We start from the raw sequence: 115343 nt of genomic DNA on the forward strand, positions 1-115343 counted from the left end.
GTGGACATAGAAAAAATCACGCGATTCGCCGATCATTTAGCGGCGGCGAGTCGTGAATGCGTGGGAGTCGCGCCACTCACTTTACTGGATCCGACAATCACCGAAATAGAGGCATATCACGTTCAATTGAAGACGATTGAGCGAAAAGTGAAAGAAGGCGCGAGGATTACAGGGAAGAAAGTCGGCCTGACCTCTCGTGCCATGCAGACATTGCTTGGCGTGGAACAGCCAGACTATGGACATCTATTGGACGACATGGTCGTGGAAAACAACGGTGAACTGCCTTTCGAGCATGTCCTTTCTCCGAAGGTAGAAGCAGAAATCGCCTTCCTGCTGAAGCGCGATCTGGAAGGACCACATGTAACCATCTATGACGTCTTGATGGCAACAGAATATGTAGTCCCCGCCTTGGAAATCGTGGACAGCCGTATAGCCAACTGGCAAATCAAACTCGAAGACACCATTGCAGACAATGCATCCTCGGGCTTCTACGTGCTGGGCGGACATCCCGTGAAACCGCAAGATCTGGATCTTCCTCTAGTAGGAATGGCGTTTTATAAAAATCAGGAGCTAGTCAATACCGGGGTGGGGGCCGCCGCATTGGGCAATCCCGCATCCTGCGTGGCGTGGTTAGCGAACAAGCTGCACGAATTAGGGATAACACTTAAAGCAGGAGAAATCATTTTGTCCGGTGCGTTATCGGCAGCGGTTGCAGCTAAGCCTGGCGATGTATTTCATACACGGATTGCTGGACTTGGTTCCGTAGGAGTCAGGTTTGGCAAGTAAAAAATAGGAAAGGAGTGCTTGTATGAAGAAAGTAAAAGTAGCCATACTGGGGTCGGGTAACATCGGGACAGACCTGATGATCAAGCTGGGAAGGTCGCCACTTCTTGAACTGACGTCGATGATTGGAATCGATCCTGATTCGGATGGTCTGCGTAGAGCGAAGGCAGCTGGATACTACGTATTCGACGGCGGATTACAACCGTTTATAGAAAGCGGTGCGGATCTTGCAGATATCGTCTTTGACGCTACGTCAGCCAAAGAACATATTCGGCATGCCAAGGCGCTCCGGGAGGCAGGGAAGTTCGCCATCGATCTGACGCCTGCTGCTGTGGGGCCCTACGTAGTACCATCTGTGAATCTCGGTGCGCATTTGAATGAAACGAACATCAATCTGATCACATGCGGCGGCCAGGCTACGATTCCGATCGTTCATGCGATAGGGAGTGTGAGTCCAGTCAGTTACGCAGAGATCGTGGCCACTATTTCCAGTAAAAGCGCGGGTCCTGGCACACGTTCCAATATCGATGAATTTACGGAGACGACCGCTCAAGGTATCGAAGCGATCGGCGGAGCGAAGAAAGGCAAGGCGATCATCATCCTGAATCCGGTGGAACCGCCGATCCTGATGAGGGATACGGTCTATGCCATAGTGGATGAAGGTGCGGACCGACAGGCGATCGTAAAGGCTATCCACCAGACCGTTGCCTATATTCAATCATACGTTCCTGGTTACCGCCTGCGCTCAGAACCGATCTTTGATGAAAACAAAATCACTGTTTTTTTGGAAGTGGAAGGCGCGGGTGACTACCTCCCTACTTATTCAGGCAATCTGGATATCATGACGGCGACAGCGGTGAAGGTAGCAGAGGAGTATGCCAAGCATGTTGTCGGCATCGGCACGAGTATGTAGCTATAGCCATGAATGAAAGGAGGGACCGCAAATGACTCGTGATATTGTGATCACTGAGGTAGCGCTTCGAGATGGAAGCCACGCGATCAATCACCAGTTTACCGTGGAGCAAGTAGTCGAGGTGGCGCGCGCATTAGATGATGCGAACGTGCCGTATATTGAAGTCTCCCATGGTGATGGATTGGCGGGATCGTCCCTGCAGTATGGGCTATCCAGGACTCCTGAACTGGAGCTGATCGAGGCTGCCGTTTCCGTTTGTGAACAAGCGAAAGTGGGCGTGCTCCTGCTGCCGGGAATCGGCACGATCAAAGATTTGAAGACGGCTGCAGCGCTGGGGGTAGGCATGGCTAGAATCGCAACACATGCCACCGAAGCAGACGTCTCCGCTCAGCATATTTATCAGGCGAAAGAGCTTGGATTGACGACAGCTGGCTTTTTGATGATGGCGCATATGGCTGCTCCGGAAAAACTGGCAGAGCAAGCTGGACTCATGCAAAGTTATGGGGCCGATGTCGTGTACATTGTCGATTCAGCTGGCGCTCTGCTACCTGATCAAGCAGGGGAACGAGTCCGGGCATTGAAGCAATGTCTGCATATTCCTGTTGGCTTCCACGCACACAACAATTTGTCTTTAGCCATGGCCAATACACTCGTTGCCATTCAAGAGGGTGCCACCTGGATTGACGGCAGTGTTCGATGTTTGGGTGCAGGTGCGGGCAATACACAAACCGAGGTTCTTCTTGCTGTATTGGATCGTATGGGCATTCAAACAGGAGTCGATCTGTACAAAATGATGGACCTGGCAGAGGATATCGTGTCGCCGATTCTTCAAGTACCACAGGAAATTACCAGAGACGCCTTGGTTCTCGGATACGCAGGTGTCTATTCCAGCTTCCGGCTTCATGCCGAGCGTGCAGCTAGGAAATTCGGCATCGACTCCCGAGATATTTTGATCGAGCTGGGACGACGAAAGGTCGTGGGCGGACAAGAAGACATGATCGTGGATGTCGCAGCGGAAATCGCCCAACTGTACAGCTCTACCAAATTCAGATAGGGGGTGATCAGTGTGCAATCGGAACTACTATACAAAAGGTTGGCTCAGAAGCTGGTGGATGCGGAGTTGAATAGGGAGGTGGTCGTGAAACTGACCGCTGAATATCCCGAGCTGACCGTGGAAGATGGATATCGTATTCAAAATGAACTGGTCTCCCTCAAGCTTGAGCAGGGACATCGAATCTTTGCCTCTAAAATGGGTTTGACCAGTCAGGCAAAAATGAAGCAGATGAATGTGCACGAACCGATTCGGGGCTACATTTTTGACTATATGAATATCGAGGACGGCATTCTGCCAATCAATGAATTGATTCATCCCAAGGTGGAAGCGGAAATCGCCTTCGTTTTACGTGAGGATTTGGAAGGACCAGGCATCACGGAGGGTCATGTCCTGGCAGCCACTGATTATGTGGTTCCCGCACTAGAGATTATCGACAGCAGGTATGCGCAGTTCCAGTTTTCCTTGCCGGATGTCATTGCCGACAATACTTCATCTTCACGTGTGTTTATCGGATCGACCTGGAGAAAGCCTGATGCACTTGAACTCGATTTGGTTGGCGTAACTCTTTTGATCAATGGCGAGCTCAGAGACTTGGGGGCTGGTGCGGCGGTTCTCGGTCATCCAGCCCACGCGGTCGCGATGCTGGCGAACATGCTTGCTCGCGAAGGACGCAAGCTGCACAAGGGAGATTTGATATTGTCCGGGGGCATTACCGGTTCCCACCAGCTACGGGAAGGGGACGTGGTAGTCGCAAAATGGGGTGGCCTCGGAAGCATTGAGTTTGTGGTGAAAACGAGATAGGCAACAAGGCGAGGAGCCGAGAAGAATGCACGGGGTTATCCCGTATTCTCTCGGCTCCTTTTTATGTTGGGAAGCGAATCCCTGATGAATCATCTTGACAGTCAGCGAAAGTAGGCGCTATTATCTAACTAACGATAGGTAGAAAATGGTGAAAAAATGAATAAAAGCGAAGCAACACGACAAAAAATTCTTGAAACGACTACATGGTTGATCGGGCAGTATGGAATTGAAAAAGCTTCCCTTTCCATGATTGCTCAGTCTGTAGGCATACAGAAGCCATCCATCTATTATTATTACGCTTCGAAAGAGGAACTAATAGACGCTGTATTCGCATGGATTTTAGATGGATATAGTTTTGAACAATACTTTCAGATTCATGAGTATACGAAAAAGAATTTTGTAGAGAAGATGGTTCGTGATGGCTTGCAATTGTTAGGTGAAGAGCCTACAGATGCACAAATGCTTGTTGTACAGGTATTAAATGAATTTCTTTTATATGGAAACCGAGAATCTTCCCATAATAAAGAGTACCGATTAAAAATGAAGGCCATTCAGGAAGGCTTTATTGACGGTTTTTTTCGATTACTACAAAAAGGTGAAGAATTTGGTCACACTGATTCAAAAGGATTACGTGAAAAAGCATGTGTATTGGCGTTAACACTCGATAACTTATCAAACTATCCGCTGATCGGCATTCAACTAGATGTATCAGCTGTATGGAGAGAAACCGTTACAAGTGTATTATCTAAAAAAGGAGACTGCAAATGAGCAAGAATCATACAATATTACATTTTTCGAAAACGGATAAAGTTATCTTATGGCTTGGTTTCCCGCTTATCGGTTTAGTGTTCGGCTGGTTTCTTCCGAGTATTGCTAAATGGGGCAGCTCTTTGCCATGGATACCCTTCCAGGGACCCTTACAACTAATTGCAGCCTATAATGGAGCATGGGTAGGTATTGTTACGATGATCCTTGGTCTGATTGCGGGTATTGCCTTGACTCTACTCTCTTTCCATGAAAGCTTAGAAACGTCTGTATATGATGATAAGGTTACCTGTAAACTTCGAGATGATGAAATTCTTTTTAAAAAGAAGGATATCTCCCTGGTATTTATGGATAAAAAGCAATTGGTGTTTTTAGGTCATGATGAGAAGGAACTATTTCGTTCTAAGCAAGAGCTTACGAAAAACACAGTAGGTGCGGCATTTAGAAAGCATGATTATGCTTGGAGCGATACGGATCCATTTCAACATGATTTTAAAATATGGGTTGTGGATTCTCCTGACCTATCTCCTGCTACGAATGCTCTATTAAAAGCAAGGGAAATAGCCATTGAAAAAGGAAATGATAAAGAAGCTTTTCAATTGGCTCAAGAGCTTTGGAAACTAAGAGTATCCGTAAAAGAAAAGGACAAAAGGCAATATTATCGATAAAAACTAGCAGGTATTTCAATATTCTCGTTTTATGAGGCTGAGCAGCTTGAACTGCTTAGCCTCAAGTTCATTTAACATAACGCTAGCTTCAACAATCGTCGGAACTGAATCCGATATTTAAGTTTGCTGCTAAGCGATTTGGAACAGGTGATTTTAGAGAATTGGTGTATCGGTTGGTAATTAACTAAAACAGAAGGGATACCGTATTTCTCTGGAATTCATCGGAGAAAATTTGGATACAACAAAACTGATAAACAGTTTCGTAACACCATCCTCTTTATTAAAATTCCACCGACTGTTCAGTTTACATAAAGTATTAGACTAAGAACCCCTAATGGTACAAGGAGTTCTGGTCTTCTATATCACTAGATATTTAAAAATTAGTTTTAGACTCAACGTAAAAATGAAGCAATGCATGGCTAATCTTTCCTCACTGACTAACAAACACTTGTGTCTTTCTTCCAATTTCTATTCGCTCAGTAAATTTACCTCCAGTGTATTCCTCAATTGTTTTTTTCCAAAAATGTCGTGCGGGCTCGTTACTATCTATTTGGTACACTTCCCATGGTCCCTTATGCATATTAAATATATCTTTAGCGACTTGTTTACCTAACCCTGTTCTCCGAAATCTTTTCATAATAAAAAACTCAACAATCGAAAAGTATGAGTTATTTTCATCTCTATCAATCAATTTGACCAAGACGAAACCAGCAATTTTCTCGTGTAACGATATTAAATAGGGAAACCTAGAGCAATCTGTCCAGTATTCGTTTAACGGATATTCACCAAATTTCCCGTTATCTTCAATCTGTAGATCCATAAACTCAGAGAAATCGTAAATATAGAATTGCAAAAGGTTGCTGAGTGTTTCCTTATCTTCCAAGGTTGCTCTCTTAATTTCATAGTTCTTCAATAAAATACCCCTTTTAAGTAGATTACCCCCAAATGTTCAATATTCGGTAAAATATTCAATTCCCCTTTTTGGGTTTATTGTTCTGAACTGCCCGTTTGCGTAATGACTCAAGTTAGTCTAAAGCATTATTTTCTAGTCTACATAGTTTCCCAACAATCACAAAATACCTTATTCCAATTGCCAGATGGATTATATCGGGAAAAATGCCCAATCAAATCCAAATTATTCCCAAACCGTCTTATCAGGAATTGTTACTCGTGGTAGAATGCTGTCAGACAGCGCCTTGTGAACGAAACAGGCGCAGAGGGGAGAATGATTAAGTGAAACCTTGTCCTTCTTGTGGAGCACAAATCGAGGCAAACGAAGGATATCCTTTTTGGTGTGAACATTGTGACTGGAATTTAGCCATCCCATTGAAAGAGCGCCAAGGTAACGCTTGGGAGCGCCTTGAGAGAAAAATGCGTGATACATACGGCCAAGCCTTGTTCAAAGAGCTACAGGGTGGCACCGAGCTCGTAACCAAACAGGGTGTGAGCGAGAGAGTGGCATCTTATTTGAAATCGTAGCGCAAAAGATGGGGGTCAGAAAAGGAATACAGTTCGCGCTCTCTCCTTACTATGAGGTGTACACCACTGAATATGGATGGCGCAGAGCGAGGGTAGTTGTCATCGGTTATCCACTATTGTTTGCGTGCACATCGGGAGAGTTGACCGCACTGCTTGCCCATGAGTTGGCTCATTGCCGAAACAGTGACATTAGGCGGAGCGCTCTGGTATCGCATGCAACGCGTATTCTCCTCAATTGGTGTGATTTGCTTGACCCAATCAAAGACGACGATGATGAATACCATTTTTCATTCATCGCCACGCTCAGTAGAGGGATCATGCGGCTTCTACTTTGGATTCCCTATCATTTGCTGGCTGTTCTCATTCATCTTTATTGGAATCAGAGTCAACGTGCTGAATATGAGGCGGATTGTATGGCGGCTCAGCTTGCAGGCAGTCAGCATCTTATTTCCCTGTTGCAGATCATCCACATGAACGATGTGGTGGAGCCACTGATCGCGAGACATTCCTTGCAGAAGCAAAGTATGACACTTGGTCAGCACTTGCATGAGGCTTTTTCAAAGCTGCCTGGAAAGGAAAAAATGCGCATAGTTCGCATCCTGGAAAGAAGTCAACAAAGCATGGACACGACACACCCTGCGACTCATATGCGGATCGCCATGCTACTTCATAAAGATGCTCCTCCTGCTTTTCAGATATCGGATTGGGAATACAACTAGATATGCCAGGAAATGACCGACCAGCTACAGGAAAAAATGGAGCATCGAATCATAGATGACTATCGCGCCAAGCTCGCTTAATTATATTTCTTTACTCGTGCATACAGCCTTTTCATGCTAATTTGTCGGACGTAAGGCTTCTCTATTATTACTGTCCTAATTGATTCTCCTTATGGTTGTAATGTGATTATTGGTTGTTCGGGTGCACAACGCTGAACGGACAAAAAGGCCTTGCCTGGGAGCTCTTCTCTCTCAAGTGGGGCCTTTTCTCATAATGGTTATGGTATAATCTACCTGCTACATTATCGGGAGGTCAGAAAGCATGTCAATTAAATTGAAACGAAGCTTGCTTTTAGGATTAGTTGTAGTAATTTGCTTATCCATTTGGGTGATTGTTTTACAGAGCATGACTGGGAGTAAGTCGTTATCATCAAATTCAAATTCGAACGCTCAGGACCAAAAAACCGCAGCGGATAAAGCACCTAATCTGAAAAAGGAAAGCCATCCAAACCTTGACGTTCGAAATCAAGACGGAACGCCAAGCTTAAGTAAAGCTAAAGATGAAGTATCTAATCAAGTGGCAAAGTCCGGAAAAGATAAATCTAATCAACCTGAAGTATCGATGAATCTCGATTATGATCAAGTAATTAGACTTACAAAGGGAGATAAGATAGTTGCCATTGCAGATGATCAACTGGTTTCAGAAGAAGCAAGGAAGGCAAGACAAGAAATAGCCGATTCTAGGAAGCAATTTAACGCCTTAATTTTTAATGATCTAGCATTGGAAAATAAAATAGACATGGTGAAGTTATATTTGAAAGCTGGAATGGACCCAAATGCATACATAGAAGTGAAGGTAGGAAACAAGAGTCGTCCCATTCATGCCGCAGCTATGAGAGGCCATTTGGAAATGGCTAAACTCCTCCTTGAACATGGAGCAAATCCTAATCTCCTGGATGGAAATTACTCAGCAATCACCTGGGCAATTGAGAATTATAATATGATTGCCGAGTTACTAAAGTATGGAGCTGAGCCTGATTTAAATTATCAGAACTATCGATCACCACTAATGCGAGTAGTACAGGATGATAGAGTAGACATCGCGAAGTTGTTATTGGATCATGGAGCAAATCCCAATCTTTCGACTCCTTACCACCCAGATTATCCAAACACTTTTATGACTCCGCTGGAGGAAGCAAGGAGAAGGGCAGATCCAGAAATGATTGCCTTGCTTGAGGCATATGTCCGCAACTAGAACTTGCGTTAATTTTAAAGCCGAATTACTCCACGGTAATTCGGCTTTAGTGCTTATTGCAACTTAGAGTTAGAAATTGAATTTCTCCTAGGATACCCCTCTTAGTTAGGTTTACGTCTGTCTTTCCACTCGTCAACTTCTCTTGGATTCGTTATTCGCATAAACGTGAGACAACTAACATACGGGAATTCTCGGAGTATCTACAAAAACGCCTGGTAACACGGGCGTTTTTGTTTGTGCGAGCGGGAAGTGTTGTGTGATAACATGGAAAATATTACTGTACTATTCTGTAGAGAGAAAATGACATCGGCGTATATGGAAAGGGGAGAAGGAAATGTCCACGATTGAACAGATTACCGAGCATATCTTGATTATGCATGCAAGTCATGACACGGATCGCCCCATCCTAGCAGCCATTACGGGGGCGAGAAAAACCCTCTTGATTGATGCTGGAAATTCACCGGCGCATGCCGCGTTATTTCGTCAGGAGTTGCAAAGGCTAGGCGTTCGTCTTCCAGATCTGCTCATACTGACTCATTGGCACTGGGATCATACATTCGGAATGTCAGAATGGGATTTACCTACCATCGCGCAGGCAAAAACCGCACATTCATTGAGCAAGCTGATGGGGCTGAATTGGTCGGATGAAGTCATGGAACAGCTCTGTACGGAGAAGATCATCAATGCCAGCACGATGGCTCACATCAAAAAAGAGTACGGAATGAACCGGCACTTGATCCGAATCGTCGAGCCGGATATCCTATTCGATGAATCGATCACGATCGACCTTGGTGGCGTGACATGTCAAGTGAACCGTGTGGGAGGAGATCATTCGGAAGATTCGTGCTATGTATACGTAAAAGAGGATCAAACACTGTTCCTAGGAGATGCCTTAGGTCCCTCTGTTTATGGCGGACCGCGCAGTTATACAGCCTCCCGTTTTCTGCGTGTGTTGAAGCAAGCGTACCAGTCTGAAGCAATCCTTTTCGTGGAATCGCACGGCCGGCCATTGGATCGAGCTGCCTTTCAAAAGGAGCTCAGTGATTGGGAGCAGCTAGCTCTGCTCATAGAGCAATACGGACAAAACAGAGAACAGATCGTAAGGGAGATGTGTACCTTCCTCCAGGTGTCAGAGCTTCCTCATGAATTTTCAGAAGCTCTCGAATGGTTCATGGTAGGGGCTGCCTGCCAATCATCCGATTCATCGGGTTCGTACATTTGATTTTGTGAGAGCTACACCGGTTCCACCCGCTACCGGAAGGAGATGTCGGCAGCGACAAATAGGGTGGCTTCGGAAGCATTGAGCTTGTGGTGAAAACGGGATAGTACGTAAAGCGAAAAGCCGAGAAGAATGCACGGGCTTATCCCGTATTCTCTCGACTTCTTTTTTCATTGGAGCCTATCAGGCGCTCAATAATCACGTTGCCAGCGCTTTATAATTAGATTGGGAGTGGAGCGTTTTGTGCCACCAGTTTCTGTTCACTCATTTCCTGCCAGAATGCTACAGGAATCACTTCGTTCATCGCAGCTACGTCCTCCGTGATTCGATCCGGGCGACTTGCACCAGGGATGACGGCAGCAACTGCTGGATTCGCAAGCACAAATTGCAACGCAGCAGCCTTGACGCTAATCTTGTGACGATTGGCAATCGCTTTGATACGATCGACTTTTGCCATGATTTCAGGCGATGCTTTCTGATACTCGAAGTGGGTACCTCCAGCCAAAACACCTGAGCTATACGGTCCTCCCACAATAATGTTGGCATTCATTTTTTCAGCATAGGGCATCACGCGTTGCAAGGCTCGGTCATGATCCAGTAGGGAGTAGCGACCAGCCAGCAAGAAGGCATCCGGCTGTAATTCATCCAATGCCATCGCGATCTCGATTGGCTCTACACGGTTTACGCCGAGTCCCCATGACGTAATGACACCCTCCTCACGCAAACGAGTCAAAGCACGAAAGGCACCTTTTCGCGCACTTTCAAAGTGTGAGAGCCATTCGTCGCCATAGAAGTCCTGTGCGATATCATGAACGTAAACAATATCTAGGCGATCGGTCTGCAACCGTTTCAGGCTGTCCTCAATCGAACGAAGCGTACCGTCTTCACTGTAATCCACGTGGAGCTTATTTTTGCGACCGTTTTCGAACAGTCCTACCTTTTCACCCAAGTCACGTAAGGCTGGATCTTCCAGTTCGTCCAAGATGATACGCCCAACTTTTGTGCTCAACACATACTCGTCACGCGGACGTTTGGCGAGGGCTTCACCCAATCGAAGCTCAGCCAAGCCAGCACCATAGGATGGGGCGGTGTCAAAGTACCGGATGCCATTCTCCCAAGCAGCATCGATAGTAGCTAGCGCTTCTTCATCCGTGATGTTGCGGTACATATTGCCAAGTGGGGCCGTACCAAAACCAAGTTGCTTTCTTTGCAAAATGTTCTTCATATATAAATTCCCCCTGAGAAGTGTGCATATTTGATGGGATTTACTGCTTTTGTATCGACGACATTTCTTGAAAGATATCATTGTCTTCTACAAAGACGCTGATTTTCTTTTGACTCATTATGGGGTATACTCTCACATAAAAAAAGAACGCACTTTTTAGTTTGATAGGAACCTGAAAGTAACTATAATCGGTCTTCTAATTTTCTAACTATGCATCACATACATTTCCCAGCGAAAAAGTGACAGCGAGTGAAAAGAAATCTAATTTCTGCTAGCGCTTTTTTTATAGTAGAGGTGACAACATGTTAAAACGTTTATTTGTTTCAGGATACAAGGCTCACGAGCTTGGAATATTTAATGAAAAAAATCCGGGATTAGCAATTATAAAGAAAGCACTGAAGCGGGAGCTCGTAAGATTTCTTGAGGAGGAGTTGGAATGGGTCATCATATCTGGCCAACTCGGGGTAGAAATGTGGGCAGCCGAAACTGTTCTGGAATTAAAGAAGGAGTATCCACATCTAAAACTGGCGGTAATTACTCCATTTTTGAATCAAGAGGAAAAGTGGAAAGAAGAGACACAGGATTACTACCGAAATATTGTGACGCAAGCAGATTATATCAATAGTGTCTATCAAACACCTTACCAAGGAGTATGGCAGCTTGGAGAGAAAGACAAATTTTTGCTATCGAATTCAGATGGTATCTTGTTAGTTTACGATGAAGAAAACGAAGGCTCCCCGAAATTTTTAAGTAAGCTTGCCGCAAAAAAAGCGGATAGTAGCGATTATCAGTTGTTTCGCATCAACGCATATGACTTACAGACCATAGCAGAGGAACAGCAGCAGGAATTATTCAATGACTCCTTCTAATCAAACAGCGACAAACCTAGATTATTTAGTCCCAAACTTCCCGGACAGGATCGCGCCGTTAACTGTTGAAATAAGTCATCGCCGTTTTTGTGAGAATAAGCTTGTCTAACTGGCTTATACTACAAGCAGGAAAAAAGAATACGATACTGCAGTAAGCCAAACGATGGTAAAACACAAAATTCTTGAAAATCCGGCCACTATCGCTAACCTGCGCATGGATCATTCTTATCTGCATATACGCTATTGCTAACGGTATCGAAGGGGAGAAGTATAATGGGAAGTAAATGGATGTCTTTTGACATCGGATCATTTACGGGTACAATGACAGCCATTCTATTTTCAGGAATTCTAGCGCTTATTTTTTCCAGGTCGTTGCTGCAATGGATCATTGGCCGGTTCACTAAGCGGCTGATGAATGAACGGTATCCCGAAAACATTTGGGAAATGGTAACGGCTTTGACTCGCCTGCCACCAAGAATTTTGATTGAAAATAGCTTGCGAGCTTCAGAAGGGGCGGTCATTGAAAGACCGTTTGGGAGTCCGCGTAAATTTCTTACTTACGATGGACTTATCTTTTCTCCGGCACAACTGGCCACGTTAGTCACCCCTGAAGATGTAGATATAGATATGCGGATTACCATCGGACCTCAGGCAAAAAAACCTTTGTCGCTGGAAATACCCATTATGGCTGGAGGAATGGGATATGGGATTGGTGTGTCAGAGAAAACAAAGATAGCGATTGCAAAAGGAACCGCTGCAGTCGGCACATTAACAAATACGGGTGAAGGGGGGTTTTTACCCGAAGAGAGACAAAACGCCAAACATCTAATTATTCAATACCACAGCGGTAAGTGGTCAAAAGAGCCAGAAATTCTCAAACAAGCCGATGCAATCGAAATCCATATTGGGCAAGGAGCTATTGCTGGTGCGGGGAGTTTTATCCCTTCGGAGTACGTTCAGGGACGAGCCAGAAAAATCATGAAAGTGGAGAATGATGATTATGTCGTGATTCCTTCCAGGCATAAGGATATCAATAAACCGCAAGATCTTCGCAAAGTAGTTGATCATCTCCGCGCCCTTACTGGTGGAATCCCCATTGGAGTTAAAATATGTGCAAGCGCAAAGATTGAAGCCGATTTAGAAGTCGCCATTTTTGCAGGAGTTGATTTTATAAGCATCGATGGCGGACAGGCGGGATCTAAGGGCGGACCTCCCATCTTGGAGGACGATTTTGGAATTCCCACCATTTATGCTGTTTCACGTGCCGTACATTACTTACAAAAACGCGGGGTGAAGGAAAAAATCACCTTGTTAAGCGGAGGAGGATACTTCACGCCATCTGATTGCTTGAAAGCATTTGCGTTGGGCGTTGATGGTGTCTATATGGGGACGGCACTCCTTTGGGCGATGACGCATGATCAGGTAACAAAAGCAATTCCTTGGGAACCTCCTACTCAACTTGTTTTTTATCCGGGAAGTTTAACTGCTCAATTTGATGAGCAGGAAGCAGCAAAGTATTTAGAGAACTTTCTTACGTCTTTTGTGGAAGAAATGAAAGTCGCGATTCTTGCATTGGGAAAAACATCTGTTCATCAAGTTGGTGTTGATGATCTTGCAGCCCTTGATGAATTGACGAGCAAGGTAACAAAAGTTCCTCTTGCCTATGAACCGTATATTCTTTCCAAAGAGTTTATGGACTCGCTATTGGTTCCGAGCGAGGGTGACACTGATCAATTTGAAAACTACGCAGACCAGATTGGATTAACGTAGTTGGGAGGATTCATTCCATGCTGTGAGTGCGAATGCATTCACAGCTTTTTTAGTGTAGAAGTTACTGTATCCCCTGCCGTATGCGCTTATCATCGCGTCATAAAAAGATGACTACCAGTTAATCTTGTAACACAAGCTCGTTCTGTTCGTCACTTCCATTTTCTTGTAAATATTTTGCAAGTGCCTTTTGACCGTATTCAGACTGATGTGTAATTTGCCCGAAATCTGTTTGTTTGTAGATCCTTGCTGCACAAGCTCGTAAACTTCCCACTCTTTCGGGGTCAGGAGGGCAAGCTTGTTACTGTCATGCGATGCAATTCGGCTGGCTATTTTGCTTTTTGGGACAAGGTATATAACATATTGAAGCTTTCTTTGATAGGAAGATTGAGTCTGAAACGAGTGCTGGACATGTATCGTTACTTCCTGCAGTGTAGGTGAATGGACTGTCGTGACAAAAGCAGGGAGCCTGTTGGTAGAATGGTCTGCCAAAAGCTGCCCAATAAAGGCTTTGATCGGATTCGTCCATGTATTCCCACGGTTCAATTCGATGCAAATGTCCCGGGCCGCCGGATTCACATAGCGGATAAAGGCTGGGGGCTCGACGATAATCATGCCGATGGAGGACATATTGGAATGGGTCTCAAACAGTATTTTTTCATTCTCCATCTCTTCCACACGTGTATGCATGGCCCAAGTATTGGCAATATGCTTGGCAAGGATCCCCAATACTTGGGCATCATCAGCGGTAAACCCTTTTTCCTGTTTGGAGCGTGCCAATCCAATACCGCCCACCAATTTGTTTTCCTTTTCCAGATAAACACTAATCATATCGTAGTTTCCGTATACTTGCATAAATTGTTTATAGTAAACAGATTGTTCATATTCCTCATAGGACATGATGTCATTGATCCGCAAAGCCTTACTGGTAGCAATCCGGTGAAGAATCTTTTGGGGATGCAGCAAATCGAATTGAAAATAATAGGAAACATATTCTTGGATCAGTCGGTCCTCTACGTTGTAGGTGAGCGGATCGCATAAATTGCCTTGTCTGTCAGCTGTCCAAAAGATAGATCTGTTAAAACCAAATAGTTGTGCCAGCGAAAGCAATACCTGCTTGCGAAAACTCTCTGCGGGAACCAGAATGGAGTCGATAAATTGTAGAACTTTCAAATAATCTGTTTTCGATGCGCCCTTATCCAGCAAATTGTTTTCCCCCTTATGGTACCAGGTTTCCACAATCATAATACATACGCCCATTGGCAGCAACATGGCCTGACGGGGTGCGGAGACGAGCGCAAAAATCACCCTTTTGGGTAATAGGCAGCGTTTTCAGCTTTTGTCATAATAAAGCTCAAGCAAGCACCCGTATGGATAGGGAAGGAGGGCGGCTAGCTATCTGATTGTCTGCGATTCTACTTTCTTGCGAAGGGGTTGTTCATTTGGTGGCACCGGATACGGTTTATTTGAATGGACAGATTTATTGTGTAGTTCCGCGCTATCGCTACGTTGAGGCAGTAGCGGTGAAAGAGGGAAAGTTCGTTGCAGTGGGGAGTAACGACGAAATTAAGTCGCTGATCTCTCAAACAACCGAAGTAGTTGATTTGAAAGGAAAGACGGTCTTACCTGGCTTGCATGATATGCACATACATGCGTACTTGGGGTCTTATTCCATGTTAAATGAATGCCACCTTCCTCGCGAATCTCATAAGTCAGTAACAGACACCTTGGAGTGCGTCCGAGAGTATGCCAAAAATAATCCAAGCAAGCCATGGATTGTAGGGGTGGACTGGCAGCCCGAGATTATGCCGTACATAAACAAAAGCCAGTTAGACGCTATTGATTCTTCACGTCCTATCATTTTATACGACTTCTCCCATCATAATGCTTGGGTGAATAGCAAGGCATTAGAGATTGCAGGAATCGACGCCCATACCTTTGACCCAGAGGGCGGTCACATCCATCGCGATGAGAGTGGAGAGCCAACAGGAGTCTTGATCGAGCTGCCTGCGATACAGCTTGTCGCCAAACATATTCCCAAAGGCGGTGAGCAAGAACATTTTGAAGCAGTGAAGTGGGTCGTGAACCAGCTCAATTCCTATGGGATTACGGGCATAAAAGAACCGATGACGGATCGGGAAATCTTAAAGACCTATAAGCAGTTGGATGATGAAAACGGACTTCATTTGCGGGTAGTTACCAACCTTATGTACAAGGTGCGATTAGAGATCAGCATGGAAGAGCAGTATGCGTTGATCGAAGACCGCAAGAAGTACGCTTCTTCCCATATTTTCACGAATTTTGCGAAAATGTTTATAGATGGAGTCCCTGCATTCAAGACTGCAGCTTTTATGCAGCCGTATCTCGGAGACAAAGATGCCAGCGACAACATTTTGGTTGATGCCGAACAGCTTAAAAAGGATCTCGCTTATTTAGACAGCAAGGGTATCACAGTCAAAATGCACGCCGTCGGAGACGCAGCGATCCGGGTCGGACTGAATGCCATTGAGGCTGCTCGAGCGGCAAACGGGTTCTCTGGATTGAAGCATGAGATTGCCCATACCGCCTTTATTCATCCCGAAGATATTCATCGTTTCAGCGCACTAGATGCCGTGGCAGAATTTTCACCGATGATGTGGTTCCCTTCCGATTTTCATACCCAGGATAAAGTGGTGATTGGGCCCGAGCGCGCAGATGGCAAGTATTCGATTCGAAGTGTGGTAGATACTGGCGCTTTGGCTGTCTATGGAACGGACTGGCCTGTCGTGCCGTCGTTTAATCCGTGGCCGAGCCTCGAAGCGATGGTTACCCGTCAAAACCCGTATATCGATTATCCAGGGACAGTGAATGCCAGCGAGGCCCTCGACGTCGTTCAAGCTATCGAACTGTTTACGATCAATGGCGCACGGTCGATGTATCTGGATAACATAACCGGATCAATCCAGGTAGGGAAATCAGCCGACATGATTGTTCTTGACCGCAACCCGTTATCGATACCGCCAACCGACATTCGAAACACAAAAGTCCTGTGTACGATTTTGGAGGGTAAAACCGTTTATGAGATTGCAACTAATTTACCTACAACTTAGAACCAGAACGAAAGGAGAATGACACTATGGAAGTCGCTATTTTGTTGTATAACGGTGTGACAGCATTAGATGCAATTGGTCCTTATGAAGCATTCGCTGGAAGTATGAAATGCAAAATCAAATTTGTCGCGAAAGAAAAAGGATTGATTCAACTCGATTCAAAAATGGGTTACCTGCATGCAGAATACTGTTATGCGGAAGTCCCTTCTACGGATGTTTTAATCGTTCCTGGCGGTATAGGTTGTAAGGAGCTAATGAATGACGAAGAGACGCTGAACTGGATTCGCCAGTTACATAAGACGTCGAAATGGACGACTTCGGTTTGTTCAGGCTCAATGGTTCTCGGTGCTGCAGGTCTACTGGAAGGAGTACCGGCAACGAGCCACTGGTTTGTTTGCGAATCTCTTCGCGCTCTCGGTGCGATTCCGCAGGAGGAGCGGGTGGTGCACCATGGGAAGATTGTCACTGCAGCGGGCGTGTCTTCCGGCATTGACATGGCGCTCCAGGTTGTAGCTTGGGAGTTTGGAGTAGAAATAGCACAGGCAACGCAGTTGACGCTTGAGTACGATCCGAAGCCCCCTTTTGATGCGGGATCGGTTAAGACGGCACCGCCAGCGATTGTACAACACACGAAAAAAGTTTACACGGAACTAATGGGCAGTGAAAACTTCTTTGTAGAATAATGTTCAGTGAAAAAGCTTCATCAGGTGTCGGAGAGCTCCTTGAAGCGGGAATACATCTTCGAGCGATTCGTAGAATATTCGCTTAACACTGCTTACCTGACTGCGTCATCTCCCGGGGAGCGATAGGTCGCCAAGGAAACAAAAGAGGAAACCAAGGAAAGATCACTTGGTTTCCTCTTTTGTTATTTATTGTAGAAGTGAGGTTTGCTGATTGGCTGGTGCAGAAAGTTGATTTGGATCTGCCATACCGAGTTTTACTCTCATGTCTGCATTGAGCTTATCCATCTCTTGGATGAAGTTTTTGCTAGAATCGATAATTCTCCGATTTGAATCTTCGGTAATTTGGATTGCACTATACACATCATTAAATGCCTGCTGCAGTTTATTGATTGCGATACTTGGTTGCTCCAGCATCGAAGTGATTTCTTGTGTATTCTGTTTTAAGCTTTGAGCATTGGCTACCAGCATATCCTCAATGGCCTGGTTGGTATTTTGTACAGCTTCGATGACCTTCTTCTGATTATTCAAGGCCAACTGAATGGCAGCGGACACTGTGACAACGTTTTGCGTCATCGTAATCGCGTTAAAGACAGCTTCATCCAACTTTTCATTATTGTCCGCAATAACATCAACAGAAGCGATAGATTGTTGTAAAATGTTGATCATTTGACTCATATTTTTTACTCTTGTTACGACTTTGACCATTGCTTTTTCAAATTCGGGTTTGCGAAGTTGATTTTCAGGCTTATTGCTTTCAACTTCAAGCATCTCAAGCAACTTGTTCCCGAAGTAAATCCGCTTCTCTAATTCATAAATATTTTCACCGGATTTTTTCTTAATGTATTTCAAGTTAATGACATCTTCTTTTAACTTGTCACTGCCATTAAGCAAGGAGGCAATGATGTTATCAATTTGTGTACGAACGGATTCATATTTTCGAATGTATTGGGAAATAGGGTTTTTCCCTAAGATTCTGTTGAAGAGATTGCTGATCCCACCGCTTTGAAAGATTTTATTCGGATTCAATTCTTCTGTGCAAGAACGAAGCTTTAAGAGTGTATTGGGAATATCATTGTTTTTCCCTTCCATCAGATCTTTCACAGGTCGTTTTAGAATTTCGAGAGATTCAGCAGCATTTCGTTGGGTGCTTTCGCCCAAATTCCCCAGTTGCTCCAAAATGGAATCCATCTGGCTTTGATTATCCGTTTGCAGCTGGCGCACCACATTTTCTGCTTCCGATTGGATCTTAATGATGTCTTCTTGTTTAACTAATTGGATAGCCTGTGTCGTCATAGCTCTAACACGCTCCTTAAAAGTGATTAGTAAATTTCTTTGGCATTATATTTTTCGGTGATAAGAGTAAGCTTTCTCTCCAACTCATAGATGTCGTGTTGTTCAATAGATGTAGAGATCACTTTCAGCTTTAGGTTGATGTCACGGAGACCATCTAATAATTTTCGTCTATTCTTCAGCTTGTTTTCAACACTCAGCCTCAAGAAGGGGTTGATGACACTATTCAAGTCTTTCATGACGAGCATTTTAATATCATGCTTCGTTTGTGCACTACCGAGCGTTTCTATGTAGGGGAGGAGAGTATCGATCTTAGAACAAAGGTTTATTGTCTTTTCGGATATTTCATCATCGAGGTTGTGCTTTTCATTTTCGTTAATCACAATTTCCTTAATAACTTGTAGATACTCTCGTATTTCTGATGAATAGGTAGATTCCAGTTCCTTTTTCGTTTGTTCACTCCCCGTTTCAGTAGAAGGAATTCTCTGGTCCGGTTCTGGTACCGTAATTCCACTGAATCGCTGTTCTTTCTTTTCACCTAAGACAAACCCTATGGCTGCTGCTAGCAACGGTATGGCTAACATGATAAAAGTCGGAAGTATTGTGGATGCAAGTAAAGCTAAAAAGTATCCCGTTATAGCACCAAAGAATGCATATCTTTTTCTGTATCTAGCTCTTATTTTCATCATTTATCCTCTCTTTCTTACTTATTTATTGGAAAGCTTGTACCCCATATATAACATGACAAAAAAATATGTAAAGATGTCTATTTCGATTTTCGACAAAATTCTCAAACAAGAGAGCCATCAATAGGGGGAACGATGGGTTAGGTTCCCTATATATACTTGATTTTAGCATTTTATGGTACAATTTGTTTAATAGATTCTACATATTTCTATTGATCAACCAAAAGTGTTTACATAATGAAAGGAAGTGATCTTCGTGTCTATTGATTTGAAAAAGAAAGCAGAAGAAAACTTTATTAGTCTGAAGAAAAAAGCTAATGAAGCCATCTCTAAAGTCGGTTTGAATGGTCAAACAGCTCGGGTCGCAGTAGCTATTGATATTTCTGGTTCGATGCATACGCTATACAAAAATGGAGTAGTCCAACGAGCTGTTGAGCGTTTGCTTGCGCTTGGTGTGAAGTTTGATGATAATCGCTCGATTGACATCTTTCTGTTTGGCAAAAATGATTACGAAGTAGGAGAACTGTCTGAAAGGGATTTCTTCAACTACGTAAATGATCACATTGTCAAGAAATATCAACTTGAGGGTTATACAAATTACGCGGGGGTAATGAAACGCATCACGAAAAAGTATTACCCACAAGCTTTTGAGGGTTCCTCTACCGGTGGAGGGTTCTTCGGAAAGCTATTTGGTGGGCAAAAGTTTTCAATTGACCAGAATGCGTATCAAGCGCATTACCAGAATAGTGAACCAGTATACGTTTACTTTCTAACAGATGGGGATAATGGCGATAAGGATGAGACGGAATCAGTAATTCGGGAAGCATCCAAATTGGGTATCTTTTGGCAATTCGTTGGGATTGGAAATGAAAAATTCCAATTCTTGAGTAAGCTCGATAACCTTCAGGGACGTTATATCGATAACGCAAACTTCTTTACTTGCACTGATCTTGATCGGATCTCAGACGAAGAGTTGTTCAAACGTTCTCTTGCAGAGTTCCCGTCGTACCTCACGAAAGCTCGTTCTAAAGGCTTAATTAAATAAGAACAAATCGAAACCAGCTCAAATTTAAATTTGGCTGGTTTTTTGTTCATCCCCGCCCCGTTACTGAGAGTTATATCCTCCTGGAATCGAACAACAAAACTTCACATAATAGCCACATCAATAGCTCTTGTGAGTCATTCTACCTTCCTTGGCCGCTCTATATAATTTGGGCATAGAAAATGGTTCCTTACTTGCATTTGCAGATGATGGTTTGGCGCAAATCCATGCTAAAACACGAATGATGACAGGAGGAGTATTTATGCAACCTTGGAAGATCGGTATCTTGTTGTTTGACGACGTTGAAGTGCTTGACTTTGCAGGTCCGTTTGAAGTGTTTTCCGTGACGGCGCTGAATCGCGGTCAAGCGGATGAATGTAAGCCTTTCCAAGTAACCACGATTTCGGAATCAGGTCATTTCATCACAGCGAGAAACGGCTTAAAGGTAATTCCCGACTATAGCATACATACCGCTCCTGCGTATGATTTGCTAGTTATTCCGGGAGGGGCAGGAACCAGGCGTGAGATCCACAACCCAGTATTGCTCGATTGGATCCGTAAGCACTCTGAAGAGGTTCAATGGATGACATCCGTTTGTACAGGTGCTTTGCTACTGGCCGAGGCCGGATTGCTCGATGGTAAACGTGCGACAACGCATTGGGCAAGTCTGGATAGTATGAGAAGCGAATACCCCAAAGTAACTGTCGTCGAAGGTGTCAAATTTGTCGATGAGGATCGGATCGTCACTTCCGGAGGCATTTCTTCGGGCATCCATATGGCCTTTCATATGGTAAGTCGATTGCTCGGAACGAAAGTAGCAGCAGATACGGCAAAATTAATGGAATACGATATTCGCTTTGATGAGGATGGAGCTAGTCCTTCCATCCAAAAAGCTGAATGAAGGTAGGAATGCAAATGAAAACCAAGATTACGTTTGCACTGATGAGTCTTCTATCATTGCTTACTGTAATCGGTTGTAGTTCCTATTCGACTTCCACTGTCATGCCGAATCCAGGCAGTACTAAAACGTCGTCTTCCAACCCGCAGCCTTTTTTAACCTTTACTGACGATACAGGACAAGAGGTTGTTTTAGTGAAAAAACCAGAACGCGTGGTCATTCTGAATACAGAGGTGCTTGGTCTCTTCTACCAGCAAGGGGGTGTAGCGATCGCACGAGCCAACGCATCGGGAACTCCCGTACCAGATGCGGCCAAAGCGGCCGAAGATATCGGGGAAATTAACCAGGTTAGCTTGGAAAAAGTCACAAGCTTGCAGCCAGATCTTGTAATCGGGCATCCTCGTTTTCATGCCAATTTGAAAGATGCTCTCTTTACCAGTCAAATACCGCTCGCTTTAGTGAATATCAATAGCTATGACGATATTCAAAGAACCGGAAAGCTGTTCGGACAAATCATCGGAAAAGAAGCAGAGTCGGAAAAGGCATGGAAAGAAACGGAAAAACATATCCAGACGATTATTTCCAAAGTGCCTAATAGATCGGTAAAATTTACTTTCATTACAATCGCATCTAATGGGATATCCATTCAAAAAAATGGCAACCTTGCACTCGATATAGCGAATAAATTGAACTTGAAAAATGTGGCTGAAGGTATGCAGTCTAGTCAAATGCCAAGTTCCGTGCCCTACAGCATCGAGAAATTAATTGAGGCTGATCCGGATTACCTTTTCATGGTTGTATATGGAACGGAGGAATACGGCCGCCAAAAGCTCAAAGATGAATTGGAAAGCAACCCTGCATGGGCATCGCTTCGGGCTGTGAAAGAGAAGAGAATGGTATTTTTACCATCCGATTTTGTAAATTCGCCAGGTTTGAAAATCGATCAGACATTTGAATATCTCGCCAAGCTGGTATATCCCGATGCCTATGAAAGATAAATCGACATCAGGGTTTCGGAAAACCACCTCATGGCGAATTGGCGTCCTCTTGATTTTAATCCTATTGGCTGTGGCGGGTGTAATTTTCAGCCTTGTCTGTGGAGCAGTCAAAGTAAGCTTCATGGAAATTATTCATGTATTTACAGGAAGCGAGCAAGGCTCGATACGGGAGATCATCTGGAACGTCCGATTACCAAGAACCCTGCTTGCTGGTCTGATTGGGATCAATCTCTCACTCGCGGGTGCTTTGCTGCAAGGAGTCATGCGGAATTCGATGGCGGACCCGCACATTATTGGTGTATCATCGGGAGCAGGATTTTTCGGCATCGCCATGCTTGTCATGTTTCCGGCTTATGCATACCTGATGACGCCTGCCGCTTTCCTGGGAGCGCTTGGGGCGGCACTGTTCATTTATACACTTGCCTGGAAAAACGGGGCGAGTCCCGGGCGGATTATATTGGCAGGGGTGGCTGTTTCTGCTTTTTTTAGCTCGGGTACTTCAGGTCTGCTTGTATTCTATAGTGAGCAGGTGAATGGAGCATTGCTATTTCTTGTGGGCGGGCTTTCGGCGAAAAGCTGGCCTCATTTACAGATCCTGCTTCCTTATTCCATAATCGGTACCCTTTTCGCACTAATGACCACTCAGAGAATGAATATCTTAATGCTTGGAGATTCGGATGCGAAAGGGCTGGGTCTGCATGTCGAGCGTATGAGACTACTCGTTACAGCCATCGCGGCGCTCCTGGCTGCCAGCGCAGTCAGCGTTGTTGGTTTGCTTGCTTTCGTTGGTATGATTGTTCCTCATACTGCAAGGCTGCTGATCGGAAACGACTATCGAATCTTGCTTCCTGTCACTGCATTGCTTGGTATAGCTGTACTTACCATATTCGACACGCTCGCTCGCGTTATTTTTGCTTCCGTTGAACTGCCTGTAGGGATTATGATGGGTGCTGTCGGCGCTCCCTTTTTTCTGTATTTGCTTAGAAAGAGGGGGGTGCAAGAATGATTCGTGGAGAGCATCTGGTTGTCAAATATCGCGGAAATATGGTCATGGACCATGTAAATATTCGATTTGAATCAGGACTCATTCACAGTATCTTGGGTCCGAACGGATGTGGGAAAAGCACGTTATTGAAAGTGCTCTCCCGCCAGCTGCAGGAAGAAAGCGGCGTGGTCTATGTTGATGGAAAAGAGGCAAAGGAGTGGGGGATGAAGCCGTTCGCTCGTCATCTGGCCATGCTTGCACAATCGCAGGATCGATTGTCGGATATCAGCGTGTATGACCTGGTCTCGTACGGACGTTTTCCGCATAAAGGGTTTATGCAGCGACTTGACGACGATGACAGGGCGATCGTGGATTGCGCGCTCAAGCTAACAGGCATGGAAGCATTCGCAAAAAGAAGCGTACTCGAACTGTCGGGCGGGGAACGGCAACGAGCTCGAATCGCAATGGCAGTAGCCCAGCAGCCAAAAGTATTGATGCTAGATGAACCAACAACTTATCTGGACATCTGTCATCAACTGGAGATCATGGAACTTGTCTTGCATTTGAACCGCGTTCAAAACATGACAGTTATTATGGTACTTCACGATTTGAATCATGCCGCAGCATACTCCGATCGCATTACTGTCATGAAACAAGGCACCGTTTATGCTCACGGAAAGCCAAGTGAAGTAATCTGCGCTGAGATGCTGAGGGATGTATTTGAGGTAGAAGCATGCGTAGAGATGGAAGAAGGGAGCGGTCATCCGATTATCAAATCGATGCGGCTTTTGCCGGTAAAGCGCTGAATAAAGGAGGAAAGAAAATGATCCATGACGCCTCATTCTTTCTTCGATAAGCACGCAAACAGACCCGTTACGATTTTTTCAATGTGCCGGGTCTTTTGTTATTTCTCTAAGGACACGTCATTTCTGCGAGGGGATTTTTTGGTTGACTTATAAACAAATGAAATGGTTGATTTTGACGATTCCTACATTAACGATTGGCACATGGGAGTATGTAAGACATGAGTTTCTGCTTCCCTATATTTCCATGGAGCTGGGAAATTGGCTTGCTCCTGTCATTGTGTTAGTGGTAAGCCTGTTGTTTTTGACACAATTGTTCGCGATGATTGAGCATAATCATGAGGAATTAAATCGTTCAAAGGCTGTACAGGCGATTCTGGAGGAACGCGAGCAAATCGCTCGGGAGTTGCATGATGGGATCGCCCAATCATTATTCTTCTTAAATGCCCAGGTATCACGGATTGAGCGCATGAAGCAGGTAGACGAATTGCTTATAGACAAATTCAAAGAGAGCGTTCATCACACGAACGATTACGTAAGGCAAGCCATCGCAAATCTACGGTATGCGCCAGATGTGAACAGAATACCGTGGCTGCAAGGAGTGGAGAGCTTGATTGACGAGCTGCGCCGTGAAACCAATTTACAATTTAAAACAGAATGGGAAATTCCAGAATCTCTGCTCTCAACTAAAGATAAAGTGGAGTTATTGGCGATTGTTCGAGAGGCATTACTCAATATTCATAAGCATGCGAATGCTACCTGTGTACGTGTACATGCGTGCGCAAACAAAAATGGATGGATTTGTAAGATCATAGATGATGGAAAAGGATTTGATCTGGAGAAGGAGATTAGAGGAAGCAGCTATGGACTTAAGATGATGCGGGATCGCGCTAACAATATGTCCTGGAACCTAAACTACGAACGAATAGATGGAGAAACGAGGGTCACGATTTTAAAGGAGGCAAAATAAATAAATGTCAACATTTCGAGTAATGATCATAGATGACAATGAAATGGCCAGAGAAGGAATACGTATGATTCTGGAAAGCGACCCGATCTTTGAAGTGGTAGCGGAGGGGAGCAGCGGCGAAGAGGCGATCATTCTTAGCGAATGGTGGATGCCTGATTTGATTCTAATGGATATTCAAATGCCAGGAATGGGCGGTTTGGCGGCTACTAAATGCCTGAAGGAAAAACTTCCTAATGTCAAAGTGGTCATGGTAACCGTCTCGGACGATATTGTGCACCTGTTCGATGCACTTAAAAAGGGTGCCCAAGGCTATTTATTAAAAAATATGAAACCGGAAGCATGGCACGAATATTTGAGAGCGATCGCTGTCGATGAGACACCCATGACGCGGGAGCTCGCTTTTCGTATCTTGAAAGAGTTCGCGCCAATAGGCTCCGATGTAGCGCAGCCCAGCAAATTAACCGGCAGGGAACGTGAAATATTAGGTCTGGTCGCCAAGGGCCTGAGTAATAAAGATATTTCAAGCAAGCTGGACATTTCTGAGCATACCGTAAAAAACCATTTGAAAAATATTCTCCAAAAGCTAGATTTGGAAAATAGAGTTCAACTTGCACGTTATGCCTTTGAGCAAAGCTGGATGAGTAGGTAGTAGAACTGAGCACTTCTTCTATCTTTACTGAAAAGCCGATCATCATTTATTCTCTTCATAAGTTGACTTAGTCTCTTGAGTTCATCTTGTTTACCTTGGATCTCCTTGAGGTTATTCTCAAATTCTAATGCCTGAATTTTTTTAAGATATTCTTTTTTATTCTGGTATAAGATTACCATTTCGGATTGTAATTGTTCATCGGCTATAATCTGTTTTGTTTCTCCATTGGTAAAAATAATGGATGGTAGGAAAAGGGGGTTCGGAATCAAATAGCTATCATAGGTATGAACATATTTAGAACCATACTCTAACGTTGAGTTGGTCTTTTTAGTTACATAGACAAGCTGACTCTAAAGATTTTTGTTCGGAATTTTACTGGTGCCGTTAAACTAACGGGCAGGATAACGAAAAACCTCCCAAAATCGGTAGCATGAACCAAACTTTTTAAATAACTAAACATAATCATTTACAAAGTTTAAAAATGTTATTAAAATAATGGAAAAAAACCGCATGGGAGGAAAATATGAAAAACTTTATTGTCTTCGGAGCGAGTAAAGGATTAGGTGAGGCATTCGTCAAAGAATTGCCTGATACGGGTGATAACGTATGGATAGTTTCCAGAAGTCGTCCAGAGAGTTTGAAGCTTAACGATGGTGTCCATAGATACTGGATAGAAGCTGACCTATCGTTATCCGATGTAAGCAATAAGATTACGAAGACAATAAATGGCGTTACTATAGACGTATTCATATATAATGTTGGGATCTGGGAAAACAAAGGATTTAGGGATGGATATGATTTTGAGAAAGATGATCCGGACGAAATTGCAAAAATTATTCATGTAAATATAACGTCCGCAATTACTTGCATCCAAAAGCTGTTACCGAATCTAAAAAAATCAGATAACGCAAAAATCCTCTTAATCGGATCTACGGCAGGTCTTGAAAATAATGAGTTTACACAAGTTTCATTTGTCGCTTCAAAATTCGGGTTGCGTGGTATTTGCAATTCTTTACGGGAACATGTAAAGAAGTATGGAATAGGTGTAACATGTATAAATCCAGGTGAAATTGCTACCCAAATTCCTTATGAAGACGGAATAGAGAAAGTATTATCGGCTTATAATGGCACACAGATTCCTCTTCAAGATATCGTTTCGTTGGTTAAATGCGTCATGAACCTTTCCAAGGCGTCTTGTGTGAAAGAAATAAATATACCAGCGATGCTTGATACAAATGCATGATTGTGCTAAAACCAGCTAATATCTTTTCAATAATTATCTCTAATTTCCTTAAAACTCGATGATATACTAAAGATGCGCATGCCAAATATCCTTCCAGAAACTTAGTGGAAGGCTTTTCTTTTATCGATAGTTTTTGAGATTTAAGTTAAATCAAGGAAAGATTGTTTACTTCTTAAAACAGCATAGATCCAGTGAAGAAGCTTGTTTACACACGCTATAGAAAGCAATGATCTTGAACAGTACCTGTCGTCCAGACCTGTGTTGCTTGCAATTGTAACGGTACGGTGTAAATGGAGACTGATAAGGAGAGGACGAGCGGAACATGAATGTGGAAGTGTATACGTTAAATGCGTTTGCGAAAGGGGAGCGTGGCGGTAATCCAGCAGGCGTTGTCTTGGAGGGTGGCCTTTCGCTGTATGCTGCCGAAATGCAGCTTATAGCGAAGGAATTGGGCTTTTCGGAGACGGCCTTTATGGAAAAATCCCTGCTTGCGGATTACAAACTTCGCTATTTCACCCCCGTCAGCGAAGTTGATCTGTGCGGACATGCCACGATTGCTGCATTTGGACTAATGCATTCGCTGGGTTTGGCAAAGGAAGGGACCTCCTATAAGATAGAAACAAAGGCAGGGATTTTGGATGTCGATATTAGCTCTGAGGGTCTTGTTTATTTGTCACAAGCCTTACCACAATTTCTTGAAAGGATAGCCTGTGAGGAAATCGCCCCATCTTTGGGGATGGATGCCGAGGATCTGGAAACCGGGTTGCCCATCCAGATTGTTTCGACGGGGCTGCGGGACATTTTGATCCCGATCCGCAGCAGGAAGCTCTTGAATGAAGTTCAGCCAAATTTTGACGCCATAACCGCCATCAGCGAAAAATATGATGTGGTTGGATATCATCTGTTCACGATGGATACTCCAGACGATGCTGCTGCGGAATGTCGGAATTTTGCGCCGCTGTACGATATTCCCGAGGAGAGCGCGACAGGAACATCCAACGGTGCCCTGCTCAGCTATTTGTACCAACATGGCCAACTATCTTTGCGAGAAGTGGAGCACGTCATGTTTAGACAAGGGTATTCAATGGATTGTCCTTCTGAAATTAAGGTAGGATTGCGCCTGAGCGAGAGCGGTGAAATCAACCAGGTTCGGGTTGGCGGTGCAGTGGTTGGCATTGAACGAAGACATATCACGATATAAGTGAAATCAAACAGGCTGTTTGCAGCTACTGTACCTTACGGGGCAACGGGCTTATTCTGCTACTGGCGGGGCTAGGCTGCTTGCGTTGAACTAACGGATACGATAGTTCAATGAGTCAAATATTGAGCCTAAAACTAATTTTCAAATACCTCGTGATTTTGAAGACAGGGACTCCTTGTACTATAAGGGCTTCTGGTCTAAAACTATATGATCACTGAACAAAAGAGGAACCCTTGGAAAAATGGGTTCTTTTTTCATTTCAGTTCATAAAAATGCTATTTCATGAACTGAAATGAAAATAAACACATGCTAACAATCCAATTGTAATAGTGTCGCTCGATTACATAGTTATACTCAAGTATGATTTTATCATAATTAATGTCTATATTCCTAAGCTCACGCCGTAAACATTAAAAACTGTGACACAAACATGTTTACCTATGAACTTATTTTAGTGTACTTGTTTGTGTCACTTTGGTATGCATGTTTGTACCACTCGTTAGGAATGGAGCAATGTTCATGTCAATTATGGAGTAATGTTTACGTCAACAGACAATCGCTAATGTCTCACTTGCTTTTGCACTTTTTATCAGTTTACATAATATATATTATCGGACTCAAAATGAAATGCGTAATTTCTTGAGAGGGGTACTCACCTGTTTATCAGTTTGGCGTCACAAACTCGTTCGTACACGGATCTAATGAAAAGATGGTGTAAATACATGCATGCACCGAAACTTGTTCATTTAAAAATCTAATTAGCGATTAGAAACTCTACCAGTATGTTTATCAGTTTCACCATAAGATAGTAACAAGCAGTAACAAAATCTATCATCTAATAAGATCAAACAGGCATTTATCAACTATCTACATAGACCGCTTAAATTTCACCAAAATAAAAAAGTTCATTTTAAATAAAAAATACCATTTACATTTATTGTAAATTCATTTATATTATAATTAAGATCACTATAACTAAAAACGCCCGGAGGTCCCCAAATGACCAAAGTAATCCCAAAATCTAAAACGATCGCCCCTACACCGAAAAACAGATCGTACGAAAATACGTTGAATAACCTGGCGCAATACCTCGAACGAAATAAGAAAAAATAACCAATAAAAAGAGTGCCACTGGAGGCACTCTACTTTGGCGTCTATAAGCTTTTCTTTTCTCTTCCTTCCCCGTTTACCCCGACTTCTATTCTTCAGCGGTTCTCATCCAATCCAACAAGTAAAAATCTGTTACCAAACGTGCGATCTGTCCTTCGGTATCATAACCGATATAGCTCGCGTAGCTGCCGTCTCCCCAACCTGTTGAAAACATAGCAACATTAGAGCCTTCCGCCAAATCTATTAGCCCCCAACTCCGCGTGTGTTTATACGTTTGATCCATTTTCTTTGTCAATGTCTCATAAAACATCTCGTCCTTCTCCATTTCTCGTTCCAAAAGCGCGCAAGCATCTGTATCCATGAACGAGCCTGTCCCCGCATCTACACCGTAGCCAAAAAATTCACCTTCGCCAAGCTGTGACACATCTGACTCCGGCCAAACAGCCATTTTCCAAGACACGACAGGTTTATCTGAGAAGACAATCCGTGCCAATGCTACCCGTTCATCTGGCTCCAGAGCGTCATCCGTTTGCTCATCCTTTGACAGGGATTGAACTTGCGCAATAGCAAGCTGTACGGAAAAGCTCCCTTTTGGGAAATCCTCCTGAAACGGTTCAGTCTCAAACATGACAAACGGATCGTTCGCTACGATTTTTCCGGTTTTTATTTGAAGCTTGCCCATATCTTCACGGAACAACCTGTATAAATAGCCATCCTGCTCTTGCGTATACCCTTCGTCAAATGCCGTTTCAAAAAAGGCAGGGCAGTTATGTTTCATGATTCCATCCCCTTTTTCCATTATCTACATAAAATCCCACTGACGATGGTTTGCCAGTGGGATGTCGTCTGCATGCTAATTTACTTGATCAGAGCTGCGTCCAACGCCACTTCAATCATTTCGTTGAAAGTCGATTGGCGTTCGTCAGCGGAAGTTTCTTCACCGGTAAGAATGTGATCACTCACGGTAAGGATAGACAATGCGTTGCGTTTGTATTTTGCAGCCAATGTGTACAGCGCGGAAGATTCCATTTCAATAGCAAGCACTTGGTAGGATGCCAATTTTTTGTACAAATCCAAGCTCTCGCGATAGAAGCTGTCGCTCGTAAAGATATTCCCTACTTTGACAGGCAGATTGCGCTCAGTCGCTACTTGATATGCTTTGTGCAACAATTCAAAGTTAGCAGTAGGAGCAAAATCAATCTGGTCGAACAAGAGACGATTTGTTTGGGATTCGGAAGATGCGCTCATGGCGATAATCACGTCACGAACTTTGATGTCTTCCTGGATCGCGCCGCATGTGCCTACGCGAATCAGGTTTTGAACACCATACGATTGCATGAGCTCATTGACGTAGATCGAGATAGAAGGAACTCCCATGCCCGTTCCTTGTACAGAAACGCGCTTACCTTTGTATGTACCTGTGAAGCCGAGCATGCCACGCACGTTGTTGTAGCACTCTGCTCCTTCGAGGAAAGTTTCAGCAATGTATTTGGCCCGTAGCGGATCTCCCGGCAGCAGGATGGTTTCAGCAATTTGACCTTGCTGTGCTCCAATATGGATACTCATAATCTGTTTGCTCCTTTATCAAGAAAAAATGACCTACTTGCCTATCGTACTACAAAAACCGAACAATGCAAAGTCAAGAGATCAAATGATTCCAGCGGCTTATGATGGCGTGTTTGCGCGTAACTTTTGAAAATAACGAATAAGCGATACCCACAGTTGGCATCGCCTCGACAACGGTATCATTCATTTGAGGGGTATTACGTAATCCATTGCTTCTAGATGATCTCCCAAGATCGTCTGGTTAACGCTCGATTTATTCTTTCTTGGTGTCGTTCTTTTTCTCGTAAGCTGTGCTGATGCACTGTAAGGAGATGGAACGACACGCAATTGATTGTGTAATGCAATGGCGTGCGCAACGGCAGGTACGGCCAAATGTTGAACGCCGATGATAGCGGCAGCTTGTCGAGTCATAGCAAAAGGTAAATCGTACATCGAGGACGTTCTTAGTTCATGACGTGAAGCCAAGGAATTGAGAAACGTCTTCGCCAGCAAAATGGTATCCGCTTCCATAAATGATTGTCGAAGGGGTGTCATGCACCTTCTCAACGCGATATCTGCTCCTCGGTAACATGTTCTGACAAAGGACTGCATATCATTTGCAGCTACAACTTGATCTGCATCGAGAAACAACCACACATCTCCTGTGGCCTCCCTGGCACCAATGGCTCTCCATACATCATCCCCCAAAGAAAACGGGTACACAAGCGCTGTGAGTGGACAGGAGGAATAAGCAAGCTTTTCCACCGATTGATCCGGGCAACCATCCACAACGAGTACGATTTCCATGGGCCGGAGCTTCTCAATTTGTCTGAGTACTTTTTGGATTGTCCTCTCGTGGTGAACAGAGAGGATGACACTTAAACGATGTACATTCTGGCCTTTTTCTTTGCCATTAATGTGCTCTTCTCTGCGTTTTTTTGTGGGATCGCGCATATTTTGCTTTGTGTTTGCCACCCCGTCCACCGCCCTCCTTAACGCGCGATTCTAGATGAATGACCGAGCGCAGATGCAAAACGTCCGAGGCATGCACCAAGTCACGGTGTCGTTGACCATCATGCTCTGCGCGGCGCTGCTTCGTTCCACCCGTTAGTAGCTGGATTGCCTTCGCATGCTCCCGATAAATCGTACGAATGTCTTTTTGCACGATATCATGAGTACCAATTGATTGTTTTTTCGCAACAAACGGGGCGATTGTCGTCATTTTGAGACCCAAGACAGACGCTTGAACCATAGCAACCGCTGGATTGCATAAAGTCTTTGAACCAATGGCCTCCAGAGCATTTCTGCTCAAGGCAAAGGGAATATTTTCAAAGGAAGCGGAACCCATGCTTTCTTGACCAAGAAGATGATTCAACAGACAATAGGCACTGTGTGCTGAACGTTCTCCTCTTTTGGATCCCCAGTGGTCGGAGCATGTCGTGATAATGACATCCCATCCCTTTTTGACTAACGTGACATATTTCTTCAAGTATAAGAGAGGCATGGCGAGTCGCCCGTCGATAAAGAGGACAACGTCTCCCCTCGCGTGAGCAGTGCCGATCGCTCTTGCCTCATGACTGTCAACTTCCAAACCGGTTGAAAGGACTAGTACTCCCCATTCATTGGATAGATCAGCTTCTTGGGAACTCACTCCGTTGTATACGACGATTACTTCCGTGTGTGGATCTATTCTTTTGACAACAGAGAGTAGTTTCTTCATATTCCTGGCGTTGTCACTCATTGGGATGATGACGGACACGGCAGGGCGATCATAGATTCGGTTGTCCATCTCACTCCCCCTCACCAGAGATAAGTTCTTCCTCTAATGTACGCTCATTTCCCACGATTGGACACGGCATCTATCCCTCACAGATGACCTAACTAAAAAACAGGACGCGCCTAGGGCTACGTCCTGTTTGGATTCTCATTTTTGTATTAGTAGAAGCGCCGCTGAAGACTGCGCTCGCGAATTCGTTTATTCCTCTGAGCACGGGAAAACGTATACACGATTAAGAAAAAGTTCATTCCTAACCAAACGATTAATACGCTATAGCGCGCCAGTGGATGTGGGTTGCCACTTTCTGAGTCCCCAAACACAGTAGCAGAAGCCGGAGCAGGCGGATCATGGCGAAGCAACGGATAAGAGATAGCTAGCTTGCCAGCTTGGACAGACAGGCTCCCATCTGCTTTTAGCCCAACTAAAGGCTCCACCCCTTTGGGAACCGTCGCATACAAATCTTCCTTGGCTGTAAAAGTCACAACCGAGGTATTCCCAGGAACAGCTACTTCTGAAAAAGAATCTCCTTTTTTGGCAATGGATTTGGTCTCAAATCCTTGAAAGCCAAAGTCCAGTAGCTTTTTTATATCTTTGTATGCATTTGCACTAGTAGAGGCCTTCATTGTGACGGCGATGAGCTCTGTCTCTCCACGCTTGGCAGAGCCTACCAGCGTATGCATCGCCTGATCTGTGAAGCCGTTTTTGATGCCAGTCGCCCCTTCGTATTCGCGCAGGAGCTTGTTATGATTCACTAGCACTGTTTCCCACGTTTGTCCATGCCAAGGCAGCCGCTTGGTACCGACAATTTCCCTGAAAACGGGGTTTTTCATCGCGTACCGCGATATTTTGGCCATGTCAGCGACAGTCGTGTAATGATTCGGGTCATGTAGTCCGTGTGGATTGGCAAAATTCGTTTCGGTGACCCCTACTTTTTCTTTCAAATAGGCGTTCAAATCCACGGCAAAACGTTCTGTAGTCTGGCTCATATGCTCCGCAATCGCTGTACCAGCGTCGTTGCCCGAATTCATGAGCAGTCCGTACAACAAATTGCGTAAGGAAATCTTTTCTCCCTCTTCCAAATAAACACGTGTTCCTTCTTCACGGCGTGCTTTTTTTGAGACGGTGACAGTGTCATCCAGATTCCCTTTTTCTATTGCGTAAATACCTGTTGCGATTTTTGTAATACTAGCAGGGTACAACTTCTCATGAGGGTTCTTTTCAAACAAGACTTGTCCCGTTGTAGCATCAATCAGAATGGCTGATTGTCCAGTGAGAGTGTTAGGCTCCAGGCTTGATGACTCCTCGGCAAAAGCGGAAGGCATGCCTAGGTTGAACAAAACCATCACCACAACGAGTAGGTTCGTTAGTAAAAAGCGCATGTTAGTCTATATCCTTTCCTACTTTGTCGCGTTTTTTCAGGTTACATTTGGTCTGTAGACAACTAGAGACGTTATTTCAACCGTATTCCCAACAAATCGTGAATCATTTTAAACTTAGGATTGTCCGCAAAAGCCTCTTCGAAACCACTGACATGCTCCCTGTACAAGGCTGCAGCGGAATCCAAATCCTGCTTGACGTACAAAGAAAATATTTCTTCCAATTTTTCTTCTAGTGTCGTATCAACTTCTGCCGGTGTGAGAATTTCTTGGCGCAAATTGTTCATCAACACGTCGAGCTGGTGTGTGATTACAGACGCTTCATGAAGCTGCTGCAACACGTCTGCCGGAATGTTGCCCGCATATTTGTAGCGCAGTTCATGTTCATTTGTCGCCCAAAAGTTCATTCCCAATGTACGGATTTGGATCTCACAAAAAAGTGTTCTCTTTTCGCTGCCGTGGTAGACCGTATACGAAACGATCATGTGAATACTTCTGTAGCCGGATTCCTTCGGAGCTGCTATATAGTCTTTGACATCGTGAATGACAATATCCTCCCGCTCCTGCAACAACTGCTGCACCTCACGCACGTCGTCTACATAGCGGCATACGACTCGAAGACCCGCGATATCCTGGACTTCCCTGGCGACGTCACTTTGCCAATGCTCTCCCAAAAAGTCGATTCCTTTTTCATTCGCCTTCTTTACTAAACTGTCGACTTTTTTCACTCGTCCGACAACGAATTCAATAGGAGAATAACGGCCGCTTTTTTGGAAGCCGTATTTAATTCCTTTTAGTTTTAACTTTAGCTCTTCAACTGCCTGTTCATACGGCGCCAAGAAATGAACCATGTTGTTGAGTACTTTGCTTGGCACATTTGTGACTCTCATGAAGACACCTCCAAATTACTTCCAGAGGAAAGGTGATGCATCAAAAAACGGCTGCGGATTTACATACGTATTACCTACTAACATGCCGTAATGAAGGTGAGGACCTGTAGAAAAACCGGTGCTACCCATTTGTCCAATCACCTGTCCCTGTTTCACTTCTTGTCCTGTCTTTACATCTAGCTTGGACAAGTGAGCATAGATGGAAAAAATATTTAACCCGTGATCGATGATGATGGTATTTCCTGTTAAGTATAATGAGTCGGCCAGAACCACTTTCCCGTGGTTACTCGCCCCAATTGGCGTGCCTGTCTTGTTCGCGATGTCAATCGCCGCGTGTCTGTTGGCCGGTACACCATTTACTACGCGCTGGTAGCCAAATGGAGTCGTTAATTTTCCGATTGCTGGCTGCTGAAACGGCTCCGAGAAATATGGAATCGCTCGCGAGTTTGATCTAGCTGCATTGATCTTTTTTTGATCTGCATTGATTCGTTTTGTATCCTGTCGCATGTTGTTGAGCTGTTTACTTACCGTAAGCTTGTCTACTTCAAATTTTTTCGGTGCGACTGTCACCGTTACGGAAAGCTTTTTGTCTGCAGATGTAACTTTATAGGTCCCTGCTTTCGTGTTAAAAGGAATCGGGATAAACCGGGCATACTCATCCTGTGTCTTTTGCAATTGATAGTTCTGAGAGAATACCGTTACGGTTTGTGGCTCTTTACTGCGTACAAAAATAACGTCCCCAGGATATGTTTTGGCTGGCGTTACGCTAATCGCTGGTTGTTGTTTCGTCGTTTGGGCGTAAACTCCTTCTACTGTCTGGCTGAATATGCTTGTCCCAGGGACGAGCGTCAATGCTGTTGCCAACATGAGACTAACCATTGATTTGAACATAGACATGCTCCCTCCCATTTTCTAGTATAACAAAACACACCCTGAAAGGAAAAAGAAAAAGAAGGCTAATGAGCTAGCCTTCTCCAATCATTCCAAATGTAATTTTACTGTTTCTTCGAATAATCCGACATCATTTCCATGATGGATTGCACGCCTGTCAGCATTTCGCTTGCCCGTTTGGTTTTTTGTGAGATGCCTTCAAAATCAAGTAACCCTTTTTTGCGTTCGTTCCATCTTTTAAACAATTCTTCCGCCATACCGGGGTTGCTTTTAACCGCTCTAATCCGCATGGAATCTTCGAGGACCCATGCTTCAAATTCGGGATGCTTTTTTAAAAGCTGCTTGACTTCTTTTTTCTTCATAGCCGGACGTCGCTCCTTTCCACTGGACAAACGAGGATAGTTAACTGTTCGTTACACCATATGACTAGTCCGCGATTGTGCTTGTGTGTTTGCACCACACAGGAAAGAAAAGGGCTATTCATGGCAAACATAGAAAGGCCCCTAAAAAGGGACCTCTCTTCATCCAGCTATTTACTTGTCTGAACGTTAGACTTGACGACCTGCCAATTGTTGCTCTGCGAAGCTCACCAGACGCTTCGTAATTTCTCCACCAACAGAACCGTTTTGGCGAGAAGTAGTGTCTGGTCCGAGATTTACACCGAATTCAGATGCAATCTCATACTTCAGTTGATCCAAAGCTTGGTTCGCTTGAGGAACTACCAGGTTGTTGCTGCCAGAGTTGTTGTTAGCCATGATTGATTCCTCCCGACGCGGTTTTTTCTCCCGGGACGGATTTGAACCGTCAGCTTCTTGCTTCTCGCCTTGAGACCGGAAGTTGATTTTCAAGAGGTGGTTGTTGACCTCTTGTGGTACTATCATCCCACCGCAAGAAAAGTACATACACGTTTTCTTCCGATATTTCTGTTGTAAAATCTGACAAGGTTGTCCCGCTCCTTTATGCTATAATGGTGCGTATAGTTTGGTAGTGAGAGGGGCAAGGTTTTGTGAGTGATTCTGGAAAAGTACTGCTCATCGATGGTATGAGCTTTTTATTTCGCGCCTTTTATGGTTCTGCTTGGGGTGGAGCCTATCGCCAGACTTCAACAGGTGTGTACACAAATGCGGTTTATGGATTTACAAAAATGATGCTCGATTACGCAGAACTGACACGTCCTTCTCATCTCGTAGTGGGCTGGGATGTCGCTTCGCGCGAGTCTTTGGTGCGCAGTCAATGGTATGACGGCTATAAATCAAATCGCCAAGCGGCACCGGATGAGCTCATTCCACAATTCGATTTGGTAAAAGAAGTAACGGATGCGTTCTCGGTTCCGAACTTGGGTTGCCCTGGCTATGAAGGCGATGATGTATTGGGTACGCTCTCCACACGTCTTTCCGAAGAAGGGCACGAGGTCATCATTGCGACAGGTGATTACGATAGCTTGCAGCTCATATCTGAGCGAGTGAGTGTAAAAATCCTGAAAAATGGCGGTAAACACGAGCATTATAATCCTGCGAGTCTCTTGGCATTGCGTGGAATTACACCTGAACAGGTCGTGGATGTCAAAGCTTTAATGGGAGATGCCTCTGACTGTATTCCAGGTTGCCCAGGAATTGGTGAGAAAACAGCGACAAAATTGATTACCGAGCATGGTGATCTGGACAACCTATATGTAAATCTGGCAAGCTGTACGCCTAAAACGCGCAGCAAGCTGGAAGAAAATCGCGATCAGGTATACTTGAGCAGAAAGCTGGCTACGATTATTCGGGATGTTCCGGTGGAGTATGCGCTGGAGGATGCCCTATGGGAATACGATCGTCAAGTCGTTCAGAACAAATTCGATGAGCTTGAATTCGGACGTACGATGTCCGCGAGAGTTGGCTAATAAGATCATGGCATCGGCTGAGAAGAAGCGGATTACCCCTTTTTTTCAGCCGATTTCTTTATGCACTGCATAATCGCTCCGTCAGTGAAACCCACACAATCCGGCGATCCATTTGGTCTCGGTACCTACGTACCAAATTTTCCTCCTCCAGCCTACTAATTAAATCTGAAGTTGTACTGTTTGACAAATCAACAGCTTTACTTAGGTCCCCCATTGTTCTTGGCCCGTTTTCAAGAATTTCGAGAATCAATACTTGTTGCCAATTGATTTCATTTGTTTTTAGCTCTTTTCGTGCAATATTTGAAAATAATACATTGGCTCCCCGTATAAGCTTGGCCAGCTTAATCAGTTTCTCCATAGTGTCCTCCTTCTGCCATTTTATTGGCTACACTCAGCATAGGAGAAACAATTAAAGAAAAAAGTGGGTAAGAGTTAAAATTTTTCTTAAGCGAAATGAAAAAATCCCGTCCCACGAGTGAGACGAGATTTGGAAGTACATCGAACTACTTATTTGGCTGTTTGAAAAACATCTAGGAGCAGCCCTGTATTCTCCTCCCCATCCGCTTCCCAGCTCGTCGCAAATTTGACCCGGTGAGAAACGCCCAGCAAATCATACGCTTGTACGAGATGCTGCCTCGCAGAACCCACAATCAAGCTGTGCAGGCGAATTTGTTTATGCTGGCCCAGAGAGAAGAGTTTTTCTTGGACATAAGGAGAAATTCCTCCAATTCCATCCGTTACCATGACAAAATCTGCTCCGCGCCAAACCTGTTCCTTTTCAACCAGCTCGATGGCTCGCTTCATCGGAGCGTCAAAGTGAGTCCCACCGCCAAACGCCATTTGCGCGAGACCGTAAAAGGCAGGCCAATCTGGCTTCTTGTGATAGAGCGGTTGCTCCTTAATCTCTCCTTTTGCCCCGAACAAGAGGAGGATAAAATCGCGCTTTTCCAGCATCGAGAGGGCTGCAAACGTCATGATGAAAATTTGCGCAAGCCGCAGCTTACTTCCACGCATCGAATGGGAAGTGTCCAGCATGCAGATCACCGGACCCTTTGGCGGCTCTTCTACCCATCCCGAGGTATCGTAGGTCATGAGCTTTTGCTCCAGCCATTTGAGGATGAAGTAATTCTCGAAGTCCGGATCAGCGAGAAGCACAGCTTCACCAGGCAGCATGCGTGCAATATCGCCCGATTGTCGCAAATCATAGTATTCCTCTGGAAAATGTCTGGAACGAATTTCTTTGCGCTTTACACGAAAGCGATGGACTTGTCTGCCTACCTCGTTCAGAAAAGCGACCAGATCCGGATGGCGCTTCAATTTCTCAATCCATTTCAAATACTGCTCAAAGCTTTGCCTACGCAGCTTTCCTAACTCATGCCCCCAGCTTCGGTTGGCAAAACGCTGACTGGCCGTAAATACCTCTTCGACAAAAAGCGTATCGAGTTCCTCATTGGATAGCGTCGCCTTTAACGATTGCTCTAGCCATTGTCCCAGCTCTTTTTCAAAAGCTGCGATCGCTTCCTTCTCTTGCTTTTGCAATCGATCTAGCTGCTTTTCGCGTTGGACCAGCTCCCCTTCCAATTTTTTCACCTTTTGCAGAAGCTTGGTCCGTTTCGTGAACTGTACTTTCATTTCTTCTTGCAGCTCGGTAATGCGATTTTGCAAGGACAGTACCTCTGCCCGCACCAATGGCTTGGTGTCCATGGCCTCCTGCTTATCCTCCACGACGCGCTTCCCCTGTTGAAGAGTATAGCCGACCAACTCGAGCTTGGCCTTTTGTTTTTCTGTCAGTAGCTCGGAAAGCTGTGCTTGTTGACTTCCCTCCTGACCTTGCTGGTCTTTCAAGCCAGTTAAGAGCGGAGAGGGCCGTTGATCCTTCTCCCGCTGCTTCACTTCCTCAGAAAACGTCTCTGTCAGCCATAGCAAGGCCTTGATTGCGGTTTTGAACGACGCACTTTCCTGCCCGACTGTACGTGGATGAATCATGCGTGTAAAATACTGCTTCATGAGCGTACGAATCATCCAATGATGAAAAGGAGTGGATTCTTGCGTCAGATCGATCTCCGGCTTTTCCAAATAAAAGACAAGGAAAAAGTCGGCCAAGAGATCCAAATCAAACCATGCTGCTCGTGCCTGCGCTTCATGAACCCATTCCTGAGCCGTGCGCGAAGAGGCGAGGTATGTTTCAAATACATAACGATCAACACCACTAGCGCGAATGATCATACGAGCTACCCCCTACAACGTAAAATCATAATCCGCCCCGGGGATTTCCTTGTCAAAAATCGTCCGATACGTGCGCTGGAGTTGTTGTAAAATCCGTTCGCCTTCAATTCGCAGATACGAATATTTGACTGCGTATTTTTCTACATGGGGAATCAAGCGGTTTTTTTCCAGAACATAGGCATGCAAATCGTGCTCCCGCTTCTCCCACTGAATAAGACGATTACGCAAGTCTCGTGCCGTCTCTTCTACCTCTTCGCGACTCTCCTCGAACAACCGGACATTGCGCTCCATCGCTTCCTTGCCCAGCTTTGCCCCCACTTCTTTTTTAAACTGGAAAGCATGCAACTCTGATTCTTTTTCCTTCCATTTATCTGCCGTTTGTCCGAAGCGTTGGAGTGGTAATTCATTCTCCATATCATTCTTCAGCATTTCCGTGAATTGTTGTTCAAACGCTTCCTGCATAACAGGTAAATCCTCAGGGACATTCCACAGCATATGCGGAGTGAAAACCGTGTCCCAGATCGTCACTTGCTCACGTCCATGCAAGGCAGCAGAAGTACGCCATACATTTGCGATTTTGCTCCAACGACGGTCGGAGAGCACATACTCTTTTGCTTCCAAGTCTTGTTTGAGGCGGTACAGAAAATAAATGATGGTTTCTGGAATGACCACTTGCTTCGCTGCTACTTGAATATCCTTCACATCATACAGAGAGAACAAAACGGGAAGAGGCGTCGTTGGCAAAGAAAACATGCGCTCATAGCTGGACGCCTGCTTCAAATAGTGAACCTCATAACGGAACAGGAAACGGTCATAAAGAGCAGTCAATTGATCATCGTCATCTGGAAGCTCATTCGATGCAGCGATTAAAAACTGCAACGGAACCTCCTCTTTTTCTCTGCCATTAAAATAAACTCGTTCGTTCAATATAGAAAGCAGCGCATTCAGAATCGCGCTGTTCGCTTTGAAAATTTCGTCTAAAAACGCAAACTGAGCGTTGGGTAAATAGCCTGCTGTTTTGCGTACATATTGATCCAGTTTCAATTGCTGAAGGGAGACTGGACCGAATATCTCATCAGGAGTCGTAAAACGGGTAAGCAAATACTCGAACCAATGTTCCGATCCAAAAAGCTGAGAGACTGATCGTGCCAACTGAGACTTCGCTGTTCCCGGCGGACCGATTAACAAAGCATTTTCCCCGCTCATGATGCCCAGCATTAAAAGGCGAATCAGTTCACTTCTTTCCAGGAAACGGCGCTCCAAAAGCTCAATTGCCTGGTCCATTTTACGTTGGATGGGTGTAGTCGAATTCATCGTAGTTGGCTGCACGACGGACTGATTACGAACGTCGATGTGCCGTTCCCCCTCTCTTGCTTGGAACCCAAAAGTACGTCATTCATTAATAGTGGCATATCGTGGACAAAAATGCCAGTTTCCAGTTGGTTCACTCGTCTGCTCTGTGATGTGCGTTCACCCATGGCCTATTTTTCGCATATGTTGTGACAACAAGGTACTTCCATCGGAGTAACGAAGAAGGAGGGTGCGACATGGGAATCGAGCTTTTGTGGATACATGGTGTGTATGTCTTGTTCGTGATCGGCATTATTCTCGTAATGGTTTTGCGAAAAGATACGAGTCTGATTAGTATCGTAGGCATAGCGATTATCGGCTTCGTCGCGACTGGCTCTGTGACAACAGCCGTCGGTGGAATATTCGGCAGCTTCATCTATGCGATTACCGAGCTATTACCGACGATTTTAGTCATCTGCATCATCGTTGCGATGAGTCACGTTTTGACTGATACTGGCGTAAATGAAACGATGATTCGGCCGATGACCCATTTGGTTCGGAATCCAACATTGGCTTATTGGGTCATCGGGATCGTCATGATGGTCATTTCCTGGTTTTTTTGGCCTTCTCCAGCTGTCGCACTGATCGGTGCTGTCATGTTGCCCGTCGCATTGCGCGCTGGTCTGCCGGCGATGGGTGTCGCCGTTTCGATGAACTTGTTTGGACATGGGATTGCACTGTCCGGTGATTATATTATTCAAGGCGCCCCCACTTTAACCGCCAAAGCCGCAGGAATTCCTGTCACGGACGTGATTTCGGCCAGTGTCCCTCTCGTGATTATTATGGGCGTCGTGACAACTGCAATCGCATTCTGGTATTTGAAAAAAGACATGAAGCTCGGCGTGCTTGCGTCTCCCAAAGAGACTGTCGTGCCCGATGCAGTTTTTACTTCCGCACGAGTCCCTTTGTCAGATGGCGTGCGGCGTACGTTGGCTGGACTCATACCGTTATTATTTGTCCTCGATGTCGTGGCCATGTTTGCTTTTGATTTACACGGTGGTGATGCAACGGCGCTTGTGGGCGGAACTGCCTTGCTCATTCTCGTCATCGCAACGATGCTCGCGCACAAGAAAAGTGGTCTCGAGCAGGTAACCACCCATCTCATTCAAGGCTTTCAGTTCGGTTTTAAAGTATTTGGTCCGGTCATCCCGATTGCTGCTTTCTTTTATATGGGCGACAGTGGGTTTATCAAGGTGTTTGGGGAGGTCCTGCCACAGGGTTCACACGGAATCGTGAATGACCTCGGCGTGGCGCTTGCACAGACGATTCCCATTAGCAAGGAAGTAGCTGCTCTCACTGTATCCGCAGTAGGTGTCATTACAGGGCTGGATGGCTCAGGCTTCTCCGGGATTACACTGGCTGGCTCTTTGGCTCAACTATTCGCAACTGCTCTCGGTGCCGGGGCCGCAATGTTAACTGCACTCGGTCAAATTGCCGCTATCTGGGTCGGTGGTGGAACGATCATTCCCTGGGCATTGATTCCCGCTGCGGCGATTTGCGGAGTAGACCCTTTTGAGCTGGCGAGACGAAATTTGTATCCCGTGGCGATTGGGCTTTTGGTCACGACAATCGCAGCAATGTTTCTTTTGTAACATGTCGGTATCTATACGAAAAAGCGAATGGTCACGAGCCATTCGCTTTTTTCATGGGGTAGTTGATCAGATTGACGCGTTTTCTCATTCTGTTTTTCTCCGAGACTCATACACTTGTACTAGCCTCTATTTGGATGAGAAAGGAAAAAACCAGTATGAAGTTGTGGGGAAAAAGTATCCAAGTCGCAGCAACGTACATTGGAACCGTCGTAGGTGCCGGGTTTGCGAGCGGTCAAGAAATCCTCGCGTTTTTCACCGCTTACGGCCATGCCGGAACAATCGGCATCCTGCTCGCCACCTCTCTTTTTGTTTGGCTGGGCTACAAGATGATGCTAATCGCTCATCATTTGCGCACACCCTCCTATGAATCCTTTAACCAAAAACTGTTTGGACCGATGATCGGTCGTACGATGAATATTTTGGTCTTTCTCACCCTTTTTGGCGTCACGACTGTCATGTTGGCAGGAGCGGGCTCGGTCTTGGAGGAGCAGTTCGACATTCCGTATTTGGTCGGGACCATCGCCACCGTTCTGTTCGCCCTGTTACTTCTGCGAAAAGGGTTGGAGCAGTTACTTGTCGTGAATGCGATCGTCGTTCCGTCCATGGTATTGTTCGCTTTACTCATTTTACTGGATGGCACCGCAGAATCTCCCATGCCGCTCTCGACCCCAACTGATTACTCCTTCTTATGGAAAACTGTCTTATACGTATCCTTTAATTTAGCCATGGCCCAATCCGTTCTCATCCCGATTGGCTATGCAATCCGCGACAAAGTTGTTTTGTTACGGGCAGCCGTCATTGGGGGAGTCGTGCTTGGATTCATGCTCCTCGTCGTCCATACGGCCATGTTGGCCAACTGGGACGATGTCCGTCTCATGAATATCCCGATTCTTTTTGTAACGGACCAATGGAACGAGTGGCTCCAGCTGTTCTTTGTTTTCGTGCTCTACTCCGAAATTTTTACCACGCTGATTTCTAATGTGTTTGGAATTGGTCAGCAGCTGCGTGAATTATTGGACGTTCCGGAAACGCGGCTTTACTTGTATTTGTTTTCTACTGCTTTCGTATTGTGCCTGATTGGGTATAGTCAGTTGCTCATGTTTTTGTATCCGTTGTTTGGGTATTTGGGGTTGTCTACGCTCTGTCGGATTTCGCTTCCTGGGAATGTAATCAGAAAGCGGTTTTGATTGGACGACCATTAAAATGTTCCACTCCTCATCCATGGCAAGAATGTTCGGATTTAAGGTGATCGAATGGTCCACCCAAAAGTTTTACCCCCGTAATTTTTTTAACAACGAGCAAGATACCCCCTTAAAAACCGAACAATAATTCTTTATATTGATACAAAGTACGGAATTCGCTATCTCAAACATTTTTCTTTCGTAATACTTCTGCATACTTTTCTATAGATTCCAGTTCCATGAGCCGAATCAAATTCATCGCCTTGCTTTCCCATTTCTCGATTTGATCCTCTTCATATAGCATTTCTATGAATGGTTCGTACAAACACGGGCTTTTGGTTGCGACAGGATGTTTTCGGTCCACTAAATGCGCCCACTCTAGATATCGCTGGCATATCGAGTAAGCGATGCTGCCGTCATCAGTCTGTAACAGCGGGTAATCATAGCATAGCTTTGACAGGACTTGATCTGTATGAACAGAAGCGAAAGGCGATTCAGAAAGAGCATTCCCTAGACGTCTTTCTAAACGTGTAAACGCTGCTTTCAACGCTTCGTCATTTCTCTTTGATTTACCAAAGTCCCGCTCCACCGTATTCCCGATTTTCTTACCCCATTTCACGCGTTTGATTTGATCAATGGCAAACTCTACATTCCGATTTCTCCAGGCTTCAGCTGTTCTTTGAAACACATCGAATGGTTCTTTACCAGCCCTCGCCTGCCAACTTGAGGGATAAAAGGCGTTACCACCAACCTCAATAAGCCCATGATCTACACGTATACTTCCTTCGAGAGCATATAGTAAAAGGATAGGTTCATAGATTCGATAGATGTGAGCAGCGATCTCATTTCCTTCTTTGGCACAAGTCATATAGTATAAAGTTAACTCACTAACGGATTGTGCATGGTTACCCCTCATTCTTGCCACGACTGTATTTTTCTTTACGATATCATGCTCGGATGGTACACCTGCTGCACGATAAGGATGAAAGTACAATGGATGAACATTCATTGGATGAGCTTCGATGAATACATGGATCCGTCGCAAATATTCATGGAACAGGAAATAATCCACGTTATTCTCAGCTGAAGTACTTCTATGGTTATGGTGGTTTGCGAGGTTGGCTATATATGTGATCAGCTTTAAAATCCGTTCCTCTCCGTTACACAAAGCAAATTCCAGCAGACTATGATCAAAATCTTCGATAGGCAGTTCAAGCGCTGGAAATTTCAATAAAAAGTCTTCGATTGGTCGCTCTCTTTGGTAGGTTTTCTGTCCCGTTACATACAAATAGATGTCTTTCGCTTCCTTTACCTGGGGAACAGTGATCATGGAATAATCGCAGGTTTTATATAAACGAGATTGAAACTGAAACATTTCCATCGTATTTTTGACTTCAGCACGTTCACGATCATATTGGTAAGAGCATTCAAACGGAAATCCACGCAAAATGAAATAACTGCTAAGACCAAGCTGCGTAAGATCATCGAACTCCATCGCATAAGCCACCGCATATATTCCCAGTCCATTTCGAACATGAACGTATAACCTGCCATCGTGGCTCTTCCACCATTTTTGATAACCCTGACTCGCCTGCTCAATAAGAATAGGTTTCTGTTCTATACGTAAGAGCCAATGCGCAACATCTGACTGTTCTATCCATTTTACTACCCATTGTTTTTTCTCTCGCAGCAGGCTGTATTTGACACCTTCACTCTCTAGCAGTTCCTCCATATTTTCAGCAAATACTTGAAACGTAGTGTAGTGTAGCGTATACAGCTTGCCGTTCTCATCTATATAACCAGCCTTACTCAACCGATCATCTATCACATGAAAACACTCTACCACCGTTTGTCCTTCATAATTTATTACCTTGGGTATTCTCCGTTCCTCACCATCTCGATGAGCAACGCTCCCCCATAAATCGATACAAAAGCGATTGTCGATCTCTCCCCCAAATGAATAGCTCAAACCGCCGTACTTTGCCTGCACATCCAACAAAGCTTCAAAAGCTGGAATACCCTTCTGTTGTAGGATTTTTCTTACTTGCTCTCTGTCCGTAATAGTTTCCCTTCTTGTACATTGTCGAATAAAAGCCTTCGCTGTTTCTGACAATTTGTCACCGCCAGGCATATTCGTAGCCTCCTTTCGAGAGTTTGGATTGAATTTTTACACCAATGGTAACATTTGTAACAGTTGAAACGTCATTCGTTTAGGCCCAACTCATCAACCTACTAGAAAGGAATTCCTATCATGAAATTTTCTACCCTATTAAAAACCATGCTCATTCTGTTCCTCACGTTCTTCTCTACTTCGCCAATCAAGGCTGAAGAGCAGGAAGACCCATTAAATCCACCGCAATTACCAGTGGTGTATCAAAACCTGCAAATCCCGTCTCATTTGACAGAGCCATTCTTTCTTTTCACGAGGCAGCCACTTTACAAGCACGATTCACCCCCAAAGACTTACACCATGTCATTGGTTTCACCGTCTGGAAATGTAATAAAAAGCAATTACCTCGTCTATAAAAGTGAAGTGTACCCGCTCCGAAATGGGTACGGTTATTTTTATAATGGCAGCTTTTTTAAGCATAGCGAATATTTGGTCTACGATAAGCAGGGCAAAGTTACACCGATGGGTACCTGTTGCGATGTTGCTTTCAAGCAGATACATGGGGAATGGTTTACGGGCACGGACTATCCAGGAAACCTGCCGTATCTGTACAATGCCAAAACAGGAAAAATTACCAAGAAGTTTCCGGACGCGGATCATCCAATCTACTTAGCCGAACCGACTACGAAAACGTTTGATCCGTATTACTTGCCTTATGGTGGACTGGTAAAAGACGCAAAAGGGGATGAATACTACAAGTTGGGCATGAGAAATATTCATGGAAAAATAATGAGCAAGCCATTTTTTGATGAATATTTCGGATATGGTGAAGGCTGGCATCGTGTGAAAATAAACGGCCAAACGCATTTTATCAGTAATGAAGGCAAAATTATGTTGAAGCCTTCCCGTAACTATAAAGTCGAATCGAATATGCACAGTGGAGCATTCATTGTCTCAGGCAAGCTGGGGAACGAAGAATTTTATGTGCTGATGAATAAAAAAGGACTCATCGTTTCCAAAAAGTATGCCTTTATCCGCCCAACCTCCGACGGTCACTTTCTGGCTGTGACGAAAACCAACAAGCAGTATACCTTTACCAAAATAAATGCGGCAGATAAAGTCGTCTCACCGCAACAATATGTGCTAAATAAGCCAGAACAAATGAAAGAGCTCAAGCAGACGGGACAGTTGTTCCATACCGATACCCAGATCATTGCGAACACAGCTAACAATAAAAGCTTCAACTTTCCACATCAATTGTTGATCACCCCTACGAATGAGACAGTCGCCATCGAGTACACTATCTCAGGGACTAAAAAGATCGGCGTGTATACGCATGACGGCAAACTGATTTACGAGGAGATTATCAAATAAGCAGGTACAGTGAGCCTAGCTTCTCTTTCATACTCAAACTAACGTATAAAAGCACGACAATGCCCTGCTAAACAGGGGTATGGTCGTGCTTTTTCCTATCAAGCTCCTATGGTCTCCCGAGTGATCACGCAATTATTCCAATCCCGCAGGCTTTTCCCTTCCATCCAACGGATACCAGCGAAGCACATCACGCGGAGGGCTTGCCAACCCTTCATCCAGCAAGACACACTTCCAAATTTCTTCACCCGGCCCATCGGTTGTATCGCCATCATTGATAACAGGACCATTCTCGTATACATAGTTCGATATATTACGTAGGAAACTCGCGACCTCATTCGGATCGTAGGCATCCCCATTAAATACTGCCTCATGATCGATCACATCCAACTGCTGCATGCCGACGGTATCCATCAAGAGCCATCCCTCTGGAAGATTGAACAACCGGACATTGGACCACAGCTCCAGCGGTAGAAGCTCGATTTGCTCATAGCGTTGATTGAGCTCTTGCATCAGCTCGGCAGACGCGAGGCACTCTCCATTCGGATTAAAAAAGCAAAGAGCTTCCGGCATTTTCAACAGCGACTCAGCAATGGCGGTGACAGTCATCAACTCCGGGAGCGACTCATAATCCTCAGGCAGTACTGGAGCCTGATCATCTGACTCCCCCAACACGAAAGAAGAGCGTATACGGATAAACGCTCCGTGCTCAGATGCTGCTTGCTGCCCTTCGGGAAATCCCCACGACTGCTGAGCTGCCCGCTCCAGGCTATTCGAGAATGTAAACGGTCCAAAAAAGCCCATCGACCAAGCGCCAAACAGCATCGTATCTTCTGCCGGGTCTCCCATACTATCCGGCCAAGGCTTATCGACGACATCGACCTGGATATATCCGTTTACTTCTGGACGGTATGGAATAAGCAAGCTAGGGCCGCTGAACACCCATTGGTCGAACGTTTCTATGAGATTCGCAATTTCGAATTGATCCTTGAGCTTGTCTGCTATTTTCTGAATCGGAACCGCTGTTGACAACAGGACAGCAACCCCTTGAGAATACATACCTTTTGGCATATCGTCATCTTCTTTCCATTTTATTTTTATGAGTCATGACGTACTTTACGCAGCTGTAAAACCGATTGCTTGAAGCTCCTTCATCGCCATTTCCAGATCAACTTCTGGATTCAGCTCTATCATCATTTCTTTGGTGATAGAAGTATTCGTAAATACATGATTAACTACATCAAGTGGGATCTTCACCTCATAGTAGTCCTCTGCCCACTCTACATAGTCTTCTGGACTGTCGTATATCATTCCAAGCAAAAAATCCGAGCCATCATCTAGCCCATGCGGATTATGTACCTCTCCCGTTTTCCATACGTGATCAGCAGATTCTCGCCATAGGCAGAAAGTAACTTCCTCCTTAGTCAACGCTTCGTCATTGAGTCGATGAAGCAAAGTGGGAGGGACTTGCTCATAGATGCCAGGCCAGACCTCGTATTCTTCCCTAGCATGTGGACTCATTTCCGATTCATGATCGAATCCTTTTACAATAACGCCCTCGGGGGTGAACAGGATGTAAAGATCGTCGCCTGAACCGTTGCTAACGCTCGCGAATGTCGTGTTTTCATCCCATTGCGGATCGAACTGATATCGGCGCAGCCATTCCTCTTCACACAATACGATATCCAGTGCGCTCAGGATAAGCAGACGCTGTTTTAATACTTCTGGCTCCAAGAAAGGCTTAGGCCAAATGTTCATGTTTGATTCTCCTTTAATTCCCTATATATTGTCAATAACCCGTCTAAATACTCGCCTTTACTATGCTAAGAATCGATCGAGCAGACTAAAACAAAAGTTTACCAGCACCACCACAAAAACGGCCCGGACACTAGTTCCACCCAGCTTCTTTGTCTCTTCTAGATCAAGAGTTGTATATTTACTATGAGCTTTTTTAATTGTCTTCACAGCCGAAACATAGTACAAAAAATTGGCTGTAAATGCGAAAAGCACTCGTTGAAGAATTGCGAAGACAATGTATATTTCATTAAAAGTAGCATCATCAAGTCCAATTAAACCCAATAGTAAACCTACACATAGATTCACAGAATAAATAATGGCTGCAAACAGATACATCTTCCGGAAGGCAAACCATGCTTCTCCAAAAAGTGCAGCTCCCCAATTCCAAGAGAGCCCTTTCGTACGCCAAGCATCCAAATAGTACTTATGATGGTGGACATACGCAGATAAAAAATTAAGTGTTAGTTGAGTGTCCAAATATTCCCCTCCAAATCTATCGTGCTTTTCTAACCGATTATCGTAATCTACCAATCCACATATCTATCTGCTCATCCTTGAAAATGATCACTTGGACTTCATACTGTGGCTTTTCTACCCAAAATTCCCCAATCTCCATCACCATATCAATTGTCATCTCATCTGTTTTTGTAAATAAATCGTCTTCATCCGATCTCCATCTTGACCAAAACAGAAAACACCACATTGCAACTTCTTCATGGGAAAGTGTTCTCGTTCTTGATCGTTCAAGTAATTGAAGAAGACTCTCTTTGTTATGAGGATATTCCTCTAGATTGATCATGCAATATTGTCACTTCCCATTCATGTTTGATTCAGACCCCAAGGCTTCAACGTCCTTCATTATACCAATAATAACCAACTTGATCGACACCGAACATACCGCCTACCTAAATTTTTGGAGAAGTGAAAGGATGAAATCTATACCCTTGACCTTCACATTAGCGTGAACGTTTAGACTACATGCAGAAAGATAACTCATCCACTCAAGGAGGAACAAAAATGAACAACAACTATACAGGAAAAAAAGCAGTCGTAACTGGGGGTACACATGGTATGGGCTTGGCTGTGGCAAAAGCTTTGCTGGCAGGAGGCGCCGAGGTCATCGTTTCTGGTCGCAATCCGAAAAATGCGGAAGAAGCAAAACGTGAGCTGGGAGAACGGGCACATGTTGTGGTGTCTGATGTATCGAATATGACGGATGTACAAGCATTCGGAGAGTATGTTGAAAAGCATTTTGGCAAGATCGATTTTCTCCATGTAAATGCAGGCACTTCCATTCTGGAACCGTTTTTGGAAGTCACTGAAGAGACCTATGATCGGATTTTTGAGGTAAATACGAAAGGGGCATTTTTCACCGTCCAGCGCTTGGAGCCACTTATTCATGAAGGCGGTTCGATCGTATTTACATCTTCCGTAGCAGATGAAGGCGGCTACCCCGGCATGAGCGTATATAGTGCATCCAAAGCGGCATTGCGTTCCTTGGCCTCCAGCTTTGCAGTGGAGTTGCTAGACAAGGGCATTCGCGTCAATGTCGTGAGTCCCGGTTTCATTGATACACCTTCCATGGGAGTGGCCGGTTTCACAGATGCAGAACGCGTTACCTTCCAGGAGCTTGGCGACAAGGTTACACCCATGAAACGTCATGGCTCATCAGAAGAAGTGGCGAAAGCGGTGCTTTTCCTCGCTTTTGACGCTACCTTTACGACTGGTGCGAGGCTAGCTGTGGATGGTGGCATCGGGCAAAACTTGCATTCCTTGTAAAAAGACGGCCCCGGAGCAGCTGATCGCTTCGGGGCCGTGACTATGAACTAGTTCGTAACCTTTTTTCCACGTGTAATGGATATTTGCCTCTCCAGCGTTTTTTTCCACTCTTGGAGTGCCTCAATCTGTTCATTCACTTTGCTGAGCTTTTGTTCGTAAATCGCCAGCATTTCCTCGCAATATTCGTAATCGTCGGGAGATGCCACTTCCCCTCGGAACACCATTCTGATTTCATCTGCTGTTAAGCCCAGCTTCAAGTACAGTTGAATCATCTTGACACGGTTAACTGCCGATTCATTGAAATAACGGTAATCATTTTCCAGTCGTTCTGCCTGTAGCAAGCCCTTTTCTTCATAATGGCGTATTGACCGGGTACTGACATTGGTTAATTGTGATAATTCGCTTATTTTCACGCAGCAAAGATCCTCCTCGTATGAGATTGCTATCCCAATTATATGCCAGAATGTCAGCGTATCCATATCGTTTTTGATTACGAAACGATCCTTGTATTTTCGTTGATTTTTGAACTGCTTTTGCCGAAAAGCATCGCTTGCCTAAACAAAATGAGACTACCAGTCAGCAAGCATAGCGCTACTGGAAGTCTCATCTGCCCTTTTTCTATGTTTTTTCCTACAGCTAGGCTACCATTTTTTCTTAGGTGGACATATCGGTTTGCAAGGTGGCGGAAATGTCGGTTTTGGAGGATGTGTCGGTGGTGGTGTTGGAATAGGAACTTGTTGATCCTGCAAAACTTTTATACCAAGACGCAGTACGATTTTTTCACGGACGGTCGAGAATGTTTTGGTTGTGTCTTTGCACCGCTTATTTTCCAAACCGATGTCTAATTCGGTGAATTCCGTGAATAACAGTTCACAATACGGTCTCTCATTGTAAACTTTTCGGTTGCCGAACAAACCTACGTTAATCTTTGCCGCATGACCTGATTTATTCAAATATTCTCCGTGTGACTCGAAATCTGGCGCCAGTTGCAATGTCGGTCCTGCAGCCGGAAAGGTCAGTTCCGTACAGAAATCGAATGGTATCAACGCCGTTGTGTGTCGAACATCACCGCATACAGCAGTTCCCGTTACTTGATCGATTGTGGTGTACTCTATATTTTTGCGAATAAAACCAGTGACGAACAAATTTGCTGACAATGGGCTGAATGTAGGAACCAACTCACACTGCTCCAGAATGACACTCTTTAATACCCGAATGATCTCAAGTGCAGGCTTCTCCAAATGGACATCTGCCTCCACACATACGACAACAGCCGTTTCTGCCAACGTTACAGGTACTTTTATCGTTTTAGGAAAAGTCGTTTCGGTTGAAGCCATTCCGAACACACGGGCCTTTTCCACTGTACAACTATTTTTCTCAACTTGAGATTGGCCACAATTACAGCCCTCGCCATGTATACCCATTTTTACTCTCTCCTTTCTTAGCCACCTACTCTCTTTATATTATATGGACTAGACACAATATGGATTTGGCTAATGCCAAGCGTTATTTGCCCGTTTTTCTAGAAAAGTCTGCTTACCGTTTTCGTTATGTATGGAGGCGGAACGGGAACCAGCTGCTTCCGATACCACCATACACGACCGCTAATGGTTGCCAAGCCGCTGAACTCCTTCCATCCTGATTGCGAATGGGTGAGCGGATCTGCTGTGATGTTGATTTGCCAATCCCCCGTCTCTATCCATCTATTCGTTGGACAAGTTGGCGCTGTATGAAGAATGGCACTTGTTGCTACATTTTCTTTGGGTATGGAAGGGCGTAATACTGTAGAAGTAAATGGAATGCGAATCGTTTCATGCTCTACTTTTTGCGAATGGACAGTGACCCCCAAAGCCTGGACTTCCAATTCACCTGACAGCCAGACAATCTTTTTACTATCATCATGCCGAACGTGCTGGACATCGATCTTACTTTGGCATTCCACCTCTTTCCACTCAAGCTTCCAGGGCACGCGTAAAGAATGGACCCACTCTACGTCCCAAATTTCTTCTAAAAAAGCAACCTGCATAAACGATTGACCCACGTTTTCCATGAAGACAACTTTTGCTTGAATCAGTTCTTGCTCGGATCTGTTGTTTTCTTCCGTAAGAGTCTTGGTCTCCATGAAAGTTGGAGGCGTGGGAGGCGTGACAGAAGTGGACTGCGGTGTGACTTGTTCAGTAGCTGTCTGCTTGACCTGAGGCAAAGGAGCTCGGTTTCGTTTACCCTTAGGTTTCCTGGAGTGATACATTTTCTGCTTATCCATGGAACCTACCTGAGGCTTTATCTGTTCCTTTGGTGCGACAAAGAGGAGCGGGAGTGATGCTCTCGACTTTTGCAAGGCTCCTCGCTGGTTAAGAATTGGTCTTCTATTCTTCGGATTTCTCTTGTCGTTCGGCATGTCCTCACTCCTTTCCATCAAAATACGCCTTCCTTTATCCATACGTGATCGCCCGTCTGGTTGTATAGACACTTGCCCTTTCAGTAAACAATTCGTCTTTCCTATGGCAAACCCAAACCCCAATACCCCGATATAGCAGTTACACCGCCATGCCAAAATTACGAATCATTAACCGATCACCCCCTTGCTTACAACAAAAAGACATCCGCCTTTGTAACGGATGTCTTGCTCACTCCGATTCTTCATTGCTGAGCTTTTCTCTTATTAGGTAACGGCATTTCACTTGTCCTTCTGTCATACACGATGTACGCTCTACATGCGCGTCTATTAGCGACTCAAACAAGGAGAGCTCGCATTGACATGCTTGGCGAAAGCGAATGGCTACTTGTAAGAGAGGACAATTTGCTTCTTCAAGCAGATACAAACCATCCCTGATTTTTTCCAAATGAGGCATGTATCCTTCTTCATTTTGTATGCTCGCCAACATTTTCACTCGCTGGTCAAAACCTTGTCCTCTCATTACCTCCCGATAGTTTTGTAACATCCGTGCCATCCGCTTCTCAAATAGTTGATCGACAAAAGCTTCCCCATACAAATCCTGAATGCCCGTCACCATCTCTGTAGCCAAATCGCTGTAGTGACGCGGAAATAAATGTTCTGCAGTATTCGTTAGATGATACACATAGGCTGGTCTGCCTGTTCGCTGGCGGACGATTCGCGACTCGATATACCGTTCTCTATGCAAAACATCTAAATGCTTACGCACCGCGACTTTGGTTATGCCAAGATGCTTTGACAGTTCTTGGACATTAATCGAACGGCGCTTCTTAAGCAACACCAAAATTTCTCGACGCTTCTCCTGTTCTTGAAAATAGACCGCGTGTCTGTTCATTGATGGACCTGCCTTAGCGGATTGCTTCGTTATACAAACGATTGACTTCCTCCCAATTGACCACATTCCACCACGATGAGACAAAATCAGGGCGCTTATTTTGGTATTGCAAGTAATAAGCATGCTCCCACACATCTACGACCAATACGGGCGTTTTCTTCTCCATAAAAGGAGTATCCTGATTGGGCGTGCTCATCACTTCCAACTTGTCTCCGTTGACTACTAGCCATCCCCATCCTGATCCGAAACGACTGACAGCCGCTTTTGTCAATTCATCCTTCATTTCCTCAAAACTTCCGAAATACTTGTCGATTCCTTTTGCAATATCCCCTGTTGGTTTCCCGCCGCCAGTCGGACTCATAATCGACCAATACAAACTATGTCCATAATGGCCGCCCCCATGATTTCGAACTGCCATCCGTATATCTGCCGGGATATCCTCCAAGTTGCTGATTAGTTCTTCGACCGAAGCATTTCTAAACTGCGCATAGTTTTCTAAGGCCTTGTTTAAGTTGGTTATATACGTCGCATGATGCTTTCCGTGATGAATTTCCATCGTTCTCGCATCCAGATAAGGTTCCAACTCATCATAGCAGTATGACAGTTCCGGTAACGTAAAGGCTCCCATTTCCTCTCTCCTCCAATCTTGATTGTCAGTTACAAGCCTAGTTTACAAGATGGAAAACATTTTGTATACAACCAAATTTGTTTCCTTAGTGCAAAATATAATTACGTGTGAAGCTTGCATTGCAAACCAAACCGCTATGTTGTAAAATATCGACAACCTATCTTTCCTAAAGGAAACAATTTTTCTTTGAGTCAAATCTTTGGTGCAGGAAGGAATATGATTCCATGAACGTCGTATTGGAAAAGGAAGCTCCATTTCCTGTTTTTCAGCCCCTAGTTCATCTGACGACAGGACAATTTTTCGGGTATGAAGCACTTCTTCGCTCAGCTACACACCGCACACCAGAAGCCCTTTTTCGAAAGGCTCGTGCAGAAGGATACTTATATGAATTGGATACACTGTCGATGAAAAAAGCAATTGAATCATACTCTACGAGGGTGACTTTTCTCGACCATGCCCCGCTCTTGTTCGTCAATGTGTTTCCTTCTACGCTGTTGAACCCTGCCTTCCTATCGTTTATTACCGAGGGCTGCTTGTTTAGATTGTGGAGCCGTCGAATTGTCTTGGAAATCAACGAGGCCAATGAAGAAGACAAGATGTGGGAGATAAGAGTGTTGGGGCAAAAAATACGTGAGCTGCGTCAGCATGGATTCCTGATCGCATTAGATGATGTCGGCTCGGGTGCCGCTTCTTTAAAAAAGATCGTGGAGTATGAACCAGATATCGTTAAGCTCGACAGGTACTTCGGCAAGCAATTGTCCTCCATACCGAATAAACAAAAGCTCGTCTCGCTTTTCGTCCAATACTGCCATGATCATACGCAGCTTGTACTGGAAGGAATCGAAGAGCCCGAGGACTTAGCAGTCGCTTTGGCACTTGGGGTACCTGTTGGTCAAGGATTTTTGCTGGGGCACCCAGAACCACTTCAAGCAACACAACAAAGACGATGAAAACTTTCTCATCGCCTCTCGTGTCTGACTATTTTCCTACCGGCTCCATGGAAGCGTTCCATGCATGAGACACATATTCTTACGCACTCTATGTAAGCGAAAGAAACAAGGAGGGATTACAGGCGAAACATTTGCTGTTCCGCGTATTGTACCAAACGCTTCGTCATCTCTCCGCCGACAGAGCCATTTTGGCGTGCCGACGTATCAGCGCCCAACTCGACCCCAAATTCAGCAGCGATCTCGTACTTTAATTGATCTAATGCTGCACGAGCTTGTCCATTCACCAAGGAATTCGAACGTGCCATTGCTGTTCACCTCTGGTTGTGATTGTTTTCGTGAATGGTAGTATGTGCAGATTATGGGAGTGTATTCAAACATGCTCCGACTGTCTATTAATCCAGAAGTACTCTGCTTTTAGTACGTCTCTAATTTTATTGAACGTCTGATTGGTTGCATCAAATCCATTACTGATTGGCCAGTAATCGCGAGTGAACCATAATAAAATCCATCTAGATAGCCTGAAAGTTCTTTTTTGACGATAGATTCAACCGCTTCTAGCTTATCTCTGATAGGCTACTCTATGTAAATTTCATCCGGATGCTGAGGACCTATTTTTCCCGTGTTTCTCGAGGTATGATGAAAGCTAGCTTGCAATTCAGTCCTACTCTCAATTGCTTTTTTTGATTTCTCTGAACCCAACCCTGGAAGGGAGATTCTTTACATCTTTACTGTCATAAGCATGGACGATGTCCGGTACATACGCTTCCGTCAATCGTATACCTTCAAGAATCATTTCCTTTTCTTCCCCTGACAAACTAAAAAACGGATCACCGCATTTTTCACAAGCTATCACCCACCGCTCACCCAGCTTTTGCAGGAGATTCATATCCCATTGCACATCTTGCTCACATGTTTGACAGGCCATGATTTGCATTGTCTTTCCCCCTGTACCCTTAGCTTACTTTTCTTGTATTTTACTAAAATGGACAAAAAAAGGCACTAACCTCGTGTTAGTGCCTTCTCATGTGATCCTTGTGATGGGGAGGTTCCTAAGGTGACGAGAATCCCCCCATATATGTAAAGCTTATCTCCCGAACCTGCACCTGTTGTCTGCCAACCGGACTTTCCAGCACAACAGAATCGTGTGGAGCCGCTAGCAGCAGTTGCCTGCCTATGGGCGATAAGAATGAAATTCTGTTGTTATCCGGGTCAATGTCAGTGGGATACACCACAGTAAATGACTCCTCAAATTGATCTTCTTCAAATAGCACTTTAACGCTGCTGCCTAATAATGTAATTGCTTTAAGCGATTGAAAGAGTGCACTGTCTTCTTTTGCCAAAAGGCTTTCTAGTGTTTGCTTGTAACGATCGACAATCTCATCGATAGCTTGCTTTTCTTTCCCATAATTGCGTACGTATTGATCATAAAAGAGTGAATACTGCTCGTCAAAAAAGACTAGCTGGTTGATTAGATGATTTCTGGTGCCATTCAAAATACTAGGGTTCATAGTAGATTTCACCCCCCAGTTGCTTTTCATAAACATGTTTGATGAACGTAATGTTCTTCATCAGATAAACCCTCCTTAAAAAAATAGCCCCCGAAGGGACTCTCATCATTGTATCAATAATTACAAAATGATTCCATCTACTGTTTAGAAATGCTTTACAAAGGAAGATCAAAAAAGGAAAGAGTCTGCACGCTTTATGTACAGACTCTAAATGTTCCCGCTACTTTTTCAAATCGATCGCTTTTTCCTTTACCAGAGCTGCTACCATTTGCTGTTGTGCTTCTTCTTCCACTTCTTTGAACGTCACTTTATAGCAGATATCTCCTTTTAACCAAAAATAAGTGTGGTTGTACTTATCCGTTGGGCTACTCAGTGTATCATCGATTTTATACGGCACTGTGCGGAATACTTCTTGGCCACCGATGTTCAAAGAGGTGACTGGAACTTCAAATTTTACCCCGTCTATTCTCTCAAAAGGGATCTTTTTTGTTTTTCTCATGTTTTCCACAATGGATTTGTCCTTGATTTGGGCAAACAACACAATCTTTTTTGGTTTTTCAGGATTTTCAAACGTGATATGGATGGTGCGCTTTTGTTTATCCTCTTCGTTTTCAGGATAACTAAAATTGAGCTTCTTGTTAACATATGCATTTGTTGCCTTGTATCCTCCAGACAGCTCCAACGGAAAGGCTGGTGCAAAACCGATTATTCCTGAGAAGTACTCCACATCCTCTAAATCAAGGATGTTGTAATTCAATAAGTCGTAATTGACGTACCTTTTTCTCAGGTCTTCATTTGGAGCTTGAAACGATTCAATGACTTTTATGATCTCCTCATTTTCTAAGAGGTCATATCCTTCGATAGAGTAATAGAGACCTTCATCCTTCCAGAAATAAAGAGAGTCTTGATCAACCGAACCATCATCTAAAGGTGTCTTTCTTTTGATAACTTTTACGGTTTTTCCATTCGCAGATAGGTCTTCTTCTGCTGAGAGTGTGGAGAGGATGCTACCGTCTTCCGATTTCACGTGTAAAGAATTCTCGGTCCTTTCGATTGTGCTCGTTACTATTTTGAAACTGGTATCGGGACCTTTGAAATAATGGAACACGCCATTACCCGAAGGTTCAGATTCCTCCAAGTGATAGATAAGGCTGTTTTGATAGGTAAATTCCGGTGGCAAATAAGACGGAACTTTGAAAGGAAAACCACTAAGTTTTTCAGCTTTTTCCAGCCGATTTGTCTCCTTGACGGCTGTTTCCTCAAACAAGGGGCGCAATTTTTCATCCTGTTTTACAGGCATCCGAAGTGTTGATGGCTCTGCTGCGTTTGTAAGTGTGACTGCACTAATAACGAGCCCGCATGCAATGGCTACAGCTGATAACTTTGCGGAGCCTTTTTTGAACGTGGAAATCATTTGAATTCTCCTTTTCATTTGATTGATATGGTGAGAATGGTGAAAATAGAGCGGATACGACATGGGTCTTTTCTCTGAGATCTGTCTCGCAAATGAAAGGAGTGTCATGCCATAGGGAATCGCTTCTTTTTCCCCCAGAATCTCCAAAACATATTCATCACAGGCAAGTTCCATATCAGCCTTCATTTTTCGAATCCATAGCCAGACAAGCGGATTCATCCAATGGATGGCGAGTGCCAGGGAGCCGATGAAGCTCCACAGCAAATCTTTGCGCTTGTGATGAGCGAGCTCATGTGCGAAGACGTGATACAGCTCGGCATCTGACAACGATTGGTATACATCCCTCGGACAATAAACCCATGGTGATAAGATCCCCGAGATTAGCGGTCCCTTTGCCAGTGTTCCTGTGTATACGGGCATTTGCCTTTTCACACCGAATTTCTGTCTGCACGCATTCATAATGGTCGTTACTCTATCATCTGTCACCCGCATCAAAAAGCGTTCTTTGGTGTGCATGTTATAGAGGTAAATGAATAGTCTTGCCAGCAAAATGACTACGCCGATCAGCCATAAAACTGCCATGATTTGGATGTAGGCTGGGTGTGAGGATCTTTCAATAATCCCCTCATCCTTGACAACTTCGGTTTGTATAGGGGTATTCTCATTGTGCTCTGATCCATGTGAGACATCTGAGATGACGGCAGGCGATTGTGTGTTTGTCTGTAGTAGTGGTTCTGCGGAGAAAGAAAGCGGCTGTTCGACGGACATGCTCGTACTCGCCCAGGATATCCAAGTGAAGAGGCTAAATGAACTCTCCGGTAGCACGGGAATCATTAGTCGGGCTAAAACGATGAACCATAACAAATGGTGCATACGCCAGCTGATCGCTTTGTGAACCCCTTTTTTCATGGCTACCAACAAAATAGCTACTAGGCTTGCTCCCAACGAGGTGTAGCACATCCACAAAAAAACATTCCCTAGAATATCCATTTATTAGGCCCTCATCACTGCTTTTTCTTTTGTTTTTCCGTCAGTATTTTTTGTAGCTTATCGATTTCTTCGTTGGATAGCTGCACATCTTCGAGAAAATTGGTCATCATCGTGCCTACTGCCCCGTTAAATACTCGTTTCAAAAAGGATTCGCTTTCCGCCCGTTTGCATTCATCTTCCTGGACGAGTGGGAAATATCGGTAGCTGCGGCCCGATTTTTCATAGCTGATTGCCTTCTTTTTAAGCAGCCTGTTCAAAAATGTGCGTACCGTTTGCTCTGTCCATTCGATATCGGCTGGTAAACGCTCAATGATTTGCTCCGCTGTCGCTGGATGATCTCGCCAGATCACCTTCATGATTTCCCACTCGGCCTCCGATATTTTCGGAATGTTGTTCATCCATACATCACCTCTTAGATTTACAAGTGTAAATTCAGCTTCTATGAAAATATTACAATTGTAAATACAAACTGTCAACCATCTTTTTCCACAACTTCTAAAAACGGAAAAATGAAAAGCACAGTAGAAAAAGAATATTCCCACTGTGCCGTTACTTTTCTTCTTTTATTGTCTGACCCTATCTGGTTGAAGCTCACCTTTTCCGTATGGGTTATTGCCAATCAATACGATCTTATCAGCTTCAGTGACCAGCACATGATAATGCGAGCCTGGCCCTTCGATCGCATAGTCGTACGAAGAAGAAATCAGTCTAACGGGTGCCGCCACTTTTTGCTTTTGGAGCGGTTCCCATTCATGTTCGAAGATTTGCCCATCCTTGGTAATCCGCAAACGTCCGCTCATCATAGCAATGCCTTCTTCCGTATTGGGTTCCAGCTTCACTTTGATAGCTCCGGCGTCCTTTCCTTCACTCTCAGGGTAAACCTGTATTTCCTGAACCTTGCCTCCATCGTTGATTGCCCAAACGGATGCGGTATCCTTTGTATAACGGACAAAATATTCAGGCGCAAGCTCACGAATTCCTTCCAAACCAGCTATTGTCGCAAATGAAGTGAACGATTCATCATTCTTCCGTTCTGCGTACAATACCTGACCATTTTTCGTCACAGCAAAAAACGTATAAAGATTGGCATAAAGCTTGGTCACATCCGCAGCCATTTTTGAATCGATTTGGAGGGTTTCCACTTTTTGTGGGCGCAGGTTCGTGATGACATATACCCCTCCGCGTTCGGCAGAATCAAAGCGGAATTCCACAGTCAGGAATTGGTCATCCTCCGTACGCAACAAGAGATGCTCCTCTCCACCAACAAAATCCTTAATGCGAGAAGGCAACGCCAATGTTTGACAGCTGCTAAATTCACGGGTCCACAACTGGATTTGTCCGTTCTCATTCAAGGTAACCGGAGAATCCAGGATGCTATCCATTGTTTTTACTTTCGTAGGTCCTTTTACTTCATATGGCACTCGATCCGCGCCAAAACCCCATACAGAACCATCCTTCCGAACGAAGTACGGTCGATCCAGCTCAGTTACTACCTGTTTTATATCACGTAATTCGCCCAATTCTGTCCAAGTGTCAAAGGTAACAGGAATTCGCCCCAGCTGTCCTGTCATATTGCTGCCAAATGAATAGACGTTTCCTTTTTTATCGAGAGCAATCACATGGTCGGTGCCCGCTTTTACGTCCGTAATATCAGAAAGACCCGCTATTTTAACTGGCTCCTCGAGCTCATTTTCCAGATTCGCACCGAGCATTCCTAGTGTATTATGTCCCCAGCCCCAAACAGTTCCGTCCGCTTTTACGATTACGTACATTCCTTCTCCGCCAACTGCCATCCGCATGGCACCATCTGCATGAGCAACACGCACTACTTTTTCATTTTCTTTTGTATTGTAGCTGTACACTTCGGCCTTATCTGTTTGGATCAGGGTGCGATCCGTGTAATCGACGGCTACCTGTTTGACTTTCCCTGGGATATCCATTATCTGTAGACTTTCTGTGTTCAGCTCTCCGGATTTGCCATCGAGATAAAGAAGCTTCCCTTGATCATCTACTAGAAACAAGGAAAAGGCAGAGCTATACATGTCACGGATATTCGAGAGCTTCGTCACCTTTTCTGCTGCTTTCGCTCCTTTTTCCCATTTCAGTACAGTACCGTCTTCTTTCAGTAAAAAGAGTACGCCTTCATGAAGATCGAGCTGCTGAATGTTCTTGATTTTATCCAAACCGGCCAGTTTTTCTGGCGCTTTCTTCTCATCAATCTGCCATACTTCTCCAGCGCTCGTGAGGACATAATCCGTCATGACTTGCTTGGCATCCTTGATCCCGGCTAGCTTGTGCGGTTCATACTTCTTGTCAGATTGAAAGCCCCACTTCCACACTTGCCCATCCTCGGTGAAGGCATAAGAAATACCTGGCCTCCACCCATAGCCTGCTTCATCAAAAATGACGCCTGTTGCAATGGCAGTAATCCCTTCCAGTACCGGCTTATTCCCCAATGGTTTCCAGGACTTCTTCGTTGTATTCGATAGATCTGCTTTTGCATCATCTTGACTGCAAACCTGTAGCTTCACCTCGGTATTGCCCGTCGCACTAACCGTTGCTTCTATCTTTTGGGAAGCTACCTTCGAAGGGGTTGCAGCAACGACGCCCCCTGTCGTCAATAGGGAAAGTACCGCGGTATAGCTCAACACTGCTACCCATTTCTCTCTTTGTACCATCATGAATCTCCTCGCCATCGTCAAATGTAAACATATGTAAGACGTTGGAACCTCGAATTGCGTTACTGTAGATCGCCAGCTTTGTCATCCCTACTTCTGTAGCAATTGCAAGCGGATACAAAAAAGAGCTTTACCATAGATACGGCAAAGCTCCGCTGTTCATTCAGTCTTGTTTTTCACTTGGGTCATCAGTAAGGCTTGGACGGGTGAGACTTCTGTTCGGCTTCCTTGACAGCCGCTCCAGGATTCGTTGCCCCCATCGGTCCGCCCATCTCTTTGCTATTTCCCCCATTACCCTGTGCAACTCCAGCTTTCAAACGCTGAGCGTACTCTTCGTCACATTGGGAGAAGTAACCAAGCATTTTCTCTTGAATGCGTGGATCACAGGAGAGGAGTGCATCCGTCAGATTGGCAATGAGGTCTTCTCTTTCCCAGTCTTCCAAGAGGCGATATCGTTCTCCCGCCTGTTTGAAATCGTTGGTGCGATCAATTTTTTGACGAACGACCTTCCCTTCCACTTCTGGCTGATGATCAGGAGCTGCTTGCTTGGCTTCCTGCAAGCCGCCAATCGTTGATGGCTCATAGTTAATATGCCGCTGCGTCCGATCGACTCGATACAGCATTTGACCGCCTTCCTGATTGGTAGCGACATGCTTTTTGGGAGCGTTGACCGGAAGCTGCAAATAGTTGGCGCCAACCCGATACCGCTGCGTATCGGAGTAGGAAAAGGTCCTTCCTTGCAGAAGCTTGTCATCAGAAAAATCAAGTCCATCCACTAAAACACCTGTCCCAAATGCTACTTGCTCGACTTCAGCAAAATAGTTATCCGGATTTTTATTCAATACCATTTTGCCTACTGGAAGAAACGGAAACTGATCTTCCGGCCATATTTTCGTTGGATCAAGCGGATCAAAATCGAGTTCAGGATGATCGTCATCACTCATGATTTGGACGCACATTTCCCACTCTGGATATTCTCCTCGCTCAATCGCTTCATACAAGTCCTGCGTGGCATGATTGAAGTTTTTCCCTTGGATCTCTTCCGCCTGTTTTTGTGTCAAATTCTTAATTCCTTGCGCTAAAGGCTGCCAATGGTATTTGACCAGGACCGCTTTTCCTTCATGGTTTACCCACTTGTACGTGTTTACGCCAGAGCCTTGCATTTGTCGATAGTTCGCTGGTATTCCCCACGGGGAGAACAAAAACGTAATCATATGCATGGCCTCAGGGGTGTTCGAGATGAAGTCAAAGATCCGTTCCACGTCTTGAATGTTTGTGACAGGATCTGGCTTGAACGCATGGACAAGATCAGGAAACTTCATGGCATCCCGAATGAAAAAAACTTTGAGGTTATTGCCCACCAGATCCCAGTTCCCGTCCTCTGTATAGAACTTCACCGCGAACCCACGTGGATCGCGCAATGTTTCGGGCGAATGTGTGCCATGATTCACCGTAGAAAACCGCACAAACACAGGCGTTTTTTTCCCCCGCTCCGAAAACAGCTTTGCCCTCGTGTACGTAGAAATCGACTCATCACCTACGGTTCCATACGCTTCGAAATAGCCATGTGCCCCTGCACCTCGACTATGCACGACACGTTCAGGTGTTTTCTCCCGATCAAAATGCGTGATTTTTTCAAGAAAATCGTAATTCTCCAGAACGGTTGGCCCGCGATTTCCAACTGTCCGCAAGTTTTGGTTGTCTGTGATCGGATGGCCTTGACGATTCGTCAGGATATTATCTTCTGCCTGGTTGATGGACTTGCTCTTTTCATCCATATGAATCCTCCCTGTCCAGTTTTTCTCATGTGTGGTTCATAACCATGGTTACCGAATGAGGGATTCTTTATGCGAAAAGACTAAATCGCTTCGTACGCAAAATCATCGTTAAGCACTGGAACTGCGCCACTCTGATTCCACTGCGCTGCAAGTTCGACATCTTCCGGGTACCCCATACTGATCAGCTCTTGGCCAGAAGCACATTTCTGCAAGTAAGCAGGAAGATGATCTTGGGTCACTCGAAAGGCTGCCACTGCTATTTCGGCCTCTGGTGACAATCGATACCCTGTCAGTTCATGAAGTAGCGCACCTGCCGCAATCATATCTTCAATAGCGGGTCGCAATGCTCCATTCCCCCACCGCTCACCGCAAGCAATGACGGTTACGGTTCCATTCTGCTGCTGTATGTATCTGGCCACAGATGGCGCGTTTCTCAAGCAGGCAGCGATTACCTTCGCACCAGTTTTCTTCGCCAACACGGTACAGGTCGATCCGTTTGGCGAGGGTAATACGATTCTACTTCCCATTGGAACCGTTTTCAGACAGGCGGGTGAAAGGGAGATTGGTTCTCCGCGTTTTCCAGCGAGCAGCGCTGCTTTTTGTTTGGCGAATGCTACGGTGGACTCGTCCTTTACCTGATAAGGATAAACGATACCTCCTCGTCCCGTTACGATATCGACACACGTGCTGAAGGAGAGCACATCGATAATGACGATCATATCCGATGCTGCTCCGACCTGTTCTACCCCTTCGTATCCCCAATCAAATCGAGCTGTATAGTCTAGTTGTTTGCATACAGTTCTATCTCCCAAACCCTCCACCATCCTCTATCCAAAATAGTTACTCGTCCCCTTACGTTCGCCGTTACAAATTAAGACAAGAAACAATATCGTATTATTGTCCCACTAGATTAAAAAGAATGGAGTGAACATGGATGTCTGAAATCGAATACGACGACGATCAAGGTAATTCGGAAAAAAGAAATCACAGACGCCCAAGAAAAAATACTGTGAGAACGACCGGTATTTTGCAAAACAACCTCGCCCGTGCTCTTACCGCTCACCTCGACCTAGTAAATCTGAACACAGAAGCGGTTGAAGTACGTGTGCAAGTATTAAACTGGGGTAACGCAGTTACGCAAACGAATCCAGTTAGCACTTTGCTTGACATCACGCAATTAATCCCTGCGAATACTCGCACTGCTTTCAATGCACTGGTCCCCGCTTCTTTCCACTATGAAGTGCGCCTTACCGTAGCAGAAAACAACAGAAATGTCCTTCTCACCACTTATGGCCGTACTTCTATCGGCGGCGGTCAAGTTGTTGGTCTTACCGTTCTTGACAGTCAATTCCAAACTGTCGAAATCGAAACTTGTATTTAACTATCTTGTAGGAAGAAAATGAGGAATTATGGTGGGACGCCATAGTTCCTTTTTTCATCCATTCGCATGCAGGAAAAGGCGCTTGGGACGACCACGACAAAAAAAGAAACTGCCCTCGAAAGGACAGTTTCTTTGAAAAGGAGACTTACAGTTTTACTACGTTCTCAGCTTGTGGGCCACGGTTGCCTTGAACGATGTTGAATTGAACTTTTTGACCTTCGTCCAAAGTTTTGAAACCGTCACCTTGGATTGCGCTGAAGTGAACGAATACATCGTCTCCGCCTTCTACTTGAATGAAACCGAAACCTTTTTCTGCGTTAAACCATTTTACTGTTCCGTTCGTTTGCATCTAAAAAAACCTCCAAAAATTCAATTTGAATATGCTAGTCATATTTACCGAAGCAAATAAAGCTCACATATCATGAAGAAATACCAGATCATGTGCGATGATACGCCTTCATGATATGTGAATTTTACTTATTCAGTAAATATGCAAATGTCATAGGACGGAACTGCAAAATTAAAAACTAAACCTTTTGAAAACCTAAAACAATGAAAGCCCTTCCTCTCTTCCATCCTTGCGGCTCCGATGACCGCGCCAGTGTGAATCGGGGATTCAAAAATGTTATCCATCAGCATACAAACACCTCGATGAATGATTAGGTATCAATTTTTCAAGTAGCAACCTCATTCTACCATGGTTGTCCAATAAAAGCAACCGTTCACCCTTATTCTGGACGATGCGGAACTCTGATACAATAGGATTGGGAGGGATTACATTGCAAAATCATATTTTGACAACCATTCAATTATCCGAAATGCTTGAAAAGAAAGTGCCCGTACTTTTATTGGACGTACGCGACGCCGAGAAATTTGTTTCCGGCAGCCTCGTTCACGAAAGCGCATCGACGCAAAACGTCCCCTATCTTCTAATGAAAGAACAGGACAAGCCGCTTGATGAAGAAACCGAAAAACTCGCGCAAAATGTGCAGATCGTTACCTTATGTACAACAGGTAACAAAGCTCAAAAAGCTGCGGCTCTCCTTCGTGAGCATGGTTTCCATGCAAATGCATTGGAAGGCGGCTTAACCGCCTGGAAGGAACAATCAAACGAAACAAAATGAGCCTAATTTATCAACGATTCTAGCTATTTGCCATATATTACTCCTTTATTTCGATTGGGATTGTCTGATATCGTTGTTCATGCCAAACGAAATAAGCCGAGACTTCCTCTTTGAAAAGGAAGTGCGGGGGACTTTTTTGTGGATGAGCTATTCCACATTGGGGTGAATCGCCACACTGGCGTAGGGTTGTTTCCTCAATCCGAATCCGACAACTAACCTCGTAGGCAAAAAAAAGGAGAGATTTGTTTTATGAAACGTTTTGGTTCTGTTACAATCGCGATGACTCTTGGTCTGGGCTTGGCTTTGACAGGGTTTGCTTCTTCTGCTTCCGCAGCATCTAACTGCCCATTGAAGAACGGACAATTCCAATTCAATGTGGGTCAAAATATGGGACAATTCCAAAAAGCACCAAATGCTCAACAGTTTCTTAACTTTTTCCAAAAGCAAGGCTTTGTTCCTGGCCAGCCACAAGCAGTACAGCTAATGCAACCTGTTAAGCAAGGACAAGCTACACCTGTACAACAACCATGCCCGTATCAACCAGGATCTTTCCAACAAGCTCCCGTACAACAAGCTCCAGTACAACAAACACCAGCACAACCAGTACAAACAGCACCAGCACAACCTACCAATACTGTCACTGAGCCTGCCGCTCCAGTAAATCAAGCGGATCAAGCTAAGACGGGTGATTTTGCGAAACAAGTCGCTGATTTGGTAAACCAAGAACGTGCAAAAGCAGGTCTCAAGCCTGTTCAAATGGATGCAACACTGTCCAAAGTAGCTTTGGCAAAAGCACAAGATATGTCTGCTAACAACTATTTTGACCACAACAGCCCAACGTACGGTTCCCCATTTGACATGATGAAGCAGTATGGCATTCAATACTCGACTGCAGGTGAGAATATCGCCATGGGTCAACAGAGTCCACAAGAAGTCATGCAACAATGGATGAACAGTGAAGGCCACCGCCAAAACATTATGAACCCTGACTTCACGAAAATTGGTGTCGGCTTCACAAATGGCTACTGGGTACAAGAATTTATCGGGTAACACGCTTTGCACGAAACGAAAAGCCGGTTTCTCTTAATCGAGACCCGGCTTTTTCGTGTAGGCATTATTCCGGCTGTGTTTCAGAAGCCTGTTTTTTGGGGGTACAGCAGCTTTCCTGCTCATCTAGCAAAGCAACGTCCTTTTGATTCATTTCTTGCTTGGTTGGGTAAGCAGATACTTGCTGCAGCTCGGCATTGACATCAGACGATTGTTTCATCCGTATGGCCCCCTCGCCGTTTTTGGTGGTGCATCCCTAGTATGCACGCGGTTCTAAACGACTCATTCCTAAGGAACACTGGAAGCACATGCAAATGAACCTATCTGCTAATAATATGTTCAAGGTCTTTTAGGGCAGCCGCTGCTGCCGCGACAGGATCTGATTTTCCTCCAACGACCAATAAATCTCCCATGACATCTGTTTCTACCCTGATTGCTTTTGTCGTACCTAATACGGATGCAAACGGATGGGTAAAATCCACCGCACATAGCTCAACTGCTACTGTAAGCGTACCATTCGCTTCCTTTTGGATCGTTCCGATCAGCTTGGGAATCTTCGTATGCTTTTTCCACGTCTCGATTTGTAACGAGGTTATTTCGCGAATACTTGCGCGTGCGATATCGGTTAGATTTACTTGCCCGCCAAAAGCAGCGTTTGCCAGGATCGTGAGCTTCGAAGCTGTATCCCAACCATCGATATCGTAAGAGGGGTCCGGTTCGGCAATCCCCATCTTCTGAGCGAGCTCGACTGCTTCTGTACAGGTGAGCCCCTCTTCCATCATTTTTGTAAGCACGAAGTTCGTCGTTCCCGTAAAAATACCTTCAACTCGTTTTACTTCACAGCCTGCCAGGTTATACTGCAAAAGATCGATCGTCGGCAGAGCTGCTGCTGTTGCCCCACTAATTTTCAACGCGGTACCATGTTTTTTGGCAAGAGCGGCCAAACTAGCATAATCAACAACTAGCGCACCTTTTGAAATCGCGATCGCATGCATGGCATTCTCCAATGCATACCGAATATAAGTCAGACCAGGTCCACCCTCTTTTTCAGATGGACCTGCCTCGATGAGTACGTCTGCTTGAACTGATTTGATAAACTCCAGCGCGTTCCAGGTTGGGTTCCCTGCTTGTTTTGTATGAGCATAGTCTGCCCATTTCCCTGAATCGATTCCGTTCTCATCATAGAGGCCGGACGTTGAACGAACGATTCCCACGAGTCTGACATCCGCTTGATATAGCTCGCGGTACCGCTCCCGTCGCTCTTCCAGCAGTCTGGCTACCTGCTGTCCTACTGTTCCGAAGCCTGTCACCATAATATTCCAACGTTTCATGAGTCAATCTCCTTGCTGTTTATGCTTCGTTTATTTCCACCATTTTTTTCTATTTTTATCTTGTATCCGGTGCAAATCCTTGCGATTCAGTTTCTTTCCTGTTTTTGCCGAGTAGAGCTCTTCCGTATGATCAATAAACAATATTCCTTCCAAATGGTCCATCTCGTGCTGAATACACCGAGCAAGGAAATCTTCGGCTTCGATTGTCTTTGTTTCTCCTTGGCGGTTCAGCGTCTGGACTTTGACATAATTCGCCCGACGAACGATTCCGAAAACACCTGGTATTGAAAGACAAGCTTCTTGCCCTACCTGCTCACCTGATTTTTCTATCAACACCGGATTGATTAGTTCAATCAAGCCGCTGCCGCAATCCATGACAACTAAACGCTTCGGGATACCAATCTGGATCGCCGACAAGCCTGCTCGACCTTTCGCAGCGTAAATGGTTTGGGCCATATCATCCAATATCTTTTCAACCTGCGGAGTAATGGAGCGTACTCTTTTTGAAGTTTCACGCAAGATAGGGTCCCCCAGGCGAACGATCATGCGTTCAGCCATTTCCTTCTCCCTCCCGCATTACTCAGTTTTCGATATCAAGGTAGCAAATCAGGTCCTCGCTGTCAAAAAGAACCTCGCAAAATCTGAAATATCCCCTTGGGCAAGGGTGACAAATGCATGTAGATACGCTATCTTTATTGGTAAAGATAGATGTTTGTATATGAAAAGGGAGGCTACCATGCATTCATTGGCATCAACGCTGAACGAAACCATCCAACGAGAAAATCCGCACGTGTATGAAATGCTGTCCAATATCGCCAAGCTGATCTATTTCCCAAAAGAGGGGATTCTCAGTCAATCGGCAGAAGCGAAAGCAAAAGCGAAAAAGTACAACGCAACCATCGGGATTGCACTGGAAAACGGTCAACCGATGCACCTGAAGGTCATTCAAGATAACCTGTCTGCTTACCAGCCAAAAGACATTTACGAATATGCGCCCCCAGCAGGAAAGCCTGAACTGCGTGCAGCATGGCGTAAAAAAATGATTGAGGAACAGCCTTCGCTGGCTAATCATACGTTTAGTAACCCTATCGTTACAAACGCTTTGACGCATGGCCTGAGCATCGTGTCTGATTTGTTCGCTGACAGCGGCGACAGTGTCATCATCCCGGACAAAAACTGGGAAAACTACGAGCTTACTTTTTCGATCCGCCGTGGTGCGGAAATGGTCTATTACCCATTATATAACGACGAGATGAAATTTAATGCTGCTGGTTTGCGCGATGCCATTCTCGCACAAAAAGAAAAAGGCAAGGCCATCGTCGTACTCAACTTCCCGAATAACCCAACAGGCTATACACCAGGCCCAGAGGAAGGAAAACAAATCATCGCTGCGCTCAAAGAAGGCGCAGAGGCTGGAATCAACATTGTTGCGGTGACAGATGACGCGTACTTCGGCTTGTTCTTCGAAGATTCGATGCACGAATCTCTCTTCGCTGGCCTGTGCGATGTTCACCCTCGCATTCTGCCTGTAAAAGTAGATGGCGCTACCAAAGAGGATTACGTATGGGGCTTCCGTGTTGGCTTCATTACGTATGCATCCCCGTCCAGCGACTTGCTCAGCGCTTTGGAGCAGAAGACAATGGGAATCATCCGCGCGACTCTTTCCAGCGGATCACATCCTTCCCAAACATTCGTCCTGCAAGCAATCACTGCACCGGAGTACAAAGCACAGAAGCAGGAGAAATTTGATATCATGAAAGGCCGCGCCAACCGAACCAAGGAAGTGCTCGACAGCGGTAAATACGATGACGTGTGGACCTACTATCCATTCAACTCCGGCTACTTCATGTGCCTCAAGCTAAAGACTGTCGAAGCAGAAACATTGCGCCAGCATTTGCTGGAACAGTATGGCGTGGGTACAATCGCTCTCGGTCAAACCGATTTGCGCATTGCCTTCTCTTGCATTGAAGAAGAAAACATTGCGGACTTGTTCGAATTAGTCTACAGCGGTGTGAAAGATTTGGAAAATGCATTGACCAAATAACAAGCTCTATTGCAAAAGCGTCTTGACCTCGTGTCAGGGCGCTTTCATTTTCTTCTTTTATAAAAAAAGACCCGGATACCCACGAAATAAAAATGCGAGGGTTTCCGAGACCTTTCCATCAAGCTATTTCCATTCGCTTTCCATCGACGAACGTATACGACGAGGCTGCTGTGTACCGATAAAAATGGAGGCGAGCACCAGGATCATCCCCACCCCATGCATCCAAGTAAATGCTTCATTCAAGAAAAGGACAGCCACGAGAGCAGCGCTTATCGGCATCATTCCAGTGAACAAGCCAGCTTTGGATGCCTCCACCTTCTCCACCCCTTTGTACCAGAGAAAGAAGGATAAGACGCTGGCCGTAAATGCATAGTACACGAGAAGCCACCAAACTTTTGCAGGTACGGCACTCCAATCAAACCGCAAGCTTTCCCAGATCGCAAATGGAAGAAACAAGACAAAGCTGATGACATTAATTGCAGCCGTCATTTGAAAAGGCGTAATTTTCCCAGACAGTCTTTTGGCGAAAATCGTGAAAAGCGCTTCGCTGACGACTGCAAAAAATACGAACAAATTGCCAAGCATACTTACCCAGTTTTGCTCCACTCCGCTACCTGTGAACGTAATGAAGCCGATGCCGCCGACTGAAAGACCGATTGCCACTAAGCTGTTGGCGTGTAATTTTTCCTTGAGAATCCAGAACGAAAACAAAGCGATGCAGGCAGGTACCGTACTCGTAATAATACCCGCGGCAGTAGCAGTCGTCCACTGAACACCGTACAGCATGCAAATACTAAACAGGAACACGCCGAAAAACGACTGCCAGAATAGCACCTTGCCTTCGTCACGGCTCCAAGACGTTTTCCATTCTCCACGCATAGCGAGCAACGGCAATAGGATGACGATCGCAAGCAAAAAGCGCAGCTCCGAAAACAAAAACACGGGAACATGGGAAACAATTTCTTTCCCGATGGAGATGTTGCTTCCAACCAAGGCCATAGCCATGGCTAACTGTATGTAAGCGAACAGCATGACGATCCGCTTCCCCCTTCAACCTCCTACCATTCTTTGCATCTGGCCAAACTACCTGCGATTACCCTGCGTTTTGCCATTCTTTTTGAGAGGACGGGACCTTTTTTGTCTTTTTCTCGGCAGCCCCCACTAGCCAGGAACCAAACGGCAGTTTTCCCAGCCCATATGATAGGGCGAAGGAAAGAATCGAGCACAAGACAAATGCGACCACACTTCCCCACACGCCTGTGTGAAAAAGCTGAAGCTCGCGCAAAAACTTCATCAAGTACGTTAAGATCAGCGCATGAATCAAATAAGCGCCGTACGAATATTTCCCAAGAAGTCCTAGCCAATGTGTCCATTTGGACTGCTTCTTGCTCATCCATAGGCAGAGAGCGTACACAGCCAGTAGGCAAGCCATCGTATAGAGGAACATGGACGGCTTCAAGGATGTCGCTACGTTTAAATTGATCTGGCCTTGCCCTGAATCACGGAAAAGCTCATACCCAATGACTGCGTACAGGACACCAACCGAAATGATGATCCATTGCCAGTATCTTTTCAGCATGGCACGAAATGCAGGCAACGTGAAAGCGACCAAGCCACCGAACAAAAAGTAATAGAAATAATAGAACGCATTTCGATCGCGGTATTTGATGAAATACGTATCAAGCCAATTCATATCGAATCGGAAGCCGTGCGCCGGGATGTACCGCGCTGAAAACCACATGAGGCCCCCATAGATCAATCCGGTCACACCAAGTGTGAGAACAAGACGGAAGCGGCTTGTCACGAATCTGCGGAAAAGTTCAAATACTCTTTGCCAAAACGGATACAAAAGATAGAACTGAAAAATCATCACGACGAACCACAGATGATACGAGGATGTCCCTGTCACGAAGTTTTTGCTTACATTCCAAATGAACGCTGCTCCCTCACCCATGGGCTTCTCCATCAAGTAAAGATAAACCACCGACCACACTCCATACGGAACCAAAATCTCGGTTATCCGTTTACGCGTGAAGGAAATATAGTTCACTTTTTCGGAGTAGTTGTAAAACAATACAAGACCCGTGATGAAAATGAATGCTGGAACCGCGAATTTTAGCAAATGAAACAGCATTCCGTAGATGATCGACACCTGCTCTGTCAATCCCGGCTCACGGATGTATACACCAATGACATGCTGATAAACCACAGCCAAGAATGCAAAGGCCCGGATCAGATCCAACTCACCAATTCGTTCTTTTCGAGCCATAACCAAATACCAGATCCTTCCTCTTTTAAGAAAAAAAGTACTCTTCCCATCTTACCGACCAAAAGTCAGTCTGACAAGTCTCAAATCGAAAAAGACTGATACGCTAACGAGCAGTATCAGTCACCACTATCCTCCTTGATCCGAAGATAGATCCGCTAGGCTGCGAATCGGCCAAATCAGGCTTTGTACCCCACGTGAATACAGTGCTAGATGCGGAGAATCCGTGAGTGAGATTGACAGATTTTCGGTCATCGCGTTTTCACGAATATGAAAAGCTATCTCCTGTAGCTGCCACGGCTCGTGTACGACATCCGCAAACATCAATTGCTTCGTTCTGTTACACCTGCAAAAGAGCGTGTATCGCTCAGTCAGCCAATGCACCAACGTTCCCTCTTCGGTGAGAAATTTGTCACTGAGAGGCTGGTAGCTGCCTTTGAACGAAGGAGACTGAGATAAACCAGATAAGCGTCGGGAGGTGAAATCAATCCGATCCGCTTGGCGATGAAAGGCCATTTGGGCCCGATAATACGGCAGTCGGTACCAAAATTTTGCAATCTTGATCACGAGGGGATTCGACGTATCCAGCGAAAGAAAATACACGCCCGTCTTCCCTTTCGCCTTCACATACGTCCGCACATTAATTTCAGGGAAAGTCGTCGTGAATGGTACAGATGGCATCCCCCGCAGACGCACGCCACTCAGCAAAAACGGGATAATACTAATCCATGCCTTGCCATCGTAGGTATCGAGCTCAAGCCCTGCTGGAATCAGCGCTTTGATAGACGCCGGGGAAATTGCCCAATGTAAAAAAAGTAGATGCTCCCACGTCTGAGTCATAGTCCATCCGTTATACTGGGCAGGCGACTTGATTTGGATGATTCTCTGTTCGATACGAATCCCTCCCATTCGTACGTCGATCAAGCGGTTTTAACTGGAAGAGGATGAATGATAGGCAAGGGGTACTTTTGTCACTTTGCTCGTCATCTCATCGAGTGAGACGAGATCCGCGGCGGTCACTTCACGAAGAGACGTTTTCCCCAGCGCGAGAATGGCAATTTCCATCTCATCCACAAACGAAAGAAAAAAGTTAGTCAAGTATTTCGCGGCTGATTCGGGGTCGAATTTGTTTTTCAAGCTCCCTGGATAGGTGGTCAGCTCTGTCGGCGGTTCCCACGGTATTGCTTTTGTCACCTGATCATGAGTCATCGCCCACAAAAGAGCCGTCCCCATAAAGATGCCGTCTGCTCCCAAAGCAATCGCTTTTAAGCACTCACCTGGGGTATTATAGCCGCCCCCAGACAATAAGGTTATTCGTTCTTTCACACCTTTTTTCTTCAAATAGTGCACGGCGCGGCTCAGCGCATAAATCGTTGGCAAACCGAAATCATCCTCCAGGATCGGAGGTCCTCCTTTTGTCCCTGCTTGTCCGCCATCAATACTGATAAAATCTACACCGGCTTGGATGACAATCTCCAGGTCTTTTTCTAAAATGGCACTGGCACAGATTTTGACGCCAATCGGGACGCCGTCTGTTATGGTGCGCAGATTGTCTACGAGCTGCTTGAGGTCTTCGGGCTTCTGTACTTCCGGATGCCGCGAAGGAATGACAATCATTTCTTCGTCCTGAACCCCCATGATTTCAGCAGCTCTTCCCTGAATATATTCAGCGGGGATAAAACTCGCGGAAGCTGCAGTCGCCCCCTGTCCAAAATGGATTTCGATGGCGTCCGCCTGTCGCAAAATTTCCGGCTCCTTTGCCCATTTTCCCGAGTTGTATTGGAGAATCAGATGTCTGGCGAATTTCCTTTCTTCCGGCAGTAACGGACCTTCCCCCGTATTCGTCAAACTCCCCACGGCGGCCGTTCCTTTTGCAATCGCGATTTTCACATCCTCACTTACACCGATACCGTATCCCATCGCTCCTGCCATGATCGGAATGTCCAAGGTTAACGGCTTTTTTGCCATGGGTCCAATCGTAATTTGCATATCCACTTCTGTATCCTCACTCGCAGGCATCTTGGCCAGCTGTGCAGGAGAAAATATCAAGCTATCGAAGTTCAAGAACTTGCGTGGACTTCCGAAAGGACGTTCGATGGCTTGTCCAGTAGCTGCTCGCAAGCTGTTCTCCAGAACGTAGCGTGGACTGACTTTGGTCATTGCAGAGACCATCTCGAAAATATTTTCCGGATAGCGGTCTGACATAAGGCGCTTCATGAACTTGGCGAGTAACCATTGTGTAAGAGGACGAAAAAGACAGATCAAAAGCAGTCCCACCACGATGAGTGCTACCATCGATCCTACAAAGGAGCCGATCAAAAACGGAATCCAGTTGCCAGCCATCCTCTTTCTCCTTCCTACTTTCAAAGCGCTGCTGCTTGTTACTCGGCTTGTGAGATAGGAAAATTTTGCCCCAACCCTTCCACTTTTATCCGATGCTCTGCCCTCACGCTGAAGGAACAAAAAAAACGTCCACCTTAACTGGACGTTTTCGAGAGAAGCGCTCCTTTTCGTTTCATTGGTACAAAATTGCCGTATGTCAAACAACGCCAAAGCCATTCTGCCGGTCCAAACTGATAATTGGCGAGCCACCAGCGACTAGCCAAGATTTGCGCAGAGAAGATCACCAAGCTCAACACCAATCCGAGCGCCAACCCTGACGTTCCATACAAATGTCCAACACGTACAACCAATATGACGATGATGGTTTGGCTCAAATAGTTGCTTAATGCCATTCTGCCGACCGGTTCCAAATGCTTTAGTATGCGCTGCCCGCTCTCTTTCCGATAAAGAAGCAGCAGTGACGTGATGTAAAAAGCGCACAGACTAAGACCGCTCCAGGTGACAAAAGTCTGAACGGCGACAAAGATCGAGGCAGGAAATTTTACGATGCCAAATTGAACAAGCGGAATCATCGGTACAAGCACAACACTCAAGCTTAGCGCCAGCCACCATACACGCCGAATGGCTGAAATAAATTCTTCCGTCCTCGCAAATACTCCCCGCTTGGCTGCCAAGAATCCGAATAAAAAGAGAGGAAATACCGATAGGATGACAAAAAACTCAAAGGGAAGAACGACCGGAATTTCGTACCCAACCCGGAATTGCAACCTCTCGATAATCGATCCATTCGTATAGGCATTGATTGCCTTTTGAATGAGCGATGACTGATCTGGCATAGAAACCAGGTCCTCGGGAACAGTCAGCATCAGAGCAGACAGGGTCTGCATACCAATCAAGAGCGTCCACGCCCATCTTTTGATTGTCTTTTCTTGCCTGTGGTAAAACAGCAACAGGAGAAGACCAGCTAGGGCGTACGTATGAAGAATGTCTCCATACCAAAGAAAAACGAGATGGGTCATTCCGAAAATCAACAGAACGGCTAGTCTGCGAGTAAATAGGCTCCGATAAGGCAACTGCTTGTTCTCGGCACGGTGCATAAACAGAAAAAAGCCTACCCCAAACAAAAACGAAAAGATGGTGTAAAACTTCGCTTGTACAAACATGTTAAACAAGAGCCGTATCCAACCATCTATTTCCGAATGGGTATTGACCATCCCTGCATCTGGTAAGAACATGATGGGATACAAAAATGACGGCATATTCACTAGCAAGATCCCCAGAAGGGCAAAGCCTCGAATCCCATCTAGCTGTCTGATTCGCTCACCTTCTGCAACAGGTGATACTTTCACGTCAATGAACCTCCTCAACAACTCCTAAGATTTAACACTTTTAATACGAATGAATCTTGAAAAAAGTAACAAAATGCTTCTTCCACAACAAAAAGAGCTTCGCAAAAACGAAGCCCTCTCTTTCGTGCTACCTTATTCGGATGGGGAAGTCGTTGTTCCTGTTCCTGTGCGGTCTGTCCTTTTCCGTAAGTCGAGCAAAACACCGACAAAACCAGCAAATATTGCTGGCATGATCCAACCCGCCCCTTCCTTATAAAACGGAAGGACACCCAAGATATCGTTCCAGCTCTGATGAAAAAACGTAAGATTCATCAAATCCACGACACCAAAAACCGTCACAACGGCGACAGTGGTCATATACACAGACGAATGTGCAGGTATCCAGCGCTCTAGCAACGCCAACAAAATGAGTACGATAGCAATCGGGTAAATGGCCCCCAAGATCGGGACAGAAACACTTAAAATCTCCGATAGACCCAAGTTTGCGACGCCCATGCTCAGGACACAGAGAATAATCGCCCATGCTCTGTAGGATAAGCCTTTGAATCGTCCGTGAAAGTATTGACTGCAAGAAGTTACGAGTCCGATGGATACACAAAGACAGGCAACAGTAAAAATGACACCAAGAATCAGCGTACCGCTTGTCCCAAATAGCTGCCTCATGATTGCTGTCAGGAGCAGCCCGCCATTCTCCGGCCTTCCTAAAGACGCACCGGATGAACCAAGCAATCCCAAAATGACATAGATGAATGTCAGCAACATACCTGCTCCAATGCCTGCCTTTATCATATTCGCAGACAGTTGCTTTTTGTCCTCTATTCCCTTGCTACGAAGTGTATTGGCGATCACGATACCAAATACGAGTGCAGCCAAAGCATCCATCGTTAAATACCCGTCCAGAAAACCTTGCACAACGGGATTGGTGGCATATTTTCCTGCTGGTACCCCCGTTGGACCAAGTGGTGTGAATAAGCTTTTAACGTAGATCAATGCAATCATTGTCAACAGTGTAGGCGTCAGTATTTTCCCAAAGCGATCAATCAATTTGGAAGGAGTCAGACTGAACCAAAAGACAATGCCAAAAAATACGAGCGTATAGAGGAAAAGACTCCAGGGGGAATCCACAGCTTGCGCCGGCAAAAATGGCGCCATTCCCATCTCGTACGCGAGGCTACCTGCACGCGGGATAGCTAGTGCGGGTCCAATCGACACATAAATCAAAATAGGAAAAATAAGAGCAAAGCTTGGATGAACACGACTAGCCAATTGGTAAAAGCTCCCTGCTTTTGCGATGGCAATCACACCAAGAATGGGAAGACCAACAGCAGATAATACAAAGCCTGCAATCGACAGCCAAACAAGGGAACCAGCCTCTTGACCCAGATAGGGTGGAAAAATAAGGTTTCCTGCACCAAAAAACATCGAAAACAGCATAAAACTGACCAGCAGCATTTCTTTCTTAGACAAGTTTATCATCGATGTGTATATTACCTCCCATCTTATTGAGAGGCATTCTATCAATTTTTGCGTTCCTTCGCTAGTAGCAACGCCATAGTTGTAATTGAAAGATTTTTCTCACTACCATTCGTTTTAAAAAAGCAGAGAAAACCACCTGTCCATCTCTTACCGTTTGAACCACATCGACAAGTGGTTTTCCTTTTATCGTTTTCGCATGGAAACAATTCGTTTGTAAAAGGTCTTATCCTCCAGCTTTTGAAAAAGAGAAAGAGAAGGTCGGAAGTTGGCCTCAATAATCCACGGTTTGCCATCCACATCAATCCCTAAGTCCAAACCGATCTCCCGGAGTGTCGGATAGACTCTTCCCAATCGATTAGCTACTGCCGATGCTATCATGCGGATATCACGCAAGAGATGCGAGCCCGCTTTTATATTCGACAGCTTGATTGCCGTCTGGATGGGCAAAACTTTTCCACGGCTGCGAGCCACATTTGTCACGACAAAGCCCGGACCTGCAAGCTTTGCACACCACCCAGTTATGATCCAAGGCTCCTTGTTGCTCCTGCGCTGGATCATGACACGCACATCAAAAGGCTTGCCCTTGATTTTCCCGAGTGGGATACGTGGCTGGAGCAGATATGTTTTGGGTCGAAACAACGATTCCACGTATCGGATCGTGGCCTCCTTCCCCTCCACGAGACGCTGACGACTCCCACTATGGACCAAATACTTCTCTTCTCCTCGCGCCGTTACTTGAATAATCCCTGCCCCACCGCCGCCTCCCGAAGGCTTCAGCATCACGTGTGTAAACGCTTCTGCATACTCCCAAAGCTCTTCAGGAGAGTACACGCGGGTTTTGGGCAAATACTCCAGCAAAAATTCGTCTTTGACCATGTGCTTATGCTTGCCCCATTTTCCTACGTTAGGCGGTTTTATGGCAGTGTCTCTCCATTCTTTATCAGATGATGCTCCTCTATTTTCGTGATGCGATTCTGTTCGTCCACAAACACGACCTTGGGAACGAGCTGTTCCATCTCGGATTCATCGTACATGCCCATACTCAAAATGATGACGAGATCTCCCGGAGAGAATAAGTGGGCAGGTGGACCGTTCAGACAGATGACTCCGCTTCCCGATGCTCCGGGTAACGCGTATGTTTTCCAGCGCGTGGCATTACGCAAACTGGTTACTTGCACGATTTCATAAGGCTTTATATCTGCCGCATCCATGAGAGCAACGTCAATTGTGATACTCCCCACGTAATCCAGTTCGGCCTGCGTAACTGTCGCTCTGTGAATTTTGCCTTTGCACATGTGTCTTTGCATAGACGGTTCACTCCTTTCCAAACCGATGACATTAGTCTATGTGGGATGGATTGTCCATGAAACCACCTGCGAAAGGAAATCTGATTAGGGGAAATAACACGCTGCCTGCAAATCGACTCCATAGGTGCGGCATAATTGGCTCAGTTCATTTGTCAGATTTAGATCGAAAGGAATACCGTTTTCCAAGCGTTCTTGCTTCTTTCGGCTCTCGATCTCCCCAGGAATGAAAATTTCCGTGACACCTTCTTTCCTAGGTACACTTTTCACCTCACGAATGTAGGCATCCATCATGGCGCAAAAATCGGGGAGTGGCATAAATCGTTCAATATCCACCGTCAAGAATAGATGTCCTACGTTTTGTGGATCGTGCCAATTGTCATACAGGCTTTTTACATGTGGTCCCGTTGCTGCCCCCGTTAGCAGCCCACACAAGATATCGATAAACATCGCCAATCCGTACCCCTTTGCTCCCCCGATCGGCAAAAGTGAGCCTAGCAAGGCTTTTGTGGGATCAGTCGTTTCCTTCCCATTGGCATCGATGGCCCAATCTGCAGGAATGGATTCTCCTTTTTTTACGGCTAAGGCGATTTTTCCCCTGGCAGCAACACTAGTAGCCATATCTAGCAAAAAGGATGGCTCTTCTCCTGCCGGTATTCCCGCCGCAATCGGATTTGTTCCGAAAAAAGGGCGAATCCCACCTGTTGGAGCCATAGCTTCGGGGGCGTTGGAAAGAACAATGAGAATCTTTCCTTCTGTGATCGCTCGTTCTGCATAGTACGAACAGGAGCCAAAGTGGTTGGAATGACGAACACCAACTAGGCCGATTCCCATCTGCCGCGACAATTTAATTGCTTCCTCCAATGCCGCAACCCCGACTACCGCACCCAAAAGATTTTTGCCGTCTACCAGTGCTGTTGCTCCCTCCTGTTTCCATACCACCGGTTCATCATTCAATTCGATCAAGCCTGCTTCGATTCGTTGGATATAGATCGGCAGCCTCGCCAAACCATGGGATTCGATGCCGCGCAAATCAGCATGGATAAGGGATTCTGCGACAAGTCTTGCATGCTCATGTCTGGCACCTGCCTGTACAAGCACTTCTGTTACGACTTGCTCCAAACGCTTCCAATGAAAGAGTGCAGGGTGCATCTTTTCTTTTTCCCCTCCTTCACCGCTGTTCTATACTTCGTCTGCTTCCTAATCTGAATATAGATATGTCGCCTGTTGATTGACCGCTACAGGCATTGACCCAGTTCAGGAGACGATACCAACAGAAAAAAGGAGCACCTGGTAATTGGCACTCCTTTTTCGTATATCTATTCGTAACTGGCTAGTATCGTAATAATCTGATCCTGCATCTTGGTAAACAGCTCTTCATCCTCGACATACCCGTTGAACATAATCGATACGATGAGCTTCTCTTTGCCTTTGGTCGTGATATAGCCTGAAAGTGTGTTCACACCCGTCATCGAACCTGTTTTCGCATGAAGATTATTCGCGGCAGGTGTGTCCTTCAAGCGGTTTTTCAGTGTACCATCTATTCCCGCTACGGGTAAAGATTCATCATAAGTAGCAAATGTCGATTCTTTGGTCATCCCTTCAAGCACGGACGCGATCTGCCGAGCAGAAATTAGATTGTAGCGGGTCAAACCTGATCCATCCATCATGTCGAAGGTAGTATTCCCGCCAAGTGAAGCTACGGCTTCCTGAACGACCTCCGCACCACTGGCTGCGCTCCCTTTGCCTTTCTTTACCGCTCCGAGCGTCTTGAGGAGCATTTCTGCGTAGTAATTGTCACTTCGCTTGTTGAGGTACTGAACGATGTCCTTGAGCGGCAGTGACTCAAACTGTGTCCATTTCACTGCTGTTGGAGGAACTGGCTGGATCAGCACTTCGCTTTTTGGAGCAAACGCAATTCCTTGCTGCTGCAACGTTTCCTTCAGTACGGTCCCCACGTACTTGGCTGGCTCCTCCACAGGTACGCGTTCATAATCCCCTCCGTGATCAAGCGGGAGGTTCCCTGACAGTCTGATGGTATTTGTTCCACGGTCACGCAGGATCGCAAACGTATTTTCTTCCCCTTTTTGTACGGTCTTGGCTTCATTGATCACCTGCACATACGCTGTTTTGGGTAACACATTGATGTTCACTGGTTTACCAGCATCGTTCGCGGGTTTGAATTCGATCATGACCGTCCCTCGGTTTAATGCGAGAGCCCCTATGGTCGGGTTGTAATAGTAGCTCTCGTCATCCCATGCCCAGCCGAGGCCAAGCCGTTGTTGATCAAAGTAACTGTCATCCATCACGAGGTTTCCGTTGACACGCGTGATTCCTTGTTGCTTGAGCCACCCTGCTATTTTTTCAATCGACACACCTTCCTGTACCTGGAGTGCATTCTCCGTATGCAAGGTAGGGTCACCGTATCCTTTCACATACAGATTGCCTTGCTGTATGCCCGAAGAGGTGATCGGGGCATCTCCATACACTTCTGTTTTAAATACGTAATCCGAGCCAAGCTGGTTCAACGCTGTTGCGGTCGTCAACAGCTTCAAATTCGAAGCAGGGGTAAGCAGCGTATCCGCATCCCGCTCGTATAAAACAGGGTCACCTGTTGTATCCAACGATTTGATCATGATTCCAGCCGTTACCCCTGCTGCTTCCGGCGTATCTAGGATCGGATCGATCAAAGCAGAGAGTGGGTACGACTTTTTCTCTGGAAGGCTGAATCCTTCCGGTGCTGCGATATCCGGGTAGGTTGTTAATAAAATTCCGATTCGATCCTGTAGCTCCCTCGCATACTTCGATTTATAGATACCGTTGATCAAAATCGAAAAGGCCAGCTTATGGCCATTTTTTGCTGTTACATAACCCGACATGGTATTGACTCCGCTTAACGAACCTGTCTTTGCAGCTAAATTCTTTTCCGCACTGGTTCCTTTCATGCGGTTTTTCAAGGTGCCGTCTACCCCTGCGATGGGGAGTGATTTTTCCAGATCGGTTCGATATTCTTGCTCCTGCAAAAAGATAAGCGCATCGATCATCTGCTCTGGAGTGATCATATTAAATCTCGATAACCCCGAGCCATCGACCTGACGGAAGCCTGACTCAATGCCAGCGCGCTTCATCACGTCTGCTACCGCTTCACTGCCTGCTTCAAAGCTGCCCTCGCTTTTCTGAGTTACGCCCAACGTTTTTACTAGCATCTCCGCATAGAAGTTGTCACTATCCTTGTTGAGCTCCACCGTGATCTCACCTAATGGCTTGGACAAGTGGGTATAGAGAGGCACTCCGCCTTGCAGCACGGTTTTTTTCACTTCTGTCTTCGGATGTAAGGCTATCCCTTGTTTTTGCAACTGATCCTTCCAGAGATCGCCCACATAAAAAGCCGGGTCTTCCATCGTGACATCTTCATCATAAGGAGCTGCTTGCACCCCAATCGTACCGGATACGATGATTTCGTTTTTTCCGCGCGGACGCTCGACAAGCACGTTGCTCTCCTTGCCCGCTGTCGTTTTCAACTGGTTTGTGACTGTTATGTATGTAGTAGTTGGGTTCATCGTCAGGACGGGGGCATCGTTCACCGTTTTTCCAGGGGTTGCGGTTAGGGTCGTAACGTTTTTATTTACGGCTAATCCACTTATCTGCGCGCTGTATCCATACGGTTCGTCATCCCACATCCAGCTCGTGCCCAATCTGGTCTCATCGAAATAGCTGTCATCGAGAAGCAGGTTACCATTGATTCGTTTGATCCCCAAATCTTTGATGGCTTTTGCCATTTGCTGCAAATCGGCTGGCTTCAGGCTAGGGTCCCCATATCCTTTTAAGATCAGATCACCTTGTAATATACCTCCATTATTCACCTTTCCTGAAACAAACACCTCGGTTATCCATTGATAATCCGGCCCCAGCTTATCCATACCCGCAATGGTCGTAAACAGCTTCATGTTGGAAGCAGGGATAAAATTACGTTCGGCATTGTGCTTATATACGTACTTTTTGTCGGTTAGATCGTAGACCGCAATTCCAGCGTACATCCCCTTGCTATTCTCATCGTTTTTCAAATCGGCGAGGAATTTTTCTATGTGGAGTACAAGAGGACTAGAAGAAGTGGCCTCTTCCTTGGCTAGCGCAGGCGAAGCTGCTACCTGCAACAAAAGAGCCAACACGAAAAACAACGTACCGACACGTCGAAAAGCAAATAAATGATTCATGATAACCTCCTTGTCATAGTCTGGGCGATTTCAACCAACAAATCACAGTACGCCACCATGATAGCACGCATTCTATTTATTCGGAATATTACCATTATACTAAAAATATATAGGCATGAACGAGACCTATTCCGTTCATACTACCTTCAAGACTTCTTTTGTTTGGAGGAAATAGGTTCATGTTCTATCAATTGCTGCTTTGTCTGTCACTTCTCTGCAGCTTTTCATTCCCTGTCCATGCCCAAACGGACATCGGGCGGGTACAAGTAGATCCCTCCCCCTTTTCTTCCCTTGCGGAGCTCGTCAAAAAGTGCGACTTGATCGTCATCGGACGGGTAGATAGTACCCATCGGGCGTATCCCACGGGACGCACCCTTCCCCAGGGCAAGATCGTGAACTACACACAAAGACTCCAGGTAAAAAAGGCCGTAAAGGGCACAGCATCCCGACTATTAACCGTGGTCAGCACTGGCGTAGAGCCGCTTCCTGATGCCTCCAGTCCGCTCAACCTGCAATATCCCGGGCCGCTGGCGGAAGGGAATTATTTATTGTTTTTACGAAAAGTGAGCGGATCACAGATGTACAGTACAGCAGGTCTTTGGCAAGGCATTTATCCAATCTATCAAGGAAAAACCATTGCTCTTTCCAACCTTGGCTTTACCGAGCTGAACCAGCTATCACAAGAAGAAGCCATCCGAAAAATAACAGCGATATCCCGCTAGCACCACAGCAAAAAACCGCTCTATGAAACGAGCGGTTTTTTGACGCTTCCATCATGTGCTGTCAGTTGCGCATCACGTAGATAAAAATCACCATAGACACAGCACAAGCGAGTACGCTGAGAATAAACCCCCAGATCACCCATTTGCTATTCGTCTTGTTTATGTGTTTATCGTCCATGGAAACTTCTCCTCATTCGATCATTCACCTTCTATTATAAGGTTGTTTGACAGAAAAGGGAAACCGTTAATATGGCGAATGCTGTTAAAGACCTTCTCTCGTAAGACGACGAATCCCCAGTGCACAACCGCTCGTCACGAACAGTACACACATGACCACGAACGCCCCCAATTCTCCTAGTGACAAACTTTCTTGACTGAGCACGCCCATGCCAATCGTCAAAAGTGATAGAGGAAAAAACATCCCGAGCCCAGACACATACAAGCCCAACCCTACAAAAACAGAGCAAACACTAATGCCGACAGGTACAGCAAAGCTCTGTATCCGCGTAGAAAGCCATAGTTGGAAGGCGACGATGGCAAGCGAAGCCAGCCAGCCTCGCATGATCCATCCGAACACTTCCGTAGGAAACGAAAAATGTGCATGTAGTCCAGCAATGAAACCCGCGCAAATATACAGCATGAAGAAGAACAGCTGCACACCAAAAAGGAGAACGCCAACCACCACCAGCTTCGCGAAAAAAATCGTTGGAGTCGATACAGGCGCTGTCAAGATTACATTCCAGTTTCGGTTTACATGCTCCAATCTGCACGCAAACGAACAGCAGATCGCGATGAGAATGGGCAAGAAAAATTCTCCGTAGAACAAGCTCACCTGCGTCCACAGGCTGTACCAGCCATTTTGCAGGATCGCTTGGTTCATCCAGTAGTTGGCAAAACCGATCACCGTACTGAAAACAGGAAGCACAAGCAAAACGAGCCATATACGAGAGCCTCGAAGTTTTACCCATTCTGCTCCTAAACATCTGATTAGCATACAAGGTCCTCCCTATACGTCTTGCCGGGATACATGAATGCTCCCAGCAAGGTAAAATGCGATGCCCATGAGTACGACGATGATCGGTAAAGAAAGACCGATTTCTCGTGTAGCAAACTGCATAGTTTCGTTCACGTACTGATACGTAACGGGCGAAAAGTCTACATAGTACGACCAGATGAAAAGGCGTCCGATTTGTGGCGGAAACAAGCTCGCTGTCATGCCAATGAATCCCCCGATCATCCCGAGGCATAGGCTGAACGCCTGATTTTTGATGGCGAGAGAGACCCATTGTTGCAGAGCGATCACCACGAGTGTTGTCACCGTGGTTCCTACCACAAAGCGGAGTAATAGGCCAATCGGGACTGGCTCGGCTAAACCAAAGCCAATGCCAAAGGCCACGATTGCCAAAGCTTGTAGAATGACGGCGCCCCCCATCAAAACAGCCGCAGAGACGAATTTTGCCGCATAAACCGCTTTCCTACTGACAGAAGCAGCCATCAGCAGCTTCCATGTACGCCCTTTGTGTTCCATATCACAAATCCGTGAAACAATGACAGCCGAACCGATCGGCAAAAACAATCCGTTCATGGCTGTAATCGTGACCAGTATGGCGCTCCAAGTCTGCGCATCCGGATTTTTTGTCATGGAGATACTGACAGCCATAAACCCCCATGCCAGTTCGATACTCAAAAGAAGGGCGAGCATGAGAAACAAACGCTTATGTCGAATTTTATAAAATTCCAGCCAAAGCATTCGCATTACAAACTTCCCTCCTTGCCTGTAAGGGAAAGGAAAATACTCTCCAAGCTTTGTTTGTGCACTTCAATGCGATAAACATCAATGCCCGCCATCATCAGCGCCCGGTTTGTCCGCGCTACCTCTCTGTCCCCCATCTCTTCCAAAACAAGGAAGCCATCTTGGAGACTTGGAGAAAGCTCCCGATCTTGAAGAACTCTTCTCGCTTTGTCATTGTCCTGCGTTTTCAACCAAACACGAGGTCGACTATTCCGTTGCAGTTGCTCCATACTCCCTTGAAACAAGAGTTTCCCCCCGTGGATAATGCCGATGGACGTGGCGACTTGCTCGATTTCAGAGAGCAGATGGCTGGAGAGCAAGACCGTCATTCCATACTGGTGTGGCAAGGATTGAATCAATTCCCGAATTTCACCGATTCCGGCAGGGTCCAGACCGTTTGTCGGTTCGTCGAGGATGACGAGCTTTGGAAAATGCAGCAAAGCCATGGCAATTCCCAGTCGCTGTTTCATCCCGAGCGAATACTGGTCTACCTTTTTGTTCTGTTGTTTTTCCAAACGAACGATTTGCAGGGCCTTCTCTACTTGTTTGTCCGGGACATCTCGCAACCGCTGCATGACGCGCATATTTTCCAGACCGGTAAGATGGCCGTAATAGGAAGGAGCCTCGATCAAGGAACCCGTCTGACTCAATATCTCAAGTCGATTCCTGCTAAAATCCTTCCCGAATACAGATACACTTCCTTCAGTCGGCTTGACTAAGCCTAGCAGCATTTTCAGAGTCGTCGATTTTCCTGCACCATTTGGACCGAGGAAGCCATAGACCTCCCCTTCTCCTACCGCAAGATTCACCCGCTGGACGCAATAGGCTCCTCCATAGTGTTTGGAAAGGTTTTCCGTTCGAATCACCGTATTCATCTCTTCTCGCTCCTATCTATTGGTCTCTCCTACGAAATCATAGAGTCCCAACCCGTCGATAAGCTGACAAGAACCTTACAACAACCTTAAATCGACTCCGAGTGGGTAGAACACACAAATCGAACGAGTATAATGAATACGGGTGATTCAATATGGAAGAGTGGAAACAGAAAAAAGTGCTCATCGTGGAAGATGAGCTGGAAATCAGAAACATGATCGATGGATTTTTACGTAAGGAAGGATTCTCTCGAATTTTTCATGCGGGTAGTTGTAAAGAGGCGTTAGAGATATGCGCTTCGGACAAGCCAGATATCGCGATCCTGGATGTCATGCTGCCTGATGGCGATGGATTTGGACTATTGACTTCGATCCGTCGTTTCTCGCAAATCCCTGTCATTTTTCTGTCAGCGAGAGGGGAAGATGAAGATCGATTGCTCGGACTTGGCCTGGGCGCTGACGACTATATTGTGAAACCGTTTTTACCGCGCGAGCTCGTTCTTCGTCTCCTGGTCATTTTACGACGTGTTTACGCCCCTCCCCAAATCGATCGTCTGCCCGTTTTCCAGCTTGGTGACAGTACGATCGATTTGGAGGCAGCAATCGTGACGAGAGATCACCACGAATATGCCCTGACTGCCAAGGAACACGCGCTCTTGCGAAAACTCTATGAAAATCGAGGACGAATCGTCACGAGCGATGCCCTGTGCCAATCCGTATGGGGGGACGATTACTACGGGTATGAAAACACCCTGATGGTTCATATGCGGCGCATTCGCGAAAAGATCGAGCCATGCCCGTCCACTCCTGAATATTTGCTCACGGTAAGAGGACTCGGATACAAATTACTCGTAAAGGAAGAGTTGTAGATGGATGGAGCCGCACGAATTTTACGTCGTTATACAGGTGCTTCTATCCTGATCGCCATCTTTTTGCTCATCGTCAATTACATCATTCTCGGCACATTTGTTTTCAAAGGGATGAATGAGGGCTCCCCTCCCATTCACGTCACACAAGCTGTCGCAGAGGGTCTGCACAAGAACGGTTCCCACTATACATTGGAATCAAATGCACAAGAGTGGTTGCAAAAAAGCCAGGCTTGGGCCATGTTGATTGGAAACGATGGGAAGGTCATCTGGGACTATGCCATACCGGACCAATTGCCCCGCACCTATTCTCTGGCTGAAGTGGCGCAGTTCTCGCGAAATTACTTACAGGACTATCCTGTTTTTGTTTGGGAGCACGAGTTGGGGCTGGTCGTCGTAGGCTACCCGAAGGACAGTCTTGCCAAGTACCAGTTTCATTTTCCGATCAGTTGGATAAGCGATTTGCCGTACCGCTTACTGGCTTTGCTTTTCGGAAATATCCTGCTCGCCGCTCTTCTCTCTTTGTTCATCGGCTCTCGACTTATTCGGGCAATCCGCCCACTGATTAGCGGGATTCACGCTCTGTCAGAAGATCAGCATACACATGTCGAGGCAAAAGGAATGTTCAGCGGAATTGCCCGAAGCATCAATCATGCATCGGTGCTTCTGCAAGAGAAGAACGCTTTGCTAAAAGCCAGAGACGAAGCACGCTCGAATTGGATCGCTGGAATCTCCCACGATATACGCACGCCACTATCGATGGTGCTCGGGTATGCCAGTGAACTGGAAGAGAGCGACGCGGTGCCTTACGAGCAGCAGCAAAAAGCAAGCATTATTCGAAAGCAAGGTGAAAAGCTCCGGTCTTTGGTCAGCGACTTGAATCTCGTTTCCATGCTGGAATACGAAATGCAGCCCATTCATACCAAACCGATTCGGCTATCGACACTTGCGCGGCAAATTGTCACTGACTTTTTGAATAATGATTTGGCAGAGACGTTTACCATTGAGCTGGATGTCACGACTGAGCAATGCTTCGTGATGGGCGATGAAAAACTTCTCGTCCGCGCCATCACGAATCTGATCCAAAATAGCATCGTGCATAACCCAGCAGGCTGTCACATCCACGTGCAAACGGCCCTGTCACCCAACCAGCGCAATGCTCTTTTGATTATCACTGACAACGGAAAAGGCATTGAGCCAAGCATGCTACCTGACTTGGTGGAATTGCCTTACTCGTCGAAAAGAATATCTCCCTTACAAAATGGTCATGGTCTCGGGTTGCCCATGGTTGCACGTATTGCTGCCGCTCATCATGGACACCTGCTGTTAACAAGCGATACAGGAAAAGGGATGACAGCAGAACTTTGTTTCCCCCTCTCCTCCTAAAAGGAAGACATCATAGAGAAAGCACCTCCTCTGACTCGCCAATGGAGAGTAGACTCTCAAAAGCGTGCAAAGGGGTGCTTTTTGACTGATTACTTCACGAGATCGCGCATGATCTCTTCTGCTTTGATGTCAGCTGTTATCAGCTTCTCTTTTTTCATCCAATCAATTAGTGTTTGCCAAGATTCGGCCGTCTGGTATGCAAAAGGCTTTTCCCCCGCATCCATCAACGGAATCAGGATATCCAAGCTCTTGGTCTCAATGTCTTTTTCCAGCGGGAAATCGGCAGCCTGTTTGGCAAGTAACAGATCGAGTGCCTTTTCCTTATTATTTTTCACATAGTCCTGACCCTTGCCAATCGCACGCAGGAAACCTTCCACTGCTTTCTGCTTTTTGCCCAAAGTCTCGTCACTTGTTGCCAATACGAGCTCATAATAGTCTGGAACACCAAACTCAAAAGGCTTGAACGCGTTGACTGGAATGCCGTGCTTCTCCAAAATCAGTTGTTCATGGTTGATATAGCCACCTACCACGGCATCGACCTTTTTGGCCGTCAACGCCGGGACGATGTCGAAGCCGATATCCGTGAAGGTCAGTCCCGAATCATCGCCACCACCATGCTTCACAACTTGACGTACGATCGATTCATCAAGTGGAAGGGACGGATAACCAATATTTTTTCCAGCCAACTTTTGCGGCGTATCGATTCCACTGTCTTGGCGCGTCATGATCACGTTTAACGGATGACGAACGAGTGCACCTACAGATACGACAGGAACTCCTTCTGCACGAGCTTGGATGAGCTGTGGTTGATAGCTGATTGCCAAATCTACTTTGCCCGCAGCCGCCATCTTCAACGGATCATTGCTGTCCGAAGGCATTTGCATGGTCACCTTGAGGTTCTCGTCTTTGAAATAGCCTTGCTCCTCTGCTGCATACAAGAAGGAATGAACGGCATTCGGATACCAATCGAGCGCAATCGTCAGCTCAGTAGGCTCCGCTCCTTTATCAGCAGGGGCTTGCGTCTGACCAGCATCGGAGCTCGCCTGATTGCCGCAAGCAGCAAGACCTGTTGCCAATGTAAGTGCCATGAATGCTTTCGTCCATTTGTTGATAGGTTTCATTGTTGTTCTCCTTTGATTTTCATATGCGGGGAAAAATGACGTTCGATTCGTCCAGCCAGCCAAAACAGCAGCATACCGAGAATCGAGAGCAACAGGACTGAGGCAAACAGCGCGGGTGCCTGAAAATTGCCGGATGCCCGTCTGCCAAAGTACCCGAGTCCCTCACTCGCTCCCAGCCATTCCCCAATGGTCGCCCCAGCCACACTGTAGGTAGCTGCCACTTTGAGACCACTGAAGAAATGGGGTAAACTCGACGGGAGTTGCAGCTTGGTGAAAATTTGTCCGTTTGTTGCCCCCATGGTTTTTAACAGCTGAAGCATTTCCTTGTCCGTCGAGCGAAGTCCATCATACGCGTTGACGACAATCGGGAAGAAAGTAAACAGAATCGTAACCGCGATTTTTCCAGATAAATCATACCCGAACCACAGAATGAATACGGGTGATAACGCGATAATGGGGATCGTTTGAGAGATGACGATATACGGATAGACCAAGCGCTCCACAATCCGATTGCGAATCATCGCAAAGGCAAGGGAGATTCCAAATACAATCGAGATCGATAGCCCCAGTAACACTTCCTTTAACGTCGCCCAAAGATGTACACCTATTAGAGAGTCGCGTAAATCCCACAAAGACACAATCACAGCGCTAGGCGGCGGTAAAATGAATGGTTGCACTCCGAGGAAGCGACATCCAGCTTCCCATACCAGAAGAAAAATGGCGATGGAGATACCAAACCAAATACCTTTCCCCATCATGCTTCTCTCCTCAACGGCTTCATTGCTGCTTGGCGATCCTGTCGAAGCAGTTCCCAAATCTGTTCACGCAATGCCAAAAATTCGGCTTTGTTGCGGCTGCTCGCTGTTCGTGGTCTGCTCACCGGAACGGTTAATTCGATCGGCTTGGTGATCGGACTACCTGCAAGCACGATAATACGATCGGCAAGTAAAATGGCTTCGTCGATATCGTGCGTAATCATCAGCATCGTGCTGCCTGTTTCCTGCCACTTTTCCATCAACCACTCTTGCATGTCCATTCTCGTAATTCCATCCAATGCACTAAACGGCTCATCCAACAGCATCATTTCTGCCCCTGAAAACAAAGCCCGTAAAAAAGAAACTCGCTGACGCATCCCGCCGGAAAGCTGGGCTGGATAGCTGTCGGCCCAGTCCTGAAGCCCATACCTTGGCAATTGCTGTCTGACACGCTCATGCGCATCTTTTTTCGTCATACCTTTGATTTCCAGCGGCAAAGCTGCATTTTCGACAATCGTACGCCATGGCATGAGCAGATCGCGTTGGGGCATATAGCCGACCTGGCCCAAACGATTTGCCACTGGTACTCCGCCGAGCCTGATTTCGCCTCGTCCCGGCTCAAGAAGACCTGCGATGAGTTGAAACAAGGTGCTTTTCCCGATCCCGCTCGGACCGATCAAGCTGACGAATTCCCCTTTTTCCACACGCAGATCAAAATGATCGAGAATCTGCCTGTCGCCATACGAAAAGCTGACGTTGGCGAAAGCTAGTTGTTCTCCCACGGCCACATTTCCTCTCTGTAGGACATGTCCCAGAACATGTACTCCATTTTGGAGGTGTTGACAAAATACTCCTCCAGCTTGGCCAGCTCTTGCTCACTCTTACCTTCTGCTAATCGGTTCATGATATCAATCAGCCAGATCGCCAACTGCCCAAATTCATCGGAGCTGTACATGCGCACCCATTCGCCATACAGTTCGTGATCCAGTGCCCCTTCTTCTTGTGCCAAGCGCTTGCCGATTTCCCAATAGCTCCATGTGCATGGGAGTAGTGCACTCACCAATTCCGCCAACGATCCTTGATGAGCAACACGCAGCATGTAGCTGGTGTATCCCAGCATCACAAACGAAGGCTCTGTCGCTTCCAGCTCCTCACGAGAGATACCAAAGCGCTCAGCATATTGGCGATGCAACTCCATCTCTGTGTTTAGCGTCGATTCTTGCAAAGCAGCGAAACGAGCGCTTGTTTCCAGATCGTACGCCTTCACACTCGCAATCGCGAACATTTTCGCGTAATCAATCAAGTAGATGTAGTCTTGTTTCATGTAATATTTGAATGCACCGACAGGCAGGCTGCCATCTCCAAGTCCCGTGACGAAAGGATGTTGATGAACACGCTCCCAGATCGGGGCTACACTTTTTCTCAAACGATCAGTAAAGGTTGTCATGCTATTCTCACTCCTTCGCTTCCTTTGGTGTATTGCACCAGGTGGCAATAAATCGGGCCATGATCTGGGCAAAATGAACAAGCTGGTCAGGATCAATTGATTCATCGACGGCATGTGCATGCGTGAGCTCACCAGGCCCGAATAGGACAGCCGGTATGCCTGCATGCGCAAACCAGCCTGCATCCGTCACCGTAGGCGACATAGTAACGATAGGCGTTTGATGCATGTGACTTTCATATGCGGATTGCAGCGTTACCAACCCCGGATGCTTCGTATCCAACTCCAGTGAAGGGAAGATTTCACCGCGCTCCTCAATCATCGAACGTCCACCCCAGCGGAATGTTGGAGGATTGTCTCTCAGCCAAAGATCTGCGGCAGCCGCACGCCCGACGTGATCCTCGATCTCTCGAATAATCTCTTCGTAGGATTCGTTCGGATAAAAGTGAACGGTAATCCACAGGGCGCAACGGTCTGCGATGAACGCAGCGTGCCGGCCTCCCTCGATGACTGCGGGATTGATCGTATTGCTGCCAGGCGGGAAGCCGGGATAGGACTTCATGACAGCCCAGTCCCGCTCCAGCTCCTGTAGTGCGGTGATCACCTTCGTCATTTTTTCAATGGCAGAAGCTCCCCGGACGCGTCCGCCTGCATGAATCGTCTGTGCACGCATCCCGTCATGCAGCGTCGTCGGACTCTCAATCGTGATCCAGCCTGTAATGACCCCGCCCTGCCCTTGCATTTGCAGATTGCTCGTGTCCACTACAACGGCGTAGTCAGCCTGATAGCCACGCTCGATAGCGACCAATGTCCCCGCTTCACCTGCTTCTTCTCCGATGACGGATTGGAAAAGCAGATCGCCTTGAAGCTCGATTCCGTGTTCGCGCAGCATTTGGATCGCAAACAAGCTCGCTGCGAGTCCGCCTTTCATATCCGCAACCCCACGGCCGTACAGGCGCCCATCCTTGCCGTGTGTCAAAGCAAAAGGTGGATACGTCCACCCCGTGTCATCACCGACTTCAGCCACATCGATATGCCCGTTGACAATCAAGCTGTTTGCGTGAGTCGAAGCACTCCCTGATAAACGACCAACAATATTGTCGTCTCCCGGATATACCGTCCAGCGATCTACCTCGAATCCCATCGCTTGCAGCCTGTCGGCGATTGCTCCTTGTGCGGCATCGCTATTTCGCGCGGGAGGACTCACAGTCGGATGAGAAACGAGCTCTGCCAATAAAGCGAACAGCTCTTCTTTGCGGCTGGCGATCGATTCTACCGCTTCTGTCAGTCGATCCACGCTACTCAATCATCCCTTCGACCGGGCTGCTCGCGGACGCGTAACGCTTTTTCGCGATACGGCCTGCCAAGAAGCCTTTGCGACCTGCTTCCACGCCGAGCTTCATCGCTTCTGCCATCAGGACAGGATTGTCAGCGAGGGCGACTGCTGTATTCAACAAGACACCATCAGCACCCAGCTCCATCGCTTTCGCGCAGTCTGCTGGCGAGCCAATTCCTGCATCTACGATAATCGGTACTTTGGCATCCTCAATGATAAAGCGGAGGTTGTTTTCGTTGACAATCCCTTGCCCGGAACCAATTGGTGAGGCACCTGGCATAACCGCATGTACGCCAACCTCTTGCAGTCGTCTGGCAAGAATCGGATCGTCATTGGTGTAGGTCAGCACGATAAAGCCTTCTTCCACCAAGATTTTCGAAGCCTCGAGCGTGCCAATCGGGTCAGGGAGAAGTGTTTTCGGGTCTCCAATAACCTCGACCTTGATCATGTCACACAGCCCAGATGCTTTAGCCAAACGGGCTATGCGCACTGCTTCTTCTGCTGTATAGGCACCTGCTGTATTTGGTAGTAGGGTGAATTTTTTCAAATCGAGTTGTTCCAAAAAGTTCGGTTCTTGCGGATTTTCCAAATTCAAGCGACGAATCGCAAAGGTCAAAATTTCTGCTTCCGACACCTCTACCGCTTTCCCTTGTGTATCCAAATCAGCGAATTTACCAGTCCCCAGAAGCAAGCGGGAGCGAAACTCGTACGATCCAATTTTCAATGTATCCATCATGATGATCATCCTCCTCCGACAAAATGAACGATTTCTATGCGATCTCCGTCTGCAATCGGTGTTTGTTCGTACGCAGAGCGATCAATAATGTCACCATTTCGCTCAACGACGACAATCTTCTCTTGCAGGGAATAAGAAGCGAGCAAAGCCCGCACTGTCGTGATCTCTTCCGCCAACTCTACTTTTTTCCCATTCAGCTGAACAATCATTGATTACCTCCTTCTACTGGAAAAAAAACGGCTTCTCCCGCCTGCCTGAGTCGATTCAGACAAACAGAAGAAGCCGTATACCCATCCCATCTCACCGGACGAATGGCATAAAAAAACCATCCGCCTCGGATGGTTGAGTGTCATCTTATCATGTATGCACGCAAACAAGCATAGTTCCGCTCGGTTGCGACACCGTGATACTGATTCCAAATACCTCTTCCTCCGCTGGCATGACCCAGGTCAGGTTCAACGGTCAGTAACACACTCGTCACAATCTCAGCCAACGTTGCTTGGCTCCCGTTTGGTAGTAAAGCTATGCAATTGTCGTACATTCGAGTACTACAGTACCACTCTATTTCGTGTTTGTAAAGGCTTCCTTGTGCATCTTTTCCAGCTCAACGAGACAGCGTTCTGCCCAAGCTGCCATTTTCGAAAGCTTTTCCATTTCTCTCTCCATCGCTTGGCGGACAGATTCCTTGTAGTCGGGAATCGCTCCATTATAGCGAATGAGCCCTTGGACAGGCGTCATGAATTTTTCCATGTACGACAGTGCTGGGCGCTGGTGAAACAGCGGCACATCTACTTCGTAGGAAGAATGCAAATCGCCTTGCGTCGGGAATTTGGTAACTGCCAGCACCTTTACCAGCAGCTTCGAATCGTGGATTTCCAATACTTCTGCAATATATTCACCCGTTCGCTGCGAAACGCGAACGATATCTCCCGGATTCCAGTTCATCGCGGTTTCCTCCATTTCTTGAATCGAATGCATTTACAAAAGTGAAGCTTCTAGCAGTTTGCGTGCATGCAGCAGTACTTCTTCCGCATCCACTACTGCCTGACCGCCCCCCTGTGCCATGGCAGGATTTCCCCCACCTTTTCCATTAATGACCGGCAAGGTTTCTTTCAACACTTGATTGATGGCTACCTTGACTTCTTGCCCACGCCCAAACACGATTTGCATTTTGTCTTCGGTAGTAGCAGCCAAGAGGCAAATTGCATCTGGGGCCAAAGCGGTAGCCAGCTGTGCGAACTGCTGAAGTTGTTGAATGGTTTTGTCTGTGAAGGTACACATAATGAGGCGCGACTGACCGAGTTGGCTAGCAGCCGCTAGTTGTTGATTGACTTCCACTTCCAAGAGCTGCTTATCCACTTCTGCCAATTTTGCCTTTAAGGTGTCGCGTTCTGCAAGGAGGCGTTCCGTCTGTGCGATCAGTTCGCCTTCATTGGTTGCGAGCAGCTTCGCTGTATCGCGAACGACAGCTTGCTTTTGGTTGTAGTCCCGCAAAGCTCGCCAGCCACAGATGAATTCCAGACGAATGTTCCCGCGATGTCGCTCCCAGCCCAAGATCTTGATCATCCCGACTTCGCCCGTGCGCGCAGGATGTGTTCCTCCACACGGGTTGTAATCAAACTCAGGAATCATCACGACACGAATATTTTCGGTAACAGTCGGCTGTTTTTTCAAGGGCAGCGTTGCCAATTCCTCGTCATTAACAAACCGTGCAATGATGGGGTGGTTTTCCAAAACAATCTGATTCGCGCGCTTTTCTACCTTTTCCCATACGTCTGTTGTCAACTCATCCAGTCGTACATCAATGGTGACACGCTCTTTTCCCAAGTGAAAGGCAACGGTCTCCGCTTGCACAACTTCCAGGAAGGACGCGGATAAAATGTGTTGCCCAGCATGCTGCTGCATATGATCGAAGCGGCGGTCCCAATCGATGTGCCCCGTTACTTCCCTTATGCTTTCGGACAAGGGAGCCTGCAGTCGATGACGAATTTCACCGTCGACCTCTTCCACATCTACCACACGAATCTCTTCCAATACACCCAGGTCGGAAGGCTGTCCGCCTCCAGTAGGGTAAAAAGCCGTTTGATTCAGTACCACGTAAGGTGTCCCATCTTGCTCAACACCAGTTTTTGTCACCTGGGCCGGAAACGTACTTGTATAGGCATCCTGATAATAGAGTCTGTCGTCCATCGTTACTCCTCGCTGCATGGAACCCTGGTTCCAGCCTGATTCTCCCACTCGGGGGCAAAACAAAAAACGTATGTATAAAGCTTAGCCAAACAAGTGATCCATTTGCTTTTCGCGCTCTTGACGCTCCTCTGGGCTTGCCAGGTCATACTTTTTCAATAAATGAAACAGCTCGTTTAGACGCTCTTGGCTAAGTTCGCCATTCAACTGATTTTTGAATTGACTCACGCGCAACTCGGACAGATATGGAGCTTGCTCTGCCAGTTTTTTGAGTACGTCCTCATGGCTGTGATCCAATTTGCATTCTCCCATGATTTCTCCCCTTTTCCTTCCTGTCATCTTCATCATACCATGATTTTTCATTCAAAAAAAAGGCGTACAACCCGCGGTGGAATGTACGCCAGATGACTATGCACGTTTACGGACGCGAAAGTTCTCCTCGATTAACAGCCAATTTTGCGGAAATGGCAAACCGAGTTTCCAGTAGCTGACGCCTCTCAAACCGAGCTGTTTAACCAGATTGAACTTCGCTTGAATCGACCGCGCATCCTCAAACCATACCCGATGTTGCTTGCCTTGATCATCGGTGTACGTAAAAAATGGAGCCTGCGCGCGATAATCATATCGGATGACGGCATTATGCCGCGCAGCCAGGGCAATTGCCGCTTGTGGACTCAGCGCTTTCGCTGTCGTTCCTCGCTCGTACGGTAAGGTCCAGTCGTATCCATACAGATTTTGGCCCATCAAAATTTTATCAGCGGGTATTTCGGTAATGGCGTATTGCAAGACACGCCTCACCGGTCCAATCGGAGAAACCGCCATGGGCGGACCACCACTATAGCCCCATTCATACGTCATAATCACGACGAAATCGGCAAGCGCTCCTATCGCCTTGTAATCATGGGCGGAATACCATTTACCTGCTTGCACGGCACTCGTCTTCGGGGCGAGCGCAACAGACATCATCAACCCCGCCGCATGTATACGTCCCCTTGCTTTTCGCAAGAAGTTCGCGTACGCTTCTGCACCTGTTGTAGGCAAGGCTTCCAGATCAAAATGGATATCCCCCATTCCCAGCTCATGGGCGGTTGCGAGTATATTATCCAACAATTTGTTCTGGAGTTCTTGATCGTTCAAGATGAGTGCGCCCAATTCCGTACTGAACTGACCCTTTTCCAAATTCGTCACGACCATCATAAGGAGGACTTGGTTTTCTTTTGCGATTGCTGGAAAATTGCTCAGATTTGGTCGTTGGAGGGTTCCATCCCGTTTGATGCGAAAGCTGAACGGTGCCAAATACGTAAGATGAGGGGCAGCCCTGCGAACATCCTCTTCCATCGCGGGTGGGACAGTGCGGCGCGGTTCCACATACGCATTGAAATCAGCCGCTCGTCTAGGGCGAGGCGGGATATATAGCTTTTGCCCAACTTGTAGCGGTTTATAGGGAGAAATCCCATTGACCCGAGCAAGCTCTGCTGCGCTGATATGGTTACGCTGACCGATGGTATACAACGTATCTCCTTGTTTGACCCAATAGTAGCTTCCTACAATCGGGATCACCATCGCCTGTCCGATTGCCAGTTTATTGGGATCTGGTAATTCATTCGCCTTATCAATCGCTTCCGGCGTTGTGCCGTAAGTCTCGGCGATGCTTGCTAAGGTTTGGCCTTCTTCCACCACGTGGATTTGCATACGCCTCCTCCTTCGCATTTCTTCTCTCTCTGTCATATTCAAGGCGAAGGGAATAGGTGTATGTCTAGGTCAAAGGTTTCAATACATCGTATAAAAATCCAACGGACTGGATGGCATAATGCCGTTCTACCAATGCGTTTCGTTGAAAAATAAGCAAGGCGGGTACGCTGGTCACTTGCCATTGTTCTGCCAATGCAGGCGCCGTATTAATGTTAATCTGATATAGCGGAACGGTAGGCAATGCTTCTTGCATGATGCCGAGCATACGTGCTGCGAGCTTGCAGGTCCCGCACATCGGTGTATAGACAAAAAGAGCAACCGACTCTTTTTCTTGCAGGTATTGGATCAGTTCTATGGAGGATAGTTCTTGCAAGTCGTTCACTCCTTTTCATCTCATCGGACATGTTCATTCATGCTAGACCCACTGATTGTAGCTGTCAACAGCGTGATGCACAGGCTTCGTAAAAAATGGATAGCCAATTGAATGTAAAATTTTGGTGTAGAATTCATTATTTTTGTATAATATAGCTAAAATTCGTTGCGTTAATCTCAAAAATACGTTGAATGGTGGATTGGTATGCGTTTTTTCAGCTATTTGTTTCATGATCGAAAAGATAATGTCAGAGCGTTCCTTCTATTTGCCTGTTTTTTCGTGTTTTATTTGTCGATGAATGTGCCTTTTCTCACTTATATGAATCAAAACGTCGCTGTTCTTGCCCCGATCAGCCCTTTTTACGGCGTTCCATTTACGCTTAATCTGTTCAATTTTGACCCGACGCTGTACTATAGCTCTAACAACCCGACGGTGATCCATCCGTTTATCAATTTGATTTCTTTTCCTTTGGCTTATTTATCGGAATTTTTCAAGGAAAACTTCTTCTTCGCGGTGGTTCAATCGATCATGAACGCGCTCGGCGTTGGAATGGTTTACTACTACCTGCGCAAGGGATGGAATAGCTTCTATACCCCATTGCTTTTTGCCGTATTTTTCGGGACGGCCTCTTATCAAATTTTCACGGCAATGATTCCCGATTCCTATCCGTACGCGCAGTTCGTCATTCTATTATCGGTGCTTTACACGCAGTACAGTCGTGCGGAAAAGAAATTGGCTGTGTGGCCCAACGCTTCATTCGCCCTCGTCAACTTCGGTGTCACCTCGACGAACATCATTCCATTTATGAGCGTTTTGGCCGTCAATCTGTTTCACAAAGAAAAGAATGGCGTTTTTATGAAGCTGGTGCGGATTACGTTGGTATTTCTCCTGTTAATCATTAGCTTTACGATTTTGCAGCATGTCATGTTCGGTCAATCCTGGTTTTCTACTTGGTACAAAGCGATTCATACCGGAGGGTTCATCTACACGGCTCCGTTCTCGTTTTGCGAGCATTGGAAAGCTCTGTATATGCTCGTTATCAGTCCTGTACTGACCCCAGACATTGCGCTCATCGATCCAAAACCGGGGATGGTCGCATTCGCTACGAACCTTACGCTGCCGTATCCATGGTATGTGCATGTCATCGGCTTGACGCTGATCACTCTGGCTATACTCGGTTTCATCAAAGGGATTCGTACACAAGAAGCCTGGTCACTCGCCGCCTATATCGGGTTTGCTTTCGTGCTGCATATTGTAATAGGGTTCGGACTCGCCACGTTTACATACGATTTGTACTTGTATGCCGGACATTACTTCTTCGCCTTTTTCCTGCTCGCCGCGCGGTTCATCATGGATCTGCGCCATGTGAAAGTAAAAAAGGCATTACTCGGTCTTATCCTATTGTTCGTCATTGTGACGTTGGGCAACAATGTCGTGAAGCACGATGAAGCTTTGCATGTGATTGAACGGTCTTATGCACAAATGAATAAAGGGAGTGAGTAAATGAGAAGCTGCTTCATGAAAAAAGTTATCAAAAACTGGACGTGAGATATATAATCGTTTCTAACTTTGAGGAATCTCGGAAAGAGGTCATGCAAATTGGTGAGTTTTGGTACTCTTATTACCTTTCTATTTGTTTCGCTCGGCATGGTTTGTTCTCCTGGCCCTAACATGATTTACCTCATTTCCCGAACGATTTCACAAGGTCGCAAAGCTGGAGTCATCTCACTTCTTGGTGTCATACTTGGATTCGTGATTTACATAATCGCAACGATGCTCGGTCTCTCTGCTCTTTTCATAACGGTTCCGTTCGTTTACGAATCAGTCAAGTGGGTCGGTGCTGTCTACCTGCTTTGGCTCGCTTGGAATGCGGTAAAACCGGGTGCAGCGTTGGCTTATGGCAAGTGTCTTGACAAGTCTTGCTGCGAGTCTTGCTTTTGATCGCAGATAGTGGTCCATACTTTCATTAAATAGCACCTACAAAAAAGTAGACTACAAGCAATCGTTGCCGTAGTCTACTTTCTCTTTCAAGCTCATCGTTTAACGCGCAATCGTTGTATGAGCAAGCTCCTCGGTCACGGTACAGACCGCACTCGAATCTAAGCTACCTTTGCCTTGTGCTTTGGCTGCCTCATACATTTGTGCAACCGTTCCTCCAACCAGTACAGGCACTTGCTGTTCACGTGCGGTTTGCGCATAGAGCTGCAAATCTTTGTGCATATGCTCCAAGGAGAAGACTGTATTTTCATACGTACCATACAAGATGTTAGGCCCAAAAATAGAGAGCACACGATTGTGAGCAGAGCCTTTATCCATGACGGCTGCCAGCTTGTGTGGATCAACGCCAGCTTTTGCTCCAACACTGAATGCCTCGCCCAACGCTGCTGTAATGACTGCAACGACAGAGTTGTGACAAAGCTTCGCCACTTGTGCAGCGCCGGATTCCCCCAAGTAAAAAATTTCCTTTCCAATCGCTCTGAGGTAGTCCATGATTTCTGGAAGCTTTGTCTCATCACCGCCGACCATAATGGTCAACGTTCCGGCCGCGGAACCCGCGGGTCCTCCACTCACCGGACAATCATAATAGTAGATCCCTTTTTCTACGCCTTGCTGATTCAGACGTTTTGCTGTTGCAGGATCGATCGTACTTGTATCAAATACGAAACTGCCAGCCCCTAATGATAAGAAAAGTCCGTCCGCACCCAGCATGACTTCCTCAACAATCGCAGGACCTGGAAGCGAAGTGAAAACGACACGTGCTACGCTCCCCACTGCTAGTGGAGACTCGACGACCGTCGCTCCTTTTTCCTTTGCCCAGGCTTTTGCTGCCGGACTTGGATCGTAGGCATACACGTGGTAGCCTTTTTGCAACAGATTGCAGACCATTCCTTTTCCCATTGCACCAATGCCAATCACACCAATCGCTTCCATCTTCGCTCCTCCTGCTTTCCCTATACTTATGGCCGAATATAAACTGTTTTTGTCTCAACGTAAAAATCGAGCGCTGACTCCCCTTGCTCTCTCGGACCCAATCCAGATATCTTTTTACCGCCAAACGGAAACTGTGATTCAAAATGAGTCGACGGCATATTGACATGCGTGACACCTGACTGAATTCCTTTGACAAAATGGAAAGCTTTTTGCAAATCGTTCGTAAAAATCGTGGAGGACAAGCCAAATTCTACCTGGTTAGCCACTTGCATAGCATGTTCGAAAGAGTCCACATCGATCACGGCGATCACAGGTCCAAAAATTTCTTCGTTGGCAATCGTCATCTCCTGTGTGATGCCGGTAAACACCGTCGGCGCGACGAAATAGCCTTGGGCGAGATCACCATCTACCAGGCGCTTCCCTCCGCATTCCAGTACGCCGCCTTCTTCGATGCCCTTTTGTACATAATGAAGATATAAGTTGAGCTGATGCTCGTCCACTACTGGACCGTTATGATTGTCTAGATCGAAACCATTTCCGATTTTCAAGCCTTTCGCCCGCTCGATCAGTTTTGCTTTTACTTCTTCGGCTACTTCGGGAACAACCAATACGCGACTGGTCCCCGTACAACGTTGGCCATTATCGAAGAAGCCGCTCAGTACGATGGAATCGATAGCGAGGTCAATATTGGCGTCCGCGAGAATAATCGCCGGATTTTTCCCGCCCATCTCCGCCTGAATCTTCCCTCCTCTAGCTCCAACTGCTCTCCCCAAGGCAAGTCCTACTTCTGAAGAACCTGTAAATGAAATCCCTTTGACCAGTGGATGATTCGCTAATTCATCCCCGATTACTGCACCTGGTCCTGTTACCAAATTCACAACGCCACTTGGAACGCCACTTTCAATCAGGAGCTCTACCAGCTTTACGCTAATCAAGGAGGTGTTGCTTGCTGGCTTGAACACCACTGTATTACCTGCGAGGATAGCTGGAACGATCTTCCATAAGCCAATCCCCAGCGGAAAATTCCATGGAGCAATAATCGCGAAAACCCCGATTGGTTCTCGTACCGTGTAACCCACTACCCGTTCATCAAAGGAAGGCACCGTTTGACCCGTCAAGCGAGTCGCTTCTCCGGTCAACTGCTTCATGGAAGTGATTGTCTTGGCAACCTCACCTCTCGCTTCCCGCAATGTTTTCCCTACTTCACAGGTGATCGTTTCTGCGAGCTCTTCTTTGTGTTTTTCCAATAAGTGAATGAGGGAGAACAAGAATTCTCCACGTGTGGGAGCCGATTTTTGTGACCATTCTCCAAAAGCATCGGCAGCAGCTTCAATGGCAGAACGTGCATCTAGCCCGTCCGATTTTTGAAAATAACCGAGAACCTCATTCGTATTGGCAGGGTTCGTGCTAAGGAAAACCTGTCCGGTATGGCTCGTCACCCAAGCTCCGGCGATGTAGTTATTGTAAGTTGCTGTCAAATCGTCTCCCACCTTCCGCTTCATATAGGAGTATTGTATCTAGCGAAAATTATGAATACAATGTATATACAGACACTTATTTCCAAATACAAATGTGTATTTCTCTATATGGAGGACACGTGGATGAATTCTTTTTCGCTCCTGCTTGAAAAGCTGCATGAATGGTTTGGTGATCAGCCTTCTTCCATCTGGTTCCAATTTTCGCGTGATCGACATTTTCGGCTTGTTTTCTCCTCTTTTCACGAAAACGCTACCACGAATATTCCCCCTATGACGGTAACTCACTGTGATAGCGATGCGAACGATAAGCGTTATACCTATGAGTCCCTTCCCTCCCAACAAATGTACCGTTTTTTCTACGAAAACGAAGGACAAGCTGTTATCTGCCTTGCACCTAAAGCAAACCAACCGGTCGTCCTAACCACTGACCAATGGGACCTATTGTGGTTCGGCATTCGTCTGTTGTTGGCAGAAGAAAAAATGACTGCTAAAGCGGAGGAAAGCAAGAAGCTTTTTGAAGGGATTCGTTCGATATCTGCTACTCTCGACGTTGACCAAATCATCCGTGGAATCATTGGTAATGCGCTGGCTGTTATCCCGGCTGCAGACGCTGGCCTTCTGCACTTGTATGATCCCTCTATCGACCGATTGATTCCGAAAGCGACTGTCGGTTTTTATGATACCGTGTTCAAAGACCTGAAAATGCGAGTGGGCGAATCCATCGCGGGCAAAGTGTTCGAGGACGGAATCCCACGTATGTACAAAACCAGCCAAGAAACAGCCCATGCAATGAAGGATATCTCTGCTGATAACTTTCATTCTCTGAACCACGCAAAAGCATTGCAAGACTTGAATGGGTTGTTATGTGTTCCAATATCACGAGGAGAAAAGCGTATTGGTGTAGTTGTCCTGCATCAATTTCATCAAGAAAATGTGTTTACCGAGTACGACCTCAACCTCCTCCAAGGATTCGCAGACCAAACTTCCATCGCCCTGCAAAATGCCGAGCTCTATGCTGAAGTCAAACAAGCGTATGAGCATATGGCTACCATTAGTGCTCAACTGCAAGCCAAGCACGATGATTGGATACAACGCAACCATATCCATGAGTCCATCAAGCAGTTGTCCTTGCAAAATAAAGGTGCGGAAACAATCGTAAAAACCCTCAGCAAAATGACCGGACATCCCATCTATTTTGCTGATTGGCTTGAGCAAAAAATGTATCCTGAAAAGAGTTTTTTTAGCTGGGATGAACTGTATACATTGCTGAACAAAAGAAGACAGCCCGTTTCCGTCAACCTGTTCTCGCCCGCCTCTGGAGACGATCAACGATTCTGTCTGTATCCACTAATCAATGGAAGCATCTTTCTCGGATGTCTCATGCTTCCCTTAGACGAACGCGGGCTATCTGAGCTCACTTGTATGACGGTCGAACAAGGGAGCGCTGTGCTCATACTCGATTTGGTGAAAAAGCAATCGATCAGCTCCGTGCTGTACAAGCGTGCACACGATCTTTTTCAAGAATTGATCGCAAGCAAAGGCAATGAACTGTTTGACCGCGCCCGTTTGATGGGGTTACAGCCGCAAGCAACATACTACGTGATCTATGCCCATCTGACGCAGTGCCACGACCTGGCATTGCTAGAAGCAAACATTCACCGGCTCATTACCCGTTGCAAATGGGCGTTCAACAAAACACAAACGTTTGTCTACGGATTCCACAACCATGTCACCCTCCTCATCCGGACTCTCGGCTCCCGAGATGGAAAGGACATCAGGGAAAGGCTGCAACAGGCATACGATGAGTGGGAACTTGGCAAAGAAGCATCGTTATCCATTGGCGTGGGAAGCATGGCAAGCGGGATTGAGCAAATCAGCAAAAGCTATGAAGAAGCCAAGAAAGCCGCTCTCTACCTGACCAACCGCAGCCGTTCTGGTGTGGTTTACTATAAAGACCTAGGCGTCAATCGCCTCATGCTGAATCAGAGTCAGGCCGATATTGATGCATTCATTCATGATGTCTTTGCCCCCCTCTGGCAAGACCCGGAAAAATATGAGGAATGGGAACAGACGATCATAACATATATGAAATGCAGTCAATCCCCTCAACTGACCGCCAAAAAACTGCACATTCACGTCAATACGCTGTATCAGCGTTTGCGCAAAGTTGAGGAGCTTCTTCATATCGATTTGCGAAATCCGGAAGACTTGCTAAAATTACAGCTCGCTTGTCATTTGCGCCAGGAAGGATAAATCGAAAAAGGCAGGAGTAGCTTTGGACGGGAAACGTCCTAGACTACCGCTGCCTTTTTTCTGTGAAAAACGTCTCGACGTTTTTGTTTACCATAATTATATTATGTGAATCGTTTTTTCATGTAAATCTTGTAAAGAACAGATACGTAATCCCCCCCTTGTAATATTTGGATAATCATCCATAATGAACATGGGGGCATCAGGCACCAAACACCCCAGAGACTCGCGCCCTACTACTGGTAAAGGAGTGATGATGTTTTGGATTCGCAAAAACAAATGGAAAAGCATATGAGAGGTTCCAAACGATAACTTCATCCCTTCTCTCATATGCTATGGGAGGAAATGATCGAAATGTTTGCTCAAAAAATGGTTCAAGGAACGGAACTCACAACCGATTGCTTCCATAGCGCGACAAATCTGTTTGAAGCGTTGAAGCATCATGTATCTATCAAAGGGGTCATTGCAGGTATTATTCCTGGTAGAGTATTCCTGTCAAATGACGAGAGATCAGCCCTGCTGACAAGTCCTCAAGGTATTTTTCTAGGAGGCAGTGTTGATAATCTCCTCTTTTTTGAAGAGGTCAATACATTGATAAAAGAGGAGCTATTACCGCAGCTTGCAGCTGATGAACAGCTTGACTACGTCCTGTTTTATCCTACGGATGAGAAGTGGGATGACATTCTCGATATTGTAATGAAAGATGTATTTCCCATGAGAAGCGGCCGGATGATCTTTACGCACCATTTACAGTATCTGTCCCCTCCTCTTGACGATCATATTGTCCCAATAGACAGCACCTTGTTGAAGCGGAAAGAATTGGTAGGTCTTGAGGATGTTATCGATGAAATAGAAGAGAACTGGCCATCCATAGAAGCCTATGAAAACAAAGGCTTCGGTTGTGCTGCCATTCAAGATACCGATGAGGGGCCTACCATTATTAGTTGGTGCATGACGGATTGGGTAGTAGAAGACGAATGTGAATTGGGTATAGAAACCGATGAAGACTATCGGGGTAACGGATGGGCTCGAAAGACAGCATGGGGTGCTCTCTCACTCGCCAAACAACGCGGAATCAAAAGAGTCGGATGGCAGTGCTGGTCAAATAATATAGGATCGCAGCGAACAGCCTTGTCTGTCGGTTTCGAGCTGCTCGCGGATTTCCCGGTTCTGTTCGGATGGAACCTTCCTTTAAATAATTTCCTTGTCAACGGCAACCACTATATGCGTGGCGACCTGAAATATAGCGTGGAAAAAGACTACGCCCGGGCCGCATGGAGTTATGCCCAAGCACTCGATAAAGGCTGGGATTGGGATGGCGACCCGGCCTTGTATTGGAATGCTGCTTGCTTGTTCTTTCTGAGTGGTGAAGAAGACCGTGCAAAGCATTACTACAAAAAGGCTATCGAGCATGGCTGGGTAAGCATTCACCACCCGCATCACCATGATTATGTGTACAGAGAAGAGGACAGCGTGCAGATCGCCCGTATCCTGGCTGAATCAGTACTATAATGGAAACGGCCGCCGTTTGATCGGCGGCTTTTTGCTGAGCTCAACCATTTTCCCTCTACTTCTCTGCCTTTAAAGGAAAAAGAAACGGCTTACCGTATTGCATAGGGCTGTTCTTTTTTTAGTTCATCGGTTTCCCCGGGGTCAGAAGCATGATGACTATCATTTTCAATCATAACCATCACCGCGAAGCTCTCTAGTTTGGGGCGCCAGTCCCCTTCTAGTTTCCGCAAACTCTTAGCCTTTCATTACTAGCTCTCTTTGTGCTACGCCTACATTCTTTTGTTTTCGACCGTACCCCTCTTTTCATTTTTTTCGCTTGACTCCAACCTAAGGTCAGACTGCAAACTCAACTTCAGGAGGTGAATCGCCATGTTGTATACCGTTAACGATGTAGCCAAACTTTCTGGTACCACAATCAAGACACTGTATCACTATCAAAAGATTGGTTTGCTCATGCCAGAAGTCGTTACAGAAAATGGGTACCGCTATTACGGTGGGAATGAGCTCAAGCGGTTACAACAAATCTTGTTTTATCGTGAGCTAGATTTTTCATTGGACAGTATTAAAGCTGCGCTTGATCACGAACCAGACAGACTTCGATGCTTATGTGAGCAGCAAGCGATGTTAAAAGCACGCCAGCTACGATTGGAGCGCATCTTGAATACGCTCGAAGAAACGATTCGACACGAAAGGAAGCGAGGAAATATGTCCACGGAAAACATGTTTGATGGATTGAACGAAGAAGAATGGAAGCAAGCATTCACTCAACAAAATGAGCATTTGCAGAAAGCGTATGATTTTCAATTGGATACAGAGAATCTGGATGTGGCTTCCCTGAATGAAAAAGCTGCCGAAGCGAAGGCTTTCATGACGTTTATGGCCGATGCGCTGAAAAACAAGAAAAGTGTCGACGATGAAACAGTGGTTTCTGCCATCGAAAACCATCTTGCTTTTTTACAAAAAGACCATTTGATTGATGCGCGAGCATTTGCCGAGCAGTCAAAATTTTTCCTTTCAGATGAGTTCCACCGCACGATGTTGGAAGAGCAGCAAACGGGTTTAAGCTACTACATTTGCATGGCTGCCGAAAATTTCGCTTCTAAGTAACGTGTAGTTAAACGAACGTTTAACAAATAAACCGGGTGAGCGGAAACTCCCCGGTTCATTGCTGCCATTCTTATCTGATACCTTAGATTACCGCTTTGATAATATGCTCCTTGATCAGCGTCCATCGATCACGAGAATTCGGCATGAATTCCGATGCAATGGCTACGACGAGGTTTTTTTCTGGGATGCAACAGATCACATTTCCACCATCGCCCAGTGCAGCATATGAAAAAATACCGTCCTCTTCCCGTAACCACCATAGATACCCGTAGTGATTGAGATTCATGGCGGTTGATTCATCTATCCAAGCGACTGGAATGATCTGATGATGATCCCAACAGCCACGATTCTGATAGAGTAAGCCAATACGTGCCATGTCACGAGGAGTTAACGTGAGCCCCCACCCTCCCGTGGAGTTGTTGTCAGGATCTTTTACCCACCCTCTCACATCTTTCCCGAATAAATCTTCAAACCCAAACGCTTTCATTTCAAAATCAAGGATTTCTTCTATGCCGATGGGTTTAAACAAGTGTTCGTTGGCAAATTCCCGGGCACTTTTTCCTGTGCTACGTGTGAGGATGGCAGAAAGCAGGTGCGTCCCAGCCGTCGAATACTTAAACGCGCCAAGCTTTCCCTTTTGACCGAGCATATCCAGGGTATATGTTACCCAATCGGACTGCATACACATCTTGTCTAGTGGTTCGTGCCAGTCCTCAAAAGGATAGGGGGCTGTCATCGTGAGGAGATGGCGTATGGTAATTGCTTGTTTTTGCGTGTCCGTATGATCGGGTGCATAGTCTGGGAAAAAATCTAGCACCTTTTGGTCAGCATTTTTGATAAATCTTTTCTCGATGGCAATTCCAATGAGAGCAGATAACCATTTCTTACAAGAATGATCCCGTTTATGTTGCTGTACGAGGCTTTAATGATAGGGTCAAGCTCTGCTAGTTTTTCAGCGTCTATGTTCAAGAGGGACGGGTCAACTGCTTGCCATTTTGTAGGGGACCAATCGTTTCTTTGCATGATAATTCCCTCCTCCACAAGAGAATGTCATTTTTTTCTAACTGGAAAATACACTTCCGTAACAAGCTCCTCAAGAACGCTGGCATGATCGGGTTCGGTTACATAGACTTCGTAGGGTGATCTCACCAATTCATAGCCTTCATTTTCTACCCATTCCCTCAGCCTGGCGTATACCGATGTCAATTCTGAGTAAGGCCCCTTACATGCAGACTTTGCGCAAAGTCCCCCTGGCAAATCTCTTGTTCCCCTTTCAGCCTCCGCGACCGGGAGTGCAAACTCGGTATCATTTCCGGCGGGATTGAATTCCGGGCTGTGATAAATCGTTATTGGCGTACCGAGCAAGGTGAGCTTTTCAGTCGCAATCCTTTCATACAGCTTACTAAAATACTTTCTATATCCTGTTGCATAATCATCACTCGTCATCACCTGGCGTAACGAAAGAATATGGATGGGCTGGGTCTCGACAAGCTGTACTTCAATGTTGTCAAGGTATGCCATCATGGGGATCCCCTTCCCCTAAGGGCAAAGTCAACTGCAAGAGCCGTTTTTTCAGCGATCAGCCATCATGTGAGATGAATATGATCATTCCCGCATGAAAAGCTGTAGCACCTACTGAGCAATCATTGTAAAATTATTGAGAGAATCTTACATACAAAATAATACGAGGAGGTTCTGCAAATGGCGGAGCAATACGTATTCCGTTAAGTCCGCGGTCCCCCTTTCTATCCCTATTCTTACCCTATAAATACAGAGGAGGACGAATATGGATATTTTCATTAGAGAACTGCGGTCTGGGGACGATGAGTGTAGTGCAAACATTGATGGGAGCTTTATCGTAGACTCTACCCTTGTCTTGCAACTAATCGGACAGCAAATCGGATATACGGTGAAGGAGATACCTCTTAGAACGAAAAGCTACGAGGATGAACAGCTTGAAGAAGATACGATTGAGGATTATTCGAACTATATCGGCAATCCCCATCAAATCATTTATATAGCGCTCGTAAATGATCAAGTTGTGGGCCAAATTGTTTTGAAAAGAAATTGGAACAAATTTGCCTATGTAGAAGATATCAAAGTTGATAAGCAATATCGCGGATACGGTCTCGGTAAAAAACTAATCGAACAAGCGAAACGCTGGGCGAAGGATGGCGGTATGACGGGAATCATGCTGGAGACACAAAGTAATAATGTCCGCGCATGTAAATTTTACGAAAGTTGTGGTTTTGTCATCGGAGGTTTCGATTCCTACGTCTACAGAGGTCTAGATAAAGATAGTGATGAGATTGCAATTTACTGGTATCTCATGCTTGATTAAAAAAGGCCATTCCGTGGCAGATTCCGGATTTCGAAGTCGATAAATACAGAGAAGAGCGAAATGGATGTCTGGAGTTGTCGCACCGCGACAGCTCCTTTTGCTTTTTCGCCGATAGACCCTCTTCTAGCAAAATGGTACGCGTGGATTGTAACGAGGTAAAGTTTTATTTGCAACTGTTCTTTCCCTATTTCTTGGCAACGAATGCACTAATAATAGTCTTGTAGCGAAGTTTGCTAAATCAATAGAAAAAGAGATAGGAGTTCGCTTTTTATGTCACGATCTGAAAAACGTAACCGTTTCATTATCCTTGCAATGGCACTTGGCTTACTGATGTCATCCCTCGACAATACCATCACCTCAGCGGCCATTAGTCACATTATTAAAGATATCGGTGGCTTTGAAAGCATGAGTTGGGTTTTCACTTCGTACGTATTAGCCGCAACCAGTACGATGCTCATCTTCGGAAAAATGTCCGATCTTTTTGGACGCAAGTTGTTTTACTTACTTGGCATCACGATTTTTCTCATTGGCTCGGCACTTTGTGGCGTTGCCCAAAACATCGAACAGCTAATTGCTTTCCGTGCCCTTCAAGGAATTGGTTCAGGGGCTCTCTTTCCGATTACTTTTACAATCCTATTTACGCTATCCTCTGATCCGAAATATACGGCACGAATCTCTGGCGTGTTTGCCGGAATCTTTGGACTCTCTTCTATCGCCGGACCTCAAGTCGGTACCTTGCTCTCTGATTACTTGGGGTGGCGTTGGTGCTTTTATGTCAATGTTCCGATCGGTTTGTTATCTCTCTTAACGCTTCTGTTTTCCTTGAAAGAATCTCGTTCTCAATCAAAGCCAAAGATTGACTATTTGGGTACCGTTACATTAATCGTCTCCTGTATAGCTGTCATGCTAGCGCTTGAATGGGGAGGAAAAGCATATGCGTGGTCATCGTGGCAAATCATCTCACTGTTTGCCCTGGCCGTAATAGTTGGGATTGCTTTTATTCTGGTAGAACGTCATGCACAGGAACCGATCCTCCCTTTCCAGATTTTCAAAAACCGGATGGTGGTCGCGACATGTATCGCCTGTCTTTCTCAAGGTGCCATCATGTTTGCTGCCATCACTTATTTGCCTATTTTCGCTGTGGCCGTGCTCGGGTATCCGAACTCCAATAGTGTTTTGACTCCGTTGATGCTCTCTTTGACGGGAGGTGCCGTGGTATTCGGAATGTTGCAAACAAAATTTTCCTTCCGATCTCTCATGGCGTTCTCTATGCTCGCTAGTGTAGTAAGTTCTATTTTGCTCATGTACGTTTCAACGGGCATTTCCTTCTTTTTCTTAACACTCTTGATGATTCTGTTCGGGTTTGCTGCAATCGGGCCGTTAATGAGCGTTGCACAAAACGCGATCGTCCATTCGGTCGATAAACCATATATCGGTATTTCGTCCTCGATCGTTGGGTTTTGCCGAAACATGGGAGGCGTACTCGGTGCATCGATCACGGCTGCTGTTGTGAACCAAAACTATGCGAGTATCGTATCCACCGGGGCGTCATTACATGGCATTTCCTTGGAGAAAGTAGCTGATCTGCTTAATCCTGAAGTTCTCATGCGTGAGCCATTAATAATTGAGCCGAGTGTTCATTCTTTTCTGAGTGACTCACTAGGTACTGCCATCAATCATGGTTATATCGTGGGATTGATTTTCGCCGTTATTGGCTTCTTTTCTGTACTATACGCAGGCCCTGGCAAGCTTGAGCGCCATCAAAAGAGTGTCGAATCATAAAGGTCCACGGGTTTCTTGCTCGGCATCACTTTCCAAAAATGGTAGTATGATGTATGGTAAAGTATATACATTTACAAACCATACTTCCCAAAGGAGAGTGTGATTCGTGCGTGAAACCTGTGTTCCGACTGGTGTGGAGCTAAAAGACACTGGTTTTGGATATACGTTGTCTTTAATCGGCGGTAAATATAAAATGATCATTTTGTATTGGCTCGCTGAAAAGAAGGTGATGCGGCATAATGAGCTAAAGCGAAGTATCGGTACCATTTCTTTTAAAACGCTGAGCTTGATGTTAAAAGAGCTGGAGGCAGATGATTTGGTCATCCGCAAGGAATTTCCCCAAGTCCCTCCCAAAGTGGAATATTCCTTAACAGAACGTGGTCTTTCTCTCATCCCTTTATTAAATATGATGTGCGACTGGGGAGAGAAGAACAGCTTGCAGCCTCAGGAGGATGTAAAGAAGCAGGCATAACGATTGTTTCTAATAGGAAAAGAAGTATCTCCCAACCGCGGAAATACTTCTTTTTTCTTTGGGTTTCTTACAGGTTATCGATGAATTTCACATAATCTTGCGCGCTTTTATCCAATACGCTACCGGTCGGCTCAAGTTCTTGACCAGGTACATTTTCCCCTGACGCAGTCTCCGTACCATAATACGCAAAGAATGAGCGATAATCCGCGTGGCAGTAGCGGAAGGTTGTTTCAAAAGGGGTCAATATTTGCTCAAGCGTATACCGATACCTTCCCTCTTCCTGATAATCCTCCTTCCTAATTCCCGCAGATACCGCTAAGGCAGCTTTGCGATTCTTTAATTTATCGCCTCCCTTCGAACCGTACGCCCACCCATATGCAAAAACATCGTCCAGCCATTTTTTCAAGAGAGGCGGGCAATTAAACCAATAAACTGGAAACTGTAATACTAGATTCCCATGCGATTCAACCAATTGTTGTTCTTTTTCCACATCCATGTTTCCATCTGGGTAAACCTTATACAATTCGTGTACGGTATACTTTTCTGGATATTTTTTGAGTTCTTCTACCCATCGCTTATTGATGACGGATGTTTCGATGTTTGGATGTGTGACGATGACAAGCGTTTTCAATGTAAGGTCCTCCTTGAAGTTTGTTGTTTTATGAGTATAAAATGCTCGCTACAAATTTGTAAGTACGCACATTTTGTTCAGTTACTTACATAAAGGTGAGTGTAAACGACAGAAAAAAGCCTCCCCGCGACCTAATGATTCTAGGTTGGTACCGTTGGGAGACCATTTAGCAATTGTGTGATTTGAGCTTTAGCCTCGAATTTTCGCTTCGTCCATGATCGCCAAGGCTAATTTTTTCCCTACTCCTCTATAGCTATAACCTCCCTTGCTGCTTCTATGAAAGATAATAGGATGGGTGAAAGCCACTTGTCTTTATGCCATAACATCTGTGTATGCACGTGCAAGTCCGGAATTTGCCATGGAAGAGCAACAAGTTCACCCCGTTCAACTTCCGCTTTCGTTGTCATTTCAGGAAGAAAGGCAATACCGATTCCCGTAATTGCACATTGTTTAATGGCTTCGGCATTTTGAAATTCTAAATACGTAATACTATCAATTCCCTTTTTCTCAAATTGCCGGTCAAACATGGTTCGATAGGGACAACCCTTTTCATTCGTCAGGAACACTTGTCCGTGAAAATCTTCCAGCTGCAGTACAGTTAGTTTCGTGAGTGGATGGTCTGGAGCGGCGAAAAAGCGGAAAGTTTCTTCTACCAACGGCTCCACTGCAAGTGCGCTCGAGCGAATGGGTTCGTCCATCATAAAGACGACATCCGCGGTTCCCTCGAAGAGCGCTTGCTTGAGCTGTTGATTTGGAATGGAGCGGAAGATAAGACGCACTCCCGGATGGCGCGAACGAAATAGGTGAAAGACAACTGGAAGCCGATAAGCGCAAAGAACCTCGTTGGCACTTATCGTTAAGGTGCCGCTTAGATTTTCATTGTCATGAACGACACTGCGAGCTTCGTCCAATTTGTTAAGAACGTCTTGGATATGAGTTAAAAAGCGTTTACCCGCAGTTGTGAGAACGAGTTGCTTGCCCAAACGGTCAAAGAGACGAACACCAAGCTCATCCTCCAATGCTTTCATTTGCATTGTGACGTTGGAGGGGACGTAGCCCAGAACTTCCGCAGCTCGACTGAAATTTAAAGTTGATGCAACCGTGCGGAACGTAGTCAATTGGCGCAATTCCATCATACTACCCCCAAATTACTTTCAATAATTTTGAATGCTATTTTGAATTCTATTCACTTTTATTGAAAATAACACAGGTCTATACTATGTACAAGAAATAGATTCTACATATGTGGTTTCAATTTGAGAGGAGCAACAATACGATGGATTATGAGATTTTTGATTTGGGTGACGTAACCTTGCAATCAGGAGTATCGTTACCGAGCGCTTTTCTTGCTTATAAGACTTATGGAACATTGAATAAAAAGAAAGATAATGTCATCGTCTATCCAACTGCTTTTGGCGACCAGCATTATCAGAATGAATGGTTGATTGGAAGCGGTAAGGCTCTAGATCCGCAAAAATATTTCATTATCGTTCCAAATCTGTTGGGCA

The 115343-nt window shown here is 45.8% G+C and carries 111 protein-coding genes, 4 pseudogenes and 2 riboswitches (1 of these 117 cut by a window edge); of the genes and pseudogenes, 45 read left to right on the forward strand and 70 right to left on the reverse strand.

Annotated elements, in window-relative coordinates:
• The 6 genes from HPY31_RS04055 to HPY31_RS04080 all read left to right on the forward strand — a co-directional run bounded on the left by HPY31_RS04055 (position 1) and on the right by HPY31_RS04080 (position 4984).
• Positions 1 to 786: a 2-keto-4-pentenoate hydratase gene (locus HPY31_RS04055; protein WP_172138625.1), complete on the forward strand. Its 786-nt coding sequence runs from the start codon at positions 1 to 3 to the stop codon at positions 784 to 786.
• 22 nt (positions 787 to 808) lie between these two features.
• Positions 809 to 1696 carry an acetaldehyde dehydrogenase (acetylating) gene (locus HPY31_RS04060; protein ID WP_172138627.1) on the forward strand — a complete coding sequence of 296 codons (888 nt, stop codon included), beginning with the start codon at positions 809 to 811 and terminating at the stop codon, positions 1694 to 1696.
• Between the two features lie 31 nt (positions 1697 to 1727).
• Positions 1728 to 2750, forward strand: a complete 1023-nt coding sequence (dmpG, locus tag HPY31_RS04065; protein WP_172138629.1) for a 4-hydroxy-2-oxovalerate aldolase — start codon at positions 1728 to 1730, stop codon at positions 2748 to 2750.
• Between the two features lie 12 nt (positions 2751 to 2762).
• Complete coding sequence (locus HPY31_RS04070) at positions 2763 to 3551, forward strand: 2-keto-4-pentenoate hydratase (RefSeq protein ID WP_172138638.1); 789 nt, start codon at positions 2763 to 2765, stop codon at positions 3549 to 3551.
• 156 nt (positions 3552 to 3707) lie between these two features.
• Positions 3708 to 4319: a TetR/AcrR family transcriptional regulator gene (locus HPY31_RS04075; protein ID WP_172138640.1), complete on the forward strand. Its 612-nt coding sequence runs from the start codon at positions 3708 to 3710 to the stop codon at positions 4317 to 4319.
• Positions 4316 to 4984 (forward strand): YqeB family protein, encoded by a 669-nt coding sequence (locus HPY31_RS04080; protein ID WP_172138642.1) that lies wholly within the window; start codon positions 4316 to 4318, stop codon positions 4982 to 4984. Before HPY31_RS04075 ends, HPY31_RS04080 begins: the two co-directional genes overlap by 4 nt.
• Before the next feature lie 430 nt (positions 4985 to 5414).
• Here the strand turns inward: HPY31_RS04080 and HPY31_RS04085 are convergent, their stop codons facing one another.
• On the reverse strand, positions 5415 to 5897 hold the full coding sequence (locus HPY31_RS04085) for a GNAT family N-acetyltransferase (protein ID WP_253721087.1): 483 nt from the start codon (positions 5895 to 5897) through the stop codon (positions 5415 to 5417).
• 320 nt (positions 5898 to 6217) lie between these two features.
• On the opposite strand from HPY31_RS04085, the gene HPY31_RS04090 reads away from it, so the two are divergent.
• From HPY31_RS04090 to HPY31_RS04105, 4 genes are all read left to right on the forward strand, one after another.
• On the forward strand, positions 6218 to 6463 hold the full coding sequence (locus HPY31_RS04090) for a hypothetical protein (RefSeq protein WP_172138644.1): 246 nt from the start codon (positions 6218 to 6220) through the stop codon (positions 6461 to 6463).
• 8 nt (positions 6464 to 6471) lie between these two features.
• Positions 6472 to 7182 carry a M48 family metallopeptidase gene (locus HPY31_RS04095; RefSeq protein WP_172138646.1) on the forward strand — a complete coding sequence of 237 codons (711 nt, stop codon included), beginning with the start codon at positions 6472 to 6474 and terminating at the stop codon, positions 7180 to 7182.
• A gap of 322 nt (positions 7183 to 7504) precedes the next feature.
• Positions 7505 to 8437: an ankyrin repeat domain-containing protein gene (locus HPY31_RS04100; RefSeq protein WP_172138648.1), complete on the forward strand. Its 933-nt coding sequence runs from the start codon at positions 7505 to 7507 to the stop codon at positions 8435 to 8437.
• 334 nt (positions 8438 to 8771) lie between these two features.
• Positions 8772 to 9659, forward strand: a complete 888-nt coding sequence (locus HPY31_RS04105; RefSeq protein ID WP_172138650.1) for an MBL fold metallo-hydrolase — start codon at positions 8772 to 8774, stop codon at positions 9657 to 9659.
• A 217-nt stretch (positions 9660 to 9876) separates the two neighbouring features.
• On the opposite strand, the gene HPY31_RS04110 is transcribed toward HPY31_RS04105, so the two are convergent.
• Positions 9877 to 10881: an aldo/keto reductase gene (locus HPY31_RS04110; RefSeq protein ID WP_172138652.1), complete on the reverse strand. Its 1005-nt coding sequence runs from the start codon at positions 10879 to 10881 to the stop codon at positions 9877 to 9879.
• A gap of 302 nt (positions 10882 to 11183) precedes the next feature.
• Between HPY31_RS04110 and HPY31_RS04115 the strand changes: the two genes are divergently transcribed.
• Both HPY31_RS04115 and HPY31_RS04120 read left to right on the forward strand, forming a co-directional pair.
• A complete protein-coding gene (locus HPY31_RS04115) occupies positions 11184 to 11750 on the forward strand; it encodes an SLOG family protein (protein ID WP_172138654.1) in 567 nt (188 codons plus the stop codon).
• 273 nt (positions 11751 to 12023) lie between these two features.
• On the forward strand, positions 12024 to 13520 hold the full coding sequence (locus tag HPY31_RS04120) for an FMN-binding glutamate synthase family protein (RefSeq protein WP_172138656.1): 1497 nt from the start codon (positions 12024 to 12026) through the stop codon (positions 13518 to 13520).
• Between the two features lie 111 nt (positions 13521 to 13631).
• Here the strand turns inward: HPY31_RS04120 and HPY31_RS29135 are convergent, their stop codons facing one another.
• On the reverse strand, positions 13632 to 14825 hold the full coding sequence (locus HPY31_RS29135) for a LuxR C-terminal-related transcriptional regulator (RefSeq protein ID WP_216675415.1): 1194 nt from the start codon (positions 14823 to 14825) through the stop codon (positions 13632 to 13634).
• 95 nt (positions 14826 to 14920) lie between these two features.
• Between HPY31_RS29135 and HPY31_RS04130 the strand changes: the two genes are divergently transcribed.
• Together HPY31_RS04130 and HPY31_RS04135 are read left to right on the forward strand one after the other, a co-directional pair.
• On the forward strand, positions 14921 to 16606 hold the full coding sequence (locus HPY31_RS04130; protein ID WP_172138660.1) for an amidohydrolase: 1686 nt from the start codon (positions 14921 to 14923) through the stop codon (positions 16604 to 16606).
• 26 nt (positions 16607 to 16632) lie between these two features.
• Complete coding sequence (locus tag HPY31_RS04135) at positions 16633 to 17289, forward strand: DJ-1/PfpI family protein (RefSeq protein ID WP_172138662.1); 657 nt, start codon at positions 16633 to 16635, stop codon at positions 17287 to 17289.
• Positions 17290 to 17475: 186 nt separating this feature from the next.
• Here HPY31_RS04135 and HPY31_RS04140 read toward each other — a convergent pair whose 3' ends face one another.
• The gene (locus HPY31_RS04140) at positions 17476 to 18582 is read right to left on the reverse strand and encodes a toxic anion resistance protein (protein WP_015891283.1); all 1107 of its coding nucleotides are present in this window, start codon (positions 18580 to 18582) and stop codon (positions 17476 to 17478) included.
• 26 nt (positions 18583 to 18608) lie between these two features.
• On the reverse strand, positions 18609 to 19268 hold the full coding sequence (locus HPY31_RS04145; RefSeq protein ID WP_253901665.1) for a UPF0016 family protein: 660 nt from the start codon (positions 19266 to 19268) through the stop codon (positions 18609 to 18611).
• A 253-nt stretch (positions 19269 to 19521) separates the two neighbouring features.
• Here HPY31_RS04145 and HPY31_RS04150 point away from each other — a divergent pair, with 253 nt between their 5' ends.
• The 9 genes from HPY31_RS04150 to HPY31_RS04190 all read left to right on the forward strand — a co-directional run bounded on the left by HPY31_RS04150 (position 19522) and on the right by HPY31_RS04190 (position 28054).
• Positions 19522 to 20310: a VWA domain-containing protein gene (locus tag HPY31_RS04150; RefSeq protein WP_172138664.1), complete on the forward strand. Its 789-nt coding sequence runs from the start codon at positions 19522 to 19524 to the stop codon at positions 20308 to 20310.
• Positions 20311 to 20569: 259 nt separating this feature from the next.
• The gene (locus HPY31_RS04155; RefSeq protein WP_172138666.1) at positions 20570 to 21208 is read left to right on the forward strand and encodes a DJ-1/PfpI family protein; all 639 of its coding nucleotides are present in this window, start codon (positions 20570 to 20572) and stop codon (positions 21206 to 21208) included.
• Entirely contained in the window at positions 21205 to 22203 is a 999-nt protein-coding gene (locus HPY31_RS04160; RefSeq protein ID WP_172138668.1) for an ABC transporter substrate-binding protein, read from the forward strand. The genes HPY31_RS04155 and HPY31_RS04160 overlap by 4 nt, the downstream gene beginning before the upstream one ends.
• On the forward strand, positions 22187 to 23209 hold the full coding sequence (locus tag HPY31_RS04165; RefSeq protein WP_253901666.1) for a FecCD family ABC transporter permease: 1023 nt from the start codon (positions 22187 to 22189) through the stop codon (positions 23207 to 23209). Before HPY31_RS04160 ends, HPY31_RS04165 begins: the two co-directional genes overlap by 17 nt.
• Positions 23206 to 23994, forward strand: coding sequence for an ABC transporter ATP-binding protein (locus tag HPY31_RS04170; protein WP_172138670.1), 789 nt, complete (start codon positions 23206 to 23208; stop codon positions 23992 to 23994). The genes HPY31_RS04165 and HPY31_RS04170 overlap by 4 nt, the downstream gene beginning before the upstream one ends.
• 142 nt (positions 23995 to 24136) lie before the next feature.
• Positions 24137 to 24961, forward strand: coding sequence for a sensor histidine kinase (locus HPY31_RS04175; protein WP_172138672.1), 825 nt, complete (start codon positions 24137 to 24139; stop codon positions 24959 to 24961).
• Between the two features lie 4 nt (positions 24962 to 24965).
• The gene (locus HPY31_RS04180) at positions 24966 to 25610 is read left to right on the forward strand and encodes a response regulator (RefSeq protein WP_172138674.1); all 645 of its coding nucleotides are present in this window, start codon (positions 24966 to 24968) and stop codon (positions 25608 to 25610) included.
• A gap of 523 nt (positions 25611 to 26133) precedes the next feature.
• Positions 26134 to 26853, forward strand: coding sequence for an SDR family NAD(P)-dependent oxidoreductase (locus HPY31_RS04185; RefSeq protein ID WP_172138676.1), 720 nt, complete (start codon positions 26134 to 26136; stop codon positions 26851 to 26853).
• 322 nt (positions 26854 to 27175) lie between these two features.
• Positions 27176 to 28054, forward strand: a complete 879-nt coding sequence (locus HPY31_RS04190) for a PhzF family phenazine biosynthesis protein (protein WP_172138678.1) — start codon at positions 27176 to 27178, stop codon at positions 28052 to 28054.
• A gap of 1198 nt (positions 28055 to 29252) precedes the next feature.
• Here the strand turns inward: HPY31_RS04190 and HPY31_RS04195 are convergent.
• The 9 genes from HPY31_RS04195 to HPY31_RS04235 form a co-directional block, all read right to left on the reverse strand.
• Positions 29253 to 29942 carry a DUF4241 domain-containing protein gene (locus tag HPY31_RS04195; protein ID WP_172138680.1) on the reverse strand — a complete coding sequence of 230 codons (690 nt, stop codon included), beginning with the start codon at positions 29940 to 29942 and terminating at the stop codon, positions 29253 to 29255.
• Between the two features lie 80 nt (positions 29943 to 30022).
• A complete protein-coding gene (gene deoD / locus HPY31_RS04200) occupies positions 30023 to 30730 on the reverse strand; it encodes a purine-nucleoside phosphorylase (protein ID WP_016743688.1) in 708 nt (235 codons plus the stop codon).
• A 183-nt stretch (positions 30731 to 30913) separates the two neighbouring features.
• Entirely contained in the window at positions 30914 to 31663 is a 750-nt protein-coding gene (locus HPY31_RS04205; RefSeq protein ID WP_172138956.1) for a glycosyltransferase family A protein, read from the reverse strand.
• The gene (locus tag HPY31_RS04210) at positions 31623 to 32498 is read right to left on the reverse strand and encodes a glycosyltransferase (RefSeq protein ID WP_172138682.1); all 876 of its coding nucleotides are present in this window, start codon (positions 32496 to 32498) and stop codon (positions 31623 to 31625) included. The genes HPY31_RS04205 and HPY31_RS04210 overlap by 41 nt, the downstream gene beginning before the upstream one ends.
• A gap of 146 nt (positions 32499 to 32644) precedes the next feature.
• Complete coding sequence (locus HPY31_RS04215; RefSeq protein ID WP_172138684.1) at positions 32645 to 33865, reverse strand: D-alanyl-D-alanine carboxypeptidase family protein; 1221 nt, start codon at positions 33863 to 33865, stop codon at positions 32645 to 32647.
• A gap of 71 nt (positions 33866 to 33936) precedes the next feature.
• Positions 33937 to 34752, reverse strand: a complete 816-nt coding sequence (locus HPY31_RS04220) for a GTP pyrophosphokinase (protein ID WP_172138686.1) — start codon at positions 34750 to 34752, stop codon at positions 33937 to 33939.
• A 15-nt stretch (positions 34753 to 34767) separates the two neighbouring features.
• Positions 34768 to 35643, reverse strand: coding sequence for a M23 family metallopeptidase (locus HPY31_RS04225; RefSeq protein ID WP_172138688.1), 876 nt, complete (start codon positions 35641 to 35643; stop codon positions 34768 to 34770).
• Between the two features lie 104 nt (positions 35644 to 35747).
• Positions 35748 to 36005, reverse strand: a complete 258-nt coding sequence (locus tag HPY31_RS04230) for a hypothetical protein (protein ID WP_015891327.1) — start codon at positions 36003 to 36005, stop codon at positions 35748 to 35750.
• A 186-nt stretch (positions 36006 to 36191) separates the two neighbouring features.
• A complete protein-coding gene (locus tag HPY31_RS04235; protein WP_015891328.1) occupies positions 36192 to 36398 on the reverse strand; it encodes an alpha/beta-type small acid-soluble spore protein in 207 nt (68 codons plus the stop codon).
• Between the two features lie 251 nt (positions 36399 to 36649).
• Between HPY31_RS04235 and HPY31_RS04240 the strand changes: the two genes are divergently transcribed.
• On the forward strand, positions 36650 to 37528 hold the full coding sequence (locus HPY31_RS04240) for a 5'-3' exonuclease (protein WP_172138690.1): 879 nt from the start codon (positions 36650 to 36652) through the stop codon (positions 37526 to 37528).
• Between the two features lie 58 nt (positions 37529 to 37586).
• Here the strand turns inward: HPY31_RS04240 and HPY31_RS04245 are convergent, their stop codons facing one another.
• The 3 genes from HPY31_RS04245 to HPY31_RS04255 form a co-directional block, all read right to left on the reverse strand.
• A complete protein-coding gene (locus HPY31_RS04245) occupies positions 37587 to 37886 on the reverse strand; it encodes a MarR family winged helix-turn-helix transcriptional regulator (protein WP_172138692.1) in 300 nt (99 codons plus the stop codon).
• Positions 37887 to 38035: 149 nt separating this feature from the next.
• Positions 38036 to 39754, reverse strand: a complete 1719-nt coding sequence (locus HPY31_RS04250; RefSeq protein WP_172138694.1) for a hypothetical protein — start codon at positions 39752 to 39754, stop codon at positions 38036 to 38038.
• Between the two features lie 12 nt (positions 39755 to 39766).
• Positions 39767 to 41068: an AAA family ATPase gene (locus HPY31_RS04255; protein WP_172138958.1), complete on the reverse strand. Its 1302-nt coding sequence runs from the start codon at positions 41066 to 41068 to the stop codon at positions 39767 to 39769.
• A 233-nt stretch (positions 41069 to 41301) separates the two neighbouring features.
• Here HPY31_RS04255 and HPY31_RS04260 point away from each other — a divergent pair, with 233 nt between their 5' ends.
• Together HPY31_RS04260 and HPY31_RS04265 are read left to right on the forward strand one after the other, a co-directional pair.
• Positions 41302 to 42696: a hypothetical protein gene (locus HPY31_RS04260; protein ID WP_172138696.1), complete on the forward strand. Its 1395-nt coding sequence runs from the start codon at positions 41302 to 41304 to the stop codon at positions 42694 to 42696.
• A 155-nt stretch (positions 42697 to 42851) separates the two neighbouring features.
• Positions 42852 to 43883 (forward strand): YkvI family membrane protein, encoded by a 1032-nt coding sequence (locus tag HPY31_RS04265; RefSeq protein ID WP_172138698.1) that lies wholly within the window; start codon positions 42852 to 42854, stop codon positions 43881 to 43883.
• A 178-nt stretch (positions 43884 to 44061) separates the two neighbouring features.
• Here HPY31_RS04265 and HPY31_RS04270 read toward each other — a convergent pair whose 3' ends face one another.
• Positions 44062 to 46008, reverse strand: coding sequence for a hypothetical protein (locus HPY31_RS04270; protein WP_172138700.1), 1947 nt, complete (start codon positions 46006 to 46008; stop codon positions 44062 to 44064).
• A gap of 120 nt (positions 46009 to 46128) precedes the next feature.
• On the opposite strand from HPY31_RS04270, the gene HPY31_RS04275 reads away from it, so the two are divergent.
• Positions 46129 to 47361 carry a hypothetical protein gene (locus tag HPY31_RS04275; protein WP_172138702.1) on the forward strand — a complete coding sequence of 411 codons (1233 nt, stop codon included), beginning with the start codon at positions 46129 to 46131 and terminating at the stop codon, positions 47359 to 47361.
• Between the two features lie 132 nt (positions 47362 to 47493).
• On the opposite strand, the gene HPY31_RS04280 is transcribed toward HPY31_RS04275, so the two are convergent.
• Genes HPY31_RS04280 through HPY31_RS04295 form a run of 4 tightly spaced genes read right to left on the reverse strand, consistent with a single transcriptional unit; the run spans position 47494 to position 49954 of the window.
• On the reverse strand, positions 47494 to 48429 hold the full coding sequence (locus HPY31_RS04280; RefSeq protein ID WP_172138704.1) for a DUF4261 domain-containing protein: 936 nt from the start codon (positions 48427 to 48429) through the stop codon (positions 47494 to 47496).
• A gap of 45 nt (positions 48430 to 48474) precedes the next feature.
• Positions 48475 to 49116, reverse strand: a complete 642-nt coding sequence (locus HPY31_RS04285) for a PDZ domain-containing protein (RefSeq protein ID WP_172138706.1) — start codon at positions 49114 to 49116, stop codon at positions 48475 to 48477.
• Positions 49117 to 49176: 60 nt separating this feature from the next.
• Positions 49177 to 49632: a DUF2628 domain-containing protein gene (locus HPY31_RS04290; protein ID WP_172138708.1), complete on the reverse strand. Its 456-nt coding sequence runs from the start codon at positions 49630 to 49632 to the stop codon at positions 49177 to 49179.
• Positions 49633 to 49669: 37 nt separating this feature from the next.
• Complete coding sequence (locus HPY31_RS04295; RefSeq protein WP_172138710.1) at positions 49670 to 49954, reverse strand: hypothetical protein; 285 nt, start codon at positions 49952 to 49954, stop codon at positions 49670 to 49672.
• 218 nt (positions 49955 to 50172) lie between these two features.
• Here HPY31_RS04295 and HPY31_RS04300 point away from each other — a divergent pair, with 218 nt between their 5' ends.
• Complete coding sequence (locus HPY31_RS04300; RefSeq protein ID WP_172138712.1) at positions 50173 to 50934, forward strand: SDR family oxidoreductase; 762 nt, start codon at positions 50173 to 50175, stop codon at positions 50932 to 50934.
• A 47-nt stretch (positions 50935 to 50981) separates the two neighbouring features.
• Here HPY31_RS04300 and HPY31_RS04305 read toward each other — a convergent pair whose 3' ends face one another.
• The 5 genes from HPY31_RS04305 to HPY31_RS04325 form a co-directional block, all read right to left on the reverse strand.
• Complete coding sequence (locus HPY31_RS04305; RefSeq protein WP_172138714.1) at positions 50982 to 51347, reverse strand: MerR family transcriptional regulator; 366 nt, start codon at positions 51345 to 51347, stop codon at positions 50982 to 50984.
• A 228-nt stretch (positions 51348 to 51575) separates the two neighbouring features.
• Positions 51576 to 52358: a CsxC family protein gene (locus HPY31_RS04310; RefSeq protein ID WP_172138716.1), complete on the reverse strand. Its 783-nt coding sequence runs from the start codon at positions 52356 to 52358 to the stop codon at positions 51576 to 51578.
• Positions 52359 to 52456: 98 nt separating this feature from the next.
• Positions 52457 to 53137, reverse strand: coding sequence for a hypothetical protein (locus HPY31_RS04315; RefSeq protein WP_253901667.1), 681 nt, complete (start codon positions 53135 to 53137; stop codon positions 52457 to 52459).
• Positions 53138 to 53561: 424 nt separating this feature from the next.
• Positions 53562 to 54224, reverse strand: a complete 663-nt coding sequence (locus tag HPY31_RS04320) for a helix-turn-helix transcriptional regulator (protein ID WP_172138720.1) — start codon at positions 54222 to 54224, stop codon at positions 53562 to 53564.
• Between the two features lie 13 nt (positions 54225 to 54237).
• Positions 54238 to 54852, reverse strand: a complete 615-nt coding sequence (locus HPY31_RS04325; protein ID WP_172138722.1) for a superoxide dismutase — start codon at positions 54850 to 54852, stop codon at positions 54238 to 54240.
• A gap of 224 nt (positions 54853 to 55076) precedes the next feature.
• On the opposite strand from HPY31_RS04325, the gene HPY31_RS04330 reads away from it, so the two are divergent.
• Positions 55077 to 55802: an EAL domain-containing protein gene (locus HPY31_RS04330; protein WP_172138724.1), complete on the forward strand. Its 726-nt coding sequence runs from the start codon at positions 55077 to 55079 to the stop codon at positions 55800 to 55802.
• A 116-nt stretch (positions 55803 to 55918) separates the two neighbouring features.
• Here HPY31_RS04330 and HPY31_RS04335 read toward each other — a convergent pair whose 3' ends face one another.
• The 8 genes and pseudogenes from HPY31_RS04335 to HPY31_RS04370 all read right to left on the reverse strand — a co-directional run bounded on the left by HPY31_RS04335 (position 55919) and on the right by HPY31_RS04370 (position 64991).
• A complete protein-coding gene (locus HPY31_RS04335; RefSeq protein WP_041749454.1) occupies positions 55919 to 56107 on the reverse strand; it encodes an alpha/beta-type small acid-soluble spore protein in 189 nt (62 codons plus the stop codon).
• 362 nt (positions 56108 to 56469) lie between these two features.
• Positions 56470 to 56736: a hypothetical protein gene (locus HPY31_RS04340; protein WP_172138726.1), complete on the reverse strand. Its 267-nt coding sequence runs from the start codon at positions 56734 to 56736 to the stop codon at positions 56470 to 56472.
• Between the two features lie 115 nt (positions 56737 to 56851).
• Positions 56852 to 57340 carry a GreA/GreB family elongation factor gene (locus HPY31_RS04345; protein ID WP_253901668.1) on the reverse strand — a complete coding sequence of 163 codons (489 nt, stop codon included), beginning with the start codon at positions 57338 to 57340 and terminating at the stop codon, positions 56852 to 56854.
• A gap of 190 nt (positions 57341 to 57530) precedes the next feature.
• Positions 57531 to 59714, reverse strand: a complete 2184-nt coding sequence (locus tag HPY31_RS04350) for a M56 family metallopeptidase (protein ID WP_172138728.1) — start codon at positions 59712 to 59714, stop codon at positions 57531 to 57533.
• Between the two features lie 14 nt (positions 59715 to 59728).
• Positions 59729 to 60112, reverse strand: coding sequence for a BlaI/MecI/CopY family transcriptional regulator (locus HPY31_RS04355; RefSeq protein ID WP_015891363.1), 384 nt, complete (start codon positions 60110 to 60112; stop codon positions 59729 to 59731).
• Positions 60113 to 61297: 1185 nt separating this feature from the next.
• A pseudogene (locus HPY31_RS29140) lies at positions 61298 to 62410 on the reverse strand (RCC1 domain-containing protein); the annotation flags it as partial.
• A gap of 170 nt (positions 62411 to 62580) precedes the next feature.
• On the reverse strand, positions 62581 to 64170 hold the full coding sequence (locus HPY31_RS04365; RefSeq protein WP_172138730.1) for a catalase: 1590 nt from the start codon (positions 64168 to 64170) through the stop codon (positions 62581 to 62583).
• Between the two features lie 80 nt (positions 64171 to 64250).
• Positions 64251 to 64991 (reverse strand): 2-phosphosulfolactate phosphatase, encoded by a 741-nt coding sequence (locus HPY31_RS04370; protein WP_371811673.1) that lies wholly within the window; start codon positions 64989 to 64991, stop codon positions 64251 to 64253.
• 188 nt (positions 64992 to 65179) lie between these two features.
• Here HPY31_RS04370 and HPY31_RS04375 point away from each other — a divergent pair, with 188 nt between their 5' ends.
• Entirely contained in the window at positions 65180 to 65551 is a 372-nt protein-coding gene (locus HPY31_RS04375; RefSeq protein ID WP_371811666.1) for a hypothetical protein, read from the forward strand.
• A gap of 145 nt (positions 65552 to 65696) precedes the next feature.
• Here HPY31_RS04375 and HPY31_RS04380 read toward each other — a convergent pair whose 3' ends face one another.
• Positions 65697 to 65900, reverse strand: a complete 204-nt coding sequence (locus HPY31_RS04380) for a cold-shock protein (RefSeq protein WP_007729289.1) — start codon at positions 65898 to 65900, stop codon at positions 65697 to 65699.
• Positions 65901 to 66330: 430 nt separating this feature from the next.
• Between HPY31_RS04380 and HPY31_RS04385 the strand changes: the two genes are divergently transcribed.
• Together HPY31_RS04385 and HPY31_RS04390 are read left to right on the forward strand one after the other, a co-directional pair.
• Positions 66331 to 66675, forward strand: a complete 345-nt coding sequence (locus tag HPY31_RS04385; RefSeq protein ID WP_253901672.1) for a rhodanese-like domain-containing protein — start codon at positions 66331 to 66333, stop codon at positions 66673 to 66675.
• 84 nt (positions 66676 to 66759) lie between these two features.
• A riboswitch (cyclic di-AMP (ydaO/yuaA leader) is annotated at positions 66760 to 66917 on the forward strand.
• Positions 66918 to 66924: 7 nt separating this feature from the next.
• A complete protein-coding gene (locus tag HPY31_RS04390; protein WP_172138738.1) occupies positions 66925 to 67725 on the forward strand; it encodes a CAP domain-containing protein in 801 nt (266 codons plus the stop codon).
• A 64-nt stretch (positions 67726 to 67789) separates the two neighbouring features.
• On the opposite strand, the gene HPY31_RS04395 is transcribed toward HPY31_RS04390, so the two are convergent.
• The 3 genes from HPY31_RS04395 to def all read right to left on the reverse strand — a co-directional run bounded on the left by HPY31_RS04395 (position 67790) and on the right by def (position 69611).
• On the reverse strand, positions 67790 to 67942 hold the full coding sequence (locus tag HPY31_RS04395) for a hypothetical protein (RefSeq protein WP_016743657.1): 153 nt from the start codon (positions 67940 to 67942) through the stop codon (positions 67790 to 67792).
• 100 nt (positions 67943 to 68042) lie between these two features.
• Positions 68043 to 69053 (reverse strand): homoserine dehydrogenase, encoded by a 1011-nt coding sequence (locus HPY31_RS04400; RefSeq protein WP_172138740.1) that lies wholly within the window; start codon positions 69051 to 69053, stop codon positions 68043 to 68045.
• 30 nt (positions 69054 to 69083) lie between these two features.
• Positions 69084 to 69611 (reverse strand): peptide deformylase, encoded by a 528-nt coding sequence (def, locus tag HPY31_RS04405; RefSeq protein WP_172138742.1) that lies wholly within the window; start codon positions 69609 to 69611, stop codon positions 69084 to 69086.
• A 178-nt stretch (positions 69612 to 69789) separates the two neighbouring features.
• Here def and HPY31_RS04410 point away from each other — a divergent pair, with 178 nt between their 5' ends.
• A complete protein-coding gene (locus tag HPY31_RS04410; RefSeq protein WP_172138744.1) occupies positions 69790 to 71097 on the forward strand; it encodes an aminotransferase class I/II-fold pyridoxal phosphate-dependent enzyme in 1308 nt (435 codons plus the stop codon).
• Between the two features lie 123 nt (positions 71098 to 71220).
• Here the strand turns inward: HPY31_RS04410 and HPY31_RS04415 are convergent, their stop codons facing one another.
• The 10 genes from HPY31_RS04415 to dacB form a co-directional block, all read right to left on the reverse strand.
• Positions 71221 to 72129, reverse strand: coding sequence for a DMT family transporter (locus HPY31_RS04415; protein WP_172138746.1), 909 nt, complete (start codon positions 72127 to 72129; stop codon positions 71221 to 71223).
• Between the two features lie 61 nt (positions 72130 to 72190).
• Positions 72191 to 73366 (reverse strand): acyltransferase, encoded by a 1176-nt coding sequence (locus HPY31_RS04420; RefSeq protein ID WP_172138748.1) that lies wholly within the window; start codon positions 73364 to 73366, stop codon positions 72191 to 72193.
• Between the two features lie 126 nt (positions 73367 to 73492).
• A complete protein-coding gene (locus tag HPY31_RS04425) occupies positions 73493 to 74287 on the reverse strand; it encodes a YqjF family protein (RefSeq protein ID WP_172138750.1) in 795 nt (264 codons plus the stop codon).
• A gap of 6 nt (positions 74288 to 74293) precedes the next feature.
• Positions 74294 to 75706 carry an FMN-binding glutamate synthase family protein gene (locus HPY31_RS04430; protein ID WP_172138752.1) on the reverse strand — a complete coding sequence of 471 codons (1413 nt, stop codon included), beginning with the start codon at positions 75704 to 75706 and terminating at the stop codon, positions 74294 to 74296.
• A gap of 134 nt (positions 75707 to 75840) precedes the next feature.
• The gene (locus HPY31_RS29145) at positions 75841 to 77055 is read right to left on the reverse strand and encodes a DUF418 domain-containing protein (RefSeq protein ID WP_172138754.1); all 1215 of its coding nucleotides are present in this window, start codon (positions 77053 to 77055) and stop codon (positions 75841 to 75843) included.
• 132 nt (positions 77056 to 77187) lie between these two features.
• A complete protein-coding gene (gene brnQ / locus HPY31_RS04440) occupies positions 77188 to 78531 on the reverse strand; it encodes a branched-chain amino acid transport system II carrier protein (protein WP_172138756.1) in 1344 nt (447 codons plus the stop codon).
• A gap of 183 nt (positions 78532 to 78714) precedes the next feature.
• Entirely contained in the window at positions 78715 to 79407 is a 693-nt protein-coding gene (locus HPY31_RS04445) for a YheC/YheD family protein (RefSeq protein ID WP_172138758.1), read from the reverse strand.
• Between the two features lie 38 nt (positions 79408 to 79445).
• Complete coding sequence (gene panD, locus HPY31_RS04450) at positions 79446 to 79838, reverse strand: aspartate 1-decarboxylase (protein WP_015891382.1); 393 nt, start codon at positions 79836 to 79838, stop codon at positions 79446 to 79448.
• Between the two features lie 84 nt (positions 79839 to 79922).
• A complete protein-coding gene (locus tag HPY31_RS04455) occupies positions 79923 to 80987 on the reverse strand; it encodes an Ldh family oxidoreductase (RefSeq protein WP_172138760.1) in 1065 nt (354 codons plus the stop codon).
• Positions 80988 to 81154: 167 nt separating this feature from the next.
• Positions 81155 to 84049, reverse strand: a complete 2895-nt coding sequence (dacB, locus tag HPY31_RS04460; RefSeq protein ID WP_172138762.1) for a D-alanyl-D-alanine carboxypeptidase/D-alanyl-D-alanine endopeptidase — start codon at positions 84047 to 84049, stop codon at positions 81155 to 81157.
• Between the two features lie 179 nt (positions 84050 to 84228).
• Between dacB and HPY31_RS04465 the strand changes: the two genes are divergently transcribed.
• Positions 84229 to 84771: a hypothetical protein gene (locus HPY31_RS04465; RefSeq protein WP_016743644.1), complete on the forward strand. Its 543-nt coding sequence runs from the start codon at positions 84229 to 84231 to the stop codon at positions 84769 to 84771.
• A gap of 262 nt (positions 84772 to 85033) precedes the next feature.
• Here HPY31_RS04465 and HPY31_RS04470 read toward each other — a convergent pair whose 3' ends face one another.
• From HPY31_RS04470 to HPY31_RS04480, 3 genes are read right to left on the reverse strand one after another with little or no spacing between them, the layout of a single operon-like run.
• Positions 85034 to 85765 carry an ABC transporter permease gene (locus HPY31_RS04470; RefSeq protein WP_172138764.1) on the reverse strand — a complete coding sequence of 244 codons (732 nt, stop codon included), beginning with the start codon at positions 85763 to 85765 and terminating at the stop codon, positions 85034 to 85036.
• Between the two features lie 12 nt (positions 85766 to 85777).
• Positions 85778 to 86527, reverse strand: a complete 750-nt coding sequence (locus HPY31_RS04475; RefSeq protein WP_172138766.1) for an ABC transporter permease — start codon at positions 86525 to 86527, stop codon at positions 85778 to 85780.
• Positions 86527 to 87438 (reverse strand): ABC transporter ATP-binding protein, encoded by a 912-nt coding sequence (locus HPY31_RS04480; protein WP_172138768.1) that lies wholly within the window; start codon positions 87436 to 87438, stop codon positions 86527 to 86529. The genes HPY31_RS04475 and HPY31_RS04480 overlap by 1 nt, the downstream gene beginning before the upstream one ends.
• Before the next feature lie 152 nt (positions 87439 to 87590).
• Here HPY31_RS04480 and HPY31_RS04485 point away from each other — a divergent pair, with 152 nt between their 5' ends.
• Both HPY31_RS04485 and HPY31_RS04490 read left to right on the forward strand, forming a co-directional pair.
• Complete coding sequence (locus tag HPY31_RS04485; RefSeq protein WP_172138770.1) at positions 87591 to 88304, forward strand: response regulator transcription factor; 714 nt, start codon at positions 87591 to 87593, stop codon at positions 88302 to 88304.
• The gene (locus tag HPY31_RS04490) at positions 88305 to 89687 is read left to right on the forward strand and encodes a sensor histidine kinase (protein WP_172138772.1); all 1383 of its coding nucleotides are present in this window, start codon (positions 88305 to 88307) and stop codon (positions 89685 to 89687) included.
• 89 nt (positions 89688 to 89776) lie between these two features.
• Here the strand turns inward: HPY31_RS04490 and HPY31_RS04495 are convergent, their stop codons facing one another.
• The 12 genes from HPY31_RS04495 to HPY31_RS04550 all read right to left on the reverse strand — a co-directional run bounded on the left by HPY31_RS04495 (position 89777) and on the right by HPY31_RS04550 (position 99331).
• On the reverse strand, positions 89777 to 90808 hold the full coding sequence (locus tag HPY31_RS04495) for an ABC transporter substrate-binding protein (protein WP_172138774.1): 1032 nt from the start codon (positions 90806 to 90808) through the stop codon (positions 89777 to 89779).
• Complete coding sequence (locus HPY31_RS04500; protein WP_172138962.1) at positions 90805 to 91563, reverse strand: ABC transporter permease; 759 nt, start codon at positions 91561 to 91563, stop codon at positions 90805 to 90807. The genes HPY31_RS04495 and HPY31_RS04500 overlap by 4 nt, the downstream gene beginning before the upstream one ends.
• A complete protein-coding gene (locus HPY31_RS04505) occupies positions 91563 to 92345 on the reverse strand; it encodes an ABC transporter ATP-binding protein (protein WP_172138775.1) in 783 nt (260 codons plus the stop codon). Before HPY31_RS04505 ends, HPY31_RS04500 begins: the two co-directional genes overlap by 1 nt.
• A complete protein-coding gene (tenA, locus tag HPY31_RS04510; RefSeq protein ID WP_172138776.1) occupies positions 92330 to 93010 on the reverse strand; it encodes a thiaminase II in 681 nt (226 codons plus the stop codon). The genes HPY31_RS04505 and tenA overlap by 16 nt, the downstream gene beginning before the upstream one ends.
• A gap of 7 nt (positions 93011 to 93017) precedes the next feature.
• Positions 93018 to 94313 (reverse strand): acetylornithine deacetylase, encoded by a 1296-nt coding sequence (locus HPY31_RS04515; RefSeq protein ID WP_172138777.1) that lies wholly within the window; start codon positions 94311 to 94313, stop codon positions 93018 to 93020.
• A complete protein-coding gene (locus HPY31_RS04520; protein WP_016743633.1) occupies positions 94306 to 95079 on the reverse strand; it encodes a thiazole synthase in 774 nt (257 codons plus the stop codon). The genes HPY31_RS04515 and HPY31_RS04520 overlap by 8 nt, the downstream gene beginning before the upstream one ends.
• A gap of 5 nt (positions 95080 to 95084) precedes the next feature.
• Positions 95085 to 95288, reverse strand: coding sequence for a sulfur carrier protein ThiS (gene thiS / locus HPY31_RS04525; RefSeq protein WP_016743632.1), 204 nt, complete (start codon positions 95286 to 95288; stop codon positions 95085 to 95087).
• A gap of 200 nt (positions 95289 to 95488) precedes the next feature.
• A riboswitch (TPP riboswitch) is annotated at positions 95489 to 95599 on the reverse strand.
• Positions 95600 to 95640: 41 nt separating this feature from the next.
• Positions 95641 to 96024 (reverse strand): kinase-associated lipoprotein KapB, encoded by a 384-nt coding sequence (kapB, locus tag HPY31_RS04530; RefSeq protein WP_172138778.1) that lies wholly within the window; start codon positions 96022 to 96024, stop codon positions 95641 to 95643.
• Positions 96025 to 96057: 33 nt separating this feature from the next.
• Complete coding sequence (locus tag HPY31_RS04535) at positions 96058 to 97269, reverse strand: alanyl-tRNA editing protein (protein ID WP_172138779.1); 1212 nt, start codon at positions 97267 to 97269, stop codon at positions 96058 to 96060.
• Between the two features lie 81 nt (positions 97270 to 97350).
• The gene (locus HPY31_RS04540; protein WP_056492472.1) at positions 97351 to 97578 is read right to left on the reverse strand and encodes a hypothetical protein; all 228 of its coding nucleotides are present in this window, start codon (positions 97576 to 97578) and stop codon (positions 97351 to 97353) included.
• 96 nt (positions 97579 to 97674) lie between these two features.
• Positions 97675 to 98958 carry a glycoside hydrolase family 18 protein gene (locus tag HPY31_RS04545; protein WP_172138781.1) on the reverse strand — a complete coding sequence of 428 codons (1284 nt, stop codon included), beginning with the start codon at positions 98956 to 98958 and terminating at the stop codon, positions 97675 to 97677.
• Between the two features lie 64 nt (positions 98959 to 99022).
• The gene (locus tag HPY31_RS04550) at positions 99023 to 99331 is read right to left on the reverse strand and encodes a thioredoxin family protein (protein ID WP_172138964.1); all 309 of its coding nucleotides are present in this window, start codon (positions 99329 to 99331) and stop codon (positions 99023 to 99025) included.
• 318 nt (positions 99332 to 99649) lie between these two features.
• Between HPY31_RS04550 and HPY31_RS04555 the strand changes: the two genes are divergently transcribed.
• Complete coding sequence (locus HPY31_RS04555; protein WP_172138783.1) at positions 99650 to 100834, forward strand: DUF6080 domain-containing protein; 1185 nt, start codon at positions 99650 to 99652, stop codon at positions 100832 to 100834.
• Between the two features lie 96 nt (positions 100835 to 100930).
• Positions 100931 to 101218 (forward strand): annotated as a pseudogene (locus HPY31_RS04560) (LysE family translocator); the annotation flags it as partial.
• A 153-nt stretch (positions 101219 to 101371) separates the two neighbouring features.
• Here the strand turns inward: HPY31_RS04560 and HPY31_RS04565 are convergent.
• Positions 101372 to 102262, reverse strand: coding sequence for an NAD(P)-dependent oxidoreductase (locus HPY31_RS04565; RefSeq protein ID WP_172138785.1), 891 nt, complete (start codon positions 102260 to 102262; stop codon positions 101372 to 101374).
• Between the two features lie 26 nt (positions 102263 to 102288).
• Positions 102289 to 103764 carry an aldehyde dehydrogenase family protein gene (locus HPY31_RS04570; RefSeq protein WP_172138787.1) on the reverse strand — a complete coding sequence of 492 codons (1476 nt, stop codon included), beginning with the start codon at positions 103762 to 103764 and terminating at the stop codon, positions 102289 to 102291.
• Positions 103765 to 103863: 99 nt separating this feature from the next.
• Here HPY31_RS04570 and HPY31_RS04575 point away from each other — a divergent pair, with 99 nt between their 5' ends.
• The 3 genes from HPY31_RS04575 to HPY31_RS04585 all read left to right on the forward strand — a co-directional run bounded on the left by HPY31_RS04575 (position 103864) and on the right by HPY31_RS04585 (position 108609).
• Complete coding sequence (locus tag HPY31_RS04575) at positions 103864 to 105993, forward strand: helix-turn-helix domain-containing protein (protein WP_172138789.1); 2130 nt, start codon at positions 103864 to 103866, stop codon at positions 105991 to 105993.
• A gap of 366 nt (positions 105994 to 106359) precedes the next feature.
• Positions 106360 to 107502 carry a GNAT family N-acetyltransferase gene (locus HPY31_RS04580; protein ID WP_371811667.1) on the forward strand — a complete coding sequence of 381 codons (1143 nt, stop codon included), beginning with the start codon at positions 106360 to 106362 and terminating at the stop codon, positions 107500 to 107502.
• 369 nt (positions 107503 to 107871) lie between these two features.
• A complete protein-coding gene (locus HPY31_RS04585; protein WP_172138793.1) occupies positions 107872 to 108609 on the forward strand; it encodes a MerR family transcriptional regulator in 738 nt (245 codons plus the stop codon).
• Positions 108610 to 108691: 82 nt separating this feature from the next.
• On the opposite strand, the pseudogene HPY31_RS04590 reads toward HPY31_RS04585, so the two are convergent.
• Positions 108692 to 109632, reverse strand: a pseudogene (locus HPY31_RS04590) (serine hydrolase domain-containing protein).
• 27 nt (positions 109633 to 109659) lie between these two features.
• Positions 109660 to 110145: pseudogene (locus HPY31_RS04595) on the reverse strand (GyrI-like domain-containing protein); the annotation flags it as partial.
• A gap of 250 nt (positions 110146 to 110395) precedes the next feature.
• Here HPY31_RS04595 and HPY31_RS04600 point away from each other — a divergent pair.
• The 3 genes from HPY31_RS04600 to HPY31_RS04610 all read left to right on the forward strand — a co-directional run bounded on the left by HPY31_RS04600 (position 110396) and on the right by HPY31_RS04610 (position 113204).
• Positions 110396 to 110950: a GNAT family N-acetyltransferase gene (locus HPY31_RS04600; RefSeq protein WP_172138795.1), complete on the forward strand. Its 555-nt coding sequence runs from the start codon at positions 110396 to 110398 to the stop codon at positions 110948 to 110950.
• A gap of 270 nt (positions 110951 to 111220) precedes the next feature.
• On the forward strand, positions 111221 to 112732 hold the full coding sequence (locus tag HPY31_RS04605; protein ID WP_172138797.1) for an MFS transporter: 1512 nt from the start codon (positions 111221 to 111223) through the stop codon (positions 112730 to 112732).
• 106 nt (positions 112733 to 112838) lie between these two features.
• Entirely contained in the window at positions 112839 to 113204 is a 366-nt protein-coding gene (locus HPY31_RS04610) for a winged helix-turn-helix transcriptional regulator (RefSeq protein ID WP_172138799.1), read from the forward strand.
• A gap of 67 nt (positions 113205 to 113271) precedes the next feature.
• On the opposite strand, the gene HPY31_RS04615 is transcribed toward HPY31_RS04610, so the two are convergent.
• Together HPY31_RS04615 and HPY31_RS04620 are read right to left on the reverse strand one after the other, a co-directional pair.
• Positions 113272 to 113835 carry an NAD(P)H-dependent oxidoreductase gene (locus tag HPY31_RS04615; protein ID WP_172138801.1) on the reverse strand — a complete coding sequence of 188 codons (564 nt, stop codon included), beginning with the start codon at positions 113833 to 113835 and terminating at the stop codon, positions 113272 to 113274.
• Positions 113836 to 114074: 239 nt separating this feature from the next.
• Complete coding sequence (locus HPY31_RS04620) at positions 114075 to 114968, reverse strand: LysR family transcriptional regulator (protein ID WP_172138966.1); 894 nt, start codon at positions 114966 to 114968, stop codon at positions 114075 to 114077.
• Positions 114969 to 115111: 143 nt separating this feature from the next.
• On the opposite strand from HPY31_RS04620, the gene HPY31_RS04625 reads away from it, so the two are divergent.
• Positions 115112 to 115343, forward strand: partial view of an alpha/beta fold hydrolase gene (locus HPY31_RS04625; protein WP_172138803.1) — the 5' portion only. The gene runs 788 nt beyond the window's last position; only the first 232 of its 1020 coding nucleotides appear in the window; its start codon is at positions 115112 to 115114; its stop codon lies off the right edge, out of view.

The sequence above is a fragment of the Brevibacillus sp. HB1.3 genome (assembly GCF_013186635.1).
Taxonomy (GTDB): Bacteria; Bacillota; Bacilli; order Brevibacillales; family Brevibacillaceae; genus Brevibacillus; species Brevibacillus brevis_D.

Coding starts and splice junctions, on each gene's coding strand:
- HPY31_RS04185 (WP_172138676.1), top strand. CDS start 26,134: ATGAAAAACTTTATTGTCTTCGGAGCGAGTAAAGGATTAGGTGAGGCA.
- HPY31_RS04275 (WP_172138702.1), top strand. CDS start 46,129: ATGAAATTTTCTACCCTATTAAAAACCATGCTCATTCTGTTCCTCACG.
- HPY31_RS04580 (WP_371811667.1), top strand. CDS start 106,360: ATGGTTCAAGGAACGGAACTCACAACCGATTGCTTCCATAGCGCGACA.
- HPY31_RS04485 (WP_172138770.1), top strand. CDS start 87,591: ATGGAAGAGTGGAAACAGAAAAAAGTGCTCATCGTGGAAGATGAGCTG.
- HPY31_RS04250 (WP_172138694.1), bottom strand. CDS start 39,754: ATGATCATTCGCGCTAGTGGTGTTGATCGTTATGTATTTGAAACATAC.
- HPY31_RS04520 (WP_016743633.1), bottom strand. CDS start 95,079: ATGATGGATACATTGAAAATTGGATCGTACGAGTTTCGCTCCCGCTTG.
- HPY31_RS04455 (WP_172138760.1), bottom strand. CDS start 80,987: ATGCACCCTGCACTCTTTCATTGGAAGCGTTTGGAGCAAGTCGTAACA.
- HPY31_RS04495 (WP_172138774.1), bottom strand. CDS start 90,808: ATGAAACCTATCAACAAATGGACGAAAGCATTCATGGCACTTACATTG.
- HPY31_RS04365 (WP_172138730.1), bottom strand. CDS start 64,170: ATGGATGAAAAGAGCAAGTCCATCAACCAGGCAGAAGATAATATCCTG.
- HPY31_RS04540 (WP_056492472.1), bottom strand. CDS start 97,578: ATGGGAGAATGCAAATTGGATCACAGCCATGAGGACGTACTCAAAAAA.
- HPY31_RS04620 (WP_172138966.1), bottom strand. CDS start 114,968: ATGGAATTGCGCCAATTGACTACGTTCCGCACGGTTGCATCAACTTTA.
- HPY31_RS04500 (WP_172138962.1), bottom strand. CDS start 91,563: ATGGGGAAAGGTATTTGGTTTGGTATCTCCATCGCCATTTTTCTTCTG.
- HPY31_RS04300 (WP_172138712.1), top strand. CDS start 50,173: ATGAACAACAACTATACAGGAAAAAAAGCAGTCGTAACTGGGGGTACA.
- HPY31_RS04415 (WP_172138746.1), bottom strand. CDS start 72,129: ATGCTGTTCGCTTACATACAGTTAGCCATGGCTATGGCCTTGGTTGGA.
- dmpG (WP_172138629.1), top strand. CDS start 1,728: ATGACTCGTGATATTGTGATCACTGAGGTAGCGCTTCGAGATGGAAGC.
- HPY31_RS04420 (WP_172138748.1), bottom strand. CDS start 73,366: ATGGCTCGAAAAGAACGAATTGGTGAGTTGGATCTGATCCGGGCCTTT.
- HPY31_RS04260 (WP_172138696.1), top strand. CDS start 41,302: ATGGGAATCGAGCTTTTGTGGATACATGGTGTGTATGTCTTGTTCGTG.
- HPY31_RS04270 (WP_172138700.1), bottom strand. CDS start 46,008: ATGCCTGGCGGTGACAAATTGTCAGAAACAGCGAAGGCTTTTATTCGA.
- HPY31_RS04565 (WP_172138785.1), bottom strand. CDS start 102,262: ATGGAAGCGATTGGTGTGATTGGCATTGGTGCAATGGGAAAAGGAATG.
- HPY31_RS04105 (WP_172138650.1), top strand. CDS start 8,772: ATGTCCACGATTGAACAGATTACCGAGCATATCTTGATTATGCATGCA.
- HPY31_RS04115 (WP_172138654.1), top strand. CDS start 11,184: ATGTTAAAACGTTTATTTGTTTCAGGATACAAGGCTCACGAGCTTGGA.
- HPY31_RS04120 (WP_172138656.1), top strand. CDS start 12,024: ATGGGAAGTAAATGGATGTCTTTTGACATCGGATCATTTACGGGTACA.
- HPY31_RS04480 (WP_172138768.1), bottom strand. CDS start 87,438: ATGAATACGGTGATTCGAACGGAAAACCTTTCCAAACACTATGGAGGA.
- HPY31_RS04345 (WP_253901668.1), bottom strand. CDS start 57,340: ATGAAAAGCAACTGGGGGGTGAAATCTACTATGAACCCTAGTATTTTG.
- HPY31_RS04475 (WP_172138766.1), bottom strand. CDS start 86,527: ATGCGAATGCTTTGGCTGGAATTTTATAAAATTCGACATAAGCGTTTG.
- HPY31_RS04395 (WP_016743657.1), bottom strand. CDS start 67,942: ATGAAACAATCGTCTGATGTCAATGCCGAGCTGCAGCAAGTATCTGCT.
- HPY31_RS04445 (WP_172138758.1), bottom strand. CDS start 79,407: ATGGTCAAAGACGAATTTTTGCTGGAGTATTTGCCCAAAACCCGCGTG.
- HPY31_RS04555 (WP_172138783.1), top strand. CDS start 99,650: ATGAATCAAAACGTCGCTGTTCTTGCCCCGATCAGCCCTTTTTACGGC.
- tenA (WP_172138776.1), bottom strand. CDS start 93,010: ATGACAACCTTTACTGATCGTTTGAGAAAAAGTGTAGCCCCGATCTGG.
- HPY31_RS04075 (WP_172138640.1), top strand. CDS start 3,708: ATGAATAAAAGCGAAGCAACACGACAAAAAATTCTTGAAACGACTACA.
- HPY31_RS04320 (WP_172138720.1), bottom strand. CDS start 54,224: ATGAACAGACACGCGGTCTATTTTCAAGAACAGGAGAAGCGTCGAGAA.
- panD (WP_015891382.1), bottom strand. CDS start 79,838: ATGCAAAGACACATGTGCAAAGGCAAAATTCACAGAGCGACAGTTACG.
- HPY31_RS04225 (WP_172138688.1), bottom strand. CDS start 35,643: ATGTTCAAATCAATGGTTAGTCTCATGTTGGCAACAGCATTGACGCTC.
- HPY31_RS04470 (WP_172138764.1), bottom strand. CDS start 85,765: ATGCTAATCAGATGTTTAGGAGCAGAATGGGTAAAACTTCGAGGCTCT.
- HPY31_RS04545 (WP_172138781.1), bottom strand. CDS start 98,958: ATGCAAATCCACGTGGTGGAAGAAGGCCAAACCTTAGCAAGCATCGCC.
- HPY31_RS04220 (WP_172138686.1), bottom strand. CDS start 34,752: ATGAGAGTCACAAATGTGCCAAGCAAAGTACTCAACAACATGGTTCAT.
- HPY31_RS04400 (WP_172138740.1), bottom strand. CDS start 69,053: ATGAAACGTTGGAATATTATGGTGACAGGCTTCGGAACAGTAGGACAG.
- brnQ (WP_172138756.1), bottom strand. CDS start 78,531: ATGATAAACTTGTCTAAGAAAGAAATGCTGCTGGTCAGTTTTATGCTG.
- HPY31_RS04060 (WP_172138627.1), top strand. CDS start 809: ATGAAGAAAGTAAAAGTAGCCATACTGGGGTCGGGTAACATCGGGACA.
- HPY31_RS04605 (WP_172138797.1), top strand. CDS start 111,221: ATGTCACGATCTGAAAAACGTAACCGTTTCATTATCCTTGCAATGGCA.
- HPY31_RS04295 (WP_172138710.1), bottom strand. CDS start 49,954: ATGATCAATCTAGAGGAATATCCTCATAACAAAGAGAGTCTTCTTCAA.
- HPY31_RS04245 (WP_172138692.1), bottom strand. CDS start 37,886: ATGGAGAAACTGATTAAGCTGGCCAAGCTTATACGGGGAGCCAATGTA.
- HPY31_RS04280 (WP_172138704.1), bottom strand. CDS start 48,429: ATGCCAAAAGGTATGTATTCTCAAGGGGTTGCTGTCCTGTTGTCAACA.
- HPY31_RS04210 (WP_172138682.1), bottom strand. CDS start 32,498: ATGGACAACCGAATCTATGATCGCCCTGCCGTGTCCGTCATCATCCCA.
- HPY31_RS04095 (WP_172138646.1), top strand. CDS start 6,472: ATGGGGGTCAGAAAAGGAATACAGTTCGCGCTCTCTCCTTACTATGAG.
- HPY31_RS04310 (WP_172138716.1), bottom strand. CDS start 52,358: ATGGGTATACATGGCGAGGGCTGTAATTGTGGCCAATCTCAAGTTGAG.
- HPY31_RS04285 (WP_172138706.1), bottom strand. CDS start 49,116: ATGAACATTTGGCCTAAGCCTTTCTTGGAGCCAGAAGTATTAAAACAG.
- HPY31_RS04100 (WP_172138648.1), top strand. CDS start 7,505: ATGTCAATTAAATTGAAACGAAGCTTGCTTTTAGGATTAGTTGTAGTA.
- HPY31_RS04215 (WP_172138684.1), bottom strand. CDS start 33,865: ATGCGCTTTTTACTAACGAACCTACTCGTTGTGGTGATGGTTTTGTTC.
- HPY31_RS04410 (WP_172138744.1), top strand. CDS start 69,790: ATGCATTCATTGGCATCAACGCTGAACGAAACCATCCAACGAGAAAAT.
- HPY31_RS04165 (WP_253901666.1), top strand. CDS start 22,187: ATGCCTATGAAAGATAAATCGACATCAGGGTTTCGGAAAACCACCTCA.
- HPY31_RS04380 (WP_007729289.1), bottom strand. CDS start 65,900: ATGCAAACGAACGGAACAGTAAAATGGTTTAACGCAGAAAAAGGTTTC.
- HPY31_RS04335 (WP_041749454.1), bottom strand. CDS start 56,107: ATGGCACGTTCGAATTCCTTGGTGAATGGACAAGCTCGTGCAGCATTA.
- HPY31_RS04340 (WP_172138726.1), bottom strand. CDS start 56,736: ATGCAAATCATGGCCTGTCAAACATGTGAGCAAGATGTGCAATGGGAT.
- HPY31_RS04430 (WP_172138752.1), bottom strand. CDS start 75,706: ATGGCTGGCAACTGGATTCCGTTTTTGATCGGCTCCTTTGTAGGATCG.
- dacB (WP_172138762.1), bottom strand. CDS start 84,049: ATGAATCATTTATTTGCTTTTCGACGTGTCGGTACGTTGTTTTTCGTG.
- HPY31_RS04255 (WP_172138958.1), bottom strand. CDS start 41,068: ATGAATTCGACTACACCCATCCAACGTAAAATGGACCAGGCAATTGAG.
- thiS (WP_016743632.1), bottom strand. CDS start 95,288: ATGATTGTTCAGCTGAATGGGAAAAAAGTAGAGTTGGCGGAAGAGATC.
- HPY31_RS04140 (WP_015891283.1), bottom strand. CDS start 18,582: ATGACGACACAGGCTATCCAATTAGTTAAACAAGAAGACATCATTAAG.
- HPY31_RS04145 (WP_253901665.1), bottom strand. CDS start 19,268: ATGATGAAAATAAGAGCTAGATACAGAAAAAGATATGCATTCTTTGGT.
- HPY31_RS04350 (WP_172138728.1), bottom strand. CDS start 59,714: ATGGATATTCTAGGGAATGTTTTTTTGTGGATGTGCTACACCTCGTTG.
- HPY31_RS04180 (WP_172138674.1), top strand. CDS start 24,966: ATGTCAACATTTCGAGTAATGATCATAGATGACAATGAAATGGCCAGA.
- HPY31_RS04390 (WP_172138738.1), top strand. CDS start 66,925: ATGAAACGTTTTGGTTCTGTTACAATCGCGATGACTCTTGGTCTGGGC.
- HPY31_RS04325 (WP_172138722.1), bottom strand. CDS start 54,852: ATGGGAGCCTTTACGTTACCGGAACTGTCATACTGCTATGATGAGTTG.
- HPY31_RS04330 (WP_172138724.1), top strand. CDS start 55,077: ATGAACGTCGTATTGGAAAAGGAAGCTCCATTTCCTGTTTTTCAGCCC.
- HPY31_RS04570 (WP_172138787.1), bottom strand. CDS start 103,764: ATGAAGCGGAAGGTGGGAGACGATTTGACAGCAACTTACAATAACTAC.
- HPY31_RS04265 (WP_172138698.1), top strand. CDS start 42,852: ATGAAGTTGTGGGGAAAAAGTATCCAAGTCGCAGCAACGTACATTGGA.
- kapB (WP_172138778.1), bottom strand. CDS start 96,024: ATGAACTGGAATCCGGGAGATATCGTTCGCGTTTCGCAGCGAACGGGT.
- HPY31_RS04160 (WP_172138668.1), top strand. CDS start 21,205: ATGAAGGTAGGAATGCAAATGAAAACCAAGATTACGTTTGCACTGATG.
- HPY31_RS04205 (WP_172138956.1), bottom strand. CDS start 31,663: ATGCGCGATCCCACAAAAAAACGCAGAGAAGAGCACATTAATGGCAAA.
- HPY31_RS04600 (WP_172138795.1), top strand. CDS start 110,396: ATGGATATTTTCATTAGAGAACTGCGGTCTGGGGACGATGAGTGTAGT.
- HPY31_RS04575 (WP_172138789.1), top strand. CDS start 103,864: ATGAATTCTTTTTCGCTCCTGCTTGAAAAGCTGCATGAATGGTTTGGT.
- HPY31_RS04535 (WP_172138779.1), bottom strand. CDS start 97,269: ATGGACGACAGACTCTATTATCAGGATGCCTATACAAGTACGTTTCCG.
- HPY31_RS04170 (WP_172138670.1), top strand. CDS start 23,206: ATGATTCGTGGAGAGCATCTGGTTGTCAAATATCGCGGAAATATGGTC.
- def (WP_172138742.1), bottom strand. CDS start 69,611: ATGGCTGAACGCATGATCGTTCGCCTGGGGGACCCTATCTTGCGTGAA.
- HPY31_RS04490 (WP_172138772.1), top strand. CDS start 88,305: ATGGATGGAGCCGCACGAATTTTACGTCGTTATACAGGTGCTTCTATC.
- HPY31_RS04155 (WP_172138666.1), top strand. CDS start 20,570: ATGCAACCTTGGAAGATCGGTATCTTGTTGTTTGACGACGTTGAAGTG.
- deoD (WP_016743688.1), bottom strand. CDS start 30,730: ATGAGTATCCATATTGGAGCACAGCAAGGTCAAATTGCTGAAACCATC.
- HPY31_RS04235 (WP_015891328.1), bottom strand. CDS start 36,398: ATGGCTAACAACAACTCTGGCAGCAACAACCTGGTAGTTCCTCAAGCG.
- HPY31_RS04135 (WP_172138662.1), top strand. CDS start 16,633: ATGGAAGTCGCTATTTTGTTGTATAACGGTGTGACAGCATTAGATGCA.
- HPY31_RS04355 (WP_015891363.1), bottom strand. CDS start 60,112: ATGAACAACATTCCGAAAATATCGGAGGCCGAGTGGGAAATCATGAAG.
- HPY31_RS04465 (WP_016743644.1), top strand. CDS start 84,229: ATGTTCTATCAATTGCTGCTTTGTCTGTCACTTCTCTGCAGCTTTTCA.
- HPY31_RS04195 (WP_172138680.1), bottom strand. CDS start 29,942: ATGAAACATAACTGCCCTGCCTTTTTTGAAACGGCATTTGACGAAGGG.
- HPY31_RS04110 (WP_172138652.1), bottom strand. CDS start 10,881: ATGAAGAACATTTTGCAAAGAAAGCAACTTGGTTTTGGTACGGCCCCA.
- HPY31_RS04190 (WP_172138678.1), top strand. CDS start 27,176: ATGAATGTGGAAGTGTATACGTTAAATGCGTTTGCGAAAGGGGAGCGT.
- HPY31_RS04080 (WP_172138642.1), top strand. CDS start 4,316: ATGAGCAAGAATCATACAATATTACATTTTTCGAAAACGGATAAAGTT.
- HPY31_RS04230 (WP_015891327.1), bottom strand. CDS start 36,005: ATGAAGAAAAAAGAAGTCAAGCAGCTTTTAAAAAAGCATCCCGAATTT.
- HPY31_RS04585 (WP_172138793.1), top strand. CDS start 107,872: ATGTTGTATACCGTTAACGATGTAGCCAAACTTTCTGGTACCACAATC.